The 112,249-nt window shown below is 65.6% G+C and carries 116 protein-coding genes (2 of these 116 running past the window's edge); 58 read left to right on the top strand and 58 right to left on the bottom strand.

What is annotated here, in order from left to right:
* From KZ491_RS01095 to ssb, 6 genes are all read right to left on the bottom strand, one after another.
* Positions 1-1,553 carry the 5' portion of an alpha/beta hydrolase family protein gene (locus KZ491_RS01095; protein ID WP_246606516.1) on the bottom strand. It extends 229 nt beyond the left edge of the window, so 1,553 of the gene's 1,782 nt are visible here — the first part of the coding sequence; the start codon lies at positions 1,551-1,553; the stop codon falls past the left edge of the window.
* A 452-nt stretch (positions 1,554-2,005) separates the two neighbouring features.
* Positions 2,006-2,911, bottom strand: coding sequence for a dTDP-4-dehydrorhamnose reductase (gene rfbD, locus KZ491_RS01090; RefSeq protein WP_222564679.1), 906 nt, complete (start codon positions 2,909-2,911; stop codon positions 2,006-2,008).
* 5 nt (positions 2,912-2,916) lie between these two features.
* Positions 2,917-3,474 (bottom strand): dTDP-4-dehydrorhamnose 3,5-epimerase, encoded by a 558-nt coding sequence (rfbC, locus tag KZ491_RS01085; RefSeq protein WP_222564037.1) that lies wholly within the window; start codon positions 3,472-3,474, stop codon positions 2,917-2,919.
* The gene (rfbA, locus tag KZ491_RS01080) at positions 3,471-4,367 is read right to left on the bottom strand and encodes a glucose-1-phosphate thymidylyltransferase RfbA (RefSeq protein WP_246606447.1); all 897 of its coding nucleotides are present in this window, start codon (positions 4,365-4,367) and stop codon (positions 3,471-3,473) included. The genes rfbC and rfbA overlap by 4 nt, the downstream gene beginning before the upstream one ends.
* Positions 4,364-5,419, bottom strand: coding sequence for a dTDP-glucose 4,6-dehydratase (gene rfbB / locus KZ491_RS01075; RefSeq protein ID WP_222564036.1), 1,056 nt, complete (start codon positions 5,417-5,419; stop codon positions 4,364-4,366). Before rfbB ends, rfbA begins: the two co-directional genes overlap by 4 nt.
* A 116-nt stretch (positions 5,420-5,535) precedes the next feature.
* Positions 5,536-6,024 carry a single-stranded DNA-binding protein gene (gene ssb, locus KZ491_RS01070; RefSeq protein WP_222564035.1) on the bottom strand — a complete coding sequence of 163 codons (489 nt, stop codon included), beginning with the start codon at positions 6,022-6,024 and terminating at the stop codon, positions 5,536-5,538.
* A 152-nt stretch (positions 6,025-6,176) separates the two neighbouring features.
* Here ssb and KZ491_RS01065 point away from each other — a divergent pair, with 152 nt between their 5' ends.
* Positions 6,177-7,175: a polyprenyl synthetase family protein gene (locus KZ491_RS01065; RefSeq protein ID WP_246606446.1), complete on the top strand. Its 999-nt coding sequence runs from the start codon at positions 6,177-6,179 to the stop codon at positions 7,173-7,175.
* 25 nt (positions 7,176-7,200) lie between these two features.
* On the opposite strand, the gene murD is transcribed toward KZ491_RS01065, so the two are convergent.
* Genes murD through KZ491_RS01050 form a run of 3 tightly spaced genes read right to left on the bottom strand, consistent with a single transcriptional unit; the run spans position 7,201 to position 12,546 of the window.
* Positions 7,201-8,610, bottom strand: coding sequence for a UDP-N-acetylmuramoyl-L-alanine--D-glutamate ligase (murD, locus tag KZ491_RS01060; protein WP_222564034.1), 1,410 nt, complete (start codon positions 8,608-8,610; stop codon positions 7,201-7,203).
* Complete coding sequence (murL, locus tag KZ491_RS01055) at positions 8,591-9,967, bottom strand: UDP-N-acetyl-alpha-D-muramoyl-L-alanyl-L-glutamate epimerase (RefSeq protein ID WP_222564033.1); 1,377 nt, start codon at positions 9,965-9,967, stop codon at positions 8,591-8,593. The genes murD and murL overlap by 20 nt, the downstream gene beginning before the upstream one ends.
* The gene (locus tag KZ491_RS01050; RefSeq protein ID WP_222564032.1) at positions 9,964-12,546 is read right to left on the bottom strand and encodes a bifunctional aspartate kinase/diaminopimelate decarboxylase; all 2,583 of its coding nucleotides are present in this window, start codon (positions 12,544-12,546) and stop codon (positions 9,964-9,966) included. The genes murL and KZ491_RS01050 overlap by 4 nt, the downstream gene beginning before the upstream one ends.
* A gap of 292 nt (positions 12,547-12,838) precedes the next feature.
* On the opposite strand from KZ491_RS01050, the gene KZ491_RS01045 reads away from it, so the two are divergent.
* The 3 genes from KZ491_RS01045 (at position 12,839) to KZ491_RS01035 (ending at position 14,927) form a co-directional block, all read left to right on the top strand.
* On the top strand, positions 12,839-13,714 hold the full coding sequence (locus KZ491_RS01045; protein WP_222564031.1) for a PhzF family phenazine biosynthesis protein: 876 nt from the start codon (positions 12,839-12,841) through the stop codon (positions 13,712-13,714).
* Positions 13,715-13,850: 136 nt separating this feature from the next.
* Positions 13,851-14,408 (top strand): DUF1439 domain-containing protein, encoded by a 558-nt coding sequence (locus KZ491_RS01040; RefSeq protein WP_222564030.1) that lies wholly within the window; start codon positions 13,851-13,853, stop codon positions 14,406-14,408.
* A gap of 18 nt (positions 14,409-14,426) precedes the next feature.
* Positions 14,427-14,927, top strand: coding sequence for a putative toxin-antitoxin system toxin component, PIN family (locus KZ491_RS01035; protein ID WP_246606443.1), 501 nt, complete (start codon positions 14,427-14,429; stop codon positions 14,925-14,927).
* 33 nt (positions 14,928-14,960) lie between these two features.
* Here the strand turns inward: KZ491_RS01035 and KZ491_RS01030 are convergent, their stop codons facing one another.
* Both KZ491_RS01030 and KZ491_RS01025 read right to left on the bottom strand, forming a co-directional pair.
* Entirely contained in the window at positions 14,961-15,761 is an 801-nt protein-coding gene (locus tag KZ491_RS01030) for a 3-hydroxybutyrate dehydrogenase (RefSeq protein ID WP_222564029.1), read from the bottom strand.
* Between the two features lie 108 nt (positions 15,762-15,869).
* Entirely contained in the window at positions 15,870-16,361 is a 492-nt protein-coding gene (locus KZ491_RS01025; RefSeq protein ID WP_222564028.1) for an SET domain-containing protein, read from the bottom strand.
* 178 nt (positions 16,362-16,539) lie between these two features.
* Here KZ491_RS01025 and KZ491_RS01020 point away from each other — a divergent pair, with 178 nt between their 5' ends.
* The 9 genes from KZ491_RS01020 to KZ491_RS00980 all read left to right on the top strand — a co-directional run bounded on the left by KZ491_RS01020 (position 16,540) and on the right by KZ491_RS00980 (position 26,131).
* Positions 16,540-17,004: an SUF system Fe-S cluster assembly regulator gene (locus KZ491_RS01020; protein ID WP_222564026.1), complete on the top strand. Its 465-nt coding sequence runs from the start codon at positions 16,540-16,542 to the stop codon at positions 17,002-17,004.
* Positions 17,005-17,035: 31 nt separating this feature from the next.
* The gene (sufB, locus tag KZ491_RS01015) at positions 17,036-18,532 is read left to right on the top strand and encodes a Fe-S cluster assembly protein SufB (RefSeq protein WP_222564025.1); all 1,497 of its coding nucleotides are present in this window, start codon (positions 17,036-17,038) and stop codon (positions 18,530-18,532) included.
* Between the two features lie 76 nt (positions 18,533-18,608).
* Entirely contained in the window at positions 18,609-19,385 is a 777-nt protein-coding gene (gene sufC, locus KZ491_RS01010; protein WP_222564024.1) for a Fe-S cluster assembly ATPase SufC, read from the top strand.
* Positions 19,385-20,677 carry a Fe-S cluster assembly protein SufD gene (sufD, locus tag KZ491_RS01005; RefSeq protein ID WP_222564023.1) on the top strand — a complete coding sequence of 431 codons (1,293 nt, stop codon included), beginning with the start codon at positions 19,385-19,387 and terminating at the stop codon, positions 20,675-20,677. The genes sufC and sufD overlap by 1 nt, the downstream gene beginning before the upstream one ends.
* Positions 20,678-20,682: 5 nt before the next feature.
* Positions 20,683-21,951, top strand: a complete 1,269-nt coding sequence (locus KZ491_RS01000) for a cysteine desulfurase (protein WP_222564675.1) — start codon at positions 20,683-20,685, stop codon at positions 21,949-21,951.
* Entirely contained in the window at positions 21,948-22,547 is a 600-nt protein-coding gene (locus KZ491_RS00995; RefSeq protein WP_222564022.1) for a GNAT family N-acetyltransferase, read from the top strand. The genes KZ491_RS01000 and KZ491_RS00995 overlap by 4 nt, the downstream gene beginning before the upstream one ends.
* The gene (locus KZ491_RS00990) at positions 22,540-22,860 is read left to right on the top strand and encodes a non-heme iron oxygenase ferredoxin subunit (protein WP_222564021.1); all 321 of its coding nucleotides are present in this window, start codon (positions 22,540-22,542) and stop codon (positions 22,858-22,860) included. The genes KZ491_RS00995 and KZ491_RS00990 overlap by 8 nt, the downstream gene beginning before the upstream one ends.
* A 238-nt stretch (positions 22,861-23,098) precedes the next feature.
* Positions 23,099-25,426 carry a catecholate siderophore receptor Fiu gene (locus KZ491_RS00985; RefSeq protein ID WP_222564020.1) on the top strand — a complete coding sequence of 776 codons (2,328 nt, stop codon included), beginning with the start codon at positions 23,099-23,101 and terminating at the stop codon, positions 25,424-25,426.
* 12 nt (positions 25,427-25,438) lie between these two features.
* Complete coding sequence (locus tag KZ491_RS00980) at positions 25,439-26,131, top strand: Fe2+-dependent dioxygenase (RefSeq protein ID WP_222564019.1); 693 nt, start codon at positions 25,439-25,441, stop codon at positions 26,129-26,131.
* A gap of 328 nt (positions 26,132-26,459) precedes the next feature.
* Here KZ491_RS00980 and KZ491_RS00975 read toward each other — a convergent pair whose 3' ends face one another.
* Positions 26,460-26,765 (bottom strand): ComEA family DNA-binding protein, encoded by a 306-nt coding sequence (locus tag KZ491_RS00975; RefSeq protein ID WP_222564017.1) that lies wholly within the window; start codon positions 26,763-26,765, stop codon positions 26,460-26,462.
* Positions 26,766-26,986: 221 nt separating this feature from the next.
* On the opposite strand from KZ491_RS00975, the gene KZ491_RS00970 reads away from it, so the two are divergent.
* From KZ491_RS00970 to murU, 4 genes are all read left to right on the top strand, one after another.
* Complete coding sequence (locus KZ491_RS00970; RefSeq protein ID WP_222564674.1) at positions 26,987-28,477, top strand: M20 family metallopeptidase; 1,491 nt, start codon at positions 26,987-26,989, stop codon at positions 28,475-28,477.
* 59 nt (positions 28,478-28,536) lie between these two features.
* On the top strand, positions 28,537-28,800 hold the full coding sequence (locus KZ491_RS00965) for a GlsB/YeaQ/YmgE family stress response membrane protein (RefSeq protein ID WP_222564016.1): 264 nt from the start codon (positions 28,537-28,539) through the stop codon (positions 28,798-28,800).
* A 61-nt stretch (positions 28,801-28,861) separates the two neighbouring features.
* Entirely contained in the window at positions 28,862-29,887 is a 1,026-nt protein-coding gene (locus KZ491_RS00960) for an aminoglycoside phosphotransferase family protein (protein WP_222564014.1), read from the top strand.
* Positions 29,884-30,618 (top strand): N-acetylmuramate alpha-1-phosphate uridylyltransferase MurU, encoded by a 735-nt coding sequence (murU, locus tag KZ491_RS00955; RefSeq protein WP_222564013.1) that lies wholly within the window; start codon positions 29,884-29,886, stop codon positions 30,616-30,618. Before KZ491_RS00960 ends, murU begins: the two co-directional genes overlap by 4 nt.
* Here murU and hda read toward each other — a convergent pair.
* The 3 genes from hda to KZ491_RS00940 form a co-directional block, all read right to left on the bottom strand.
* Positions 30,581-31,267 carry a DnaA regulatory inactivator Hda gene (hda, locus tag KZ491_RS00950; RefSeq protein WP_222564012.1) on the bottom strand — a complete coding sequence of 229 codons (687 nt, stop codon included), beginning with the start codon at positions 31,265-31,267 and terminating at the stop codon, positions 30,581-30,583. The genes murU and hda overlap by 38 nt on opposite strands.
* A 62-nt stretch (positions 31,268-31,329) precedes the next feature.
* A complete protein-coding gene (locus KZ491_RS00945) occupies positions 31,330-32,490 on the bottom strand; it encodes an AI-2E family transporter (protein ID WP_222564011.1) in 1,161 nt (386 codons plus the stop codon).
* Positions 32,490-33,587: a DUF2066 domain-containing protein gene (locus KZ491_RS00940; RefSeq protein ID WP_222564673.1), complete on the bottom strand. Its 1,098-nt coding sequence runs from the start codon at positions 33,585-33,587 to the stop codon at positions 32,490-32,492. The genes KZ491_RS00945 and KZ491_RS00940 overlap by 1 nt, the downstream gene beginning before the upstream one ends.
* Before the next feature lie 273 nt (positions 33,588-33,860).
* Here KZ491_RS00940 and purM point away from each other — a divergent pair, with 273 nt between their 5' ends.
* The 4 genes from purM (at position 33,861) to KZ491_RS00920 (ending at position 37,108) form a co-directional block, all read left to right on the top strand.
* Positions 33,861-34,886 carry a phosphoribosylformylglycinamidine cyclo-ligase gene (purM, locus tag KZ491_RS00935; RefSeq protein ID WP_222564672.1) on the top strand — a complete coding sequence of 342 codons (1,026 nt, stop codon included), beginning with the start codon at positions 33,861-33,863 and terminating at the stop codon, positions 34,884-34,886.
* A 24-nt stretch (positions 34,887-34,910) separates the two neighbouring features.
* Positions 34,911-35,594: a phosphoribosylglycinamide formyltransferase gene (gene purN / locus KZ491_RS00930; protein ID WP_222564010.1), complete on the top strand. Its 684-nt coding sequence runs from the start codon at positions 34,911-34,913 to the stop codon at positions 35,592-35,594.
* Positions 35,595-35,722: 128 nt separating this feature from the next.
* Positions 35,723-36,391 (top strand): DUF3108 domain-containing protein, encoded by a 669-nt coding sequence (locus tag KZ491_RS00925; protein ID WP_484549419.1) that lies wholly within the window; start codon positions 35,723-35,725, stop codon positions 36,389-36,391.
* A gap of 57 nt (positions 36,392-36,448) precedes the next feature.
* Positions 36,449-37,108, top strand: coding sequence for a DUF3108 domain-containing protein (locus tag KZ491_RS00920; protein WP_222564671.1), 660 nt, complete (start codon positions 36,449-36,451; stop codon positions 37,106-37,108).
* Between the two features lie 70 nt (positions 37,109-37,178).
* Here KZ491_RS00920 and murA read toward each other — a convergent pair whose 3' ends face one another.
* Complete coding sequence (murA, locus tag KZ491_RS00915; RefSeq protein WP_222564008.1) at positions 37,179-38,438, bottom strand: UDP-N-acetylglucosamine 1-carboxyvinyltransferase; 1,260 nt, start codon at positions 38,436-38,438, stop codon at positions 37,179-37,181.
* Positions 38,439-38,440: 2 nt separating this feature from the next.
* Complete coding sequence (locus KZ491_RS00910; RefSeq protein WP_222564007.1) at positions 38,441-38,677, bottom strand: BolA family protein; 237 nt, start codon at positions 38,675-38,677, stop codon at positions 38,441-38,443.
* Positions 38,678-38,859: 182 nt separating this feature from the next.
* Between KZ491_RS00910 and KZ491_RS00905 the strand changes: the two genes are divergently transcribed.
* The 13 genes from KZ491_RS00905 to ptsP all read left to right on the top strand — a co-directional run bounded on the left by KZ491_RS00905 (position 38,860) and on the right by ptsP (position 49,092).
* On the top strand, positions 38,860-39,867 hold the full coding sequence (locus KZ491_RS00905) for a KpsF/GutQ family sugar-phosphate isomerase (protein WP_222564006.1): 1,008 nt from the start codon (positions 38,860-38,862) through the stop codon (positions 39,865-39,867).
* Positions 39,864-40,466, top strand: a complete 603-nt coding sequence (locus KZ491_RS00900; RefSeq protein ID WP_222564005.1) for a KdsC family phosphatase — start codon at positions 39,864-39,866, stop codon at positions 40,464-40,466. The genes KZ491_RS00905 and KZ491_RS00900 overlap by 4 nt, the downstream gene beginning before the upstream one ends.
* Complete coding sequence (lptC, locus tag KZ491_RS00895) at positions 40,463-41,023, top strand: LPS export ABC transporter periplasmic protein LptC (RefSeq protein WP_222564004.1); 561 nt, start codon at positions 40,463-40,465, stop codon at positions 41,021-41,023. Before KZ491_RS00900 ends, lptC begins: the two co-directional genes overlap by 4 nt.
* Entirely contained in the window at positions 41,013-41,561 is a 549-nt protein-coding gene (lptA, locus tag KZ491_RS00890; RefSeq protein WP_222564003.1) for a lipopolysaccharide transport periplasmic protein LptA, read from the top strand. The genes lptC and lptA overlap by 11 nt, the downstream gene beginning before the upstream one ends.
* Positions 41,561-42,280, top strand: a complete 720-nt coding sequence (gene lptB, locus KZ491_RS00885; protein ID WP_222564002.1) for an LPS export ABC transporter ATP-binding protein — start codon at positions 41,561-41,563, stop codon at positions 42,278-42,280. The genes lptA and lptB overlap by 1 nt, the downstream gene beginning before the upstream one ends.
* 89 nt (positions 42,281-42,369) lie before the next feature.
* The gene (locus KZ491_RS00880) at positions 42,370-43,785 is read left to right on the top strand and encodes an RNA polymerase factor sigma-54 (protein WP_222564001.1); all 1,416 of its coding nucleotides are present in this window, start codon (positions 42,370-42,372) and stop codon (positions 43,783-43,785) included.
* Positions 43,786-43,853: 68 nt separating this feature from the next.
* Positions 43,854-44,183, top strand: a complete 330-nt coding sequence (hpf, locus tag KZ491_RS00875; RefSeq protein WP_222564000.1) for a ribosome hibernation-promoting factor, HPF/YfiA family — start codon at positions 43,854-43,856, stop codon at positions 44,181-44,183.
* A 5-nt stretch (positions 44,184-44,188) separates the two neighbouring features.
* Positions 44,189-44,686 carry a PTS sugar transporter subunit IIA gene (locus KZ491_RS00870; RefSeq protein WP_222563999.1) on the top strand — a complete coding sequence of 166 codons (498 nt, stop codon included), beginning with the start codon at positions 44,189-44,191 and terminating at the stop codon, positions 44,684-44,686.
* A gap of 7 nt (positions 44,687-44,693) precedes the next feature.
* Positions 44,694-45,650 (top strand): HPr(Ser) kinase/phosphatase, encoded by a 957-nt coding sequence (hprK, locus tag KZ491_RS00865; RefSeq protein WP_222563998.1) that lies wholly within the window; start codon positions 44,694-44,696, stop codon positions 45,648-45,650.
* A gap of 4 nt (positions 45,651-45,654) precedes the next feature.
* Positions 45,655-46,581: an RNase adapter RapZ gene (rapZ, locus tag KZ491_RS00860; RefSeq protein WP_222563997.1), complete on the top strand. Its 927-nt coding sequence runs from the start codon at positions 45,655-45,657 to the stop codon at positions 46,579-46,581.
* 69 nt (positions 46,582-46,650) lie between these two features.
* Positions 46,651-47,043, top strand: a complete 393-nt coding sequence (locus KZ491_RS00855) for a PTS sugar transporter subunit IIA (RefSeq protein ID WP_222563996.1) — start codon at positions 46,651-46,653, stop codon at positions 47,041-47,043.
* 51 nt (positions 47,044-47,094) lie between these two features.
* The gene (locus KZ491_RS00850; RefSeq protein ID WP_222563995.1) at positions 47,095-47,364 is read left to right on the top strand and encodes an HPr family phosphocarrier protein; all 270 of its coding nucleotides are present in this window, start codon (positions 47,095-47,097) and stop codon (positions 47,362-47,364) included.
* 6 nt (positions 47,365-47,370) lie between these two features.
* Positions 47,371-49,092, top strand: a complete 1,722-nt coding sequence (ptsP, locus tag KZ491_RS00845) for a phosphoenolpyruvate--protein phosphotransferase (RefSeq protein WP_222563994.1) — start codon at positions 47,371-47,373, stop codon at positions 49,090-49,092.
* Here ptsP and KZ491_RS00840 read toward each other — a convergent pair.
* Positions 49,089-49,496, bottom strand: coding sequence for a hypothetical protein (locus tag KZ491_RS00840; protein ID WP_222563993.1), 408 nt, complete (start codon positions 49,494-49,496; stop codon positions 49,089-49,091). The genes ptsP and KZ491_RS00840 overlap by 4 nt on opposite strands.
* Positions 49,497-49,644: 148 nt before the next feature.
* Between KZ491_RS00840 and mgtE the strand changes: the two genes are divergently transcribed.
* Both mgtE and KZ491_RS00830 read left to right on the top strand, forming a co-directional pair.
* On the top strand, positions 49,645-51,006 hold the full coding sequence (mgtE, locus tag KZ491_RS00835) for a magnesium transporter (protein WP_043958290.1): 1,362 nt from the start codon (positions 49,645-49,647) through the stop codon (positions 51,004-51,006).
* A 61-nt stretch (positions 51,007-51,067) separates the two neighbouring features.
* Complete coding sequence (locus tag KZ491_RS00830) at positions 51,068-52,363, top strand: DUF2254 domain-containing protein (protein ID WP_222563992.1); 1,296 nt, start codon at positions 51,068-51,070, stop codon at positions 52,361-52,363.
* A gap of 6 nt (positions 52,364-52,369) precedes the next feature.
* Here the strand turns inward: KZ491_RS00830 and KZ491_RS00825 are convergent, their stop codons facing one another.
* The 7 genes from KZ491_RS00825 to KZ491_RS00795 all read right to left on the bottom strand — a co-directional run bounded on the left by KZ491_RS00825 (position 52,370) and on the right by KZ491_RS00795 (position 60,839).
* Positions 52,370-52,951, bottom strand: a complete 582-nt coding sequence (locus tag KZ491_RS00825) for a hypothetical protein (RefSeq protein ID WP_222563991.1) — start codon at positions 52,949-52,951, stop codon at positions 52,370-52,372.
* 99 nt (positions 52,952-53,050) lie between these two features.
* Entirely contained in the window at positions 53,051-53,467 is a 417-nt protein-coding gene (locus KZ491_RS00820; RefSeq protein WP_222563990.1) for a VOC family protein, read from the bottom strand.
* A 147-nt stretch (positions 53,468-53,614) separates the two neighbouring features.
* Complete coding sequence (gene hsdR / locus KZ491_RS00815; protein WP_222563989.1) at positions 53,615-55,942, bottom strand: EcoAI/FtnUII family type I restriction enzme subunit R; 2,328 nt, start codon at positions 55,940-55,942, stop codon at positions 53,615-53,617.
* A 94-nt stretch (positions 55,943-56,036) separates the two neighbouring features.
* Positions 56,037-56,390, bottom strand: a complete 354-nt coding sequence (locus KZ491_RS00810; protein WP_222563988.1) for a hypothetical protein — start codon at positions 56,388-56,390, stop codon at positions 56,037-56,039.
* A gap of 46 nt (positions 56,391-56,436) precedes the next feature.
* Positions 56,437-58,233 carry a GmrSD restriction endonuclease domain-containing protein gene (locus KZ491_RS00805; RefSeq protein WP_222563987.1) on the bottom strand — a complete coding sequence of 599 codons (1,797 nt, stop codon included), beginning with the start codon at positions 58,231-58,233 and terminating at the stop codon, positions 56,437-56,439.
* Between the two features lie 9 nt (positions 58,234-58,242).
* Positions 58,243-59,367 carry a restriction endonuclease subunit S gene (locus KZ491_RS00800; RefSeq protein WP_246606437.1) on the bottom strand — a complete coding sequence of 375 codons (1,125 nt, stop codon included), beginning with the start codon at positions 59,365-59,367 and terminating at the stop codon, positions 58,243-58,245.
* 17 nt (positions 59,368-59,384) lie between these two features.
* The gene (locus KZ491_RS00795) at positions 59,385-60,839 is read right to left on the bottom strand and encodes a type I restriction-modification system subunit M (RefSeq protein WP_222563985.1); all 1,455 of its coding nucleotides are present in this window, start codon (positions 60,837-60,839) and stop codon (positions 59,385-59,387) included.
* Between the two features lie 314 nt (positions 60,840-61,153).
* Between KZ491_RS00795 and KZ491_RS00790 the strand changes: the two genes are divergently transcribed.
* A complete protein-coding gene (locus tag KZ491_RS00790; RefSeq protein WP_222563984.1) occupies positions 61,154-61,627 on the top strand; it encodes a hypothetical protein in 474 nt (157 codons plus the stop codon).
* A 467-nt stretch (positions 61,628-62,094) separates the two neighbouring features.
* On the opposite strand, the gene KZ491_RS00785 is transcribed toward KZ491_RS00790, so the two are convergent.
* The 11 genes from KZ491_RS00785 to rlmE form a co-directional block, all read right to left on the bottom strand.
* Entirely contained in the window at positions 62,095-63,006 is a 912-nt protein-coding gene (locus KZ491_RS00785; protein WP_425493082.1) for a L,D-transpeptidase family protein, read from the bottom strand.
* Positions 63,007-63,471: 465 nt separating this feature from the next.
* Positions 63,472-64,764, bottom strand: coding sequence for an adenylosuccinate synthase (locus KZ491_RS00780; RefSeq protein ID WP_222563983.1), 1,293 nt, complete (start codon positions 64,762-64,764; stop codon positions 63,472-63,474).
* Positions 64,765-64,915: 151 nt separating this feature from the next.
* On the bottom strand, positions 64,916-65,107 hold the full coding sequence (locus tag KZ491_RS00775; RefSeq protein ID WP_222563982.1) for a DUF2065 domain-containing protein: 192 nt from the start codon (positions 65,105-65,107) through the stop codon (positions 64,916-64,918).
* Between the two features lie 28 nt (positions 65,108-65,135).
* Positions 65,136-65,999: a protease modulator HflC gene (gene hflC, locus KZ491_RS00770; protein ID WP_222563981.1), complete on the bottom strand. Its 864-nt coding sequence runs from the start codon at positions 65,997-65,999 to the stop codon at positions 65,136-65,138.
* The gene (gene hflK / locus KZ491_RS00765) at positions 65,996-67,129 is read right to left on the bottom strand and encodes an FtsH protease activity modulator HflK (protein WP_222563980.1); all 1,134 of its coding nucleotides are present in this window, start codon (positions 67,127-67,129) and stop codon (positions 65,996-65,998) included. The genes hflC and hflK overlap by 4 nt, the downstream gene beginning before the upstream one ends.
* A gap of 90 nt (positions 67,130-67,219) precedes the next feature.
* On the bottom strand, positions 67,220-68,527 hold the full coding sequence (gene hflX, locus KZ491_RS00760; RefSeq protein ID WP_222563979.1) for a ribosome rescue GTPase HflX: 1,308 nt from the start codon (positions 68,525-68,527) through the stop codon (positions 67,220-67,222).
* A gap of 90 nt (positions 68,528-68,617) precedes the next feature.
* On the bottom strand, positions 68,618-68,887 hold the full coding sequence (hfq, locus tag KZ491_RS00755; protein ID WP_222563978.1) for an RNA chaperone Hfq: 270 nt from the start codon (positions 68,885-68,887) through the stop codon (positions 68,618-68,620).
* Positions 68,888-69,083: 196 nt separating this feature from the next.
* A complete protein-coding gene (miaA, locus tag KZ491_RS00750) occupies positions 69,084-70,064 on the bottom strand; it encodes a tRNA (adenosine(37)-N6)-dimethylallyltransferase MiaA (protein ID WP_222563977.1) in 981 nt (326 codons plus the stop codon).
* 182 nt (positions 70,065-70,246) lie between these two features.
* Positions 70,247-71,146, bottom strand: coding sequence for a dihydropteroate synthase (gene folP, locus KZ491_RS00745; protein ID WP_222563976.1), 900 nt, complete (start codon positions 71,144-71,146; stop codon positions 70,247-70,249).
* A 133-nt stretch (positions 71,147-71,279) separates the two neighbouring features.
* Positions 71,280-73,187, bottom strand: a complete 1,908-nt coding sequence (gene ftsH, locus KZ491_RS00740; RefSeq protein WP_222563975.1) for an ATP-dependent zinc metalloprotease FtsH — start codon at positions 73,185-73,187, stop codon at positions 71,280-71,282.
* 96 nt (positions 73,188-73,283) lie between these two features.
* Entirely contained in the window at positions 73,284-73,916 is a 633-nt protein-coding gene (gene rlmE, locus KZ491_RS00735; RefSeq protein WP_222563974.1) for a 23S rRNA (uridine(2552)-2'-O)-methyltransferase RlmE, read from the bottom strand.
* A gap of 74 nt (positions 73,917-73,990) precedes the next feature.
* Here rlmE and yhbY point away from each other — a divergent pair, with 74 nt between their 5' ends.
* Positions 73,991-74,296 carry a ribosome assembly RNA-binding protein YhbY gene (gene yhbY, locus KZ491_RS00730; RefSeq protein ID WP_222563973.1) on the top strand — a complete coding sequence of 102 codons (306 nt, stop codon included), beginning with the start codon at positions 73,991-73,993 and terminating at the stop codon, positions 74,294-74,296.
* 47 nt (positions 74,297-74,343) lie between these two features.
* The gene (locus tag KZ491_RS00725; protein ID WP_222563972.1) at positions 74,344-74,718 is read left to right on the top strand and encodes an Mth938-like domain-containing protein; all 375 of its coding nucleotides are present in this window, start codon (positions 74,344-74,346) and stop codon (positions 74,716-74,718) included.
* Positions 74,719-74,760: 42 nt separating this feature from the next.
* Here the strand turns inward: KZ491_RS00725 and KZ491_RS00720 are convergent, their stop codons facing one another.
* From KZ491_RS00720 to surE, 4 genes are read right to left on the bottom strand one after another with little or no spacing between them, the layout of a single operon-like run.
* Positions 74,761-75,513: a peptidoglycan DD-metalloendopeptidase family protein gene (locus tag KZ491_RS00720; protein WP_222563971.1), complete on the bottom strand. Its 753-nt coding sequence runs from the start codon at positions 75,511-75,513 to the stop codon at positions 74,761-74,763.
* Positions 75,514-75,515: 2 nt separating this feature from the next.
* Positions 75,516-76,133, bottom strand: coding sequence for a YqaA family protein (locus tag KZ491_RS00715; protein WP_222563970.1), 618 nt, complete (start codon positions 76,131-76,133; stop codon positions 75,516-75,518).
* Between the two features lie 13 nt (positions 76,134-76,146).
* Positions 76,147-76,824: a protein-L-isoaspartate(D-aspartate) O-methyltransferase gene (locus tag KZ491_RS00710; protein ID WP_222563969.1), complete on the bottom strand. Its 678-nt coding sequence runs from the start codon at positions 76,822-76,824 to the stop codon at positions 76,147-76,149.
* On the bottom strand, positions 76,821-77,627 hold the full coding sequence (surE, locus tag KZ491_RS00705; RefSeq protein WP_222563968.1) for a 5'/3'-nucleotidase SurE: 807 nt from the start codon (positions 77,625-77,627) through the stop codon (positions 76,821-76,823). Before surE ends, KZ491_RS00710 begins: the two co-directional genes overlap by 4 nt.
* 234 nt (positions 77,628-77,861) lie before the next feature.
* Between surE and KZ491_RS00700 the strand changes: the two genes are divergently transcribed.
* On the top strand, positions 77,862-78,413 hold the full coding sequence (locus tag KZ491_RS00700) for a Smr/MutS family protein (RefSeq protein ID WP_222563967.1): 552 nt from the start codon (positions 77,862-77,864) through the stop codon (positions 78,411-78,413).
* 33 nt (positions 78,414-78,446) lie between these two features.
* On the opposite strand, the gene truD is transcribed toward KZ491_RS00700, so the two are convergent.
* From truD to KZ491_RS00660, 8 genes are all read right to left on the bottom strand, one after another.
* Positions 78,447-79,526, bottom strand: coding sequence for a tRNA pseudouridine(13) synthase TruD (truD, locus tag KZ491_RS00695; protein WP_222563966.1), 1,080 nt, complete (start codon positions 79,524-79,526; stop codon positions 78,447-78,449).
* Positions 79,523-80,002, bottom strand: a complete 480-nt coding sequence (gene ispF / locus KZ491_RS00690) for a 2-C-methyl-D-erythritol 2,4-cyclodiphosphate synthase (RefSeq protein ID WP_222563965.1) — start codon at positions 80,000-80,002, stop codon at positions 79,523-79,525. The genes truD and ispF overlap by 4 nt, the downstream gene beginning before the upstream one ends.
* Positions 80,003-80,095: 93 nt before the next feature.
* Positions 80,096-80,824 (bottom strand): 2-C-methyl-D-erythritol 4-phosphate cytidylyltransferase, encoded by a 729-nt coding sequence (gene ispD / locus KZ491_RS00685; protein WP_343225503.1) that lies wholly within the window; start codon positions 80,822-80,824, stop codon positions 80,096-80,098.
* A gap of 58 nt (positions 80,825-80,882) precedes the next feature.
* The gene (gene ftsB / locus KZ491_RS00680; protein ID WP_043957447.1) at positions 80,883-81,203 is read right to left on the bottom strand and encodes a cell division protein FtsB; all 321 of its coding nucleotides are present in this window, start codon (positions 81,201-81,203) and stop codon (positions 80,883-80,885) included.
* Between the two features lie 9 nt (positions 81,204-81,212).
* Positions 81,213-82,499 (bottom strand): phosphopyruvate hydratase, encoded by a 1,287-nt coding sequence (eno, locus tag KZ491_RS00675; RefSeq protein ID WP_222563964.1) that lies wholly within the window; start codon positions 82,497-82,499, stop codon positions 81,213-81,215.
* Between the two features lie 18 nt (positions 82,500-82,517).
* Complete coding sequence (gene kdsA, locus KZ491_RS00670; RefSeq protein WP_222563963.1) at positions 82,518-83,351, bottom strand: 3-deoxy-8-phosphooctulonate synthase; 834 nt, start codon at positions 83,349-83,351, stop codon at positions 82,518-82,520.
* Positions 83,352-83,379: 28 nt separating this feature from the next.
* The gene (gene pyrG / locus KZ491_RS00665; protein WP_222563962.1) at positions 83,380-85,050 is read right to left on the bottom strand and encodes a CTP synthase; all 1,671 of its coding nucleotides are present in this window, start codon (positions 85,048-85,050) and stop codon (positions 83,380-83,382) included.
* Between the two features lie 162 nt (positions 85,051-85,212).
* Complete coding sequence (locus tag KZ491_RS00660; RefSeq protein WP_222563961.1) at positions 85,213-85,509, bottom strand: hypothetical protein; 297 nt, start codon at positions 85,507-85,509, stop codon at positions 85,213-85,215.
* 308 nt (positions 85,510-85,817) lie between these two features.
* Here KZ491_RS00660 and parE point away from each other — a divergent pair, with 308 nt between their 5' ends.
* Complete coding sequence (gene parE / locus KZ491_RS00655; RefSeq protein WP_222563960.1) at positions 85,818-87,737, top strand: DNA topoisomerase IV subunit B; 1,920 nt, start codon at positions 85,818-85,820, stop codon at positions 87,735-87,737.
* Positions 87,738-87,752: 15 nt separating this feature from the next.
* Here parE and hutG read toward each other — a convergent pair whose 3' ends face one another.
* Both hutG and KZ491_RS00645 read right to left on the bottom strand, forming a co-directional pair.
* A complete protein-coding gene (gene hutG, locus KZ491_RS00650; protein WP_222563959.1) occupies positions 87,753-88,547 on the bottom strand; it encodes an N-formylglutamate deformylase in 795 nt (264 codons plus the stop codon).
* A gap of 166 nt (positions 88,548-88,713) precedes the next feature.
* Entirely contained in the window at positions 88,714-89,193 is a 480-nt protein-coding gene (locus tag KZ491_RS00645; RefSeq protein WP_222563958.1) for an FKBP-type peptidyl-prolyl cis-trans isomerase, read from the bottom strand.
* A gap of 98 nt (positions 89,194-89,291) precedes the next feature.
* Here KZ491_RS00645 and KZ491_RS00640 point away from each other — a divergent pair, with 98 nt between their 5' ends.
* Both KZ491_RS00640 and KZ491_RS00635 read left to right on the top strand, forming a co-directional pair.
* Positions 89,292-89,840, top strand: a complete 549-nt coding sequence (locus KZ491_RS00640; protein WP_425493081.1) for a C40 family peptidase — start codon at positions 89,292-89,294, stop codon at positions 89,838-89,840.
* Positions 89,841-90,102: 262 nt separating this feature from the next.
* Positions 90,103-90,627 carry a C40 family peptidase gene (locus tag KZ491_RS00635; RefSeq protein ID WP_246606433.1) on the top strand — a complete coding sequence of 175 codons (525 nt, stop codon included), beginning with the start codon at positions 90,103-90,105 and terminating at the stop codon, positions 90,625-90,627.
* Between the two features lie 95 nt (positions 90,628-90,722).
* On the opposite strand, the gene KZ491_RS00630 is transcribed toward KZ491_RS00635, so the two are convergent.
* Positions 90,723-91,229, bottom strand: coding sequence for an acyl-CoA thioesterase (locus KZ491_RS00630; protein ID WP_222563956.1), 507 nt, complete (start codon positions 91,227-91,229; stop codon positions 90,723-90,725).
* 293 nt (positions 91,230-91,522) lie between these two features.
* On the opposite strand from KZ491_RS00630, the gene bla reads away from it, so the two are divergent.
* Together bla and KZ491_RS00620 are read left to right on the top strand one after the other, a co-directional pair.
* Entirely contained in the window at positions 91,523-92,392 is an 870-nt protein-coding gene (gene bla, locus KZ491_RS00625) for a subclass B3 metallo-beta-lactamase (RefSeq protein ID WP_222563955.1), read from the top strand.
* The gene (locus KZ491_RS00620) at positions 92,392-92,880 is read left to right on the top strand and encodes an NUDIX hydrolase (RefSeq protein ID WP_222563954.1); all 489 of its coding nucleotides are present in this window, start codon (positions 92,392-92,394) and stop codon (positions 92,878-92,880) included. Before bla ends, KZ491_RS00620 begins: the two co-directional genes overlap by 1 nt.
* On the opposite strand, the gene KZ491_RS00615 is transcribed toward KZ491_RS00620, so the two are convergent.
* Entirely contained in the window at positions 92,865-94,142 is a 1,278-nt protein-coding gene (locus tag KZ491_RS00615) for a dicarboxylate/amino acid:cation symporter (protein WP_222563953.1), read from the bottom strand. The genes KZ491_RS00620 and KZ491_RS00615 overlap by 16 nt on opposite strands.
* Before the next feature lie 139 nt (positions 94,143-94,281).
* On the opposite strand from KZ491_RS00615, the gene KZ491_RS00610 reads away from it, so the two are divergent.
* Complete coding sequence (locus KZ491_RS00610; RefSeq protein ID WP_222563952.1) at positions 94,282-96,003, top strand: alkaline phosphatase; 1,722 nt, start codon at positions 94,282-94,284, stop codon at positions 96,001-96,003.
* Between the two features lie 7 nt (positions 96,004-96,010).
* On the opposite strand, the gene KZ491_RS00605 is transcribed toward KZ491_RS00610, so the two are convergent.
* Positions 96,011-96,463 carry a CopD family protein gene (locus KZ491_RS00605; RefSeq protein ID WP_222563951.1) on the bottom strand — a complete coding sequence of 151 codons (453 nt, stop codon included), beginning with the start codon at positions 96,461-96,463 and terminating at the stop codon, positions 96,011-96,013.
* Between the two features lie 91 nt (positions 96,464-96,554).
* On the opposite strand from KZ491_RS00605, the gene KZ491_RS00600 reads away from it, so the two are divergent.
* The 6 genes from KZ491_RS00600 (at position 96,555) to KZ491_RS00575 (ending at position 101,517) form a co-directional block, all read left to right on the top strand.
* Positions 96,555-97,163, top strand: a complete 609-nt coding sequence (locus tag KZ491_RS00600) for a class I SAM-dependent DNA methyltransferase (RefSeq protein ID WP_222563950.1) — start codon at positions 96,555-96,557, stop codon at positions 97,161-97,163.
* Positions 97,164-97,246: 83 nt separating this feature from the next.
* Positions 97,247-98,491 (top strand): polyhydroxyalkanoate depolymerase, encoded by a 1,245-nt coding sequence (locus KZ491_RS00595; protein ID WP_222564667.1) that lies wholly within the window; start codon positions 97,247-97,249, stop codon positions 98,489-98,491.
* A gap of 97 nt (positions 98,492-98,588) precedes the next feature.
* Positions 98,589-99,548, top strand: a complete 960-nt coding sequence (locus tag KZ491_RS00590; RefSeq protein WP_222563949.1) for a peptidylprolyl isomerase — start codon at positions 98,589-98,591, stop codon at positions 99,546-99,548.
* Positions 99,549-99,674: 126 nt separating this feature from the next.
* Positions 99,675-99,980, top strand: a complete 306-nt coding sequence (locus KZ491_RS00585; protein WP_222563948.1) for a hypothetical protein — start codon at positions 99,675-99,677, stop codon at positions 99,978-99,980.
* 4 nt (positions 99,981-99,984) lie between these two features.
* Complete coding sequence (locus KZ491_RS00580) at positions 99,985-100,455, top strand: VOC family protein (protein ID WP_222563947.1); 471 nt, start codon at positions 99,985-99,987, stop codon at positions 100,453-100,455.
* Between the two features lie 117 nt (positions 100,456-100,572).
* Complete coding sequence (locus tag KZ491_RS00575; RefSeq protein ID WP_222563946.1) at positions 100,573-101,517, top strand: DMT family transporter; 945 nt, start codon at positions 100,573-100,575, stop codon at positions 101,515-101,517.
* An 8-nt stretch (positions 101,518-101,525) separates the two neighbouring features.
* On the opposite strand, the gene dbpA is transcribed toward KZ491_RS00575, so the two are convergent.
* Complete coding sequence (dbpA, locus tag KZ491_RS00570) at positions 101,526-102,920, bottom strand: ATP-dependent RNA helicase DbpA (protein ID WP_222563945.1); 1,395 nt, start codon at positions 102,918-102,920, stop codon at positions 101,526-101,528.
* Between the two features lie 123 nt (positions 102,921-103,043).
* On the opposite strand from dbpA, the gene KZ491_RS00565 reads away from it, so the two are divergent.
* Positions 103,044-103,274 carry an RNA-binding S4 domain-containing protein gene (locus KZ491_RS00565; RefSeq protein ID WP_222563944.1) on the top strand — a complete coding sequence of 77 codons (231 nt, stop codon included), beginning with the start codon at positions 103,044-103,046 and terminating at the stop codon, positions 103,272-103,274.
* 62 nt (positions 103,275-103,336) lie between these two features.
* On the opposite strand, the gene KZ491_RS00560 is transcribed toward KZ491_RS00565, so the two are convergent.
* The gene (locus KZ491_RS00560) at positions 103,337-104,008 is read right to left on the bottom strand and encodes a BON domain-containing protein (protein WP_222563943.1); all 672 of its coding nucleotides are present in this window, start codon (positions 104,006-104,008) and stop codon (positions 103,337-103,339) included.
* A 113-nt stretch (positions 104,009-104,121) separates the two neighbouring features.
* Positions 104,122-105,204, bottom strand: coding sequence for a COG3904 family protein (locus tag KZ491_RS00555; protein ID WP_222563942.1), 1,083 nt, complete (start codon positions 105,202-105,204; stop codon positions 104,122-104,124).
* A 107-nt stretch (positions 105,205-105,311) separates the two neighbouring features.
* On the opposite strand from KZ491_RS00555, the gene KZ491_RS00550 reads away from it, so the two are divergent.
* The 3 genes from KZ491_RS00550 (at position 105,312) to upp (ending at position 106,685) form a co-directional block, all read left to right on the top strand.
* Positions 105,312-105,605: a GIY-YIG nuclease family protein gene (locus KZ491_RS00550; RefSeq protein ID WP_222563941.1), complete on the top strand. Its 294-nt coding sequence runs from the start codon at positions 105,312-105,314 to the stop codon at positions 105,603-105,605.
* 76 nt (positions 105,606-105,681) lie between these two features.
* Positions 105,682-105,855 carry a DUF1328 domain-containing protein gene (locus KZ491_RS00545; protein WP_043957803.1) on the top strand — a complete coding sequence of 58 codons (174 nt, stop codon included), beginning with the start codon at positions 105,682-105,684 and terminating at the stop codon, positions 105,853-105,855.
* Between the two features lie 194 nt (positions 105,856-106,049).
* Positions 106,050-106,685, top strand: a complete 636-nt coding sequence (gene upp / locus KZ491_RS00540; RefSeq protein WP_222563940.1) for a uracil phosphoribosyltransferase — start codon at positions 106,050-106,052, stop codon at positions 106,683-106,685.
* Positions 106,686-106,716: 31 nt separating this feature from the next.
* On the opposite strand, the gene KZ491_RS00535 is transcribed toward upp, so the two are convergent.
* Both KZ491_RS00535 and KZ491_RS00530 read right to left on the bottom strand, forming a co-directional pair.
* Positions 106,717-108,618 carry an esterase/lipase family protein gene (locus KZ491_RS00535; protein WP_222564666.1) on the bottom strand — a complete coding sequence of 634 codons (1,902 nt, stop codon included), beginning with the start codon at positions 108,616-108,618 and terminating at the stop codon, positions 106,717-106,719.
* Positions 108,619-108,704: 86 nt separating this feature from the next.
* Positions 108,705-109,757, bottom strand: a complete 1,053-nt coding sequence (locus KZ491_RS00530) for an Lnb N-terminal periplasmic domain-containing protein (RefSeq protein WP_222563939.1) — start codon at positions 109,755-109,757, stop codon at positions 108,705-108,707.
* A gap of 253 nt (positions 109,758-110,010) precedes the next feature.
* Between KZ491_RS00530 and htpG the strand changes: the two genes are divergently transcribed.
* Together htpG and KZ491_RS00520 are read left to right on the top strand one after the other, a co-directional pair.
* Positions 110,011-111,921: a molecular chaperone HtpG gene (htpG, locus tag KZ491_RS00525; protein WP_222563938.1), complete on the top strand. Its 1,911-nt coding sequence runs from the start codon at positions 110,011-110,013 to the stop codon at positions 111,919-111,921.
* Positions 111,922-112,143: 222 nt separating this feature from the next.
* Positions 112,144-112,249: the 5' portion of a peptide chain release factor 3 gene (locus tag KZ491_RS00520; protein WP_222563937.1), read on the top strand. Its footprint extends 1,502 nt past the window's final position; the window shows 106 of its 1,608 coding nt (coding positions 1-106); the start codon lies at positions 112,144-112,146; its stop codon lies off the right edge, out of view.

Raw genomic sequence — 112,249 nt, 5'->3', positions numbered from 1 at the left:
ATCCGATCAGCCATGTTGCTCGGCGAAACGGCAGCGAGCTCGTTGCGCTCGCCAATCCACTCACGCAGGTAGGTCTCGCCCGAACCATGCCTCTGGATGTCGCCATGGGTGTGCATGGTGGGCAGATCGTACACCCCTGCGTAGCCCACCGCGCAGCGGTACAGATCCGGCTCCTTGGCGACGCCGATCAGGGACGCGTAGGCACCGTAGCTGCCGCCGTAGATGCAGATGCGGCCCGCGTCGGCGATGCCCTGCTCGATCGCCCAGCGGGTGGCGTCGGTCAGGTCGTCCTGCATCGACAGACCCCACTGGCGCTGCCCCGCGTTGATAAACGGCTTGCCGTAGCCACCGGAGCCACGAAAATTGAGCTGCAGTACCGCATATCCCGCTTCGGCCAGGAGCTGGGGATCGTTGTCGAATCCCCAGGTGTCCTGGATCTCAAACGGTCCGCCATGCGGATGGACCACCAATGGCAGATTCTTTGCCGGTACGCCCTTGGGGAGCGTCAGGTAACCGTGCAACGCCAGACCATCGCGTGCCTTCAAGGTGATCGGGCGACGCTCCGCCATCTCACGCGGATCGAACCACTCGCGCTGGCTCAGCAGGTGGTCCGCCTTCTTGGTCTGACGATTGAACAGGTAGTAGTCGCCGGGGCTGCGGTCACTCCAGGTCTTGACCAGGGCGAGGTTGCCATCTGCGGTCTGCGAGGTGATGCGCACCGCATCGCCTTCAAACGCGGCCTCCAGGCTGCGATACAGGCGAGCGTCCTCGGACTGCTCGTCGAAGAACGCGGTGCGGGGCTTGCCGTCGTGAAGCAGCACGCCGACCGGAGCGGCGCCACCTACGCTATGCAGGACCATGGCGGGGTCCACGTCGTTGTCACGCAACACGCGCTTGGTCGTGCTGGTTGCTGGATCGAACGCAAGGATTTCATCCGGCCCGTCCAGGGTCGTGCTGTCGATGTAGGCGATGCTGTCGTCAGCGGAGAAACCAAGGGGGTACCAGACCAGGTTGCTGGCGCTTTCATCGTTGATCAGCTGCCAGTCGGCACTATTGCCATCGCGGTAATACACCCGCTGACGACGATCCGTTCCCGCACCCGCGGCAAAACGTACGACGCCGCGGTTGTCGGTGATGAACCTCGCAATGCGCACCGGCGCCTTCGCAACCGGAACCCTGCGGCCCGTGTACACGTCCATCGACTCGGCGCGCGTGTACGGATCAGCCGAGAACGGCATCACCGAAATGATCACGCGCTTGTCGTCGCTCAGGAGTGGGTCAACCAGATATGCCGCCACTCGTTCGACCTTGCTCTGCTGGATGCGCGTACCGGCACCCTCGCCCATCATTCGCTGGCCGACAAGAAATTGCGGCTTGCCGCCATCGGCATTGATCGCAACCAGTTCGCCGGTGGATTGCGGCGCCTCCAGCGCTCCGAGTTTCTCGGCGATACTGATGAGTACCCGCTCATCGTTGACCCAGTGGAAGTCATCGATGTGCGTGTTCTTGCCCTGCGAGAACGTGCCGGTGATGCTCTTGTCCGCGCGATTCATGATCACCAGGCCGGTGCGCTGGCCGTTGTCCAGCGGAACGGTCGCGGCGAGGTAGTCGCCTTTGGGCGAAATCTTGATGGACTCGAAGAGATCGGCGCGAACGTACCGATCCACATCGACCTGGCCAGCGGAAGCATTCGTAGGCGGCGACGTCGCGGTCGATGATTCGGATTGGGCAGCGGCGGGGCACGGCGTCAGTGCCACGAAGACCAAGATGGCAACGGTTGCAAGGGCAATGCGGTTCAAGTCCAACTCCTGTTCGGAAGTGAAGTATCTGGGCGGAGAAACGGGCGTGCACCGCAATCCGCCAACCTGCACGCAGACGCATACAGAAAAAGCAGCCTTCCGGCCATCCGAGATAAATCGTCCATCCCCTGATGGTTGCTCCCCGCCGCGAAGCGTAGCCGATCGACGGGGTTGAGGCATCAGAGCGGTGCCAGCCGCTTCGCTGCTCAGCGCCTCTGGAGGGGCCCAGCGTGGAGCGTCTTGACCAGCGCCCTGCGCCAGTCCAGGATTTCCAACTGGAACTGCTCCTCCAGACGCGCCGTGTCCAGCACGGAAAACGCCGGCCGGGCGGCGCGAGTGGGAAATTCCGCCGTTGTGATCGGCAGCACACGCGGCTCGCGCTTCAGCAGACCTGCACTTCTGGCTTGCTGCATGATCGCTTCGGCAAACCCATGCCAACTGGTCTGACCTGCGGCCACGAGATGGAAGACGCCCGATGTGTCGATAGTCCTTCGCAGGATCGACGCAGTGACGTCCGCAATCAGCCACGCGGGAGTCGGTGAGCCGACCTGATCGGCCACCACGCGCAATTCGTCTCGCTCGCCTGCCAGACGCAACATCGTCCGCAAGAAGTTGCTGCCATGCAGCCCGTAAACCCACGCGGTGCGAAGGATCAGGTGTCGCGCGCCAGTGGCCGCGATCGCCTGCTCCCCCGCGAGTTTGGTCGCACCATAGACACCAAGCGGCGCAGTGGGATCCTCCTCGCGATAGGGCCTCTGCCCCAGGCCATCGAAGACATAGTCAGTGGAGTAATGCACCAGCGTTGCGGCCACGCCCGCACACGCCTCCGCGATCAGGGCTGGCGACTCGGCATTGACCACTTGGGCGAGGTCCGGTTCGTCCTCGGCCCGATCCACTGCGGTGTAGGCGGCCGCGTTGATGACAACGTCGGGCGCAATGCGCTCAACCAGGTCGGCGACGCTTTCCGGCTGGCCAAGGTCCAGCGTCTCGCACGGCGCACCGTCGGACAAGCGGCCATCACGGGTGGTGACCACCAAATCGCCCAACGGCGCCAACGCACGTCGTAGTTCGTGACCAACCTGGCCGTTGCCCCCGATCAGCAGCAAGCGCATCGCCTTCATCCCTGAAACAACGGCAAGCGGCTTTCCGCGACTTCATCCAGAAGCGGCGCGCCGGCATCTTTCGCAGACAGTACCGGCGAGGTCACCGGCCAATCGATCGCAAGACGCGGATCATCCCAGCGCAGGCTGGCATCCGCCTCCGGATCGTAGGTCGCGGTGCACAGGTAAGTGAACACTGCCTGCTCGCTCAGGGTGACAAAGCCGTGGGCGAACCCCTCCGGAATCCAGAAGTGGCGCTTGTTTTCCGCGCTCAACACAACCGCCGTCCAGCGGCCGAAGTGTGACGAGCCGCGGCGGATGTCGACGGCGACATCCCAGACTTCGCCCTCTACCACCGATACGTACTTACCCTGTGGATTCGGCCACTGGTAATGCAGGCCGCGCAGCACCCCCTTGCGCGATGAGGATGTGTTGCCCTGGACGAATGACGGCTGCAAGCCGTGCTCGCGCAGCTTGTCGTGGTTGAAGGTCTCGAAGAAGAATCCGCGCTCATCGCTGAACACCCGCGGCTCAAAAACAACGCATCCCGGCAGGTCCGTTTGAAACACCTTCATTCCACGTACCCGCGATCGATGAGGGACAACAGATATTGGCCATACCCGTTCTTGACCAGCGGCTGTGCGAGCGCCCGCAGCTCATCGTTGCTGATCCAGCCGTTGTGCAGGGCAATCTCCTCAGGACAGCAGACCCGCAGACCCTGCCGCGCCTCAATGGTTTCAACGTAATTGGACGCTTCCAGCAAGGACTGGTGGGTCCCGGTGTCCAGCCATGCATACCCGCGGCCCAAGCGCTCCATGTTCAGGGCGCCGTCGTCGAGGTAGCGCTTGTTGAGGTCGGTGATTTCCAGTTCGCCACGCTCCGACGGTTTGATCTGCGCAGCGAAATCACTCGCCCGGCCGTCATAGAAATACAGGCCGGTGACAGCGTAGTTGGAACGCGGGCGCTCGGGCTTTTCTTCCAGACCCACGACCTTCCCATCGGCGTCAAATTCGGCAATGCCGTAGCGCTCCGGATCGCGCACCCAATAGCCAAACACGGTGGCTCCCTCGGGACGCGCGTCAGCGCGCTTCAACATCGCGGTAAGGCCGGGGCCGTGGAAAATGTTGTCGCCCAGCACCAGGCAACTGGGTTGACCGGCGAGGAAATCACGCCCGATAAGGAACGCCTGCGCGAGCCCGTCCGGGCTGGGTTGTACCGCGTATTCGATCTGCATGCCCCACTGCGAACCGTCGCCGAGCAGGTTCTGGAACAGGGCCTGCTCGTGGGGTGTGTTGATGATCAACACTTCGCGAATACCGGCCAGCATCAACACGCTGAGCGGGTAATAGATCATAGGCTTGTCGAAGATCGGCAGCAGCTGCTTGCTGATCGCCTGGGTCACCGGATACAGGCGGGTGCCCGAACCACCGGCGAGGATGATCCCCTTGCGCGCTGAAGTCGCCATCATTCGACGCCACCAATGCGCTCGAGGCGGTAGCTGCCATCCATCACCCGCTGCACCCACGTCGCATTTTCCAGATACCAGTCGATGGTCCGGGCCATGCCTTCATCGAAGATTACCGCCGGCTCCCAGCCCAGCTCGCCGTGCAGCTTGCTGGCATCGATCGCGTAGCGGCGGTCGTGCCCAGGGCGGTCCTGGACGTAGGTGATGAGCGACTCGCGCTTGCTGCCGTCGGCCAGCGGTCGACGCTGATCCAGCAGGCGGCAGATGGTCTGCACAACGACGATGTTGGTTCGTTCAGCCTCACCGCCGATGTTGTAGACCTCGCCCACCCGGCCTGCCTCCAGCACGCGCCGGATTGCCGCGCAGTGGTCGGATACGAACAGCCAATCGCGCACGTTGAGGCCATCGCCGTAGACCGGCAGTGCCTCGCCGGCCAGCGCCTTTGCGATGATCAGCGGGATGAGCTTTTCCGGAAACTGGTAGGGCCCGTAGTTGTTCGAACAGTTGGTGGTGAGGACCGGCAGGCCATAGGTATGGTGGAAGGCACGCACCAGATGGTCCGACGCGGCCTTGGACGCGGAGTACGGCGAATTGGGGGCATACGGAGTGGTTTCAGTGAACTTTCCCGTATCGCCGAGGGTGCCGTACACCTCGTCGGTGGAGACATGCAGGAAGCGGAAATCCTCCGCACGCGCTCCGTCCAGCGACTTCCAGTAGTCGCGGACCTGCTCCAGCAGGCTGAGCGTGCCCACCACATTGGTCTGGACGAACTCGGCGGGGCCATCGATGGAGCGGTCGACATGGCTTTCGGCGGCAAAATTGATGACTGCATCGGGCTGGTGCTCGCGCAACAGGCGTTGCACCAGTGCGGCGTCACCGATGTCGCCATGCGCGAACACGTGTAACGGATTGCCATCCAAGGACGACAGGGTGTCCAGGTTGCCCGCGTAGGTAAGGGCATCCAGATTGACCACCTTGATGCCACGCCCGACCGCATCGAGGACGAAATTTCCGCCAATAAAACCGGCCCCGCCGGTCACCAACCACGTCGGCATGCAACGCTCCAACTAGAGAAAAAATTATCTATCAACCGCACCACCGCGCAGATATCGCGGTGGCGATCCTACTAGCAATCCTTAACCGATGTACCGGATAAAGCGCTGACTTTCCCCTAGAACGGAATATCGTCATCCGCGAAGTCATCGCCGAAGTCGTTCGACTTCGCCGTCGCGGCTTCACGACGCGGCGCGGCGGCTTGGCGGGGGGCCGGACGCGAGGTCCGCTCCTCGCGGTCGAAATCGCGCCCACCGCCCTCCGAGCCACCACCACCACCGCCCAGCATCTGCATCTCGTCGGCAACGATGTCGGTGAAGTACTTCTCGACGCCGTCCTGGCCCGTGAACTTGTCATAGCGTATCGAGCCTTCGATATAGACCTGACGCCCCTTTTTCAGGTACTCGCCAGCGATCTCGCCCAGCTTGCCGAACAGCTTGACCCGGTGCCATTCGGTCTTCTCGATCTGCTGGCCATCCTTGTCCTTGCGCACGCTGGTGGTCGCCAGCGACAGGGTGCAGATGGCCATGCCGCCCTGGGTGTATTTCATGTCGGGATCGTTGCCGAGATTGCCGACCAGGATCACCTTGTTGATGCCACGTGCCATGAATGCGGTCCTATGTGGTCGCCGGCGGCGACGGGCAGGCAAGTATACCGGCCCATCGGGCGGGCACGGTCGGGCCACTCCCATCCGTGCCCTCGGATTTCCGCCCGGCCGCGAACGCCTATAATCGCCGGTCCCCCGTAGTCTGGTCACCCATGCACGCTTCCGCCCCACACCCAGCGAACCCCGGCCTGGATGAGATCCAGGCGCTGGCCCGCGATGACATGGCCGCGGTCAACGCGTTGATCCGGCGCCGCCTGGCGTCCGACGTCGTGCTGATCAACCAGGTCTCCGAGTACATCATCAATGCGGGGGGCAAGCGTCTGCGACCGATGTTGCTGCTGCTGGCGGCCGGGGCGCTGGATCACCGTGGGCCGGACGCGCACCAGCTGGCGGCGGTGGTCGAGTTCATCCACACCTCCACCCTGCTGCACGACGACGTCGTCGACGAATCCGACCTTCGCCGGGGTCGCAAGACCGCCAACGCGGTCTGGGGCAACGCGGCCAGCGTCCTGGTCGGCGACTTCCTATATTCGCGCAGTTTCCAGTTGATGGTGGAACTCGAGTCGATGCAGGTGCAGACGATCCTCGCCGACACCACCAACCGGATCGCCGAGGGCGAGGTGTTGCAATTGCTGCACGTTCGCAACCCCGACACCGACGAGGCGGCCTACATCCGGGTCATCGAGCGCAAGACCGCCGTGCTGTTTGCCGCCGCAACCCGTCTGGGCGCGCTGTTGGCGGGCGTGGACCAGGCGACCCAGGACAAGCTGCACGATTACGGCCTGAATCTCGGCTTCGCCTTCCAGATTGCCGACGACGTGCTGGACTACGCCTCGGACGCGGAAACCCTGGGCAAGAACCTCGGCGACGATCTCGCCGAAGGCAAGGCCACCCTTCCTCTCATCCACGCCATCCGTCACAGCGACCACAGCACCGCGGAGAGCCTGCGCGCAGCGATCCAGAACGGTGACACCGGAGCTCTGCCGGTCGTACTGGCGGCGATCAACGCCACCGGCGGGCTGGAATACAGCCGCCAGCTGGCCCGCGACTATGCCGCCCGCGCCGTGGCTGCGCTGGAAGGACTGGATGACAACGCTCATCTGCGCGCGCTGCGCGGACTGGCCGACTACGCGGTCAGCCGCGACTACTGAGTTCTCGATTGGGCGCGCGTGCGACTCAGGCGATGCCCAGTCCCGGGATTGCGCTGATCGCATCCGGGTCAAACCCGGCCAGCGAGGCGAAGTGCCGGCCCCGCGCGACATAGTCGCGGTACGGACCGAAACTGGGCGCACCGGGCGAGAGCAGGACCACGCCATCACCGTCCAGGGCCGCCCGCGCCTTGCTGACGGCATCCGCCAGGCCCTCGCCCCGCAGCAGGACGAATTCGCCGTTGTCGGCCATCGGCGCCAGCAATTGATGGATACGCGGACCATTCGCGCCCATTGTGACCACCACCTCCGGCGCACGGCCGGCAAGCCCTTTGGCGAACTCCGACCAGTCAACGCCGCGGTCATGGCCACCCAACAGGATTGCGACGCGTCGGTGGGCAAAGCATTCCAGCGCCGCCAGGCTCGCATACGGGGTCGTGCTGATCGAGTCGTTTACCCAGCCAAGGCCGTCGCGGGTCCCGAGCGACTGAAGACGGTGCGGCAGCGGGGTGAAGTCGTGTGCGAATGGCGCCAAAGCCGCCGCGTCCAGGCCCATCGCGTCCAGCACGGTCAGTGCCGCGCAGAGGTTGCCACGATTGTGGCGTCCCGGCAGCGGCAGTGAGGACACATCCATCACCCGGCTATCCCGGTCGAATAAGACATCGCCGCGAAGGTGCCAGCCGGACTCGTCGCCAAACCAGCGAATCTTGCTGTCGGGCAGTCGCAGCGCCACAAGTCGCGGGTCCGCCGCATTCAGGACAGCGACCCGGGGGCGAGCCCCGGTGACGAGCTGGAGCTTGTCCGCCACGTAGCGGTCTTCGCTTCCATGCCAGTCCAGGTGCTCCGGAAACAGGTTCAACACCACCGCGATATCCGGACGCACGCCGCTGGCGGCGACGTCGGCTGTCTGGTAGCTCGACAGTTCGATGACCCAGCTTTCCGGGATCTGGTCGGGCGCCGCATCCAGGAGCTCCAGCAACGGCAGACCGATATTCCCGGCCAGCGCGGTGCGGCGGCCCGCAGCGCGCAGCAGGTGGGCGAGCAATGCAGTGGTCGTGCTCTTTCCCTTGGTACCGGTGATGCAGACAGTGTTGCGGGCGATGCCTGCAGCGTCGCCCTGCTCCGCAAACCACAGAGCGGTGCCGCCGATGAAACGCGTGCCGCTTGCTGCAGCAGCTGCCGCTGCCGCACCGTAGGGGCTGATACCGGGCGATTTGACCACAATCTCGAACGCCGCCAAACGGTCCGTGGACGCATCACCCTCCACATTCAAAAGCTCGTCACCCAAACTGCGGGCGGCCGCCATTTCGTCAGGTGTGCACAAGAGTGTCACTGGCAGAGTCGGCAGCCGGGAGCGGATCGCACGCCACGCGGCCTGTCCTTCCCTGCCCCAGCCCCACAAGGCGACACGACGCCCTTCAAGCTGCGAGATGCGCACGCAGACGTTCCCACAACGGCGCCGGAATGCGGTGTTGATCATCGAGTTCCAGCAACCGCTCGATGCCAAGGTCCGCGGCCTCGAGCCGAGGGCTGATCTCCTCCGCGAACCGCTTTACCAGCGCGTCCTCCCGCCAGTCCGCCCGATCCACCAGCGCGGCCATCGCCGCACGCGACTCGATGCCTTCGCCGACACATTCAAACGGCTTGTGGTCGTGGTACTCGAGCAGCGCGTCGTAGCCAGCCGTCTGTGCGGGATCGTCCAGCAGGTTGCGGCCGAATATGCCCACCAGCCGGGCCTTGGGCATGAAGGGCGCCAGGGCCAGGAAAACGAAATGGCACTTGGGACAGACTCCACACCAGCGGTTGACCGGACGCTCACCGAGGATGTGGAAGTTGCGGTTGCAACTGGAGAACCAGGCGTCGTAGCGGTCGATGCGCGCAAACTGCCGCGCCACCGCCAACTCGCTCAACGGACGCAGCAACGAGCAGTAGTGCAGGTCCGCGGCAACGTGCCGGCTGACATGCTCACCAAAGGCGGCTTCAAACGCCCATCCCTTGGACCACTGGTGGTTGACCTCGGTCGTGCTCTGGCCGTCCTCGCTGCGGATCAGGCTGCCGTAGCTGGCCGAACGCTCGTTGGAGAACACCACCTGGTCGACGCCCCGCAGCAGCGCTGCCAGCACCAGGATCGCCGAGTTCACCGCGGTGACCGGGATATGGCCGTTCCAGGCGCCCTGGCGGTTGAAATCAAACAACTGGGGGGCCAGTGCGCGACCGATATTCAGCATCGGCAGGCCGGTGCGCTCCGCGCAGGCCTTGATCAGCTGCGATCCGCCGATCCAGGTGACAGTCTGATCGATCGCCAGCGCCCGCAATGCCTCGATGCTGACCAGCGAGTCCTTGCCTCCGCCGATGGCCACGAGAGCGTGCTCGCGCAGCCCGGCCTTCGCCGCCAGCGGCGCATCTGCCGCGTCCGCCGGAAAACGGATCCGATCGTGCAGATCAAGCCCGTTGCGGTACGCGAACTCGCCCAGTCCGTTGAGATAGACCGTCTCCATCAGCCCGGCAGTCGCCTGATCGATCGCGTACGAATCGATCAGGATCTTCGGCGGGACCGCGGCCTTGTAGTAGCTCACGCCCGCCATCAGGTGGAGCAGCCTCAGGGCCTGTTCCACCGCCGCGGCGCGCGCGTGATCCAACTTGAACGGGGCCCCGGGAACGGTCACCGTCTCCACCAGCTCCGGACTGTCGTCGAAGGCGTAAACGAGCCGTGCGATGCCGGTGCTCGGGTCAAAGTCACAACGCACGAAACGGAAAGCGTTGATCGCATCGCGCTGGAACGTCCAGTTGATCATTCGATGATGTCCTCTGCCGGCAGGGCGCGCAGATTGTAGGTGTTCGCCATCGTCATGCCGTAGGCGCCGGTATCTGCCACCAGAATGACGTCATCTTCCGCAGTGGCGCTGGACAACAGTCGCTTGCGGCCGAGAACGTCGCCGGTCTCGCAGATCGGGCCGACGATCTCGAACGCGGTCGTCGACGTGTCTCCGTGTCGACTGAGGTTGTGGATGCCATGCCAGGCGTCGTACAGCGCCGGACGCATCATGACGTTCATGCCGCCATCACAGCCGATCCGGTGCACACCGTCCTTTTCGACCACCTGGGTGACCGAGAGCAGCAACACGCCGGCTTCGGCGACCAGATAGCGGCCCGGCTCGACCACCAGCGCGTAGCGGGGAAATGCCGCCTTGATCTCGTCCAGGCCATCGCGCCAGGCAGCCAGGTCGAAATCCTGCGCATCGGGCGTGTACGGAATCGGCAGTCCACCACCGATGTCGATGGTTTCCACGTCACCGGCAGTGTCGGCCAGCCCGGCCAGGTGCGCATACACCTCGCGCCAGTGACGCGGGTCTTCGATGCCGCTGCCCAGGTGCGCATGCAGGCCGCTGATGCGGATATCCAGCGTATGCGCGTGGGCCAGGAAGGCGTCGAAACGGGCCAGCGGCAGGCCGAACTTGGCCGCGACACCGCCCGTGCGGACCTTCTCGTGGTGTCCTTCACCGCGACCCAGATCCAGTCGCAGCCAGATCGTGCGACCGCGAAACACCTCCGGCCAGCGCTGCAGTGCCTCGATGTTGTCCAGTGTGACCGTTACCCCCAGCGCCAGCGCGGCTTCGTACTCGCGCCGGGGAGCAAAGCTGGGCGTGAACAGCACGCGTGACGGCGGCAGCTCCGGCAGCGTCGCGAACACGTGCTCCAGCTCACCCAGCGACACGCATTCCAGGCCGAGGCCCTCGTTGGCTACGGTGCGCAGGATGGCGGGGTGCGGATTGGCCTTGATGGCGAAGAAACACCGGTCCACGGCGTCCGTCGCCAGCATGTCGCGGGCCCGCTCGCGCACGGTCGGCAGGTGGTAGACATAGCGGGGCGTGCCCGCTTCGGCGCGGGCCAGCAGATCCTCCCGCTGCCCCACCCACCAGGGCTCGCGCCGCTGGGGGCTGCCGTATTCGATCTCGCGCCAGCTCGGGCCAAACACGTCGGAATCCAGCACAGGCATCGCTCCACTGCTGATCAATTCAGCATGCAACAACGGCAGCAAGCCGTCGGCATCCGCCTCGTCGATCACGAAGGTGAGGTTGAGGTCGTTTGAAGACTGCGAGATCAGGTGCACGCGCTCGCGCCCGAAGGTCGCCCAGACGTCGGACAGGCGATGCAGCAGCGAGCGCATGCCACGACCAGCCAGGGTGATACCGGTGCACGGGGCGATCACCTTGACCCGGCAGACCTTCGCCAGATCGGTCGCCAGCGCTTCCAGCACGTTGCTGGTCACCAGGTTCTGGCTGGGGTCCAGCGAGATGGTGACGTTGGTTTCCGAGGAACCGATCAGGTCGACCGACAGGCCGTGCCGCTTGAACAGCTCGAAAATGTCGGCCAGGAAGCCGACCTGCTGCCACATGCCGATGCTTTCCATCGACACCAGCACCACGCCGTCGCGGCGACTGATCGCCTTGACGCCGGGTATCGCGGCCGCAGTGGCGTCGATCCGCGTTCCGGGAAGCTCGGGACGCGACGTGTCCAGGATCATCATTGGCACGCCGGCCCGGCGACAGGGCCCGATCGAGCGCGGATGCAGCACCTTGGCACCGGTGGTCGCGATCTCCTGCGCCTCCGCGTAATCCAAGCGGGTGAGCAGGCGCGCATCGGGCACCTCACGCGGGTTGGCGCTGAACATCCCCGGCACGTCGGTCCAGATCTCCACCCGAACCGCGCCCAGCAACGCACCAAAACACGCCGCCGAAGTGTCCGACCCACCGCGACCGAACACGGCCGTGCCACCGTCATCGTGGCGCGCGATGAATCCCTGGGTCAGCACCAGTGGGGATGGCTGCTGCGCGAAGCGATCGCTGAAGTCCGGTTCGATCTCACGCCGTGGATATGCCGACAGTCGCAATGCCGCCTCGGTGCGATTGGGCTCGTGTCCCGCCTGCAGCCAGTCGCGCGCGTCACACCAGCCGAAGTCAAGACCCTGGGCGCACAGGTAGGCCGCGCCGATCGTCGACGACAGCAGCTCTCCCTGGGCCAGAACCTCGGCTTGCCAGGGGAGCGTCCGCGCGGCAGCACGCGGATCTTGCAGCAGACCTTCCAGCTCCAACAGGCGCGCACCGAGCACCTGATCCGGATCCAGGTCCAACTCCTCGCAGAATGCGCGATGGCGATGCACCAGTGTCGCCACCCGCGCGACCGCATCGTCACCGTTGCAGATGGCCTGCAACTCATTGGTGACCCCGGACATCGCGGATACGACCACGAGGACGCGCGCGCCCTCCGCCGCACCGCGCTCGACGGCCATGCGACCAATCGTGTCCCAACGGTCACGCCTCGACACCGAGGTTCCACCGAACTTGAGTACCAGCCACTTCTGCACTTCAGCCACCTATCCGATCTCCTGGTTCCAGCCGATGACCGGAAAGGGAAAAAACAACGATGTGCATCCTATCGCCTGAACAGCGTCGCGCGGTAACGCGCGCGGCAAAAAATCGAGAGTCGGGCATCTCACCCCGGTGAAGTACCGGCGAGAAGTCACGCCGCGAACCCGCTCCGGGTCTGCATACCTCTGCAAAGGCACTAGAATCCATTGGCGCACGGTCAGGACCGCGCTCCCGCCGCGGTATTTCCGCGCTTGATCGCAGCCGTGTCGCCGCCCTTATTCACTGGACTCCACCGCAATGACCCAGCGCCGTTACCTGCAACTGGACGTGTTCGCCGACCGGCCCGGTGCCGGCAATCCGTTGGCCGTGGTGCTCGACACCGATGGTCTGGATGCGGCGACGATGCAGGCGATCGCACGCTGGTCGGACCGTCCGGAAACCACGTTCGTGTTCGCTCCGGTCACCGCGGGCGCTGACTACCGCATCCGCATGTTCGCCCCGGACCGGGAAGTGCCCTTCGCGGGTCACCCCAGCATCGGCACCGCATACGCGGTGTTGCAGGCGGGGATGGCCGCGGTCACCGACGGGCGCATCGTGCAGGAAGGCGTGACCGGGCTGTTGCCGCTGCAGGTGGACGACCACGATGGCCAGCGCTCCATCGCCATCCGCACCCCGACCGCGCGAGTGGCCCAGGTCGGGCGTGCGGACGACATGAAGCTGGCTCCGGCGCTGCGCGGCTTGCCACTGGGCGGATTGCCACCTGCGCTGATGGACGGCGGGCGTCGCTGGTGGGTGGCGGAGCTCGCCGGCGAGGACGCGCTCCGGTCGGCCACACCGGACTGGACGGCAATCGAGCAACTGGCGGCGAGTACCGATTCGATGGGCGTGCTGGCCTTTGCCCGTTCTGAAGGCGGCGAGCATGACCTGGCGGTGCGTGCGTTCGTCGGTGCCGGCACCCCGTTCGAGGACGCGGCGTCCGGGGCCGCCAATGCGGTGCTCGCGGCCTGGCTGCGCGAGAACGATGCCCTGCCCGGTCGCAACGGCCGTTACGTGGCCAGCCAGGGGCGTGAGGTGGGATTCGACGCGCGCCTGCATCTGCGCGTCGACGACGATGGCGAGGTCTGGTCCGGGGGCAGGGTCTGCCCCATCGTCACCGGCACCATCGACTGGTAACCGCGGTCACGCACGCAAACACCCAACTCGGCGTGCCAAGCGCTAGGATCAGCTGGCTGGCGACGAATATGTCGCTGGCGACCCGGCAGGTCCCTGACGACTGCCCGACGGTCCGGTAATCGTTGCAGGAGTTTCCATGCGTACAGCCGTTGTCGTCGTGTCTCTTGTACTGGCCTCAATCATTGTTGCAGGCTGCTCCACCCTGACTGCGATGGGTTCCATGCTCGGCAGCCAGGTGACGTTCACCCAGCCGCAGCTACAGCGGTCTCTGGACCGCAATTTCCCGCGGGACTTCGACAAGCTCGGCGGACTGGCGACCCTGCGGATCGGCAAGCCGAGCCTGTCCATTCCCTATGACAGCGACCGGCTTCGGCTGAGCCTGGATGCGAGCGCGCTGACCGCAGCAAGTGACCAGCCCCACCCGCTCGGGCGCATCCAGATCGCCAGCGGCCTGCGTTTCGACACGCGCACACTCGGCCTGCACCTGCAGGACCCGGTGATTGAGACCATTGACGGCGCCAGCGGCTCGCTGAATGACGCCTCGCGCGAACTTATCAACGCCTGGCTGGCCGCGTTCGCGGTCGAGGAGCCGATCTACCGGCTCGACCACGAGCTGGTCCAGCGGCTGGTGTCGCGTCGCATTGGTGCAGCACGGATCGACAACGGGGTGGTGGTCCTGGATGTCTCGCAGTAATCCCCTGCGCTTCTTGTGTTGAACGTACCGGATGGGCCAAGGATCGGATCGGTCGACGCACCACGGGTCGTTCTCGACACCAATGTCTGCCTGGACCTGCTGCTGTTCGACGATCCCCGCGTCGCCGCGTTGGCGCAGGCGCTGCAATCTCGCCAGCTCATCGCTGTAGCCAACGCCGACACCCGCGCCGAGTGGCGGCGCGTACTCGGCTATCCCGCCTTGGGCTTGGACCCGCAGCATCAGGATGAACTGATCAAAGCGTTTGACACCCTGGTCGCGGATGTCGGGAATACGCCCCCGGCGGCCCTATCCATCACGGCGGCGCTGCCACTGCCGCGTTGCGTCGATCCCGATGATCAGAAGTTTCTCGAACTGGCCCGGGATGCGGGCGCGCGTTGGTTGCTCAGCCGCGATCGCGACCTGCTGGTGCTGGCAGCACGCTGCCGGCGAGCAGGGTTGTTCTCGGTCCTGAGCCCGCAGGCGTGGGCGACCGGATTGTCACGGTCGCTCGCGTCGTAGCGGCCCAGCGGAAGGCGGGGCGATTTTGCGCCGCTACTGCATGTACCAGCCGTGGCTGACCACAATGCTTTGCCCGGTCAATGCCGCGCTGGGGAATTCGGCCAGGAACCGCACCGTCTGCGCGACATCCTCGACCGTGGTGAAGATGCCATCGACGGTCTGCCCCAACATGACCTTCTTGACCACTTCTTCTTCGCTGATGCCCAGCTCCCGCGCCTGCTCCGGGATCTGCCGGTCCACCAGCGGCGTGCGGACGAAACCGGGGCAGACGACGTGGCTGCGCACGCCGCGGCTGCCGCCCTCCTTCGCCAACACGCGCGCAAGGCCCAGCAGGCCGTGCTTGGCAGTAACGTAGGGCGCCTTCAATTTGGACGCCTCGTGGGAATGCACCGAGCCCATATAAATCACCACCCCGCCGCGGCTGCCGCCGTGGCCGTCGTCGCGGTACATGTGAGGCAGCACCGCCTTGGTGGTCAGGAACGCGCCGTCCAGATGGATGGCGAGCATCTTCTTCCAGTCGGCGAACGCGTAGCTCTCGATCGGATTCACGATCTGGATGCCGGCGTTGGATACAAGGATGTCGATCGGGCCCAGCGTCGCCACTGCGGACTCGATGCCGGCGTTGACCGCCGCCTCATCGGTGACGTCCACCGCGATGCCCAGCGCCTCGCCACCGGCCTCCGTGATCGCCTCGGCCACGGCGTTGGCGCCATCCAGATTGATGTCCGCAATCGCCACCTTGGCTCCGGCACGCGAGAGCTCAAACGCGATTTCCCTGCCGATGCCGCTGGCCGCACCGGTGACAACGGCGACCTTGCCTTGGATCGAACTCATACCGGACTCCTGGAACAGTGCAAACGGACCGTCGATCTTAACCAGTCAGCGGACGACGCACGCGCGACCTGGGGTGCACCTATGTCCAATTGCGCTGCCGTTGCGTACTCAGCTTTCGCGCTTTTTGCGTGGCTTTGATTTGGGCTGCAGGATCGTCCCGGTGCAGGTGTCCGCGCCGCAGTAGCAGGCCCAGATCCGCTTCATCTTCGGGGTATGCGCCTCGGCCAGGGTGATGCCGTAGTTGTAGACCAGCTCGTCACCGGGCTCGATGTCGCTGATCGCCTCAATGAACACGCGATCCAGGCTGCGGTCCTCGCCTTCGTGCTCGACCAGAAGCGCCTCGCAGTTGGGCTCGCAGCTGTGGTTGATCCAGCGCGCCACCCCACCCTTGAAGTTGCCGTCGATGACGTACTCGTCGTTGAGGGTGAAAAAGAAGGTGTGCCCGGAGGACGCATCGCCGCTGTCGCCAGCGTCGACCTCAGCGTGAGTGCGGCGGGCGCCGGTGTATTCAACGATCCGCTCGCCCTTGGCGATCGGTGCGACGGCGAACACGCCGGTGCCGTGGATGGCGGAATGGCGGGCGATGATCTTGCGCGGCATGCAACGGTTCCAGCTGGAGACAGTCCCCTATTGTGGCCCAGCCACCGCTGCGGGCCATAGCTGGTGCGACGTGCGGCCGACCAGGCTGGATTTCCGGCATCTGAACGCCCCACTCGTCATTCGGCTTGGAAGCGCGGGCAACAATCCGTACAATTACGGTACTGATTAAGGAGAACCCATGTTGCGGGTCACCAAACTCACCGACTACGCCACCGTTGTGCTGACCGTGCTTGCGGCGAATCCGTCGCTGGTGCTGAGCGCACCGGAGCTGGCGGAGCGCGCCGGACTGGAGACCCCGACCGTCAGCAAGCTGCTCAAGCCGCTGGCCCAGGCCGGCCTGGTGGAGGGTTTTCGCGGCGCCAACGGCGGCTACCGGCTGACCCGCGCTCCGGATGCGATCAGTCTGGTCGAAATCGTCGAGGCGATGGAAGGCCCGCTGGCGATGACCGAGTGCAGTATCCACGAAGGCAACTGCGGCATCCAGGACTCCTGCCACGTGCGCGCCAACTGGCGCCATATCAACGACGTGGTCGCCGACGCGCTGCGTTCGGTCAGTCTGGCGCAGATGCTGGTTCCGCCGCGACCGGCCGACACACCGCTTCCGGGCCCGAGGCGCATCGACCTGCGCCTGGCCAGTATTTGACACCCCTAATTTGAGACAGGACAGGCAGCCCATGGCCACCCAGACGATCGAAAACGCCACACCCGCCCCACCGACGCCGCCCTCGGGCGATGGCAGCAACCGCGAGATCCATGCGCAGCTCGGACGCACCTACGAAGCCGGCTTCATTACCGACATCGAGACCACGAGCCTGCCGCCGGGTTTGAACGAGGACATCATCCGCCAGCTTTCCGCGATCAAGGAAGAGCCCGAGTGGATGACCGAGTGGCGGCTGGAAGCTTATCGCCACTGGCTGACGATGCCGATGCCGGACTGGGCCAAGCTGGACATCGCGCCGATCGACCTGCAGGCGCTCAGCTACTACTCCGCGCCCAAGGGTCCGAAGTACAAGTCGCTGGACGATGTGCCGCAGGAGCTGATCGACACCTACGACAAGCTCGGTATCCCTCTCCACGAGCGCGCCAAGCTGGCCGGAGTCGCGGTCGACGTCGTGTTCGACTCCGTTTCGGTGGGCACCACCGTGCACAAGGAGCTGACCGAGAAGGGCATCATCTTCTGCTCGATGTCGGAGGCGATCAAGAACCACCCCGAACTGGTGCGCAAATACATCGGCAGCGTGGTTCCGCCGGGTGACAACTACTTTGCCGCACTGAATTCGGCGGTGTTCTCCGATGGCAGCTTCGTGTTCATTCCGGCCGGGGTGAAATGCCCGATGGAGTTGAGCACCTATTTCCGCATCAACGCCGGCCATACCGGCCAGTTCGAGCGCACGCTGATCATCTGCGAGGACCGCGGCAAGGTCTCCTACCTGGAAGGCTGCACCGCACCGATGCGCGATGAGAACCAGTTGCACGCGGCGGTGGTCGAGCTGGTCGCGCTGGAAGAGTCCGACATCAAGTACTCCACCGTGCAGAACTGGTATCCGGGCGACGAGAACGGCGTTGGTGGCATCTACAACTTCGTGACCAAACGCGGCGAATGCCGCGGCGCGCGCAGCCGGATCCACTGGACCCAGGTCGAGACCGGGTCGGCGATCACCTGGAAATACCCGTCCTGCGTGCTGATCGGCGATGACTCCACCGGCGAGTTCCACTCTGTCGCCCTGACCCACCACCGCCAGCAGGCCGACACCGGCACCAAGATGATCCACATCGGCAAGCGCACCAAGTCCACGATCATCAGCAAGGGCATCAGCGCCGGCCGTGGCCAGAACACCTACCGCGGCCTGGTCAAGATGACCTCCAGCGCGGAAGGTGCACGCAACTACACCCAGTGCGACTCGCTGCTGATCGGCAAGCAGTGCGGCGCCCACACCTTCCCGTATATCGAGGTACGCAACCCCACCGCGACCGTCGAGCACGAGGCGACCACCTCCAAGATCAGCGACGACCAGATGTTCTACTGCCGCTCGCGCGGGATCGGCGAGGAAGACGCGGTGTCGATGATCGTCGACGGCTTCTGCAAGCAGGTGTTCCGCGAGCTGCCGATGGAATTCGCCGTGGAAGCCAAGGCGCTGCTGGAAGTGAGCCTGGAAGGCGCGGTCGGCTAGACCCCATTCCCGCGTCCGGCCATCGCGGCCGGACCCGACATTTTCACCCGCTACGGCGGGACACCGGATAATCACCATGCTGAAAATCGAAAACCTCCACGTCCGCATTGGCGACAAGGAAATCCTCAAGGGTCTGAACCTGGAGCTGCAGCCGGGCAAGGTGCACGCGATCATGGGCCCGAACGGCTCGGGCAAGTCCACGCTGGGCAACGTCATCGCCGGTCGCGAGGGCTATGAGATCACCGCGGGCTCGGTCAGTTTCTTGGGCCAGGACCTGCTTACGATGGAACCCGAAGAGCGCGCCGCGCTGGGCGTGTTCCTGGCGTTCCAGTACCCGGTCGAGATCCCGGGCGTGAACAACACCTACTTTCTGCGCACCGCGTTGAACGCCCAGCGCAAGGCGCGCGGTGAGGATGAAATCGACTCGATGCAGTTCCTCAAGCTTGTGCGCGAGAAGCTGGCCGTATTGCATCTGAAGGACGAGCTGCTGCATCGTGGCGTCAACGAAGGCTTCTCCGGCGGCGAGAAAAAGCGCAATGAGATCTTCCAGTTAGCGTTGCTGGAGCCGAAGCTGGCGATCCTCGATGAGACCGACTCGGGTCTGGACATCGATGCACTGAAGACAGTGGCGGAAGGCGTCAACGCGCTGCGATCACCGGAGCGGATGTTCCTGGTCATCACGCACTACCAGCGGCTGCTGGACTACATCAAGCCCGACGTGGTGCACGTGCTGGCTGATGGCCGGATCGTGGAAACCGGCGGGCCGGAACTGGCGCTGCAGCTGGAAGAGCATGGCTACGAGTGGATCAAGGGACGCATCGCGCCGGACGACGCACCGGAGGCGGTGGCCTGATGAGCGCATTGCTGGATTCGCTGACCGCCGGTTTCGACACCCTGCCGTCGCGCGATGCCGCCGGACTGGGCGGTGTTCGACGTGCGGCGCTCGACGCCGCGATGCGCGACGGGCTGCCGCACGCACGCGTCGAGGCGTGGAAGTACACGCCACTGCGCGCGCTTGAACGACGGACGTTCGAAACTGCCGGGCTCGCCCCCAGGATCGATTCAGCCCTGCTCGAGGCGATCCCCTCGCCGCGCATCGTCTTCGTCAACGGGCGCTACGACGAGGCCTGGTCCGACATTGCAAGGCTGCCCGAGGGCGTGACCCTGCAACCTTTGTCGAATGTGCTCGACGAAGGGGAAACCGACGCCGCAAGCTTCATGCAGCGCAGCTACGATCGCAGTGACGAAGTGTTCGCCCGACTCAACGCGGCGCTGGCGACGCAGGGCGTCGTGTTGCGGGTGGAAGCTGATCAGCGGCCGGCCGATACCATCCATCTGGTCTTCGTCGGCACCGGCGATACAAGCGACCGGGCCTGGCATCTGCGCCACCTGATCGAGCTTGGCGACGGCGCCCACTTGAAAGTCGTCGAGCACCAGCTGATGGCCAGCGAGCATCGCCATTTCGCCAACACGATCATGCAGGTGCAGCTGGGCAAGGGTGCTCGCCTGTCGCACGCGCGCCTGCAGGACGAGTCCACTGGTGCGACCCTGATCCACCGCACCGATGCGGTAGTGGGCGAGGATGCGGAGTACCGCCGTATCGACCTTGAACTGGGTGCCGGCCTGTCGCGCCACGAGCTCAACGTGGTGCTGCTGGGCAACCGCTCGCGCGTGCACGCCAACGGCGTTTTGCTGGCCGACGGCAAGCGCCATCTGGATACCCGCCTGGGCATCGATCACGCGGGCCGCGACAGCGCCTGCGAACTGGTGTGGCGCGGCATCGGCTCCGGGCGCTCACGCGCGGTCTTCCACGGCGGCATCCAGATCCGCCAGGGGGCGGATGGCAGCGATGCGATGCTCTCCAACAAGAACCTGCTGCTCAGCGAAGGCGCGGAAATCGATACCCAGCCGGTGCTGGTCATCCATGCCGACGAGGTGCAGGCGGCCCACGGCGCCACGGTGGGCCAGCTGGATCCGACCGCGATGTTCTACCTGCGCAGCCGCGGCCTGCCCGCCGACCAGGCGCGGATGATCCTGACCGCCGCGTTCTGCCGCGAAACACTGTCCGTGCTCGACGACACCGGCATGCACGATGCCGCGCTGGCAAGGCTTGACGGTGCGCTTGAACGGTCCATTCCGGCATGACCACCATGGCCTCAGGTAGTGCTCCCCAGACGTCCGGAAGCCCTTCAACCGCTCAAATGCCCACCGACTGGGCGAGGATCCGCGCCGACTTCCCGCTGCTGGCCCGACAGGTGCACGGCAAGCCGCTGGTGTATCTGGACTCGGCCAATACCGGTCAGAAGCCGGCCGCGGTGATCGAGGCGGTCGATGACTTCTACCGCCACCACAACGCCAATGTCAGCCGCGCGGTGCATGCGCTGGGTTCGGAGGCTACCGAAGCCTACGAAGGCGCCCGACGCAAGCTGGCCCGTTTCCTCAACGTGTCCAGCGACGAGCTGGTGCTGTGCAGCGGGACCACCTTCGCGATCAACCTGGTCGCCTACAGCTGGGCCTTGCCGCGGCTGCAGCCGGGCGATGCCATCGTGCTGACGCGGATGGAGCACCACGCCAATATCGTGCCGTGGCAGCTGATCGCCGAGCGGACCGGCGCCGTGCTCAAGGTCGCCGATCTGGACGACCGCGGTGACCTGGACCTCGAGCACCTGTATTCGCTGCTGATGCCTGAGGTTAAGCTGCTCGCCTTCACCCACGTGTCCAACGTGCTTGGCACGGTCAATCCGGTGCGCGAAATCTGCAAGCAGGCCCGCAAGCGTGGCATCACCACGCTGGTGGACGGCTCGCAGGCGGCGCCGCATCTGGCGCTTGATGTGGCGGCCCTGGGCTGCGACTTCTACGCCATCACCGGCCACAAGATGGCCGGCCCGACGGGCACCGGCGTGCTGTGGGCACGCTCCGAGCACCTGAAAGCCATGCCGCCCTTCCTCGGTGGCGGCGAGATGATCCGTGAGGTCAGCTTCGAGGGCACCGTGTTCAACGATGCCCCGCACAAGTTCGAGGCGGGCACCCCCAATATCGCCGGCTTCGTTGGACTCGGTGCGGCGGTGGATTACCTGGACGCGATCGGGATGGACAACATCTCGGCGCGCGAACAGGCACTGCTGGAATACGCCACCTCCGCACTGGAAAAAGTGCCTGGCGTGCGGATCTTCGGCAAGGCGCGCGAGAAGGCCGCGGTGATCAGCTTCCTGGTCGAAGGGGCCCATGCCCACGACCTGGCCACCCTGCTGGATCTGGAGGGGGTGGCTGTGCGCTCGGGCCACCACTGCGCGCATCCGCTGATGCACCATTTCGGCGTCCCGGCCACCTGCCGCGCATCGTTTGCGTTCTACAACACCTTCGAAGAGATCGACACGTTCGTGGCGGCCCTGGGCAAGGTGAGAAACCTGCTGGCATGAGCACGGCCACCCTGCAATTCCGCGCCGCCACCGTTGCCGACCTCGACGATTTGCTGGCGCTGGTCCAATCCGCCTACCGGGGCGAAGCCAGCCGCTCCGGATGGACCACCGAGGCCGACCTGCTGGATGGCCAGCGCACCGACGTAGCCGACCTGCAGGCCTGCCTGGCTCGCAGCAACAGCACATTGCTGGTTGCCGAGATGCCTGACGACACTGACTCCGGCCGACCCCGTATTGTCGCCTGCGCATACATCGCGCCCGACGAGGATCACCCCGCTGACGCCGCGCAGTTCGGCATGTTCGCGGTTCGACCACAGCTGCAGGGCAGCGGTGTTGGCAAGGCCGTAATGGGCGAGGCGGAGCGCATCGTTCGTGACGAGTGGCAACTGCCGTCGCTGCGAATGAGCGTGATCGACGTGCGCTCCGAACTGATCGCCTTCTACCAGCGTCGCGGCTACCGGCGCACCGGTGTGTACAAACCATTTCCCTACGGCGACGAGCGCTTCGGCGTCCCACGTCGCGCGGACCTGCGTTTCGAAATCCTGGAAAAGCGCCTGCGCACTGCGACGCAGGCAGAGGACCCCGGCAATGAGTGAATGGACCCTGGTCTGCAGCACGGCCGACCTGCTCCCCGGCGAGTCGACGGTTGCCTGGGACGGCGACACGCCGATCATGGTGGTCAACTTCGACGGCACGTTCTATGCGTTTGAAGACAAATGCTCGCATGAAGACTTCGAGTTGTCGGCCGGCCGCTTCGATGGGGAGACGGCAACCGTCGAATGCGTCCTGCACGGGGCGAAGTTCGACGTGCGCGACGGTAGCGCCCTGTGTGCGCCTGCCTACGAACCGGTGGTGAACTTCCCGGTAAAGGTCGAGAACAACAAGGTCTGGACCCGCGACGACCGCTGAGTTGGCGCCCAAATTCGCACGTTAGCGGACCACTTGTTGCCGTGGTCTATCGCCCCTCAGTTGCGAACGATTCTCGATTGCGTTTACCATTGCGCCGTTCCTGCAGCGGCGCCAGACCGGCCTTGAGGTCGGCGGATCCTTCGTTCCGGTGCCTCCGCGGGTCTCCCCTTCAATCGAACCAGGGTGGTCATCCGCCCCTCGCGGCCGCACCACGCCTGGCTCCCCACAAGGCACCCGAATGTCCCCCATCACCAGCCGCAAACACGCGGTATCACCGCGCAAGCCCGGCACTACCCCCTCCTCCTCCAGCCTGTCGGTCTCCCTGCTGACCGGACTGGTGCTGGCCGCGCCGCTGGCCGCATCGGCGCAGTCGCCGGGGGGTCCCGCCGCCGATGCCACGGATTTCGAGACGGTCCACGTCGAGGGCAAGCGCGGCAAGGTGTATTCGTCCGGGCAACTGTCCTCGCCCAAGTTCAGCCAGCCGCTGCTGGATACCACCCAGACCATCAATGTGATTGGCAGTGACCTGTTCAACGAGCAGGGCGCCACCAACCTCACCGAAGCACTGCGCAACAGCCCCGGCGTGGGCACCTTCTACGCGGGCGAGAACGGCAACACGACCACCGGCGATGCGATCTACCTGCGCGGCTTCGACACCTCCGGCAGCATTTTCGTGGACGGCGTGCGGGACCTGGGCTCCATCTCGCGCGACGTGTTCAACATTGAGCAGATCGAAGTGGCGAAAGGCCCGGCGGGCACCGACAACGGACGTACCGCTCCCACCGGCGCCATCAACCTTGTCAGCAAGCAGGCGCACGGCCACGATCGCACCTCGGTCAGCGGTTCCTACGGCAGCGCCGAGCAGAAGCGTGTCACCGCCGACTGGAACCAGACCCTGGGCCAGACCAGTGCACTGCGCCTGAACCTGATGGCCCAGGACAGTGGCGTTCCCGACCGCGACACCATAGAGAACAAGCGCTGGGCGATCGCGCCGTCGCTCGCTTTTGGTTTGGGCACGGATACGCGCACCTACATCAACCTGCTGCACGTCCAGCAGGACAACCTCCCCGACGGGGGCGTACCGACCATCGGCCTGCCGGGCTACAGCTCGCCCGACCCGACCCGACCGCAACTCGGTGACGCCCCTCCGGTTGCCTCCAGCAACTTCTACGGCACCTTGTCGGACTACGACGACGTCACCGCCGACATGGCGACCCTGCGCCTCGAGCACGACCTGTCGCCCGCGACCCAGCTGACCAACACCACCCGCTGGGGCAGCACGAAACAGGATTACCTGCTGACGGCGTTCATGGGCTCGGCGGCCAATCTGGTCACACCGGACCTGGACGACCCCTCCGGCTGGACTGTGGCGCGCTCGTTGCCGACGTTCAAGAACCGGCGCAACAAAATCATGACCAACCAGACCGCGCTCGCGACCCGGCTTGACGCCGGCGCGATCCGGCACGACCTCACCACCGGCCTGGAGCTGACGCGCGAAGAACTCGACACGCGGGGCGTTGCTGCGCGCGACGGGACTTCGTGGCCCGCAGCAGACCTGTATCGCCCCGACCCGGCGGTTACCGGCCTGCAGTGGAGAAGAAACGGAGCACGCGGCGAAGGACGCACCGACACGCTGGCGGCGTACGTGTTCGACACCATCACCTTCAACGACCAATGGCAGGCCAACGGCGGTTTACGCGCGGATCGCTACAAGACCCGATTCCGGAGCACGGTGCCTTGCGGTGGCCGAGGCCCGGATTGCGGAGTCCTCGATGAAGGCGTCATCGTGCCCGGGGTGGACGCCCGGGCGTCCGACACGCTGCTGAACTGGAAATTGGGTGCGCTGTACAAGCCTGCGCCCAACGCCAGCTTCTACGCCAACTACGCGGTCGCCCAGCAACCTCCCGGTGGCGGCAACCTGGAGTTGAGTGATGCCGAGAACAGCGCCAACAATCCAGCCCTGGACCCGCAAAAGGCCCGCACCGCGGAAATCGGCACCAAATGGAGCGTGCTTGATCAGCGCCTGATGCTCACCGCTGCCCTCTACGACACCCGCATCAGCAACGAAGTGGTGCGCGATCCGGTGGACCAGCAGTACTACCAGACCGGCCGCAAGCGAGTCCGCGGCGTGGAGCTCAGCGCGGTCGGCCAGATCACCGATGTCTGGTCGGTGTCGACCGGATTCACCGTGATGGACACCGACGTGCTGTCAGGGCCCGCGGTCACCAGCGACGGATCCACCGACCTGACCTACACCCCCAAGCGCGCGTTCACCGCCTGGTCCACCTATGAGCTTCCCAACGGGCTGACCTTTGGTGGCGGCGCGCGCTACTCCGGGGAGCTCAAGCGCGGCGTCGATGGCGCGGTGGGCACCCCGGCGTACACAAAGGATTACTGGGTCGTGGATGCCGTGGCCAGTTACGCGGTGTCGTCCAATCTCGACCTGCGCCTGAACCTGTACAACCTGCTGGACCAGGACTACGTCGCGGCAATCAACAAGAGTGGCTACCGCTACACGCCCGGCGCGCCGCGCTCCGTGCTGCTCACCGTCATTTACCACTTCTGATTGGAGCGCGCGATGTTGCTTCACGTCCCCGGCGTACTGGACCGCGACACCCTCGTGCGGATGCGGGCCGCACTCGATGGGGCGGTCTGGACTGACGGCCGCGAGACGGTCGGCCCGCAGGGCGCCGGGGTCAAGCGCAACCTGCAACTGCCCGACGCCTCGCCGGTGCGCCAAGAACTTGGGCAGGTCGTAACCGCCGCACTGGCTGCGAGTCCGCTGTATTTCGCCGCCGCACTGCCACTGCGAAGCTTGCCACCGCGCTTTAATCGCTACCAAGGCGGAGGAACCTACGGCCTGCATGTGGACGGTGCGGTGATGACGCCGGCCGCCCCGCCGGGACAGGTCGCCACGACGATGCGCACGGACATCTCCTGCACGTTGTTCCTGTCCGAACCCGAGGACTACGACGGCGGCGAGCTGGTCATCCACGACACCTACGGAACGCACGAGGTGAAGCTGCCGGCGGGTGACCTGATCCTGTATCCATCCAGCAGCCTGCACATGGTTCAGCCGGTGACCAGGGGCGCTCGGCTGGCCGCATTTTTCTGGATCCAGAGCATGATCCGCGACGACGCCCAGCGCCGGATGCTGTTCGAGATGGACACCGCGATCCAGGCCCTGACCGACAGCGGTGCCGATGCCGCGGCCGTCCTGCAGCTTACGGGCGTGTACCACAACCTCTTGCGGCGCTGGGCGGAAACCTGACTCGGAACCGACCTTCGACAGCAGCCTGATTTAAAGGCACCTGCCATAGCGCGCGCCGTTGCAGGAGCGGATCAAAGCCTGTCGATACACCAACTGCTGGAGAGCGCAGCAGCGATGACATGCGAATGCATCATGGACAGGGATGGGGCGGAGCTACAGTCTGCCAACGACGTGGATTTTGGCGTGGCCAAAACAGTGCCACCCGCTGCAGATCCCTCTGCAGCGGGTGGCGTACATCCTTGTCCAGAGGTTCTCCCCTGAGCGTGGACTTCCTTGCCCACGACTCCACCTGTTTCGACATCCCGGTGTCTACGCAGGTGGTGTGTAGTCAGCGCTGGGCCACGTTCCCCGGTGTCTTGCCGGCGGCAGAGAGCGCAATGCGGTCACGGTTCTTCTCAATGGTCGCCAGACCGATGCCCTTGACCATTGCCAATTGCTCGACGCTGCGGAACGCGCCGTTGGCTTCGCGGTATTCCACGATGGCCTGCGCCTTGGCCGGGCCGATGTTGGTCAGCACCTGGGCGATTTCCGCTGCCTCGGCGGTATTGATGTTCACCGTCTCCTGCGCCCAGGCGATGCCGGTGAGCAGCATCGACAGCATCAGTGTTTTTGCAATCATCAGCAGTGAGTTCATGACCTGACTCCTTTGGTGGTGTTTGGGGTTCCATCCCCGAGGGCACGTGATCGGTGCCGGTGGATGAACTTTGGCCCAGCGCGCCATCTGCGGGAATCAACCAAGTCATGATGCGGATGTAAGGAGGACCCCCGGCATGGGGTAGGGGAATTCCGAGTCGACCGCCGGCGGTACAATGGCTCCCTTTCCAGATTCGGGTGCCCAACATGGATGCCAACCACATCGATTCCGCCGCCATCGACCGCGTTGTGGCCGACAAGTGGGACGCCGAGATCGTCCCCCAGCTGGTGGAATACATCCGCATTCCGAACAAGTCGCCGATGTTCGATGCCGACTGGGTCGAGCACGGCTACATGGAGCAGGCCGTCACCTTGATGGAGACGTGGGCGCGTGCGCAGTCGATCCCGGGGATGCAGGTCGAGGTGGTAAGACTGGAAGGGCGTACGCCGTTGATCTTCATAGAGATCCCGGCGGCCAACGGCGGCAGCAACGAGGATTGCGTGCTGCTCTACGGGCACCTGGACAAGCAGCCGGAAATGACCGGCTGGGATGACGATCTGGGCCCGTGGAAGCCAGTCATCAAGGGCGATCGCCTGTATGGACGCGGCGGCGCCGACGACGGCTATGCGATCTACGGCTCGCTGACGGCGGTGATGGCGCTGCACGAGCAGAAACTGCCGCATGCCCGCTGTGTGGTCCTGATCGAGGCCTGCGAGGAGTCCGGAAGCTACGACCTGCCCGCCTACGTGGACCACCTTGCGGAGCGCATCGGCAAGCCATCGCTGGTGGTGTGCCTGGATTCGGGCTGTGGCAACTACGATCAGCTGTGGTGCACCACCTCGCTGCGCGGCCTGGCCGGCGGCAACTTCACCGTCAAGGTCCTCAGCGAAGGCGTCCATTCCGGCGATGCCTCCGGCGTCGTGCCGTCCAGCTTCCGCGTCCTGCGCCAGTTGCTGTCACGACTGGAAGACGAGAACAGCGGCCGGATCATCGTCGAAGGCCTGCATGCCGAGGTTCCCGCCGAGCGCCTGGAGCAGGCACGGCAGGCCGCAGCGGTCCTCGGGACCGCGGTCTACGACAAGTTTCCATTGCTCGACGGCATGCAGCCGATGGACGCAGACCTGGCCGAGTTGGTGCTCAATCGCACCTGGCGCCCTGCATTGTCGGTCACCGGCATCGACGGCATGCCCTCGCTGGACTCGGCGGGCAACGTACTTCGCCCGCACACCGCGGTGAAACTCTCCCTGCGGCTCCCGCCAACCCTCGACGGCAAACGCGCGGGCGAAATCCTGAAGCAGACGCTGCTCGACAATCCACCCAACGGCGCGCATGTGGAGCTGGAACTGGAGAAATCATCCACTGGCTGGAACGCGCCGGCGCAGTCGCCATGGCTGACCCGGGCGATCGAGGACGCCAGCCAGGCCTGTTTCGGCAAGCCGGCGATGTACATGGGTGAAGGCGGGTCGATTCCGTTCATGGGCATGCTGGGCGAGAAGTTCCCGGGCGCCCAGTTCATGATCACCGGCGTCCTCGGCCCGCACTCCAATGCACACGGCCCCAATGAATTCCTGCACATTCCGATGGGCAAGCGGGTCACCGCCAGCGTTGCCCACGTGATCACCCGTCACCACGAAGCCGGACAGCGCGGCGAGACCACCGGTGTGGCCGCCGCCGGCAGCGTCCAGGAGCGCGGCGAGCACGGCTGCTGCTGAGTACCGGGCAACGCTCCATCAAGGGCGTTGCATCCAACTGCGCTGTATCGGAGAAGAGCATGTTCAACGGAGTTCTGGGTTACATCGCCGGCGGCGCCGTCATCGGCATCCTGGCCCGGCTTTTCAAGCCTGGGGCTGACCCGATGGGCTGGATAATGACCATTGTGCTGGGCATCGCCGGCGCCTTGGCCGGCGGCTGGCTGGCCACCGAAATGGGCGTCACCAGTCGACTGCTGGTGTGGGCTTTGGCCATCATCGCCGCGATGGTCTTGCTGGTGGTCCAGGAAATGTTCCGCGAACGCCGCCGATCGACGCGTCGTTGAGCCATCGCGGTTCCATTCACCTCATCGCGCGCCGGCGCTCCAGGCGCCCATCGGAGATTGCATGAACCAGGTTGTTGCCGAGTCCAACGAGCGCGCCGATGCGCGACTTGCATGGGCGCGCCAGGCGTCGGGCAACCCGGCGCTCATGCTTGTGCGCGCGTCGATGGATGCAGGTTTTCGCAGTTACTGGCGCAGCGCCGGACACGTCGGCAAGCCTTGGATCGTGATGGACTCGCCTCCCGACAAAGAGGACGTCGGACCGTGGCTTCGCGTGCGCGACCACCTCGAGCGCCACGGCGTTCGGGTGCCGCGCGTTGCGGCGCAGGATGAGCACACGGGCTTTGTGTTGATGGAAGATCTGGGCGGTCCGACCTATCTGCAGGTGATCACTGCCGACAACGCCGACGCCTTGTTCGATGCGGCGATCGGCGAGTTACTGAAGCTCCAGGCCCTGCCCTGCCCAGTCGATCTGCACGCCTACGATGACGAGCTGCTGGCGCGCGAACTGGCGCTGTTTGCGGACTGGTTCCTTGATCGTCACCTCGGCATCCAGCTGTCGGCAGCCGAGCGGGCAGCGCTGGCTGGGGCCAACCGCTTCCTGGTGGACGCCGCGCTGGCCCAGCCGCAGGTGTTCGTCCACCGCGATTTCATGCCGCGCAACCTGATGCCCGTGGACGCCGGCCCGGCCGTGCTCGACTTCCAGGACGCCGTCCAAGGACCGATAGCCTATGACCCGATCAGCCTGTTCAAGGACGCCTTCGTGAGCTGGCCCGAGGCCAAGGTCACGGAGTGGCTTGGCCGCTACCACGCGCGCGCACTCGCTGCCGGCCTGCCGGTTCCCGCGCTGGACCGGTTCCGCCGCGACGCCGACCTGATCGGCGTCCAGCGCCACCTTAAGATACTGGGCATCTTCGCCCGCCTCTGGCATCGCGACCGCAAGCCGCGCTACCTCGCCGATGCGCCCCGGTTCATCGCCTACCTGGATACCGTCCTCCCGCGGTATCCCGAGCTCACCGAGCTGGGCGTAATCATCGATCGGCATGTCAAACCGGCGATGGCAGCCCGTCCCTTCCAGCCACCGGCATGAAAGCCCTGGTCCTTGCCGCGGGTCGCGGCGAACGCATGCGGCCACTGACCGACAGCGTGCCCAAACCGCTGCTCACCGTCGCGGGCACACCGCTGATCGTGTGGCATCTGGAACGACTGGCCGGCATCGGTGTGCGCGAGGTGGTGATCAACACGAGTTGGCTGGCCGAGCAGTTCGAGCCGGTGCTTGGCGACGGAGGCCAGTGGGGACTGCAGCTGCGGTACTCGTACGAAGGGCCAGAGGCGCTGGAAACCGGCGGCGGCATGCTGCATGCGCTCGACCTGCTGGGCCACGAGAAACCGTTCATCGCGGTGAACGGCGATGTGTGGAGCGATTTCGATCCCGCGCTCCTGCCCCCGGAACCGCAAGGCGAAGCTCATCTGGTCCTCGTCGACAACCCGGTGCACCATCCGGAAGGCGACTTTTCCCTGAGTGACACGGGCCTGCTGTCGAGCGATGGGGCGAACCGACTGACCTTCGCTGGCATCGGTATCTACCGGCCCTCGCTGCTGGCGCCTTGGCGCAACGTGATCCACGTCACCGGGAACGCCACCGACAATCAGCCCCCGCGCTTCAAACTGGCACCCCTGCTACGGGCTGCAATGACCCGGGGGGAGGTCACCGGTGAACACCACCGCGGCAGGTGGACCGACGTTGGCACGCCGCAGCGGCTGGCCGAGCTGGACGCGTCCCTCAGCCGTTCAGGACCTGACGCAGGAATGGCACGGTGATCCGTCGCTGCGCGGCCAATGACGCCCGATCCAGCCGGTCCAGCAAGGCAGTCAGGCCGACCAGGTCGCGCTCGACACGCTTGAGCAACCAGTCCAGCGCCGCCTCCTCCAGCACCCAACCGCGCCGGCGCGCGCGCTGACGCAGGACCTCCCGGCGGCCATCGTCGTCCAGCGACTGCAGGTTGATCCGGCTGCACTGGGCCAGCCGCGAGCGCAGGTCAGGCAGCACCAGCGCCAGGTCATCGGGATTGCCACGCGCCGCATATACAAGGCGGGTACCTGCGGCGCGGGCGCGGTTGTGGACGTCGAACAAGGCGATTTCGTCGAGACGGTTACCCGCCACCACATCCAGCCCGTCCAGCGCCAGCAGGTCGTTGCCTTCCAGGGCCTCCAGCGCATCGCGCAGGCGACCGGCCGCCGCGGCCAGTGGCAGGTAGGCGGCACGGCGGCCGCTCGCTTCTGCCGCGGCGCAGGTTCCCAGCAACAGGTGGGTCTTGCCGGCACCGGCCGGACCGGCGAGATACAGCCAGTCGCTGCCCGCGCCAGTCGCCAGCGCAACCAGCTGTTCAAGCGCGCCCGGCGGCGGATCCACAAAGGTATCCAGGCGCTGGTCGGCCGGATAACGCAATGCCAGTGGCAACTGGGGCACGCCAGAATCCGGCAGTACTGCACCGGACGAGCTTGGCGCAAGCGACGCGGGGGTGCGTGACTTCACTCGCCTTTCGGCTCCGACGGAACTGCAAGGGGCGGCGTCGGTTCGCCGCCGACCACGATCATCGGAGACGGTGCGCCGGCGTAGAGACGGCTGTGGGTATAGCGCTCTTCCGCGTAGCGCAGCAACACGTTCACCACCGCCGCGCACGGCAGGGCGATCAGCATGCCGAGGAAGCCGAACAGCTGGCCGCCGGCAAGCACGGCGAAGATGACCGCGACTGGATGAAGGCCGATACGATCACCGACCAGCTTCGGCGTCAGCCAATAGCTCTCAACCAGCTGGCCCACGCCAAACACGACCAGCACCGCCAGAACGTGTTGCCAGTCGCCGTACTGCACCACCGCTGCGATACAGCCCAGCACCAGCACCGTGGCCGGTCCAACGTAGGGAACGAAGGTCAGGATGCCGCCAATGATGCCGATCAGGATGCCCAGGTCCAGACCCACGCCCCACAGACCTACGGCGTAGATCACGCCCAGCGCCAGCATGACCAAAAACTGCCCGCGCAGGAATCCGCTGAGGACGTCACTTGACTGGGTTGCCAGCCGGGTGACCGTCTGCAGATGGTCACGCGGGATCAGCGAGCCCACGCGCGCGACCAGCAGGTCCCAATCGCGCAGGGCGAAAAACGTCACCACCGGCAGCAATGCGATATTGGCCACCAGCGCAATCAGGGCGAAGCCGGATCGCGACATGTAGCCCAGCAGGCTGCTGGCAAATCCGCCTGCGCTCTCCCAGTTGGACCGAACCAGTTCGATCAGGTGGTTCAGGTCCAGCCAACCGGTGATTTCCATGCCGGTGCGCATCTCGACCCAGGGCATGGCAGTGGTGATGATCCACTGCTGGTAGCCCGGAATGGAGTCGACCAGGGTCATGATCTGCTCCTGGATCAACGGCACCAACAGCACCAGGCCAAGCACGACGAAAAGTGTCATGGCGGTGAACACGAGCAACACCGCGGTGTTTCGCGAACGCCCCGCGCGCTCCAGCCGATCCACCACCGGATCGCCCAGCCAGCCCAGCAGTGCGCCCAACACAAATGGCGACAGCACCGGTGACAGCAGCCACACCACCCAGAACAGCGCTACCGCGAGCGCGGCCCATTGCAGCCGCCGCAGGAAGCGGGCGATCTCGACCAACGGATCCCGGCTTTCCATCAGCGCAGCGTGTAGACCGGTACGGAACCGGAAGTGATCATGGGCTGATCATCCGTGGTGTCCCCTTCCGGTATGCCGACCGGACCGATGGACGTATCGCGGCCGCGATCGAGCGCCGCAAGGACACCGTCGCGCTCGACCATCATGTTGAACCCGCGCACCCCCGACAGCAGGTCGAGGTCGAACTCCAGGCGCTGTGGTGTCGCGAGCGCCGGGCGCATGCCACGCACCACCGTCAGCCCTTGCAGATAACCGGAAAGGCGCACGTAATCGTCGGCACTGCGCAGGCCCGTGAAGGCCACCCGATAAGTACCGGCCGGACCCGTATCAGGGCGTTTGGCGTAGCGCTTCATCAGTGCATCGGCGCTGCCATCGGCACCGGTCGCCATCAACTGGGTGGCACTGGGACCACTTTCCGACCAGCGCGACAGTACTTTGCCGTTATCCACGAAGATCCAGTCCGCCGTCCAGCCGCCGCTGCTGCGGTAGAGCTTGCCAATCAGCTGCATGGGTGGGCTGTAGCGCTGCGACGCACGCGCCACCGCTGCCGTATCGCCGCGCCAGATTGCACCCACCAGCGCGCGCTCGGCAGCGCTGCCATTGGGGAGACCGAGGCGATAGCCGCGCTCAACCGCCCTGTCCAGGGTCGATCGGACGGCATCGGCACTCTTCACGTCGACCAGCCGCGGACCGCTGCCATCATCGATGGCCAGCCACAGCACAGGCTTCGGCCGCGGCTGGGGCCAGACCGGCAGCGCCAGCGTCAAGGCCAGGTCATCAACGGCGGCCTCATCGAAGCGGACCACCAGCATCGTCTTGAAGCTTGGCGCGCCGCTGGCGGAGCGGCCCTCGTCCTGACGGTAGTCAAAACTCCGCACGTACTTCTCGGCCTGGCGCAGCTCGGCGCCCACGCCGGGTCGCGACGCGGCACCGCGGTCGCCCGAGAGCTTGCCCAGCACCTGCGCAAGCGCCCGCGAGAACGCCCGGCGACGCTCGTCGGCGCCCTGGCCCTTGACCGTCACTTCGGCGTTGTAGGCACCCTGCGCGACCGCGCGATCGCCCTCCACGCGTTGCGCAGACACGCCAAAACTGGCCATCGCGAACACGGCGACGCAGGCCCATGTCAGCCATCCGGCGCCCACCCGATTCCGTCCCTGCGAGGCTGCACCACGGCATTCGCCATCGTTTTTCCTGCCCGTTGCATACGCCATGGTGGTTCCCGTCAACTCGATGCCAGTCCGAAATGGTGCCGTACCGCCGCCGCGCCGTCCATTCGCGCGGGCCGTCGGCGTGGTTGGCTGCTAAAATCGCCGGCTACCCGTGCCTTCGAGCCTGCCGTGACCGCACCGTCCACACCCCCTCCCGCCCCAATGACCTACCGCGATGCCGGTGTCGACATCGACGCTGGCAACGAGCTGGTCGAACGCATCAAACCCTTGGTGAAGCGGACTTTCCGCCCGGAAGTGATGGGTGGACTGGGCGGCTTTGGCGCCCTGTTCGATCTTTCCGGCAAGTACCGCGAGCCGGTACTGGTGTCGGGTACCGACGGCGTGGGCACCAAACTGAAGCTGGCCCAGCAGTTCGGCCGCCACGACACCATCGGCATTGATCTGGTGGGTATGTGCGTCAATGACGTGCTGGTGCAGGGTGCCGAGCCGCTGTTCTTCCTGGACTATTTCGCCACCGGCAAGCTGGACGTCGAGACCACGGTTGCCGTGGTCGGCGGGATTGCACGCGGCTGCGAACTGGCTGGCTGCGCCCTGATCGGGGGCGAGACTGCCGAGATGCCGGATATGTACGCCCCCGGCGAATACGACCTGGCCGGTTTCACCGTCGGCGCGGTCGAGAAGGCCGAACTGCGCGACGGCAGCCGGGTTGCTGCCGGCGATGTGTTGATCGGCATCGGCTCCTCGGGCCCGCATTCCAACGGCTATTCACTGATCCGCCGCATATTTGATCGCGCGGGCCGGCCGGACGACGTGGCGTTTGACGGCACGGCGCTGATCGATGCATTGATGGCGCCCACCGCGCTTTACGTCAAACCGGTCCTGGCGCTGCTGCGCGGCGAGCACGGTGACGCGGTGCATGCCATGGCGCACATCACCGGCGGCGGACTGACCGAAAACATCGTGCGCGTGGTGCCGGAAGGCCTGGGCGTACGCATCGAGGCGTCCACCATCGTCCTGCCGCCCGTGTTCGATTGGCTGCAGCGCGAAGGCGCCGTGGCCGACGCCGAGATGTGGCGCACCTTCAACTGCGGTATTGGGTTCGTCCTGGTGGTGCCGCAGGACACGGTCGCCGCGGTCGAATCCGACCTCGACGGTCTCGCCCTGCCGCACCGGAGGATCGGTGAGGTGGTGGTGGCCGGCGGTGACGAACGCGTCCGGATCGCCTGATCCCGAGCGTCCGGTGATCCGCCGATGACTTCTCCGCTGCGCATCGCGGTGCTCGCCTCCGGGCGGGGCAGCAACCTGCAGGCGATCATGGACGCCGTCGCCGCCGGGACGCTGGATGCGCAGGTGGTCGGCGTGTTTTCCGACCGGCGGCGCGCGCCCGTCCTGGAGCGCGCGAAAGGCGCCGGCATTCCGGCTGTCCCGGTGCAACCGGCACGCTTCGCGGATCGCCAGCTGTACGAGGCGGAACTGTTTGGGCAGATCGACGCGACCCGCCCAGACCTGATCGTCTGCGCCGGCTACATGCGGCTGCTGGGCGCTGCGGCGGTGGATGCACGCGCCGGTCGCATCATCAACATCCATCCATCATTGCTACCTGCCTACAAAGGCTTGCACACGCACCAACAGGCGCTGGACGCGGGAGCCTGCGAACACGGCGCCAGCGTGCATTACGTCACCGCTGAGCTGGACGGCGGGCCGGTGATCGCGCAGGCATGCGTGCCCGTGGAGCCTGACGACGATGCGGAAACCTTGGCGGCGCGGGTCCTGCAGCGCGAACATCCGTTGCTGGTGGCAACCCTGCGGCTGTTCGCGGCACGACGGATCGAGCTGAAGGAGACGTCGATCCTCATCGACAAACGTCCGCTCGACGCACCGATGAAGCTGGATTCAGACAACAACCTGCATCCTCAGCCCCCTACCACCACCTGAGCCTGCCCGCCCACATGCGACCCGTTGCCTCCCTCCTGATGCTTGCCTTATTGCTCCCGGTCGCGGCTCTCGCGCAGCAGGAAGCTGCGGTACCCTCCACGACCCCGCCGGCGCCGCTCACCGGAGCAGTGACCGACGAGAGCCCGCACGTACTGGAACCTTTCCTCGCCACCTACGCGGTGTACAAGGACGGAAAGCTGCTGGGCGAAGCCACCATGCAGCTGGTGCGCCAGCAGCCGCCGCGCTGGCGCACCGATCTGGTCATGCACGGCACCCGTGGCCTGATGGGTTTTGTCGGCCTCAACGCCGAGCAGAGCAGCGTCTTTGACGACCTTGGCGACGTGTACCGGCCCGTCACCCAGGCGACGGTCAACAAGAGCGTGTTCACGCGCAAGCAGACCATCGGCATCTACGATTGGAAAGGCCGTAGTGCCAACTGGCAGGGCGACGTCAAGGAACGCAGGCGTCGACCGGTGCCGCTGCAGGCCGGCGACATGTCCGGCCTGCTGATCAATCTGGCGGTGATTCGCGATGCTGCCCCCGGCAAGACGCTCGATTACCGGTTTGTCGATGATGGCCGCGTGCGTGACCACCGTTATGTCGTTGCCGACGAACGCGAAAGCATTACCGTGGCGGGCATGCCCTACAACGCCATGAAGGCGACCCGCAGCAAGGACAATGAAGACACCGTGATCTGGGTCGTCCGCAACGTACCCAGTCCCATCCGCATGCTCAAACGCGAGAACGGCAAAGACGTGTACGACCTGCGTCTGGTCGAATACAAAGGAGTTGAATAAATGCTTGCTGACATCCGCATGAAATCCGCTGAACCGGCCCGCGCACCCCGCTGGCGCATGCTTGGCGCGGCCGCCGCTTTGCTGCTGGCGACCTCTCCGGCATGGGCGATCGAGGCCTTCACCGCCGACTACCTCGCGAGCTACAAGGGCATGCAGGCGACCGGCAAAATGACCCTCGCTCCGGAGTCCGGCGATCGCTGGCGCTATACCCTGGCCATCAGCACGCCGCTGGCTAACCTCAACCAGAGCACGGTGTTCGAGGACAGCAAGGGCACCTGGCGTCCGCTCACCAGCCAAGACAGCACGCAGGTACTGGTCAAGAGGTCCACCAAGACCGCAACGTATGACTGGGGGCAGGGACTTGCGACCTGGTCCGGCGATGTGAAGCCGGAGCGCTCCAAGCCGATCAAGCTGCAGGCCGGCGACATGGACGCGCTGCTGATCAATCTGGCGCTTGTGCGCGATCTGGCCGCGGGCAAACCGCTGAAGTACCGCATGGTCGACGACGGCCGCGTCAAGCAGCTCAGCTACAAGGTCAGCGGCAAGGAATCCATCTCCGTCGGCGGCAAGCAGGTCGAAGCGACCAAGGTCGTCAATACCGACGGTGACAAGCAGACCATCGCGTGGCTGGTGGAAGGCATGCCGATTCCGGCGCGCATCCTCCAGCGCAGGGGTGGCAAGGACGACATCGACCTGCGGGTGAAGTCGGTCAATTGATCGCCCTCAGCTGATCCCGATGCGCCGTATCGGCCAATAGAAGCCCCGCCCTGAGCGGGGTTTTTATTGTTCAATCGCTGATCCGGCGGATCCTTGCACCCAGGCAGGACAGCTTTTCCTCGATGTTTTCGTAGCCGCGATCCAGATGGTAGATGCGGTCGATGACGGTCTCCCCCTGCGCCACCAACCCGGCGAGGATCAACGAGGCGGAAGCGCGCAGGTCGGTCGCCATCACGGGTGCGCCGCTGAGGGTTTTCACCCCGCGCACCACAGCCATGTGTCCATCGACGCGGATGTCCGCACCGAGTCGGACCAGCTCGTTGACGTGCATGAAGCGGTTTTCGAAGATCGTCTCATTAATCACGCCGACGCCGTCGGCGACGCAGTTCATCGCCATGAACTGGGCCTGCATGTCGGTCGGGAAGGCAGGATGTGGCGCCGTGGTGATATCCACTGCCCGCGGTCGCCGGCCCTGCATGTCCAGAGCGATGCGGTCACCCGAGCACTCCACCGTGGCGCCTGCCTCGACCAGCTTGTCGAGCACCGCGTCCATGGTGTCCGGGCGGGCATGATGAGCGGTGATCCGGCCCCCAGTCATGGCCGCGGCAACCAGGAAAGTGCCGGTCTCGATCCGGTCCGGTACCACCGAATGGCTGCCGCCGTGCAGGCGCTCCACGCCGTGGATGGTGATCCTGCCGGTAGCCTCGCCTTCGATCTGCGCGCCCATTGCCCGCAGGCACTCGGCAAGGTCGACGATTTCCGGCTCCATCGCCGCGTTCTCCAGCACCGTGGTGCCTTCAGCGAGCGTCGCCGCCATCAACACGTTTTCGGTTGCGCCAACGCTGATCATCTCGAACACATGGCGCGCACCCTTGAGCCGCTTCGCCCTGGCCTTGATGAAGCCATTCTCGACCGTGATCTGCGCGCCCAAGGCCTGCAGGCCCTTGATGTGAAGGTCCACCGGGCGCGAGCCGATCGCGCAGCCACCAGGCAGCGACACTTCGGCGTGGCCGTACTTGGCCAGCAGCGGCCCCAGCACCAGCACCGAGGCACGCATCGTGCGCACCAGTTCATAGGGCGCGACCTGGCTGTGCACGGTGGTCGGGTCGACGGTGATGCCGTAGCGCTCATCGATGCTGATACCCGCACCGATCTCGGCCAGCAGCTTCACGCTGGTCACCACGTCGTGCAGGTGCGGCACGTTGCTGATCACCACCGGCTCGTCGGCCAGCAGGGTCGCGAACAGGATCGGCAGCACGGCGTTCTTGGCCCCGGAAATGCGGACCTCGCCGTGCAGCGGCACGCCGCCTTCGACTACGATTTTCTGCATGCTCATCCCTGCCCGGCTTCGGCAGGCGTCTTCGCATCGATGCTCAGGGCGTGGATTTCCCGGCCCATCAACTCGCCCAGCGTGGCGTAGACCAGGCGATGGCGCGCAAGCGGAAGCTTGCCGGCAAACGCCTCGCTGATGATGGTCGCCTCGAAGTGCACGCCGTCGTCGCCGCGCACGTCCGCGCTGGCGCCGGGCAGGCCTTGTTCGATGAGGGTTTTGATGGTGTGCGGGTTCACGTATGGGCTCTCGCAATCGAAGCGGCGAAGAAAGCTCGCCGGAAGTTGAAGCGTGGGGGTTCCGCCGGACTCGCGCCAGGGTGCGCGCCGCGGTCGGTAATGGTTCAGCGGACGGGATACGCCAGCCCGCAATCTGCGTAAAATCAGCCGATCTAGCCTAGCGGAAAGCCCACTGCTCCGAAATGGCCACATCTCCAGCGATTCCCGAAAATCCCCACGAATTCGACTACGCCGCCAGCGGCCGCCGCGTTTTCGACATCGAAGCCAACGCACTGAGGGCGGTTGCCACCCGTCTGGACGGCGAGTTCAGCGCTGCCTGCCGTTTGATGCTGGCCGCACGCGGGCGCGTGGTGTGTACCGGCATGGGCAAATCCGGCCATGTCGCGCGCAAGATCGCCGCCACCCTCGCCTCTACCGGCACGCCTGCGTTCTACGTGCATCCCGGCGAGGCCGGCCATGGCGATCTGGGCATGATTACCGACGCCGATGTCGTTCTGGCGCTGTCCTACTCGGGTGAAAGCGACGAAGTCGCCATGCTCCTGCCCGGCCTCAAGCGGCAGGGCAACAAGCTGATCTCGATGACTGGCCGCGCCGGCTCCACCCTGGGACGCGCCGCGGATGTCCACCTGGACGTCAGCGTGCCCACTGAAGCCTGCCCGCTGCACCTGGCACCGACCTCCAGCACCACCGCCTCGCTGGCGATGGGCGATGCGCTCGCCGTCGCCCTGTTGGAGGCGCGCGGCTTCACCGCCGACGACTTCGCCCGCTCGCACCCCGCCGGCGCGCTGGGACGTCGCCTGTTGCTGCACATCGCCGACATCATGCATGTGGGCGATGAAATTCCACGCGTGGGCGCCCAGGCCAGTGTCAGCGAGGCGCTGGTCGAGATGACCCACAAGCGGCTGGGGATGACCGCGATCGTAGACCTGGCCGATGACCGCCTGCTCGGCCTCTACACCGATGGCGACCTGCGCCGCAGCCTGGACGACGACGAGGTGGACCTGCGCACCACACGGATCGACGAGGTCATGACACGCAGCCCGCGCACCATCGAGCAGGGCGCGCTCGCGGTAGAGGCAGCCCAGTTGATGGAAACGCACAAGATCAGCGGCCTGCTGGTCGTCGATGCGGACGGCCGCCTGGTCGGCGCACTCAACATCCATGATCTGCTGCGGGCGCGGGTGGTATGAGCATCACCACTCCACTGGTACACAACACCACCGGCACCGCCGTGGTGGAACGTGCGCGACGCGTGCAGCTGGCCTGTTTCGACATCGATGGCACGCTGACCGACGGCCGGCTCAGGTTCGACAGCGAGGGCCGCGAAACGAAGGCCTTCCATGTCCACGACGGCCTGGGCCTGGTGATGCTGCGCAAGATCGGCATCGAGGTTGCCTTCATCACCGCACGCGCCAGCACGATTGTGGAACGCCGCGGTGCCGAGCTCGGCTTGACTGAGGTCCATACCGCCGTGGGCGACAAGCTGGCCACGGTGCGGGCGATTGCCGCTCGTCTCGGCATCGATCTGGACGCGGTGTCGTTCATGGGCGACGACCTGCCCGATCTGGGTGCAATGCAGCAGGTCGGATTCGCCGTGGCACCGGCGAGCGCCCATGTCTGGGTGCGCGAACGCGCCCACTGGATTACTTCGGCACGTGCCGGCGATGGGGCCGGCAGGGAGCTGTGCGACCTTTTGTTGCACGCCCAAGGCAAGGTGGACGCATTGATCGATGCCGCGGCGCTGGAACAGACCGACCCGACCGCGCGCATAACGGGACACAACGCATGAACTGGCGCATCCCGGTGGGAATTTTACTGTTGCTGGGCGCGGTCGCCAGTGGCTGGGCCGTGTTGACCCGCATGACCACGGGCCCGGAATTGCAGCCGGAAATCGGCGGTCGGCCCGACTACCTCCTCAACGACTTCGAACTGGTCGTGCTGGATGCCACGGGCAAGGAATCCTTCACCCTGCGCGCTCCCCGGCTTGCGCGTGATCCGGTCCTGGAAACCATGGATGTGACCACGCCCGTATTCCTGATTCCCCCCAAGCAGGAAGACGGCGATGCGTGGAAGGTGACCTCCAAGACCGGCTGGATCAGTGCCAGCGGTGATGAGTTGCGGCTGCGCGGCGATGTCAATGCGGTCAGCGACGGTCGCCAGTCGGACGAGGTCAACATCGACACGCAGGAGCTGAACGTATTCCCGGATGCGGACCGCGTCGATTCGCCCGTGCAGGTCACCATCAACCGGCCGGGCTCTATACTCCGCGGCAACGGGCTGGACGTGAATCTGGCCACCAAGCAGTACACGCTCCAATCGGAGGTCAAATCCCGCTATGCCCGCTAATTACACCAAGCCGTTCATCGGCCTGCTCATCATCTTTCTCGTCGCCGCCAGCCCGACGGCGCTGGCAAAGAAATCCGACCGCAACCAGGCGATGGACATCAGCGCCGGCAAGCAGGAAGGCAGCCTGGACGACAGCAGCCCCACGATTCTTTCCGGCGGTGTGGTGATCGACCAGGGCACCCTGCACGCAGAAGCGTCGCGGGCGGAAATCCGCGCGCGCGGCGGCGACATCTCCCAGGTCGTGCTGACCGGCTCGCCGGCCAAGATGTCCCAGCAGATGGACGATGGCAGCCGGATGAACGCGGTGGCCAACAAGATCGACTACAACGTCAGCACCGATACCGTCGTGTTCACCGGCAAGGTCAACATCAAGCAGCCGCGCGGAACACTGAGCGGCGAGCGCGTGGTCTACAACATGACCACCGGCCAGGTGACCAGCGGCGGGGAAGGCAACGGCCGGGTCAACATGCGCATCATGCCGCGGACCGCCGCTCCCGCCGATAAGAAGAAAGCCGCCGGCGAAGCGGAGACCGAGTGATGCTGGTTGCCAAGGGCCTGCGCAAGTCCTATGGCTCGCGCGAAGTCGTCAGCGACTTCGGCCTGACCCTGGACGCCGGCGAAGTAGTCGGCCTGCTCGGCCCCAACGGTGCGGGCAAGACCACCTGCTTTTACATGATTGTCGGCCTGGTGCCGGCCGATGCCGGGCAGATCGTGCTCGACGGCAAGGAAATCACCGGGGAACCGATGCATGCCCGGGCCAAATTCGGCATGGGCTACCTGCCGCAGGAGCCCTCGGTATTCCGCAAGCTCACGGTGGCCGACAACCTTCGGGTGGCGCTGGAGCTGCGCGAGGACCTGGACAAGGGCGGTCGCGAGCGCGAGCTCGCCTCGCTGATGGAAGAGCTGCAGGTCAACCACGTCGCCAACCAGCTGGGCGCCAGCCTTTCGGGCGGTGAGCGGCGCCGGGTGGAGATCGCGCGCGCCCTGGCGGGCAACCCGCGGCTGATGCTGCTCGATGAGCCCTTCGCCGGTGTCGACCCGATTTCCGTGGCCGACATCCAGCGAATCGTGCGCCACCTCAAGAATCGCGGCATCGGTGTGCTGATCACCGACCACAACGTGCGCGAGACCTTGGGCATCTGCGACCGGGCGTATATCCTCAATGAAGGCAGTGTGCTCGCGCAGGGGGCTCCGGACACACTGCTCGCCAACCCGGACGTTCGTCGCGTCTATCTCGGCGACACCTTCCGCCTGTAGCGTTGCATCACCCACCGAAGCGGACCATTGGGGGCATGATGTAAGGCCGCCGCGCGGAACCGTGTCCGCGCCGCAAGCACACGGTGACCATGAAGCCCCAACTGCAGACCTCCCTCGGCCAGAGCCTTGTCATGACGCCCCAGCTGCAGCAGGCCATCCGCCTGTTGCAGATGTCGGCCACCGAACTGGAAGCGGAGCTGGCGGCGGCGGTCGAGAGCAATCCGCTGTTGGACTGGACCGAACACGCCACGGACGCCGGCGGCATTGATGCAGCCGGCGACAAAGCCGGCCACGAAAGCGATACGCCCGCGCCCCCGGAAGCGGACTGGGGCCCGGACGACGGCGAGGTCTGGTATCAGCGCGTCGGACCCGCAGACCCCGACGGCGACCGTGATACAGCCGATCAGGTCGCGGAGTCGGAAAGCCTGCAGGACTACCTGTTGTGGCAACTGCACCTGAGCCACCTGTCACCGCGTGATCGCCAGATCGCGGTGGTGCTGATCGAGTCGATGGACGAGGCCGGGTACTTCCGCGAGTCGCCCGAATCGGTTTCCGCGACCCTTGCGCCGGAGCTGATCGTCGATGAGGACGAGATTGTCGCCGTGCTGCGCCAGATCCAGCGCTTCGACCCGATTGGCGTCGGTGCGCGTGACCTCTCGGAGTGCCTCAGCCTGCAATTGCAGCAGCTGGACCAATCCACGCCGGGGCGGGAGTTGGCGCTCACCCTGGTACGTGATCATCTCGAGCGGCTGCCGCGGATCGGTGCGGCGGGTCTGGCCACAGAGATGAAACTGGCCGTTGCCGATGTTGAAACGGCGGTCAACCTGCTGCGTTCGCTCGAGCCGCGTCCTGGCGCGGGGATCGGCGATGTCGCCGAGGACACCTACGTGGCCCCCGACGTCGTGATCTGGCGCCAGCACGGCATGTGGCGGGTGGCGCTTTCGGAGAGCATGCGCCCGCGGATCGGCATCCACCGCGCCTACGAGAACATGATCCGCCATGCTGACGCCGCCGACGCCAACTACCTCAAGGGACACCTGCAGGAAGCGCGTTGGCTGCTCAAGAGCCTGGAGGCGCGCGGGGTGACGATGCTGAAGGTAGCGCGGTGCCTGATCAGCCAGCAGGCGGGCTTCCTGGAGTTCGGCGACGCGGCGCTGCGACCATTGACCCTGCGCGAAGTGGCCGCCGAGATCGGCATGCACGAATCCACGGTGTCACGTGCGATCGCGCGCAAGTACGCCCGCACGCCGCGGGGCACCATTCCGCTGCGTGCCTTTTTTGCCTCCGGCATCGACACCGGCGGCGGCGGCGAGGCCTCCAGCATCGCGATCCAGTCGATGATCCGCGAGCTGATCCAGGCCGAAAACCCGCGCAAGCCGTTATCGGATGCACGCTTGGCCGAAACGCTCAAGGCCGCCGGCATCCCGGTTGCCCGCCGCACCGTCGCCAAGTACCGCGAGGCGATGGGGATCGTCTCCTCCCAGGACCGGGTGCGAATGGCCTGAATGGGCGGATTCGCGGGGCTCAGGCTGGGCTATGCTGGTCTCCCGTCGCCAGGTAAAGGAGTCTTTCCATGCGGATTGAAATCTATGGCCAGCAGCTTGACGTCACCCCCGCCCTGCGCGAGTACGTGGAGACCAAGTTCAGCCGCCTGCAACGACATTTCGAGCAGCCTTTCGAAGTACGCGCCCAGCTGGGACTCGACAAGCCTGACCATCGCGCCGAGGCCAACGTCATCTGTGCCGGCCGCACGCTGCATGCCGACGCGGCAGCACCGGACATGTACTCGGCGATCGACCTCCTCGTGGACAAGCTCGACCGATTGCTGCTCAAGCACAAGGGCAAGCAGGTGGACCAGTCGCGCCGCGCCGAAAGCCTCTCCCGAATCGGTGAAACCGGTTAGCCAAGATGCCCCTGATTGACCTTTTGAGCGCCGGACGCGTAGCCATCGTGTCCGGCAGCCGCGACCGCGCCGCGGTGATTGATGCCGCCGCGCGCCTGCTGGCCACGCCAGCGGGCGATGACACGACGTCCGCAGCGGTACTCACCCCCGACGCGGACCTGATCGGTGACAGCCTGCATGCGCGCGAGCGCCTCGCCAGCACCGCGATCGGCCACGGTGTCGCCATCCCGCACGGCCGGCTGGATACCATCGACGACAGCCGTGGCGCCTTCCTGCGCCTGGCCGAGCCGGTCGACTTCGGCGCCGCCGACGGCATCCCGATCGACCTGGTCATGGCCATGGTCGTGCCGCTGCATTCGAACATAAAGCACCTGGAGCAGCTGGCGGAACTCGCCGAGTACTTTTCCGACCCCGCGTTTCGCCGGCGCCTGCGCGAGGCCGGCGACACCGCCGAGCTGACCCGCTGCCTGTTGGCCGCCCCCGCCTGCCCCAGCGTGGCCTGAGATGCCTATGTCCAGTGCCCGCATCAGCGCCGAGGACCTGTTTGAACGGCAGCGCGAACGCCTGCAGCTGCGCTGGTTTGCCGGCCAGGCGGGCCGTGGACGCGTGCTCGAGGCAGTGGACACGCTGGACCGGCGTCCCTCGCTGGCGGGCTACCTCAACGCCATCTACCCCAACAAGGTGCAGATTCTTGGCTCGGAAGAGCTGGCCTGGCTCGACTCGCTGGACTCGCGCCACCGCTGGGAAACCATCGAGAGGATCATCCAGTTCCGGCCGTTGGCGATGGTCATCAGCAAGGCGCAGGACTGCCCGGCCGACCTGCTGGAAGCCGCCGAGGAATCGATGACCCCGCTGTGGGGTTCACCGCTGCGGGGTCATGAGCTGCTCAACCACCTGCAGTACCAGCTGGCGCGCACGCTCGCGCCGCGCGTCACCCTGCATGGCGTTTTCATGGAGATCTATTCGATCGGCGTGCTGATCACCGGGGATGCAGGTGCCGGCAAAAGCGAGCTCGCGCTGGAATTGATCAGCCGCGGCCATCGGCTGGTCGCCGACGATGCGCCCGAGTTCACCCAGATCGCTCCCGACGTGCTCGATGGCACCTGTCCGGAATTGCTGCAGGACCTGCTGGAGGTACGTGGCCTGGGCGTGTTGAACATCCGCCAGATGTTTGGCGACACCGCCGTGAAGAGCAACAAATACCTGCGCCTGATCACCCACCTGACCCGGCCCGGTGATGGCCCTGCCGACTCCGACGGGCTGGAGCGCTTGACCGGCGACAATTCCGCGCGCCGCGTGCTCGATCTGGACGTGCCGATGACCACCCTGCCGGTCATGCCCGGGCGCAACCTTGCGGTGCTCGCCGAGGCCGCGGCCCGCCTGCACAGCCTGCGCATGAAGGGCATGGACCCCGCCGCGGCGTTCATCGCGCGGCACAGCAACTTTCTGGAACGCGGTAGCCCCTGACGCCATGGACAAGACCGAAAACGCCCTCCCCCCGCACCCCACCGATGACAAACCGGTCGTCGACGCGTCACTGGTCATCGTCAGCGGCATGTCCGGCTCGGGCAAGTCCGTCGCCCTGAAGACCTTCGAGGATCTGGGCTACTACTGCGTCGATAACCTGCCCGCCGAGCTGCTGCCTGCGTTCGTTCGCGCGGCCACCGCCAATCTGGCCGAGACCGAAACCGCGAAACTGGCCGTCGGCATCGACGTACGCACCAGCCACCGCGACCTGGCCAGCATCCCCGGATGGCTCGCCGAACTGGGCAAGATGGGCATGGACCCACGGGTGATCTTCCTGGAGACCCGCGACGACATCCTGATCAAGCGCTACGCCGACACCCGTCGCCGCCATCCACTCAGCCACCTGGGCCTGGCGCTGGCGGATGCGATCGCGCTGGAGCGCCAGGTGCTGCGGCCGCTGCGACAGCTGGCCGATTCCCAGCTCGATACCAGCGAGCTCAACGTCCATCAGATGCGGCGTCACATCATCACCCGCTTCGCGTTGGGCGACACCAGCACCGTCTCGCTGCTGTTCGAGTCCTTCGCCTACCGCCACGGCGTGCCGGCGGATGCCGACTTCGTGTTCGACGCGCGCTGCCTGCCCAATCCGCACTGGGATCCGGGCCTGCGGCCACTGTCCGGGCGCGATGCACCGGTCGCGGAGTTCTTCGCCAACCAGCCGCTGGTGAATGAGTTCGCCAATCAGGTTGGCGCACTGCTGGAAACCTGGTTGCCGCGCCTGCACTCCGATACCAGCCGCAGCTACATCACCGTCGCCTTCGGTTGCACCGGCGGACGTCACCGCTCCGTCTATCTGGCGGAGCGCATGGCGCAGCGCGCCCGCGAACAGGGCTGGGACGAGGTCGCGGTGCACCACCGCGAACTGGACTAGAGCGCAGTTCCGCCGCATCGCGATGACGCCGGCTATCGGCACCTGACCGGCGTCTGTTAACTTTGCCGCATGTCTGTCGGTATTCTCCTGCTCACCCACGAAGGTATCGGCAGCACCATTCTTGCGGTCGCGTCCGGCCTGCTCAATCCACTCCCGTTGCGGGTGGAGGTGCTGGAGGTTGGCTTCGACAGTGACCCCGATGCGATGTTGCCAAAGGCCAGTGCGGCGATGCGCCGCGCGGACGATGGCGATGGCGTGCTGGTGCTGACCGATATGTATGGTGCAACCCCCAGTAACCTGGGGGCCGCACTGGCGCGCCTGGGCACGCGCGTCCACCGCGTCTCCGGGCTCAGCCTGCCCATGTTGCTGCGGGTGCTGAACTACGCGGAGCTGGGATTGGATGAACTGCCGGCGGTCGCAGCGGCTGGCGCGCGTAACGGCGTACGCCAGGACGACGCATGAGCCCACCCACCCGCACCCGCTTGTCTTGATGACGGTTTCCGGAACACTGCCATGATTGAACGCGAATTGACCGTCTCCAACCGCTTGGGCCTGCATGCCCGCGCGACCGCCAAGCTGGTCCAGCTGCTGTCGGGCTACCGATCCAGCGCGACCCTGATCGCCAAGGGTCGCCAAGTGAACGCCAAGAGCATCATGGGCGTCATGCTGCTGGCTGCCGGTCAGGGCACCCAGATCCGGCTCCGGGTGGAAGGCGAGGACGAGGCCAGCGTCGCCGACGCGGTCGCGGCGCTGTTCGAGCGCCGCTTCGACGAGGACCAGTAACCCAGCATGCGGCAGGAACTAACCGGACTGGCGGCATCGCGTGGCAGCGCCCTCGGCCGGGCACGCGTGCGCCTGCCGCACGTGGTCGACGTGGTCGCCGAGTACATCGACCCGGCGGATGTGGATGCCGAGCTGGCCCGCCTGCATGACGCCATCGACCGGGTGCGGACCGAGATGCACGCCATGCGCGACCGCCTCCAAGGCGCGCTGGCCCACGAGCTCGGCGAGTTCCTCGACCTGCATGCGCTGCTGCTGGACGACCCGGAGCTGCTGCACGGCTTGGACGAGCTGATCCGTACCGACCACAGCAGTGCCGACTACGCGCTACGCCAGCAGCGCGACCGGATCGCGGCTGTGTTCGCGCGGATGGACGACGATTACTTCCGCAGCCGCATGGATGACATCGATCAGGTCATCGCGCGCGTCCACGCCAGCCTGCATCGTCGCCTGCACGACACCACCGGGGTTGCCGGGGAAATCCTGGTGACCGACAACGTCGCCCCCGCCGAGCTGGCCCAGCTGCAGGAGCAGGGCGTGGTCGCCATCGTGACCTCCTCGGGCAGCGTGCTCTCGCACAGCGCGATCCTCGCCCGCAGCCTGCACCTGCCAATGGTTGTGGGCGTGCCGGGGCTGCTGCAGCGGGTCAACGACGGCGATGCGCTGATCGTGGACGGTGGCGCGGGGACCGTGGTCATCGAACCGCGCGCGCCGGACCTGCGCACCCACCGCGCGCAGCTGCGCGCGCAATCGCGCGACCAGCGCGAGCTCAACCGCCTGCGCAGCGAGCCCAACCGCAGCCGCGACGATGTCAGCATCGAGGTGCACGCCAACGCCGAATCGCGCGAGGACGTGGCCGAAGCCCACGCCCTGGGTGCGACCGGCATCGGCCTGTACCGCACTGAATTCCTGTTCCTGCGCAGCAACGAGCTTCCCGACGAACAGGAGCAGTTCCACGCCTATCGGGATGTCGTGCTGGGCATGAGCGGTCGCCCGGTCACGATCCGCACCCTGGACCTGGGCGCGGACAAGGCCGACCGCACCGGCCTGGCACTGCGCGATGAGCCCAACCCGGCGATGGGCGTGCGCGGCATCCGCCTGTCCCTGGCGCGTACCGGTCTGCTGGAAACCCAACTGCGCGCGATCCTGCGCGCCTCCGGCTACGGACCGGTCCGCATCCTGCTGCCGATGGTCACCATGCGCGAGGAGGTCCGCACCGTGCGCGCCGAGCTGGAGCGCATCCGCGCCGCGCTGCGCAGCGAAGGCCACGAGATCGCCCCGCATGTCCCCCTGGGCACGATGATCGAGGTGCCGGCGGCGGCGATCGCCCTGTCGGGTTTCATCAGCGAAATCGATTTCGTCGCCATTGGCACCAACGACCTGATCCAGTACCTGCTCGCCGCCGACCGCAACAACGACGCGCTCGGCGAGCTGCACACCCTGCTCCACCCGGCGGTGCTGCGGGTGATGCGCGATGTGTTGCTGCTGGCGAAGAAACACGCAATCCCGGCGTCGGTATGCGGCGAGATCGCCGGCGATGCACGCTTCAGTCCGCTGCTGCTGGCCCTAGGGCTGGAGCAGTTCAGCGTGCACCCCAGCAGCTTGCTAGAAGTGCGTCGGACCATCCGATCATGCGACGTGCATGCACTGCGCGCCCGGGCACCGGCCCTGATGCGCGCCCGTGACCGCGCCCAGATCGAGCAGTGGATGGCGCGCCAGGCCGCCGGCTAGTCGCCGGGCGCCTCGACCACGGGTGCGCTGCAGTTGCCCGGTCCGGCCTTCACTGCCGCCAACACCATCTTCGTATCGCGATCGACCATCACGAACAGCGTGCCGTCGCGGACCCAGTCCCCGGTCTCGTCGCTGCCGGTGGCATCGTTGCTGCGGGCGAAAATACCCGAGCGGTCATCGCCAACCTGCACCTCGATCTTGGACGACATGGACGGTGGAACGTCCCAACTAACCTTGGCCCGGTAGGCGCCGTCGGCCGTGCACCCGGTGCCCACCTGATTCACGCTGAACTCCACCCCCGGCTCGAAGAACGGCAGCTGCTCCGGCGTGGGAGGCGCGCTGCAGGCAGCCAACGCAAGGGTGATTGACAGCGCTGCCGCAACGGGGACGAAACGTGGTGCCATGTTGAACAATCCGGTAATTGAATGCGGCATACCAATACCATGAAGCACCCGTGGGTGTGCAGCGCCGGCCGCAGCGCGGATAATCAGCCCTCCACCGACAACACTGATCGCATCCATCTCGGATGCGGCTTCCGCACAAGGAGCACGCATGGCCGAGACCGTCCGCCAGGACAAGACGTCGCATCAGTTGCGCCTGCTCGCCGATGCGCTCGACAGCGGTCGGCTGGGCCCGATCCGGCGTCTGGTCAACACCCTGTCGCCCGCGGAAATCGGCAACCTGCTCGAGTCGCTCCCTTTGGACGAGCGCGTCGTGGTCTGGGGCCTGGTCGATCCGGAAGACGACGGCGAAGTCCTGCTGCACGTCGGTGACGAGGTCCGCGAAAGCCTGCTGGCGGACATGGACGCGGATGAAATCGTCGCCGCGGTGGAAGACCTCGACATCGACGACCTCGCGGACCTGGTCGGTGACCTGCCCGCCACGGTGCTCGACGAGGTCCTCAAGTCGATGGACCGCGAGCACCGCGAGCGTCTGGAGCAGGCACTGTCCTACCCCGAGGACACCGCCGGGCGACTGATGAACCCCGATGTGGTCACGGTGCGCGCCGACGCCACGGTGGACGTGGTGTTGCGCTTCCTGCGCCTGCGCGGCGAACTGCCCGAGCACACCGACTATCTCTACGTCGTCAGCCGCCGGCACCAGTACCGCGGCCGCCTCGGCTTGGCCACGCTGCTGACCCACGACCCGTCCACGCCCATCAACCGGCTGCTGGATTCCGAGCAACCGGCGTTCGACGTTGAGGATTCCAGCGACGAGGTCGCGCGCCAGTTCTCCGATCACGACTGGCTCAGTGCCCCGGTGGTGGACAACAACCACACCCTGCTGGGCCGGATCACGATCGATGACGTGGTCGACATCATCCGCGACCGTGCCGATCACCAGGCGCTCAGCGCCGCCGGTCTGGCCGAGGACGAGGACATGTTCAGCCCGGCCCGGCGCGCCTTCCGCCGCCGGCTGGTGTGGCTGGGCGTGAACCTGTGCACCGCGTTCCTCGCCGCCGGTGTCATCGGCCAGTTCGAGGGCTCCATCGACAAGATCGTGGCGCTGGCGATCCTGATGCCGATCGTCGCCGGTATGGGCGGCAATGCCGGCACCCAGGTGCTCGCACTCATGATCCGCGCGCTGGCCCTGGACCAGATCGGCTCCTCCAACATCGGCGCACTGCTGCGCAAGGAACTGCGCGTCGCCCTGATCAACGGGGTGTGCCTGGGCATCGGGCTGGGCCTGATCGTGCTGCTGTGGTTCCGTGACCCACTGCTGTCGGCGGTCATCGGTACCGCGCTGACCATTAACCTGCTCACCGCCGCGGCCGGGGGTGTGATGGTTCCGGTGACCCTGAAGCGCATGGGCTTCGACCCGGCCCTGGCCGGTGGCGTCGTGCTGACCACCATCACCGACGTGATGGGGTTCCTCAGCTTCCTCGGTCTGGCGACGCTGGTGCTGCTGCGTTGAAGACGGGTGCGGCGCGCACCGCTGCTAAGCTGGCTTCGGATTCCGGCCGGAGCGGCTGATCATGTTTTCGCGCTTGCAGTGGCTGGTCCTTCAACTCTCCCGGCAGATGTGGGTGCGGGCCACGGCGTTTTCGCTGCTCGGAATCGTTACCGCGCTGGCCGCGATACTGCTCAAGCGCTTCATTCCCGACGAGCTCACCACCCAGATCGGCGCGACTGCGGTCGGCAGCCTGCTCAACATCATCGCCAGCAGCATGCTGGCGGTGACCATCTTCTCGCTGAGCACTATGGTCGCCGCGTTTGCCTCCTCGACCAACAACGTCACCCCGCGCGCGACCCGCCTGCTGAGCGCCGACAGCACCGCGCAGAACGCGCTGGCGACCTTCGTTGGCTCCTTCCTTTTCAGCGTCGTCGGCATCATCTGCCTGCACACCGGCCTGTACGGCGACAGCGGCCGGGTCATCCTGTACGCGGTGACGCTCGGCGTGCTCGTGATCATCGTGATCACCCTGCTGCGCTGGATCGACTATGTGCTTGAGCTCGGCCGGGTCGGTCCCACCAGCGAGCGCGTGGAGAAGGAAGCCACCGCGTCAATACACGCACGCTACAAGCTCCCCTACCTGGGCGGGGCGCCGCTGCACGGGGACAGCGACGCGACCGACAGCCCGGGAATGCCGGTAACTGCGCAGAAGATCGGCTACGTCCAGTACATCGACATGGGCGCGCTGCAGGAGCTGGCCGAGGACGCGGACCTGCACGTGGTGGTCCACCTGCTGCCCGGTGACCTGGCGGGACCGGGCCGACCCGTGGCATCGGTCACCGGCACCCACGATGAAGAGATCGCCCGCAAGCTGGCCAAGGCGTTCAATATCTCGGCCGAGCGCTCGTTCGACCAGGATCCGCGACTGGGGCTGTGCGTCATGGCGGAAATCGCCTCGCGCGCGCTGTCCCCAGCGGTGAACGACCCAGGCACCGCCATTGAGATCCTGAGCCGCGGCGCGCGCGTACTGGCCCAATGGTCCGCGCCCTACACCGACGGGTTGGACAAGGATGAGGAAGTCCGGTTTTCCCGCATCCGCGTGCCGGGGGTGAAGCTGGACGATCTGTTCGATGACTTCTTCGTGGCCATCGCCCGCGATGGCGCCACCACCGTGGAGGTGGCGATCCAGCTGCAAAAAGTGCTGCACATGCTGGCCAGCATCGACCAGGTCCGCTACCGGCAGGCGGCGTTGGAACAGTCCCGCAGCGCGCTGGCACGCTGCGAAAACGCGCTCACCCTGCCCGATGACCTGCAGCGCGTGCGCGCCGCCGCCGAGCGGGTGGCCCAGGCGGCGGGCGGCGTGTCGGCTATCGCCTGAGCGGCATCAGTTGACGTCGAACTTGCCCTCCACGTCGTAGATCTCGTGGGTGCTGTCGATGTTGGTCCGCTGCAACTTGCCGCTGAAGTGTCCGGCAGCGCGTTTCCCGTCCTCGTAGGTCTCCATCACGATGCGCATCGGCTGACGCACTCCTTTGGAGGAGAACGCCATCGACGGACCCTGCTGACGATCGGTGCCGGCATCGGTATCAAAGTTGAAGGTCGCCTCCGAGACGCCAGCGGACTCGGTGGACTCGCCCACTCCCGCCGGCTGCGTGCCGAGGATCACCCCGGTCAGAACATGCTTGCCATCGGTCGAGCGCAGGCGGTCGTTGGGCGACACCGTCAGGCTGAACATGCTGTCGGACAGATAGGTGCGCAGCTCACGCGTATCGCCCGGGACCTCGAATGTCGCCGGCTCCGGAAACAGGGGCCCGCTGATCGTGAAGGTCAGCCCGTCCACCGACTGTGCCGCGGCCGGTGCGCTGTCGCTGGCGCTCGCGTTGGCCGCCTCCGCGCCGGGGTCCGCGCAGGCCGCCAGCAGACCGACACACACCACCATTCCCACCTTGCCCAAAATGTTCTTCATCAAGCGCGTCATTGTTTAGCTCCCTGTGTGGTTCCGGTCGTCGTGATCGACGCCGCTGCGGACTTGCAGTGCACGGAGCATAGCCGGACGTGATCGGGATCACCCCTCAGGCGGCCCCTTGAGCTCGACCCGGTTGCCTTCCGGATCGAGCACGTACTGCGACGGCCCCTGCCCCAGCGCCCCATAGCGCGACCCGAACTCGCCCATCTCCACGCCGTGCGCACGCAGATGCGCCTCGATGGCCGCGCGATCAAACGGCAGCACCTGCACACACAGATGGTCCATGTTGTGGCCCTCCGCACCGGGCGCCGCGCCACCCTTACGACCCAGCTCCCCGGCGACATCGACCAAGTCAATCAACGAATCCCCCGCCCGCAGCTGCAGCAGGCCTATCTCGTCCTGCCGCCGCTCGACCGTGCAGCCGAGCACCTCGCAGTAGAAAGCCTGCATCGCGGCCATGTCGCGCACGCGCAGGACGACGTGGTCGAGGCGTTGGAGGGTGAATGGGATTGGCATGGCGGTCGCTCCTTTGGGATTAGAGAGGGACTAGCGCGAAGAACGGGAAGCACCCCCGACAGTCCAATTCATCTCTCACGACACCACGCGCTAGGATCATCGCTCACGCAGCCTCTGAAGGCCCGCATCGCCCTCGAAGTGCACCGTCTATCGTGGACCCTCATAGAGGTACTTTTGGAAGCCGATAAACACGTTCCGGATCTGCTCGGGTGTGCCCAAGTCGGCTGCCGCGTCGGATATGGCGCGGTATTTGAGTCGCAACAACGGTGACAGTTTGTCGAGGTCGAGTTCATCGACGCCCTGGCTCACGTAGTGGCCGAGTACGAACTCCAGGAAGGAAAGTTGTCGGTTGCTCCTATAGGTACTGCTGATGCGCGCCTTTGCCATCACCGCCCGCTCCTCACGTGTCATCGGCGGACGCGTGTAAGCGACGTAACTCAACACGTCAAATAGGTCGCTGTCTTCGGCTTCGATAGCCCTCTGCATTTCGGCCAGCGCGTCGCGGCCGAAGCCCTTCTCGCCCAGCCCAGTCAGCAGCGCCTTGCGGGTCGCGGGCTCGCTCCATATCTCCCGCAGCTGATCTTCGTCTTGGAAGAACTCCGGCAACGTGCCAAACAGGCTTTCAAGAAACTGCGCGGCCGACATCGGCTTGCCGTCGGCGCTCCAGAACGTCGTGGCCATCATGCTCTGGATCTGGCGTGCCTTGCCGTCGGCCAGCTTGACGTGGATCTTCGCCGGCCGCGGCTCGGGCGGCGTAGGCTCGCGCGGCGGCGTCGGATTGTCGTCATCGCTGGGCGGGCGCGGACGCGGCGGCTCCGGATCGATCGGCTCGCCGTCCCATTCCGGGTCGCTGAAATGGTGGTGCGCCTTCACGAAATCGTAGACAGTGAAGAAATCCTTGCCGTCATACAGACGCGTGCCGCGACCGATGATCTGCTTGAACTCGATCATCGAATTGATCGGCCGCATCAGCACGATGTTTCGCACGTTCCGGGCGTCTACGCCCGTTGAGAGCTTTTGCGATGTGGTCAGGATCGTCGGAATGGTCTTCTCGTTGTCTTGGAAGTCGCGCAGATGCTGATTGCCGCGCTCGCCATCGTTTGCCGTGACCCGCACGCAATACATGGGGTCGGTGCTGGTCTTGGTCTGGTTGATCAGGTCACGCACCATCAGCGCGTGTTCTTGGGTGGCGCAGAACACCAGCGTCTTCTCGCGTTGGTCGATCAGGTCCATGAAGATCTTGACGCGGTACGCCTCGCGCTCGGGAATCACGATGACGCGGTTGAACTCGCTCTCGGTGTAGCGCCGGCCCGGCACCACCTCACCCTCCACCACGGCGTCATCGGGGGTGTAGGTGTAGTCGTCGATGGTGGTGGCGAACTGCCTGACCTTGAAGGGCGTCAGGAAGCCGTCGTTGATGCCTTCCTTCAACGAGTAGCTGTACACCGGCTCGCCGAAATACGCGTAGGTGTCGGCGTTGGTGTGGCGCTTGGGCGTGGCCGTCAGCCCCAACTGCACGGCCGGCCTGAAGTACTCCAAGATCTCCCGCCAGCTGCTCTCGTCCTTCGCACCGCCACGGTGGCATTCGTCGATGACGATGAAATCGAAGAAGTCCGGCGGGTAGTCACCAAAGTACGGCGTCTCCCCCGGCCCGCTCATGAAGGTCTGGAAGATGGTGAAGAAGATGCTGCCGTTCTTCGGCACCCGGCCCTTCTTGCGGATCTCGTCCGGGGCGATGCGCACCAGCGCGTCCTCGGGAAACGCGGTGAACGCGTTGTAAGCCTGATCGGCGAGGTTGTTGCGGTCGGCCAGAAACAGTACGCGCGGTCGGCGGGTGGGCTCGTCGTTGCGCTTCCAGTCCGCAAGGTTCCAGCGGCTGTGGAACAGCTTCCACGCCAACTGGAACGCGATGAAGGTCTTGCCGGTGCCAGTGGCCAGCGTCAGCAGGATGCGGTCGCGACCTTCGGCGATGGCATCGAGCACGCGCTGGATGGCGATGTCCTGGTAGTAGCGGCCCTGCCACATGCCGCCCTTGTCCTCGAACGGGACCGCGGCGAAGCGGTCGCGCCAGGCGTTGGCGGTGGCGTAGGTGCGCGCCCAGAGTTCCTCGGGGCCGGGGAACGCGACCACGTCGCCCTCCGTGCCGGTCTCCATATCAATCGCATAGATCTTCTGGCCGTTGGTCGCATAGGTGAAACGCACCGCCAGCTTGGCCGCGTACTGCTTGGCCTGCCCGACGCCCTCGGTATGCGGCTTGTCCCACGCCTTGGCCTCGATCACCGCCAACTTGGTATTGCGGTACACCAGCACGTAATCGGCAATCTCGGCCCTGGCGCGCTGACCGTTGCCTTGTAGGCGACCCGGGGCGATCACGCACTGGCGCTCGCGCAGGACACGACTGCCTTCGACCACACCCCAGCCCGCGACCTTCAAGGCGGGGTCGATGTGTTCCGCTCGGGTCTCGGACTCATTCAAAGCGCTGCTATCCCCCTCATAACAAGGGGAGAGTAACGTCTGAAGAGGCCTCGGGACATTACGCGCTGACCGCGGGGCTTGCCCGCAACGATGCTCACGCCGATGCCGTCTCATTGAGAGGGCGTACCTCGGCAGCATCCACCCAGTCTTTCCGAACCTTGCTCAAGTAGTAGCCCGAGACCGTACGTTCGCCCAGATACAACGTGTTCGACTGCCCCTTCTGGGGACCTTTTTTGGCCTTGGTGCGCACGCCCAACCCGTGAATGACGACGCCCTGGACAAGCTCCTTGAGGTCTTCCGTGTAATGAGCTGCTTTGGGATCGTTGCCCTTCCCCTTTGGATGCAATGCGTAGCCATAGGGACCGTGCTCCGCCTGAATTTTAAAGGGGACGCGACGGTTACCCGTGTCATCCACCAAATAGAAAAACAACTCACTGTTGCCATCCATAAACACCCCCTCCCGTATGCGCGCTGTCAATCACTCGGCCATGCGCTCACAGCGTCTGGAACCAGTCGCGGATCTTCAACGCCATCAGCCGCCGGCGCTCCTTCAAGAATCCCTCGTAACTTGGCACGTCGCCGCCGAGCAGAGTTTCCGGGATGCAGTTCATGCGGAAGTTCGCCAGCATTTCGGCGGAGTCGGTGATGCCGCCGTATTTCAACTGTCCACCACCAACCTGGTCTCGGAGTTCGGCGAAGTACGTCTCCGGAGGCTTTGCGCCGATGGCTATGTTGATCTCGCTCTGGGCGATCACGAAGTTGCCGATCTGGTTGTACGACCCGCGCGTCATGCCGCTGCCCTTCAGGTGCTGCTTTGGATAGACGTGGTGCACATCGGCGCGGTTCAGCAGCAGGTCGGTGACGGTGATATCGCGCGACAGGAATCCGCGGTCTCCGAGCTTGACTTGCGCCGCCTGGAAGCACTTGAAGTACGGGCTGTTGATCGAAGAGGTGTCCATGAACTGCGGCAACATGCCGGTCCAGAAGCTATCGGGCAGTTCGTTTGGAATCACAGACTCCGCGTAGGACACCACGCCGCGACTGTCGATCTGGCGGATGTCGAAGTCGAACGTGGACTCTGGCGAACCGCCGTAGCGGCGGCTGAGCAGCGACATTACGAACCAGCGCCGCACCAGTTGCTCCAGCTTGGCAGCAGGCACGTTCTCGCGACGACCGCGCAGGTAGAGGATGTAGGCGAAGTTGATCGCGTTCTGACTGCCGATCATGTTGCTGAGGATGAACCCGGCCGAGCGCAGGATCATTGTGATGCGGTCGAAGTGGGTCTTGTTGACGAACGCGAGGATCCCCTGCTTCAGCTTGCCGAACGACGCCTCTACGATGGCCTCTTCGTACTGCTTCGTCTCGAAGTTGCGGCCCGACAGCAGGGCTACCAGATCCTGCAGCTTTCCGCGCCCGAACTCCGAGGTGAAGGCCACGCGCAGCATGTCGGTGTAGGTCGGGTCGTAGATGTCGTCGTTGACGTCGGCGATCCACTTCATCTTGTCAAAGAATTCCGAAGCGACGAAAGCGCTATCTCCCTTGCGTATCTTGGCCAAGAAGTCCGGCGCGATCGCCAGATGGCAGAAATAGTCGATGGCCTTCCGCAGTTGGTTACCGCCGTAGGCGGTGTTGACCGCGATCTTCGACATCGCGAAATCGGCCTGCGACAGCGGCGAGCCGGCAGAGTTCACACGGATGAATATCTCGGTGACCGTCTCAATATCGAGGTCTTCGGCCAGCTCAATGATCCCGACGTGGTTGTGAATGATGCCTCGCAGCTTCTCGATGACCTTGAAGACCTGGTCCTGCGAGCTGGCGGGGTTGACAGCGCAATAGTCCGCCACAAGTTGGAAGAGGCTGGTGGAGGGCTCAAAGACTTTGGCGACGTCCGGAATCCACGCCACGTTCCTGCGGATGGCCGGGTTGGCGACCTCGAACCTCTCTTCCTGCGGGTTGAAGGCAATGCGGATCTGCACCGTCTCGTAGTCGTCAGTCAGCACCTCCACGCCCAACAGCGAGGCCATGAGTGCCGTCACGCGCTGCTGCCCGTCGATCAGGATGCGCTTGCCGGCAGACGTGCTGCCGTCCTTGAGTTTGACGGTGGGGTTACGCCACGCGATCAGATAGCCCACCGGATAACCCTGATAAAGCGAGTCCAGCAGGTTGCGCACCTTGGTCGCCTCCCACACGAACGGCCGCTGGATCTCCGGGATCGCGATCTCGCCTGATTTCACCCACGTCAGCAGGGTTTCAACGGGGTGCGGGGTAACGGAGTAGCGTTGGGTTGACATCCGGTGTCCTCAGAGTTGGCCGGAGAAGGCTTGGTGTAGAAGGGATTGCTTGAGGGCATCGAGTGCGGCAAGTTTGCGCTGGTATATGGATTCGAGTCGTTGGGTTTCTTGTTCAAACGACCTAAGTTCTTCAACACGCCGCAACTGTTCATATTCTGAAAGGACTGGAATCTCCAAGCTTTTTAGCTTTGCAATCGTTAGAGTATCTACCGTTGCACCATTTCCTCGATCAAGCTGATCGTGAAATGCAGAAGATCGAATCCAATAGCTCACAAATTCGCTTGATATATCCGACACCCTTTTCATCCAAAGGACACTCGCATCCTTGAAGTAAAAGCGATCGTTATTCTTGACGACATATGCATTGCCGATAGTTCCTATCGCAGTGACCACAATGTCTCCCGAGCTGGGGACACCGGCGATGCCAGCTAATCTCGCATAATGCTCATCAGAGATAAATAGCTCGTTATCAACGCAACCATCTGCAGCCAATCGAGTTACTTCGCGTCCTCGGTAGAAGGGTACACCTGCACTTTTCCATTCAGATTTTAGAACACGCTTACTCGAACCAATGTCAAACAGCTTTTCGAGTTGTATAAATTCACCGAGATTGTCGTTAAAAACCGCCGTGAGTTGAGCTTTAAATACCTGCCGGGCGTTTTGGAGGTTCTTTTCGGCATTGGCTTTGGCGGTGGCAATGCCCGCAAACGCTTCGTCGAGGATGCCGACGATCCGCTGCTGTTCGGAAATCGGAGGGAGCGGAACCGCTATCCCGCGGAGACTCCCCTGGTTAAGTTTTGGAACAGTGAGGCCAGAAATGAATTGGGTCAGGTCGAGGTGATTGAGATGATAGATGAGCCAACTGTCCAGCAGGATATTTCTATCCGGCTTAAGAACATGCGCATGGTTGTTAACCCATATTTTGCCTTCGACAGCGAATGCCGTGCTGTCACCCGATCCCCATTTAGCACCGTCCTCGCCCACCAAAACCAAAGGCTCGTCGAATAGAAACCCCTCGACGAAATCTAGAACTCCCGTTGCACCATAGTAAGGGTAAGTGCCGGCGACACGATCTTTCTTAGTGATGGGCTTTCGCTTGTAATCGAGCACCTCACAGAGATCTCCGAGCTGCATTGTCCTCCAACCAATCGTCACAGCAGCGCCCTGATCGCCGCCAGAACTTTCGCGTTCTCCGCATCCAATGCCGCGATCTCCGCCATGATTTCCTGCGGGCTGCGATGCACCACTTCCTCGCCGCCATCGGGATTCTTCACCGACAGGTCGAATGTGGTTTGGTCGAGGCTGGCAGCATCCACGCTCCAACTCTTCGGCGAATCGGCAAAGTTCTTCTGCAACGCCACGAACTCGGCCAGGTCCGCATCGTTGAGCGGGTTGGTCTTGCCCATGTTGCGACCCGGATCGAGCTGGTAGTACCAGGTCTTACGCGTCGGCGCGCCCTTCTCGAAGAACAGCACCACGGTCTTCACGCCCGCACCGAGGAAGGTGCCACCGGGGCAGTCGAGCACGGTGTGCAGGTTGCAGCTTTCCAGCAACTGCTTGCGCAGGGACACGCTGGCGTTGTCCGTGTTGGACAGGAACGTGTTCTTGATGACGATGGCGGCGCGGCCACCGGCCCGCAGCGACTTGACGAAGTGCTGCAGGAACAGGTACGCGGTCTCGCCGGTCTTGATCGGAAAGTTTTGCTGGATCTCCTTGCGTTCCTTGCCGCCGAAGGGCGGGTTGGCCAGAACGATGTCGTAGCGGTCCTTTTCCTGGATGTCGGCGAGATTCTCGGCCAGCGTGTTGGTGTGGACGATGTTCGGCGCCTCGATACCATGCAGGATCATGTTCATGATGCCAATGACATAGGCGAGGCTTTTCTTCTCCTTGCCGAAGAACGTCTTGCGCTGCAGCGTGTTGCTGTCGCTGGTGGACAGGTTCGGCTTCCGGCTGAGGTAATCGAACGCTTCGCAGAGGAAGCCGGCCGAACCGCAGGCACCGTCGTAAATGGTCTCGCCGACCTTCGGGTCGATGACCTGGATCATCGCGCGGATCAGCGGGCGGGGCGTGTAGTACTCGCCGCCGTTGCGCCCGGCGTTGCCCATGTTCTTGATCTTGGCTTCGTACAGGTGCGAGAGCTCGTGCTTCTCCTTATGCGTACCGAAGCGCAATTCATCGACCCGCTCGATCACGTCGCGCAGGTTGTAGCCGGACTGGATGCGGTTTTTGATCTCGCCGAAGATCTCACCAATCTTGTATTCCAGCGTCTGCGGCCCGCTGGCCTTGGCCTTGAAGCCGTGCAGGTACGGAAACAACTCGCCGTTGACGAAGGCAAGCAGGTCGTCGCCGGTCATCGCCTTGTTGTGGTCGAACTTGCCGTCGCAGTCCTTCGGCGCGGCCCAGTTTTCCCAGCGGTAGGCCGGCTCCAGCAGGAAGCTGTAGGCCTTGCCTTCCAGTTCGGCTTCCAGAGCGCGGTCGGCTTCCAGCGCGTCCAGGTACTTGAGGAACAGCAGCCAAGAGGACTGCTCGGTGTAGTCGAGTTCGCTGGTGCAACCGGCGTCCTTGCGCAGGATGTCGTCGATGTTCTTGAAGGTTTGTTGGAACACTGCGTGGAATCCCCCTGTTAGGAGATCAACTTTACAGGAGGGGGGAAATGTCCGGATGGCGTGTCTTGGAGTGGTGCGCTATACCCGTCCCCCACACCCGCGCGTCTTTCCCCTACCTTTCAACGCGGCACGTCCTTAGTCGCGTTTCTCGCCCCGACCGCGCGACCTCCGGCACACTTCCCCCACCCCAGCCGCCGGCCTTGCCGGCAAGCACACCTCACGCCACAGGGATTGCGGCGGGGCGGTGCCGGTGGGCTTGCAGGCGCGCACGGCGTGCCGGCCCCGGCGCCTCACTGGAATGCAAAGGAGTTGCAATGAGCCAGAACCTGATCAACCTCACCCTGACCGACGCCCAGCTGGATGCCGTGGACCAGGCCTTGACCGAGCTGGAGACGCAGTTGTCGGCGCTGGTGGCGATGAACGCCGCGCAGCGCCGCAAGCTGGCGCGGATGGGCGACAAGTCCGAGACCTTCTGCCGGCAGACATTGAATGTGCTGAGCCAGAACCCACAGGTGGTGCCGCCCAGCCTGAAGCTGGCCGAGGCGCTGGAGGACCTGGCCGCGCTGGACCGGCTGCGCCCGCGCATGCAGCGCTTGCAGCGTCTGGCCGAGCGCGGCGCCGACAGCGAGACGGCGCTGGGCAGCGACATCATGCGTTGCGCACTGGACGGCTACGCGTTGCTGAAGGTGGCCGGCCGCAATCAGGGGCTGGAGGGCCTGCGCAAGGAGCTGGGCGCCCGCTTCGCCAAGACCAGCCGCACGACCGAGGAAAAGCCCGAAATGGCCTGACGCGTCGGCGCGACCTCGAGGCCGCCTCCGGGCGGCCTTTTTTGTGCGTGGGTAAAAGTGGCACCGATGCCGAAATTTTCGCCATCGTTGGCACTCGGGGTTTCACCCGTGCCGCATTGAGCGGCAGGCGATAAGCGGGGCTGGGCAGCGACGGCGCTTTTTGCGGCACTCGCGCCACTTCGGACGGCTACGTTGGCACTTTGGGCGTGTGTCGACACGCGCGGCGCGGCAGCGTTGCGACTCTAAACGGCAAGGCTCGCGCATTTTGTGGCGCCGATGCCGCTCACGGCTGCGTCGGCGGCGGTTGCTTCGACAGCATCGCCGCTCCCTCCGGCTCGCATCGCGCTCCAGAGCTCAGCGGTGCGACCCGCGGAATCTGGAGCCGTGTCCCCGCCACGGAAACAACAAAGCCGCCCGGAGGCGGCCCTGCTGCAACGCGTCCATGCAGGCGTGACCGCCCGACCCGGTTACTCGCGCATCTTCACCGGTACGCCCGGCTTCACAACCTCGGCCAGCGCGGCGACGCTCCAGTTGGTCATGCGGATGCAGCCGTTGGACTCGGTCTTGCCGATCTTGGCCGGGTTGGGGGTGCCGTGGATGCCGTAGTGCTCCTTGCTCAGGTCGATCCAGGTCGTGCCTACCGGGTTGTTGGGGCCCGGCGGGATCTCGGCTTTCTTATCGGACGCCTTGGTCCCGGCGATCAGGTCCGGATCGAAGTACCACACCGGGTCGCGGGCGACGCCGTTGATCTTCCAGTCGCCAATCGGCAGCGGGAACTGGGCGCTGCCGGTCGTCACCGGGTAATGCCCGATCACCTTGCCCGCCTCGTCCATCAGCAGCAGCGCGGAGTCGGACTTGTCGATCACCACCTTGGCCGGCGTTGGCAGGCGGCTGGCGGCCTGGATGTTGGGCACGGTGACGGTCGCGCCAGAGGCGAGCTTCACTCCTGGGTTGAGCTTGGCCAGCAGCGCCGGGCTGGCGTGGAACTGCTCGGCCACCTTCTCCTCCACCGACTCGTAGGGCAGCGCGTCCACTTTGGCCATGGCGGCGTGGCCGCTGGGGGTCTGGGCAAATGGCCCGGCCACGTCATCGGCGGTGAGGGTGTACTCGATCAGGATCGGTGCGTCGTCCTTGTTCAGGATGTCCCATGTGGCGGCGTCCATCGTGCCGGTCGGCTTGATGTCATGCGCGCGCTGGAAGGCATCCACGGCGCGACCCATGTTGCTGCCCACCGCGCCATCGATCTCGCCGGGGGAGAAGAACGCCCGCTCCAGCAACACCTGCGCGCGCAGCGCGCTGTCCTTGGCAAGCTCTGCATCGGCGGGCGCGGCGGTCACGGGCGGCAGCGGCTCGGGTTCGGCCTCCTTGTTGGCGGGCAGCGTCTCGGAGGACTTCTCGTCATCCGGCGCTGGGACCCGATCATCCGGTGCGATCGGCGCGATCGGCTCCGGGTTGACGGGGTCGGCGTCCTGGACGCCCGTCATATCGGCATCGGCGGCGCTGCCGGTCGCGGCCGGGTCCTGGGCGGGGGCGGCGTTGGCAGTGGCGCTGGCGTCCAGCTCCGCCGCCGGGATCGGTGTCTGGCTGCACGCGGCCGACATCGCAACGGGCAACAACGCGACCATCAGGGCGCGGGCAAGGGTCTTGGAGTGCAGGGACTGGGTCATGGGATGCCGGACTCGTTTGGGGTGCTGTGCAGCAAGCTAAAGCGTCGGGCGTGAATGCAAGCTCTTGATGGGCGCTGGAGCTGAACCGGACACATACGTGCGCCTGGCAGCTACGAGTGATCGGGCATAAAAAAGCCCCGCATCAGCGGGGCTTTTTCTCTCAATGCAGCGCGGCGATTAGGCCCACGGATCCTGCAGGATCATCGTGTGGTCGCGGTCCGGACCGGTGGAGACGATCGCCAGCGGGCAGCCGGCCAGTTCTTCCAGCGCACGCAGGTAGGCACGCGCGGCCGGCGGCAGCTTGTCCCACTCGGTGACGCCGTGGGTGCTTTCCTGCCAGCCGGGCAGCTCCAGGTACACCGGCTCGCACTCGTCCCAGCCCTGGGCGTCCAGCGGGGCGTACTCGGTCTGCTTGCCGCGGTACTGGTAGCCGATGCAGACCTTCAGCTTCTCCATGCCGTCCAGCACGTCCAGCTTGGTGATGCACAGCCCGTTGATGCCGTTGATGGCGACGGCGCGCTTGAGGGCGACGATGTCGATCCAGCCGCAGCGGCGCGGGCGGCCGGTGGTGGCGCCGTATTCCTGGCCCTTGTCGCGCAGGGCCTGGCCGACGTCGTCGTGCAGCTCGGTCGGGAACGGGCCGCTGCCCACGCGCGTCGCGTACGCCTTGGCAATGCCCAGCACGTAGTCGATCGCCCCGGCGCCCACACCGGTGCCGGCCAACGCGCCACCGATGGTGGTGTTGCTGGAGGTGACGTAGGGATAGGTGCCGTGGTCGATGTCCAGCAGCGAGCCCTGCGCACCTTCAAACAGGACGCGCTTGCCCTGCTTGCGCAGGTCGTGAAGGATGCCGGCGACGTCGGACTTCATCGGCTCGACGTAGTCACCGAAGGCCAACGCATCGTCCAGCGTCTGCTGGAAGTCGATCGCCTCCACGTTGAAGTATTTGGTCAGCACGAAGTTGTGGTAATCCAGCGCGCTGCGCAGCAGCTCGGCCAGCTGCTCGGGGTAGTGCAGGTCGGCCACGCGGATGCCACGACGGGCGACCTTGTCCTCGTACGCCGGGCCGATGCCGCGGCCGGTGGTGCCGATGGCCTTGCCGCCGGCAGCCTTCTCGCGGGCCTGATCCAGGGCGATGTGGTACTGCATGATCAGCGGCGTGGCCGGGCTGACCTTCAGCCGCGAGCGGACTTCGACGCCTTCGGCCTCCAGCTCGCCGATCTCCTTTTGCAGCGCGCCGGGGTGCAACACCACGCCGTTGCCGATCAGGCACAGCGCGCCCTCGCGCAGGATGCCCGAGGGAATCAGGTGCAGGACGGTTTTCTTGCCGTTGATGACCAGGGTGTGGCCGGCGTTGTGGCCGCCCTGGAAGCGCACGACCGCACCGATCTCCTCGGTCAGCAGGTCAACGATCTTGCCCTTGCCTTCATCGCCCCACTGGGCCCCGAGAACGACGACTGACTGACCCATTGCATATGCTCCTGAAGCATTTGAGGACCGGCGCACGCCGACCCGGGCGGAGAGTTCCGCGCATAGAAAAAGCCGGGAGGATTTCGCCCCTCCGGCTTTTCCGCATTATCCGGGTTTTCGAGGGTCTAGGCCAGCCCGGAAGAACAAGCTTTTACACAACCCGCACCAGCCAAAGCGATACCACGCCGATGGCCAGCACCACGCCGCCGATCCTGCGCAACTGGTGGTCATCCAGCTGGCGCAACTGCTCCATCGTCCGCCGCCAGCGGCCGGGCGCGGCGAACAGAAACAGGCCTTCCAGTACGGCCACCAGCGAGAGAGCCGACAGGAGCTCGACGGTCATGCCGCGCTCCTGAGCGCATCGACACGCCTCAACGATCGTTGCCGAAGTACTTCAGGAAGTCGTCGTTGCGCTCCAGCATGATCACGCCCTTCCCATCGCTGAAGGATTCGCGATACGCCTCGAGGCTGCGCTGGAAGGCGTAGAACGCCGGATCCTTGTTGGCCGCCTTGGCATACAGCGCCGCCGCTTCCGCATCGCCCTGGCCTCGCAGGCGCTGGGCGTCACGCTCGGCCTCGGCCACGATCACGGCCTGCTGCTTGTCGGCGCCGGCCCGGATGGTCTGGGCCTGCTCGGCACCCTCCGCGCGCAGGCGGCTGGCCACCTGATGACGCTGGGCCCGCATCCGGCGATAGACGTCCTGGATGACCTGGCTGTCGGTCGGCAGGTCGATCTGCTTCAGGCGCAGGTCGATGATCTTGACCCCGACGGTGCTGGCACCCTTGTTGATGGCCTCCAGCTGGCGGTCGATGATTTCCGCGCGATCGCCGGAGACGAGCTCCTTCAGGGTCCGCGCGTTGATCTCGTTGCGCAGCGAATCCTTGATGATAGGCGCCAGGCGGTCCACGGCCAGGCTCTCGTCACCACCGGTCGCCCGGTAGAACGCACGCACGTCCTCAATCATGCCGACGGTGAAGAAGTCGACGCTGACGTCCTTGCGCTCGGAGGTCAGGTAGCGCTCGGGCTCGGCGTTGAACACCGTCAGCCGGCGATCGAACACCAGCGCGGTTTCCACCAGCGGCACCTTGAAGTGCAGGCCCGGGCCAATGCCGGTCCTGGCCACGCGCCCGAGGTTGAGCACCATGCCCACCTGGCCCTCACGGACCACGTAGGTGGAGCCCATCAAGCCCAGCAGCACGGCGACGGCCACCGCGATCCAGATGGAATGTTTCATCGGTTTACCTCCGGACGGCCAACAGGCCGTGGGGTGCGTTCAGTGCGGGAAGGCGACGGCGTCGCGGAAGACGTATCCGGTGAGAGTATTTCCGGGGTCAGCAGTGGCGCCGCGGAGGTATTGGTCGAGCCCGAGGCGCGGCCGGCCCCTTCCGTGGCGCCGTCCATCGGCACGTAGATCAACTGGCGCGAATCGCCGCCGACGACCTTGCGGTTACCGGAAAGCACTTCCTGCACGGTCTCCAGCCACAGGCGCTTGCGGGTGACTTCCGGTGCGTCCTTGTACTGATCCACCAGCAGCGAGAAGCGGTCGGCGTCACCCTCGGCGCGCGAGACGGATGCGTCGCGGTAACCCTCGGCAACCGTGCGCACGCGGGCCGCCTGGCCGCGAGCTTCAGGCACGACCTGGGCGGCGTAGGCTTCGGCCTCGCTGATCAGGCGGTCCTTGTCCTGCTGGGCGCTGTTGACGTCATCGAAGGCCGGTTTGACCTCTTCGGGCGGCCGCGCGTTGGGCAGGTTGAGCTCGGTCACGACCAGCCCGGTGCGGTAGGCGTCCAGCGAGTTCTGCAACTGCTCGCGGGCCGATACGGCCAGGGCGTTACGCGCGCCCAGCACGGTGTCCAGGGTGGAGCGGCCGACCTGCTCGCGCACGGTGCTCAGCGCCGCCTGCTGCAGCATGGCGTTCGCATCACGGCTGCCGAACACGTACTTCTGCGGATCACTGACGCGGTACTGCACGTTGATCTCGACCTGAACGATGTTCTCGTCGCTGGTCAGGACCGGCACGTTGGTACCGAAGGTCTTGATCTCGGTGGCGTTGATCTTGATCGCGGTCTCGAACGGCCACGGCAGTTTGAAATGCGGGCCGGGCTGCAGGATGCGGGAGAACTGGCCAAAGCGCAGTACCACCGCGCGCTGCTGTTCGTTCACCAGCAGGAAGCTGTTGAAGGCCAGCCACAGGGCGAGCACCAGCAGCACCCAGCGACCGACGCCGCCACCACCGCCTTGCCCTCCAAACAGGCCGCGCAACCGGTCCAGCACGTCGTCAATCCCATTGCCGCCGGGGCGCCGACGCGGCGGGCGGCCACGGCCGCTGCCGGAATTGTCACTGCCAGGGGTATTCCAGGCCATGCCTGCTCCTAAGGAAGGTGAACAGCGCCCCTTTGTCGCGGGCAGCCGATGATTCTAGGTGGGTGGGACGCCTGCCTCAAGCAAGCGCTGTCAATGAAAGTCGTGGTCCGCCTCGCGCGGAGGCAGCAGGGCATGCAGCACATCGCCATCGGGTTGCTCGTGCAGGCGCGCCGCGTCGGCGAGGGACATGTCCACCCGCATGCGCCACCCGTCCTCGACGGACTCCTCGTCACGCACCGCGCCCAACTCGTGCAGCTTGGCATGCAGCCTGCCCGCACGCGAGGGAACCTCGATGGAACCGGTGACGCGCTGCAGGTCCAGGATCTCGCCGATTACCTCTGGCAGCAGGTCCAGACCCTCGCGCTCCTTGGCCGAGACCCAGACGCGCGGGTGGCCTTCGGCGGGGCGGTCGATCCGGGGCCGGGCCTGCTCTAGCTGGTCGATCTTGTTGTAGACCAGCAGTTGCGGAATATCCCCGGCACCGATCTCGGCGAGGACCTCGTCCACCTGGGCGATGCGTTCCTCGCGCAGCGGGTCGGCCGCGTCCACCAGATGCAGCAGCAGGTCAGCCTCGCGCGCTTCGGACAGCGTGGAGCGGAAGGCGGCGACCAGCTCATGCGGCAGATCGCGCACAAAACCGACCGTGTCGGCCAACACCATTGCGTGGCCGGACAGCTCGATGCGGCGCACGGTGGGATCCAGCGTCGCGAACAGCTGGTCCGCGGCGTAGGCGTCGGCGCCGGTCAAGGCATTGAACAGAGTGGACTTGCCGGCGTTGGTGTAACCCACCAGCGCGACCCTGGGCAGTTCGTTGCGGACCCGGGCTCGGCGCATCTGGGTGCGCTGCACCTCGACCTTCTCGAGCCGCTTCTGCAATTGCTCCAGGCGCTTCTGCAGCAGCCGCCGGTCGGTTTCCAGCTGGGTCTCACCCGGGCCACGCAGGCCGATGGAACCGCCGCGGAGGCTGTCCAAGTGGGTCCAGCCACGGACGAGCCGCGTGGACATGTGCTTGAGCTGGGCCAGTTCGACCTGCAGCTTGCCCTCGTGACTGCGGGCGCGCTGGGCGAAAATGTCCAGGATCAGGCCGGTCCGGTCGACTACGCGGCAGCCGAGGATGCGCTCAAGGTTGCGCTCCTGGACCGGGCTCAGGGGGTGGTTGACCAGGACCAGGTCGGCTTCGGTAGCGGCGACGGCGGCCTGCACTTCCTCAAGCTTGCCGGTGCCGATCAGGATCGAAGCGTTGGGGTGGTCGATGCGGGCATTCAGTGTCGCAACCACGGTGGCCCCCGCCGAGCGGGCGAGCTCGGTGAATTCCTCCAGCTGGTCCGGATCAACGGGACCGCCGGCATGGGGCTGGATCAGGAGCGCACTTTCACCCTTGCGGGAGCGTTCAAACAAGAGGCGGGGCCTTTACGGGATTTGGGATCATGCCCGATGAGATGGGTGCAACCTCGCCAAACACAAGCCATGACCCGCCCCACTGGCCAGTCAGGGCTGCCCCGCGCCTTCATCGGCGTCCGCCGCCTGCACCTGCCCGCCACTGGGCCCGACACGCACGTTGCGCGCCGGCACAACGGTGGAGATGGCGTGCTTGTAAACCATCTGGCTGACGGTATTGCGCAGCAACACCACAAACTGGTCGAAGGATTCGATCGTGCCCTGCAGCTTGATGCCGTTGACCAGGTAGACCGATACCGGGATGCGCTCACGGCGCAACGCGTTCAGGAAAGGATCCTGCAAAGACTGTCCCTTGGACATCTGAATTCCCCGCTTGGTTTTTCTAGTTATGGGTGGCATGCCCTGTTCGACATTACCTGTCGCCGGCATTTCCCCAGCCGGCGGTGGGGCGATGGTAGCGCAACGCGGGCACTGCGGACGTGCTGCAGATGGCGGATCGGGCGAAGTGCGACGGCGCGCGGCCAAAGCGCGAGGCAGTGCACTCAGCGCGGGACATTCAGGGAATGAACCCGGCCAGTGCCTCTTCAAGGGCGGCACGCTCGGTCATCGGGTCGAACCAGCGCGCGTCCAGTTCGCCGCGCAACCAGGTGATCTGGCGCTTGGCCAGCTGCCGGGTCGCATGGATGCCGCGGGCGCGGAAATCGGCCGCATCACCGCGTCCGTCCAGATACTCCCAGGCCTGGCGATAGCCGACCGCGCGCACCGCGGGCAAGTCCAGCGGCGCGGGATGGTCGCGCAGTTGTGGCAGCGCGCGCAGTCGCTCGACCTCCTCGAGGAAACCCGCCGCCAGCATCGCGTCGAAACGCTGCTCGATGCGCTGATGGAGGACCGCCCGCTCGCGCGGTGCGAGGACCAGTTTCAACACCCGGAACGGCAGGCGCGGTGCCGGCGCCTCGGCCCGCCACGAGCTGATGGTCCGACCCGAGGCGCGATACACCTCGAGCGCGCGCTGGATTCGCTGGGCATCGGTGGCGTGGATGCGGGATGCCGCGACCGGATCCAGTGCCGCCAGCTCCCGGTGCATTGCCGGCAAGCCGCGCCCGGCGATCTCGGCGGCAATTTGCGCGCGGATTTGCGGATCGGCTTCCGGCATGGGTGACAAGCCGTGCAGCAGTGCGCGGAAGTACAGGCCGGTCCCACCGGCCAGGATCGGCACCCGGCCGCGGGCGCTCACCGCCTCCAGTGCGGTCCGCGCATCGCGCGCGAACTCGGCGGCAGAGTACGGTTGCCATGGCTCGCGGATATCGATCAGGTGATGCGGCGCGCGCGCCATCTCCGCGGCATCCGGTTTTGCCGCGCCGATGTCCAGACCGCGATAGACCAGCGCCGAGTCAACGCTGATGATCTCGCCGCCAAGGCGTTCGGCCCAGTCCAGCGCAAGCGCGGTCTTGCCCGACGCCGTGGGGCCCATCAATGCAATCGCGAGCGGTCGAGCGGAAATCACCGGAGGGAAGCGACAGCAGTGGAGGACGGGCATGCGGTCATCGGCGAAGCCTACCCCACCGTGACGGGGTGATCGGAGCGGACTTGTTCACAGACCCTGTGGACAAGCATCCGCATCAAGCTGTGGACAACTTCCCGAGCGCGATGGCCCGCAAGGGCCGGGCTTACATTGGTCAATTTTTGACCACCTGTGGCTCGGTGACGAGAACGCAGGGGTCAATCATCCTCAGGCCAGCGAATCGCGGCACCGGCTTGTCGCTGCTGCGGCAACGGCTGCGCGGCGACCGCCTGCCAGACCTTCAGCGCGTCCACCGTAGCGGCGACGTCATGCACCCGCAGCAGCAGGGCACCACGTTGGGCGGCAATCAGATGGGCCGCGACCGATCCGTGGACGCGCTGGTCCATCGCCTCGCGGCCCGTCAGCTCGGCGATCGACTTCTTGCGCGACAGGCCGGCCAGCACCGGCAGGCCGATATCAGAGAACCGCTCCAGCCCCGCCAAGAGCGACAGGTTGTGCTGCAGGTTCTTGCCGAAACCGAAGCCGGGATCGATGACGAGCCGCTTCTTGGCGATACCCGCCATTTCCGCGGCGAACACCCGCTCGGCCAGAAATCGGTGCACCTCGCCGACGACATCCTCGTAATGCGGCGCCACCTGCATATCGCGCGGCTGCCCCTGCATGTGCATCAGGACCACCGGAACGCCGAGCTCGGCCGCCGCCTCCAGCGCACCATCGCGCCGCAGTGCGTGGATGTCGTTGATCATCCCGGCACCAGCGGCCACCGCGGCGCGCATCACGTCGGGTTTGGAGGTGTCCACGCTGATCGGCACCGAGGTCTCGGCGACCAGCCTCTCGATCACCGGGATCACCCGCCGCAGTTCCTCGGCGATATCCACCTCCTCCGCACCAGGGCGCGTCGACTCACCGCCGACATCGAGCAGGTCGGCGCCCTCGGCCACCAGGCGCAGGCCGTGGGCGACGGCGGCCTCCGTGCCGGCGTTCTCGCCGTTCTCCGAAAAGGAGTCCGGGGTGACGTTGACGATGCCCATGACCCGGGCGCGATCCAGCCGTAGCAGGCGGCCGTTGCAGTCGAGGGTAGTGGCGGTATCGAACACGGGCGGGCTCCTGGGATGAGCGCTTGCGGGCACTCATTGTTACCGCCCGGCCCAGCCGGGGAAAGCGCGCGATCGACGCAAACAAAAACGCCCCGGTCAGGGGCGTTTTTGTGTCATCTCAAGCGGTGACCGTCTACAGCTGCTCCGCAGCACCACCAATGGGACCCGGCGAACGCGGGGTGTCCTTGGGCGGGGGCGGCAGGTTGTCGGTCTTGCCCCAGTCCGCAGGCGGGTTCGGCTTGCGGCCGGCCATGATGTCGTCGATCTGGTGGGCGTCGATGGTCTCGTACTCGAGCAGCGCATCCGCCATCGCGTGCAGTTCCGAGAGGTGCGTGGAGAGAATCTCCGTCGCGCGCTGGTAGGCCTTGTCAAGGATCCCGCGCACCACTTCGTCGATCTTGCGCGCGGTGTCGTCGGAGACACTCTTGTGCTGGGTCACCGAACGCCCCAGGAAGACCTCGTCATCCTCCTCGCCGTAGGAGATCGGACCCATCTCGTCGCTCAGGCCCCACTTGGTGACCATGTTGCGGGCCATCTTGGTAGCCCGCTCGATGTCGTTGGACGCACCCGTAGTGACCTTGTCGGCGCCGAAGATCAGCTCCTCGGCAACACGACCGCCGTACAGCGAGGCCAGCTGCGACTCGATGGCGGTACGGTTGTAGCTGTACTTGTCGCCCTCGGGCAGATACATGGTCACGCCCAGCGCACGGCCGCGCGGAATGATGGTGACCTTGTAGACCGGATCGTGCTCGGGCACCACGCGCCCGACAATGGCATGGCCCGCCTCATGGTAGGCGGTGAGCTTCTTCTCGTCGTCGCTCATCGCCATCGAGCGGCGTTCCGCGCCCATCATGATCTTGTCGCGCGCCTTGTCGAAGTGGTCCATGCGGACGTCCTTCGCGTTCTCGCGGGCGGCAAACAACGCCGCCTCGTTGACCAGGTTGGCCAGGTCCGCGCCACTGAAGCCCGGCGTGCCACGCGCAATGGTCATCGGCACGACGTCATCCGACAGCGGCACCTTGCGCATGTGCACGCGCAGGATCTCCTCGCGGCCCCGCACGTCCGGCAGCCCGACCACGACCTGACGGTCGAAGCGACCCGGGCGCAGCAGTGCGGGATCGAGCACGTCGGGGCGGTTGGTCGCGGCGATCACGATCACGCCCTCGCCGCCCTCGAACCCGTCCATTTCCACCAGCAACTGGTTGAGGGTCTGCTCGCGCTCGTCGTGACCGCCGCCCAGACCGGCGCCGCGATGGCGACCGACCGCGTCGATCTCGTCGATGAAGATGATGCACGGCGCGCTTTTCTTGGCCTGCTCGAACATGTCGCGCACGCGGCTGGCGCCGACACCCACGAACATCTCAACGAAGTCGGAGCCGGAAATCGAGAAGAACGGCACCTTGGCCTCGCCGGCGATGGCGCGGGCCAGAAGGGTCTTACCCGTACCGGGAGGACCGACCATCAGCACGCCGCGGGGAATCTTGCCGCCCAGCTTCTGGAAGCGGCTCGGGTCGCGCAGGAACTCGACCAGTTCGCCGACTTCCTCTTTGGCCTCGTCGCAGCCGGCCACGTCGGCCAGGGTCACCTTGATCTGGTCCTCGCCCTGCAACTTGGCGCGCGACTTGCCAAAACTCATGGCGCCCTTGCCGCCGCCCTGCTGCATCTGCTTCATGACAAACAGCCAGAACGCGATGATCAGGAGGATCGGCAGGAAGTTGAGCAGGACGGACCAGAACGACGGGCCGCCGGGCGGCACCTGCTCGATGCCGACGTTGTGCTGCATCAGGTCGTTGACCAGATCCTTGTCGCCGGGGCTGAAGGTGGTGAACTCCGATCCGTCCTTGCGCTTGCCGGTGATCGTGGTCCGATCCTCGTCAATGCGGACCTTCTCGATGCGGTCGGCCTGCACCTGCTGGATGAACTGGTCGTAGGCGAGGGGGCCGGCGGCGCCGGGGGTACGCGGGCCGAATGCCTGGAACACCACCATGAGAACCACGGCAACGATCACCCAGAGCATCAGATTCTTGGCCATGTCGTTCATAGGTTACGGATCACTTTTTTTGTGCGGACGGCCTGCCACGGCAGACATCGGAATGAAGCAGCGACGCTTGTAATACGGCGCGTAGCGAGGACCGGATCACTTGATTTGTGCGCGTTTGCCCTGTGCAAGGGCGTAGACCTCCGGGGAGCGCTTGCGCGACGCTTCCGGCTTGCGGATGACCACCTTGGCATAACGCCGCCGCAGTTCCCGCACATAATCGTCGAAGCCCACTCCCTGGAACAGCTTGATCAGGAAATTGCCATCGACGCGAAGGTGGTGGTCGGCAAAATCCATCGCCAACTCCGCCAGGTACAGCGCACGCGGCATGTCGACCGCATCCACACCACTCTTATTGGGGGCCATATCGGAGAGAACAAGGTCCACCGGTTTGCCATTCAGAGTGCGCACCAGCTCCGATAAGACCGCATCCTCCCTGAAATCGCCATGAAGGAACTCCACGCCGGCCAGGGTCGGCATCTCCAGGATGTCCAACGCGATTACCCGGCCGGTGTCGCCCAGGGCCTGGCGGACCCATTGCGACCAGCCACCCGGCGCGGCGCCCAGGTCCACCACCACCATGCCCGGCTTCAACAGGCGGTCACGCTTTACCAGTTCCTCCAGCTTGTAGGCGGCACGCGAGCGCAGGCCTTCCGCCCGCGCGCGCTTGACGAACGGATCGGAGTGATGCTCCTTGAGCCAGCGCTGGCTGCTTTTGCTGCGGGTAGCCATCGGACAAAAACCGTTGGAGGACGGGCCGGCCATGATACCCTGCGGGCCCTTCCCAACCTCATTTGCGTGCATCGATGGCAACCGTCCTGACCAGTGCCCAGACCCGCTTCCTGCGCGGCCAGGCACACGACATCAAGGCCATGATCCAGGTCGGCGGAAAAGGCATTTCCGATGCACTGGTGGCGGAGCTCGAGCTCGCGCTGGAAAACCATGAGCTGGTGAAAGTGAAGGTGGGCGCGGCCGATCGCGAGGTTCGCGATGAGATGATCGCGCAGCTGGTGCAGCGCACCGGCGCGGCGCTGGTGCAGAAAATCGGCCACACCGTCGCGCTGTACCGTCCCAGCGAAGAGAAGCGCCACATCGTCCTGCCCCGCGCCTGAGCGCGCGGCTCCTTCTTAGTCTCCCTCGCGCTTGCTAGCATGGCGCGATGGAACTGACCCTGGAACGCCCGGACTACGAGTTCTTCCTTCGCGCTGCCGACGGCAGCGTGGCGCTGGTCAATGACCGCCGCCTGACCCGCAGTTTCATACTGACGCCCAACCACCTGTCCGAGGACTGGGGCGTGCGCGACATGCAGGACCTGACGGCGTCCGATCTCGATCCGCTGCTGGCCCTGGAGCCGGAAGTGGTGATCATCGGCGGTGGCGGCCAGCAGGTGTTCGCGCCGGCGAAGGTGATGGCGGTCTGCCTGCGTCGCGGAATCGGCATCGAAGTGATGACCAATTCCGCCGCCGCGCGGACCTTCAGCGTGCTGGCCAGCGAAAACCGACGCGTTGTTGCCGGCTTCATGCTGCCCGGCTGAGCCGCCGGGCTGAGCAGGCCGCCGGAACGCAACGACCGCCGGCTACTTTTTCGGCAGGTACAGAAGCGGATCGACCGGCTTGCCGTTGTAGCGCACCTCGAAGTGGAGCATGTCGCGGGACGCGCCCGTGCGACCGAGCTCGGCGATCTGCTGGCCGGCTTTCACCCGGGCGCCCTCCTCCACCAGCCGGCTCTTGTTATGGCCATACGCCGACAGCCACTGCTCGTTGTGCTTGATGATGACCAGCTCTCCATAGCCCACCAGGCCCGAACCGGAATAGACCACGGTGCCGTCGCCGGCCGCCTTGACCGGGGCGCCCGCCGTACCGGCAATATCGATGCCCTGCTTGGTCGGCTCGCCGGCGACGAAGCGGCTCAGCAGTGCGCCGTCCACCGGCCAGCGCCAGGCGATGCCACTGGCCAGCGGAGCTGCACTGGGAGCTGAGGCGACCGGCGCACTGGCGGTGGGTGCGCGGGTGCCACCGCTTGCCGGTGCCGGCGGCCTGCTTGCTACTGCCCCGCCCGACTTGGGATACAGCACCAGTTGCTGTCCGGGATAAATCGTGTAGGGCGCGCCCAGACCGTTCCAGGCCGCAAGATCGCGCATCGCGATGCCGTTCTCGGTCGCAATCCGGTACAGCGTGTCACCACGCTGGACGACCCGCGTCGCACCGTATTTGGGCGTGGAAACCGGGCTGCTCTCCCGGGTGACCGCGCTTGAGCACGCAGCCAGCGCCGTCGCGACCGCGGCCGCCAGGATCATGCGGGAGAGAATGTTGCGTTCGGGAGTCGTCATGCTCATGCGCCTTGTTGTGTCCTCCAGATCAGCCAGGTAAATGCCGCCAGCAACAGGACCGTTGCGATCCAGCCGACCGGTTCAATGTAGCGCCGCAATGCTGCCTCGGCGCGTTGGCCACCCAGCCGGATCGCCAGCGCCAGCAGAAACACGCGCTTGCCGCGGCCAACGAACATGCTGGCGATAAACGGCAGCAAAGGTACCCCGACGATGCCGGAAGCCCAGGTGAAAATCTTCAGCGGGATGGGTGTGAAGCCAACCAGCACCAGTACCCAAAATGCTTTCCAAGGTGAGTTGGCGGCAATCTCGCGCAGCGCCGACACCTCCACATCGATCCGGTCCATCCAGCCCAGGGTGACCAGCAGGGGGCGAACGAGCTCGAACGCGTAGTGCCCGAGCAAATACCCCAGCACTGCACCAGCCAGCGAGCCGAGCAGGCTGAGGAGGGCGAACCAGAACGCGCGCGTTGGCCGCGCCAGGGACATCGGCCCCAGCATCACCTCGGGCGGAATCGGGAATACCACTGCCTCGGCAAAACTCAGGCCGAACAAAAGCGCCGGCGCGCGCCGGTGGCCGGCCCACACCAGGCAGCGATCGTACATCGGTCCGAATAGTTTCAAGCGCAGATGTCCTTCAGTCGACCAGGCCCGACAGCAGCGGTACGAATACCACCGAACCGATGGTTTCCTGGGTGATGCGCCCATCGCCATCCTTGCTCAACCGCAGCAGCAACTGCCCGTCCGATGCGCCAACCGGCGCGACCAGCACCCCGCCGGGGGCCAGCTGGGCGGTCAGGGCATCCACCAGGGCAGGCGCCGCAGCGGTTACCAGAATGGCATCGAAGGGACCGTTTTCCGGCCAGCCGATACGGCCGTCGTCGTGCTTGCTGCGGACGTTCATCCCCAGCTGGCGGAACCGCTTGCGCGCTGTGCGCAGCAGCTCGCCGATACGCTCCACCGTGTGCACTTCAAGCCCCAGCGCGGCAAGGATCGCGGCCTGGTAGCCCGAGCCGGTGCCGATCTCCAGCACCTTGGACGGCTGGACCTGCATCAGGGTTTCGGTCATTTTCGCCACCACCCACGGCTGGGAAATGGTCTGGCCGTGGCCGATCGGCAACGCGGTGTCGTCGTAGGCGCGGCTTTCCAGCGCCTCGTCCACGAACAGGTGGCGGGGGACGTTGCGCACGGCGTTGAGCACGCGCTCATCGCTGATGCCGGCGGCGCGGAGGCGATCGACCAGCCGGTCGCGCACGCGCTGGGAGGTCAGGCCGGAACCCAGGTCGGTGGGTTGCAGGCGCATCTTCAGGCTCATCGGCCGTTCCCCCCCGGCGCGGATCCCGCGGAGGCCTCCAGCGACGCCTCCAGCCCGCTGACCCAGTTCGCCACCTGCTCCAGGGCCTGGTAGCGCGTCAGGTCGACCTTGATCGGGGTTATGGCGATGTAGCCGCTGCGGACAGAATGGAAATCCGTGCCGGGGCCGGCGTCCTGCTCGGGGCCAGCGGCACCGATCCACCACCACTGGCGACCGCGCGGGTCCTCCTGCGGTACGCAGGCTTCGGCGCGGTGGCGATTGCCCAGTCGGCCGACCTGGAACCCGCGCACGTCTTCCCACGCCAGGTCGGGCACGTTGACGTTGAGGATGGTGTCCGCCGGCAGCGGATCAATGACCAGGCGGGCGATGATCTCCACGGCGGCACGCGCGGCGGTGTTGTAGTGCCGGCCAACCTCGCCGTTGGTCACCAGCGACACGGCGACCGCGGGCAGGCCGAGGAAACGCCCCTCCATCGCGGCCGCCACGGTACCCGAATAGATCACGTCATCGCCCAGATTGGCCGCGTCGTTGATCCCGGACACGACGATGTCGGGCTCCCTGTCGAGCATTCCGGTGATGGCGACATGCACGCAATCGGTAGGTGTACCGGCCACGCGCCAGGTTGTCTCATCGTGCTGGAACACCCGGATCGGCATGTCCAGGGTGAGCGAGTTGCTGGCGCCGGAGCGATCACGGTCCGGTGCGACCACCACCACTTCGTGACCGGCGGCCCGCAATCCCTGTGCGAGGGCGCGGATGCCGGGTGAATCGACACCGTCGTCGTTGCTGACCAGAACTCGCATGATCTCCCTTGGCGAGCGCCACGGGGGCGCAATGCAGTAGTGGCAGGGACCGGCGTGGCCGGTCGCGGAGCGGATCGCAGGTGCCGGCAGTGCGGCGGCTTCGATCCCGTCAAAGCGGTCATGATAGCCGATGGCAGGCACCCGTCGCCGCCCCGACGCGGGCAATTTCCGGGCCGTGATGTCCGCATCCGCTCCGGCGCGTTAGGCTAGGACGATGGATAACGGAATACCCCGTTGAACGGCGCCGACGACGACGATGCCGCGCTGTTCCGCAGCGCGATCGGGCCGGTTCGCAAACTGCCAGAACGCCCCGCGCCACCCGCCGCACCGCGCCCGAAGCCGCGCGCGAAAATGGCCGAGCGCGACGATGTCGAGGCACGCGAGGATCTGCGCCACGCGCTGGAATCAACGCTCCTTGAAGCCGACGACCCGCTTGCCTGGCGCGGTGATGTCACCCAGGAGGCGTGGCAGCGACTGCGCCGGGGCGAGATGTCCGCCCAGGAGGAGCTTGATCTGCACGGCACCGACGCGCGTACCGCCGAAGCGCTGGTGCGCGCGTTCCTGAGCGATGCGCAGCGCCACGGCCTGGGCTGTGTCCGCATCATCCACGGCAAGGGCGGGCGTGGCGACGGTGATATCGGTCGCAGTGGCGCGCCGGTATTGAAGAATCTGGTCGACCGCATGCTGCGGCAGCGCTCCAGCGTGCTGGCGTTTCATTCGCCCTTGCCCGCCCAGGGCGGCAGCGGCGCGGTGGTGGTCCTGCTGGCGCCGCCGCGGCGTCGCTGACGCGAGCCCGGCACGGCGCGCGTTTCTGCGCGATCAGGGGCCGCGCTGGCCGGAGGCGTCGCTGACCGCGCCCAGCTCCGCCAGCACCACCGTGGCGTAGGTCCCCGCGGGCAGGCTGAAGGACAGCTCCAGTGTGGCGGGATCGCGCCATTGCCAGCCCAGCGCATCGGCGCGCAGGCGCAGCGAACGACGCTCCTGCTTCAGCCCGGCCTGCTCCAGGCCGGCGCGGATGCGCATCGAGACCGGGTCGGCCAGTGCGTGCTGTTCCAGCGCCAGTGCATCGGCTTGGCTGCGCAGCTCGCCGCGGCCCCACAGCGGGCCACTGGGATGGATGTCAAACGCCGCCAGTCGCTGCTCGATCTCCGCACTGATCGGCTCCGGCCCGAACACACTGCGGCTGCCATCCAGCATCCACACCTCACCGGTCAGCGGCGCATCCCAGCAGTGCGCATCGACCCGTGCCTGCAGCACCTGGTTGAACAGGACCGAGCGCGCGGCTGAAAGCAACATGCCGCGCTCGTCGCGACGGACCCGGCGGCCTTCGAACATCGCCAGCGCCTTGCCGAGGTTGTTGCCGTCGCGGCCAAAGCGCTGCTCGCCAAAGAAGTTCGGCACGCCGCGGGCGGCAATCTGCTGCAGGCGGGCGTCAATCGCGGCCGGATCGCCAACGACGTCGCGCAACACCAGCACGAAGCGGTTCCCGGCCAATGCGCCGCGCGGGAGCTTCTTCGCGTGCCACGCCTGTTCCAGTACCTGCAGGCCGTCCACCTGCAGCGCGGTGATCGCCGGCGCGGTCTTCCGCGGCAGGTGCACGCTGAAGCGCTGGCGGGTCACCGCGTGGCGGTCCTTCAGGCCGGCGTAGCCGATCGCCCGCTCGTCCACGCCCGCCCACTGCGCAATGCTGCGGGCGGCGAACGCGGTGTTCATGCCGCGTTTCTCGACCGTCAAAAGCAGGTGCTCACCACTGCCGGAAGGTTCAAAGCCGGCCAGCTCCTCGACGAAGAAGTCCTCCGGCGACACGCGCATGCGCGCGGACAGCACCGGCTCGCCATGGGCACGCTTCTCCGCAGGCGACGCATTGCCCGCGGCGTCCTGCGCGGCGGAATCGCTCATCCGCGCACCAGCAGGCACACCACCAGCGCGGCAAGACCTTCTCCACGCCCGGTAAACCCAAGCTTCTCGGAGGTTGTCGCCTTGACGCTGACTGCATCGACGGCGACACCCAGGTCGGCCGCCAGCCGCGTACGTATCGCCTCGACGTGCGGGCCGACCTTGGGTCGCTCGCAGATGACGGTGATATCGGCGTTGCCCAGCTCCCATCCGTGCTCGGCTGCGAGCTGGCGGAAATGGCGCAGGAACGTGCGGCTGTCGGCGTCCTTCCAGCGCGGATCGCTGGGCGGAAAGTGGGTGCCGATATCGCCTAGCGCCAACGCGCCCAACATTGCGTCGCACAGCGCATGGATGATCACGTCCCCGTCGGAGTGGGCAACCACGCCGCGCTCATGCGGAACCCGGATGCCACCCAACACGACGTGATCGCCGTCGCCGAATGCGTGGACGTCATAACCCTGGCCTATGCGGATGCTCATCGATGGCGGTCCTGCTGCAAGTACGGGGCGACATTGTCGCCCACCGCGCGCCGCTTGCCCGCCCGCGGGCGCCGGTCTCGACTGATTGGACCGTCAGCGTTGGCGCATGGAGAGCAGGAACTCGGCCAGATCGCGATCGGCGGGTGTGGTGACCTTCAGGTTGTCCTCGCGCCCTTCGACCAGTCGCGGTCGGAGGCCGGCGAGCTCGACCGCCATGGCCTCGTCCGTCACCGTTACCCCGTTGTCGCGTGCGTCCAGCAACGCGGCGGTGAGCTGGCCGCGACGGAATGCCTGCGGCGTCAGCGCGCGCCAGAGCGCGGCGCGCGGCTCGGTGGCGGTGATACGTCCGTCCCCGCCAGCGCGCTTGAGGGTATCGCGTACCGGCGCGGCGAGGATCGCGCCATCGCGGTCCTGCGTCGCGGCCTGCAACAGCCGGTCGAGATCGGATGCGTGCAGGTTGGGGCGCGCCGCATCGTGGACCAGCACCAGACTGTCTTCAGGGCTGGCGGGCAGTGCCTGCAACGCCGCCAGAACCGAGTCCGCCCTTTCCCCGCCGCCCACGCAGCGAAGGACCGGCTTGCCGTGGCGGATGGTCCAGCCCGGCCAGTGCCGGTCATCGGCGGCCAGCGCCACCATTGCGCCGGCAATCCGGGGATGCGAAAGCAGCGCGTCCAGTGCGTGCGCGATCAGGGGTTGCCCGGCGATCTGCAGATACTGTTTGGGCACATCGCCGCCAAAGCGCGTGCCACGTCCCGCGGCGGGAATGATCGCCCACACCGTCGGCGCAGCGTGTTGACCCGGCTGATGGGTTGGCTTTTGCACGCCCTTGGTTCCGCTCACAGGTTCCGCCGCGCGAAATCGTCGGTCTTTTGAAACCCGCTCACTGGGTGACCGGCTCCGGATCCGCAGGCGTCCCCGAATCCGGCTCCACCACGCGGTAGAACGTCTCGCCGGGGCGGATCATGCCGAGCTCACTGCGAGCACGATCCTCCACCGCCGCCTCGCCTGACTTGAGGTCTTCCACTTCGGCAGACAGTGCATCGTTGCGCTGCTGCAGGCCCTCGTTCTCGCGGGCCTGCTGCTGCACGCGCTGCTCCAGCGCGGCGACCGAGTCACGGCCGCCCTCGCCGTCCCACAGGCGGTCTTGCAGGAACACCAGCAGCGCGACGAGCGCTACCAGCAATGCCGCCATCCAGCGCATGCCCGGGTATCAGCCCTGCAGCGACACGAACGCGTCGCGACCGGCATAGGTCGCCACGGCGCCCAGCTGCTCCTCGATGCGCAGCAGCTGGTTGTACTTGGCCACGCGGTCGCTGCGGCACAGCGAACCGGTCTTGATCTGGGTCGCCGTGGTGGCCACCGCGATGTCGGCGATCGTGGTGTCCTCGGTCTCACCGGAACGGTGCGATACCACCGCGGCGTAACCCGCCCGGTCGGCCATGGAAATGGCTTCCAGCGTCTCGGTCAGGGTGCCGATCTGGTTGACCTTGATCAGGATCGCGTTGGCGACGTGTTGATCGATGCCCTGCTGGAAGATCTCCGGGTTGGTCACGAACAGATCGTCGCCGACCAGCTGGACCTTCTTGCCCAGCGCATCGGTCAGCTGCTTCCAGCCATCCCAGTCGCCTTCGTCCATGCCGTCCTCGATGCTGATGATCGGGTACTGCGCGCACCAGCCGGCGAGGAACTCGACGAACTGCTCGGAGGTCAGGCGCTTGCCCTCGCCGGTCAGGTTGTACTTGCCGTTTTCGTAGAACTCGCTGGACGCGACGTCCAGGCCCAGCAGGATGTCGTCGCCGGCCTTGTAGCCCGCCTTGCCGATGGCCTCCAGAATGGTTTCCAGCGCTTCCTCGTTGCTGCGCAGGTCGGGCGCGAAACCGCCCTCATCGCCGACCGAGGTGCTCAGGCCGCGGCCCTTGAGCACCGACTTGAGCGCGTGGAACACCTCGGTGCCGGCGCGCAGGCTCTCGGAGAAGCTCTCGAAGCCCACCGGCAGGATCATGAATTCCTGCAGGTCGACGTTGTTGTCGGCATGCGCACCGCCATTGATGATGTTCATCATCGGCACCGGCAGCACGCCGGGGCGATCGCCGGCCAGGTATTTCCACAGTGGCAGGCGGCGATTGGCGGCCATCGCGTGGGCGTTGGCCATCGACACACCGAGCAAGGCATTCGCGCCCAGACGGCCCTTGTTGCGGGTCCCGTCCAGATCGATCAGGCGGCGATCGATGCCGGCCTGATCGGCCGCGTCCATCCCGACCAGCGCCTTGGCGATGGTGGTGTTGACGTTCTCCACGGCGGTGCGAACGCCTTTACCCAGGTAACGCGTCTTGTCGCCGTCGCGCAGCTCCACCGCTTCCTTGGAGCCGGTGGATGCGCCGGAGGGCACCATCGCACGGCCAAAACTGCCATCGGCAAGGGTGATCTCGGCCTCAAGGGTCGGATTGCCGCGGCTGTCGAGGATTTCGCGGGCGTGGACTTTGGCGATTTCGGTCATGTCGGGTCTGCAGGGCTCTCAGGATTGGGATTCAAGGAAAGGGTGGCGCTTGGTGACTTCATCAATGGCCATCAGCGTCTCCAGCAGCGCGCGCATCTGGCCGAGCGGCCAGGCGTTGGGACCGTCGGAGAGCGCTTCGGCCGGGTTGGGATGGGTTTCCATGAAGATGCCGGAAATGCCCACCGCCATGGCGGCACGCGACAGCACCGGCACGAATTCGCGCTGGCCACCGCTCTTGCCGCCCGCGCCGCCGGGCAACTGCACCGAATGGGTCGCATCAAACACCACCGGACAACCGGTGTCACGCATCACCGCGAGGCTGCGCATGTCGCTGACCAGATTGTTGTAACCGAAGCTGGCGCCGCGCTCGCACACCATGATGTCCTTGTTGCCGGTGGCGAGCGCCTTGTCGGCGACGTGCTTCATCTCCCACGGCGACAGGAACTGGCCCTTCTTGATGTTGACCGGCTTGCCCGCTCTGGCGACCTTCTGGATGAAGTCGGTCTGCCGGCACAGGAACGCCGGCGTCTGCAGCACGTCGACCACCGAGGCGACCTCGTCCATCGGGGTGTATTCGTGGACGTCGGTCAACACCGGCACGCCGATCTGTTTCTTGACCTCGGCCAGCACTTTCAGGCCTTCCTCGATGCCCGGGCCGCGGAAGCCGGACACCGACGTGCGGTTGGCCTTGTCGAAGCTGGACTTGAAGATGAAGGGAACGCCGAGCTCGTCGGTGATCTGCTTCAGCGTGCCGGCGGTGTCGAGCTGGAGCTGCATCGACTCGATCACGCACGGCCCGGCGATCAGGAAGAACGGCCGGTCCAGGCCGATCTCGAAACCACACAAGTTCATTGCACTTCTCCGTACTTGCGCAAGGCGTTCATGCCTCGGCCTCGTCCAGCCGTGCATTCATCTTGCCGTGGGCCGCCTTGTAGTCACGTGCGGCGCGGATGAATCCGACGAACAGCGGATGCCCGTCACGCGGGGTGGACAGGAACTCGGGGTGCGCCTGACAGGCCAGGAACCACGGGTGGACGTCGCGTGGCAGCTCGATCATTTCCACCAGCAGGTCGTCGATGGACTTCGCGCTGATGACCAGCCCCGCGTCCTCGAGCTGTGTGCGGTAGCGGTTATTGAACTCATAGCGGTGGCGATGACGCTCGCCGACCACGTCCTTGCCGTACAGCTCGTGGGCCAGCGTGCCGGGCTTGATCCGCTGCTCCTGCAGGCCCAGGCGCATCGTGCCACCCAGGTCGCTGTCCTCGCTGCGGCGCTCAAGCTCGCCGCTGGCGGTGCGCCACTCGGTGATCAGGCCGACCACGGGATGAGGGGTGGCCTTGTCGTTCTCGGTGCTGTTGGCGTTTTCCAGCCCGGCCACGTTGCGGGCGAACTCGATCACCGCCGCCTGCATGCCGTAGCAGATGCCGAAATACGGGACACCGTTCTCACGCGCGTAGCGGGCACCGGCGATCTTGCCTTCAAAGCCGCGATCGCCGAAGCCTCCGGGTACCAGAACACCGTCGACGCCCTCCAGTGCACTGGCGCCGCGCTTCTCGACGTCGCTGGACTCCAGCCACTTCAAGCGGACCCGGGTGCGCTGGCGCAGGCCGCCGTGCTTGAGCGCTTCGGCGACCGACTTGTACGCATCCTGATGGTCCACGTACTTGCCGATGATCGCGATGGTGACTTCGTCCTCGGGATTCTCCGCCGCATCCACCACCGCGTCCCACTCGCGCATGTCCGCCGGCTTGGCATCAAGGTGCAAACGCTCGACGATCAGCTCGTCCAGACCCTGCTCCTGGAAGCGCGCCGGCATGTCGTAGATGTTCTGCAGGTCAACGGCCGAGATGACCGCACGCTCGGACACGCTGGTGAACAGCGCAATCTTGCGCCGTTCCGAATCCGGCAAGGGCTGCTCGGAGCGGCAAATCAGGATGTCGGGCTGGATGCCGATCGAGCGCAGTTCCTTGACCGAGTGCTGGGTCGGCTTGGTCTTCAGCTCGCCCGCAGCGGCAATGAACGGCACCAGGGTGAGGTGCATGAACAGCGCCTTGTCCGGCCCTCGCTCGGCGCGGATCTGGCGGATCGCCTCCAGGAACGGCAGCGATTCGATATCGCCCACGGTGCCGCCGATCTCAACCAGGCCGACATCGAAGCCGTCGGTGGCGGCAAAGATGCCGCGTTTGATCTCGTCGGTGATGTGCGGAATGACCTGCACCGTGCCACCCAGATAATCGCCACGACGCTCCTTGCGGATGACGTTCTCGTAGATGCGGCCGGTGGTGATGGAGTTCTTGCGGCCCAGACGGGTGCGCACGTAGCGCTCGTAATGGCCCAGGTCCAGGTCGGTCTCGGCGCCGTCATCGGTGACGTACACCTCGCCGTGCTGGAACGGGCTCATCGTGCCGGGGTCGACGTTGATATAGGGGTCGAGCTTCATCATCGTCACGCGCAGACCGCGCGCTTCGAGGATGGCCGCCAGCGAGGCGGCGGCAATGCCCTTGCCGAGCGAGGACACCACGCCACCAGTGACGAAGATCAGGGGAGTCATTGTTTTGCTGCCGCTGGAAAGCGCCAGTTTACCGGCTGCGTGGAATTGCCGCGACCTCTGCCGTTGCGGCCAAGGGTTGGCAGCGTCTGCGAGCATTCGCGGAGCCGGACGAAACGACGCCCCGGCAAGCCGGGGCGTCGTTTACCTCACCACGTGGCGCGATCAGCTGCGCTCGTCTTCCTCTTCAGGCTCGATCGCCTGCTCCTGGGTGGCGGCTTCGGCGCTGAAGTCCGCACGGTCCTGCGCAACGTCGGCACTCTGCTCAGCGGCGTCAGCCTGCTGGGCGGCCGCGGCGGCCTGCGCCTCGGCCTGGATGGCCTGTGCCTCTGCCTGGTCGGCAGCGGCCTGCGCTTGCTGGGCCTGGGCCTGAGCGTCGAGATCGGCGGACTGGGCGAAAGCGGCCGGAGCGGCCATCAGGGCGGCGATCATGGTCGGCAACACAAGCTTGCGGATATTCATCTGGGTGGATCTCCTTAGGATTGGGGTGGGCGGACGGCGATTGCTGTCCTTTCTTGCTGGCCGCTCCCCTAAGCGACGGAAACGACCCTACAGCCGCCAACCCTGCCGAAGACTGAATAACGGGACCTTTATGCGGCCGGATTTCACGCCCCGTTATAGAATCCGGCCGCTCTGAGATGGCCTTCACCGGCGCTTCGTGACGGCCGCCCAATTGGCCTGCCACGCGGTTGCTTCCTTGACCATCGACGGTGCGGCCCGCCATTCTGGCGAGCTGACTGCACCCCCGACCCAACGCGAACCGCTGCCTGATGAACAACCGCTACGACGCCACCGATATCGAAGTCCTCTCCGGGCTGGACCCGGTCAAGCGTCGCCCGGGCATGTACACCGACACCACCCGGCCCAACCATCTGGCTCAGGAGGTCATCGACAACGCGGTGGACGAGGCACTGGCCGGGCACGCGAAGACCATCGAAGTGGTCATGCACGCCGACGGCAGCTGCGAGGTCAGCGACGACGGACGCGGCATGCCGGTGGACATCCACCCCGAGGAAGGTGTTCCCGGAGTGGAGTTGATCCTTACCCGCCTGCACGCGGGCGGTAAGTTCAGCAACAAGAACTACACCTTCTCCGGCGGACTGCACGGCGTGGGGGTCAGTGTGGTCAATGCCCTGTCAACGCGGCTGGATGTCTATATCAAGCGCGACGGCGCCGAGCAGCGGATGAGTTTCGCCGACGGCGAGCGGGTCTCGGAGTTGGAGACGGTTGGCAGCGTCGGTCGCCGCAACACCGGCACCCGCCTGCACTTCTGGCCCGATCCCAAATACTTCGATACTCCCAAGTTCAACCTGCGCGGCCTCAAGCACCTGCTGCGCGCCAAGGCGGTGCTGTGTCCGGGCCTGACCGTGAAGCTGCTGGACGTGGCCACCGATGAGCGCATCGAGTGGCACTACGCCGACGGCCTGAGCGATTACCTGCTAGACGAGTTGCGCGCCGACCAGCCCGCGCGCGAACTGCTTCCTCCCGAGCTGTTCGTCGGCAAGCTGGAGAAGGATTCGGAGACGGTCGACTGGGCGGTGGCCTGGGCGCCGGACGGCGAACTGGTCCAGGAAAGCTACGTCAACCTGATCCCGACCGCGCAGCACGGCACCCACGTCAACGGCCTGCGCAGCGGCTTCACCGATGCATTGCGCGCGTTCTGCGACTTCCGCAGTCTGCTCCCGCGCGGGGTCAAGCTCGCACCGGAAGATGTCTGGGACCGGGTCGCCTTCGTGCTCAGCGTCAAGTTGCTGGATCCGCAGTTCAGCGGCCAGACCAAGGAGCGCCTGAGCTCACGCCAGACCGCGGGCTTCGTGGAGGCTGCCGCGCAGGATGCCTTCACCCTGTGGCTCAACCAGAACGTCGAATTGGGCGAGCGGATCGCCCAGCTGGCCATCGAGCGTGCCAGCGCCCGGTTGAAGACCGAAAAGCAGATCACCCGCAAGAAGGTCACCCAGGGCCCCGCCTTGCCCGGCAAGCTGGCCGACTGCATCAGCCAGGACCTCTCGCGCACCGAGCTGTTCCTGGTCGAGGGCGACTCGGCCGGCGGCAGCGCCCGCCAGGCGCGGGACAAGGACTTCCAGGCCATCCTGCCCCTGCGCGGCAAGATCCTGAACACCTGGGAGGTCGCTTCCGGCAGCGTGCTGGCTTCGCAGGAAGTGCACGACATCGCCGTGGCGATCGGTTGCGATCCCGGCAAGGACGACCTCAGCGGGCTGCGCTACGGCAAGGTGGTGATCCTGGCCGACGCGGACTCCGACGGCCTGCACATCGCCACGCTGCTGTGCGCGCTGTTCCTCCAGCATTTCCCCGCGTTGGTCGCAGCCGGGCATGTGTTCGTGGCGATGCCGCCGCTGTTCCGGGTAGACCTGGGCAAGCAGGTGTTCTACGCCCTGGACGAGGAGGAAAAGCGGATCCTGCTGGAGAAGATCGAACGCGAGAAAGCCGAGCGCAAGAAAGGCTCTGCCGGCACCGTCAACGTCACCCGCTTCAAGGGCCTGGGCGAGATGAATCCGTCGCAGCTGCGCGAATCAACCATCCATCCCGACACCCGCCGACTGGTCCAGCTCACCGTCGAGGATGGCACGCAGACCCACGCGCTGATGGACATGTTGTTGGCGCGCAAGCGCGCCGGCGACCGCAAGGCCTGGCTGGAAGACAAGGGCGATCTGGCGACGTTGGAAGTCTAGGCTGCAAACAGACGATCAGCGCTGGCCAACCGTTGCCAGCGCATTGCCGAGCAGGTTGTCGAGCAGGCGTTGCAGGCGCGAGGCGCGCTCGGGGAGGTAACGCGTGGACTCCTCGTCCATATAGCAGCGCTGGCTGATCTCCAGCTGCACTGCGTTCACGCCCTGGTCGGGCGCGCCGTAGTGGCGGGTGATGTAGCCGCCCTTGAAGCGGCCGTTCGCGACCCAGTCGTATTCATTCTGCTCGCCCAGCACCGCCTCCAGCCCGAGTTGGACCTGCGGCGAGCAACTGGCGCCATCGGCAGTGCCCAGATTGAGGTCGGGCAGCCGGCCGGGGAACAGGAACGGCAACTCGCTGCCGCGGATCGAATGGCCCTCCCACAGAAGCGCCCGGCCGTGCGCCGACACCAGCCGCTCGAGCTCGGCTCGCAGGGCGTCGTGGTAGGGCTGCCAGTAGCGCCGGACGCGATCGACGATCTCCGCCCGGGTCGGCGCCGCGCCATCCAGATACACCGGCTCACCGTTGAAACGCACGGCCGGACACAGGCCGGTGGTGTTCTGCCCCGGATACAGGGAGACGTCATCGGAGGGACGGTTCAGGTCGACGACGTAGCGCGAGTAGCGTGGCACCAGCACCGATGCGCCCAACTGGCGGGCGAAGGCATACAGGCGGGACACATGCCAGTCGGTGTCGGGCGCAGTGCGCGCGCCGTGCGTCATGCGCTCGGCCAGCTCCTCAGGGATGCGGCTGCCGTCGTGGGGCAGGCTGACCAGCAGCGCCGTGGTGCCGCGATGCAGTTCGAAGGTGTCCATGGCCGCCATTGTAGGCGGCGACCGCAAAACCGGCACGCAGAGGTACCGGCCTTAGGCAGCGCTCGTGCCCATCGGCAAGGCTGACTTGCCGATGGGCAATGCCGCGTGGACGGCAAGTGGATGGAGGACCCGCGTATCGATCTGGCCCTCACGTATCGCCCCCGGATCAGTGCTGGTGGCCACCGTCGCCGTGCACGTGGCCGTGCTCGATCTCCTCGGCCTGCGCCTCGCGGACATCGACGATCTCGATGTTGAAGCTGAGATCCTTGCCCGCCATCGGGTGGTTGAGGTCGACGTCAACCACGCTCATGCCGACCTTCTGCACCGTCACCGGACGCGGGCCGAACTTTGTCTGCAAGGTGACCTGCATGCCCGGGGCAAGACGGGTGCCCTTGAAGTACTTCTTCGGCACACGTTGCACCATGCCTTCCTGCACTTCGCCGTAGGCGTCGGCGGCACTGACGTCGGCGGTGATCTTGTCGCCCGCCTCGTGGCCTTCCATCGCCTTTTCCAGGCCCGGGATGATGTTGCCGTGGCCTACGAGGATCACCAGCGGCTCGCGGCCTTCGGAGGTTTCGATCACCTCGCTGCCCTGCTCGGCAACGGAGTAATGGAAGCTGACGACGCGGTCTTTCTCGATTTTCATGGCGGTACTCGGTGGGAGGCAGGACGAAAGGCAGGTTGCCGTCAACGGGAGAAGCAGGGAAGCTATGTGCCGTGACGAAAGCCGCGCATTATCCCGGCATCACCGCCTACGCGCCAGCAGCCATCCTGCGGGCACCTCGGCGGTGGCTGCTGCTCCTTGCCCTCGCCAGCGTGCTGGCGGGTTGCGGCGGTGGCGGCAAATCGGTGCGCTCCAACGTGGCCACACCAGTACCGAGCCGTGACTGGGGGCGCAACGCACCGGCCGATCCGGGTGCGTCCAATTCGGTGCTGATGCGGGCGATCAGCCTGGTCGGAACACCGTACCGCTACGGCGGCAACACACCGCAGTCGGGCTTTGACTGCAGCGGCCTGGTCAACTACGTCTACGACGACATGCTGCGTAAGAAGCTGCCGCGCTCGTCGAGCGCGCTGGCTGCCTACCAAGGGGAGAAGATCACGCCGCGCCAGCTCACGGCAGGCGACCTGGTGTTTTTTGGCAGCGGCGGGCAGGTGAGCCACGTGGGCATCTATGTCGGCGACGGACGGTTCGTGCACGCGCCGAGCAGCGGTGGCACTGTCCGTCTGGATCATCTTGACGGCGCCTACTGGCGTGACCACTACACCGGCGCCAAGCGCGTGATTGAATGAACTGAATGCGCAGTTTTCGCATTTCCTTCACGCCATCTAACGAAATTTTTACGAAATATAAACGTCACGGCAGCGTTTGCGGTGCATGATCGGCCCGTCCTGTTTCAGTGATGACCGCGTGACGACACTCTTATCAAGCCGCCCAGCGCGCACCACCGCCCCCTCCGCCCGACGTCGGCCGGCAGGTATTTCCCTCTTCCTTGCAGCACTGCTGGCGCTTCCCGCGCTGCCAGCGCTGGCGACACAGTCCACCGAGGCGCCCATGCCTTCGATGGCCGACATGCCGGTGATGATGCCGGATGCGATGAGCATGCCGGACCGGGCCCTGAGCCTGGCCAGCGACATCAGCGGCATGTTGGCTTCAGGCAAGGCAGCTGCGGTCGCCGAGGACTACACCCCGCCCGACAACAGCGCACGAAACATCCTGCAGCGCGCCCTGACCTTGCTGGGAACCCCGTACCGCTGGGGTGGCAACACTCCCGACAAGGGCTTTGATTGCAGCGGCCTGGTCAGCTACGTGTTCCGCAATGCCATGGGCATCGACCTGCCGCGGGTATCGCGCGAGCAGGCCAACTCCGGTGAGCTGGTTGCCAGCAAAACCGAACTCGCCGAGGGCGACCTGGTGTTCTTCGGCCGCAAGGGCCGGATCGACCACGTCGGCATCTACGTTGGTGAAGGCCGTTTCGTGCATGCCCCAAGCACCGGCAAGGACGTGATGGTCTCCAGCCTGGAAAAGGGCTACTGGAGCGGCAAGTACATGCAGGCGCGTCGCCTGGCCGGCAGCTGATACGCCGAACCGCCGCGAATGCGCAGAATCAGCCGCCTCCGGGCGGCTGAGTCGTTTCCGGGATCCGCAGTTTGCTGAACGACCTGACGCTCAGCTTAGGCGTCGTGGTCGTGAGCGTCATGCGCTTGCCGATAGCGCTCCACGGTCTGCTCGATCCCCTTGCTCAGCTCCATCACCTGCTGCGCGTACTCGGCCAACTCGCGGTCGTCCTCGCTGACGGGCTCCCAGGCAGGAACGGGGGTCGGCTTGCCCTCCACACCGTCGAGCGCGACAAACACGATCACGCAGTGCGTGCACAGACGAGGCTCACCGCCCATCGGATCGCGGGCGGCCACCTCCACTGAGAAGTGCATGCTGCTGGTACCGGTGTGGACGAGCTTGGTGCGCACCGTCACCAGGTCACTGATCCGGATCGGCGCCATGAAGCGGATCCCGCCCACGGCGACGGTCACGCTGTAGGTACCGCTCCAGCCGACCGCGGCCGCATAACCGGCCTGGTCTATCCACTTCATCACCACGCCACCGTGCACCTTGCCGCCGTAGTTCACATCGGCCGGTTCGGCGAGGAAGCGCAGGGTCAGCTCGCGCTGCCTGCCAATCACGCCAGAACCCGGCGGATGGCCACTGGTCGCGGCTGGAGCCGGGGACGGGCCAGAGCAATTGAAACGCGCGCGGTCGCGAGCATGGGGCACTCCTCAATCTGATCGATCGGCAATTATGCGCAGCTTGTCCGCACATGCGCTCCGCCCCCGGTGCAGGCTGGCAACCCGGTGCCGGCGCCGTAACCAGCGTGCGTGGAGCATCCCGGGGTATCCACCGACAGACGGGGCTCAGCATGGACTTGCGCGGTTCAGTCATCGACACTGCCCCACTCCCGCCGCTGCCAGATTCCACCATGCCCCTGCTTCGTCCGCTTGTGCTTGCCTGCGCCGCACTGTCGATCGCTTCTGCGTTTGCCGCCGCGCCGGTGTTGCCTCAGGCCACCGGCTACCAGACCCGCGAGGCATGGCGGCAACCGGTGACCCCGTTCCGGATCGCCGACGACACGTGGTATATCGGCACCGAGGGGCTGAGTGCGCTGCTGGTCGTCACGCCTGGCGGGGCGGTAGTGATCGATGGCGGCGTCGCCCAGGCGGCGGACATGTTGCTGGACAACATCGCCGCCACCGGCACCCCGATCGAGTCGGTCAAGCTGATCCTGCACAGTCATGCCCACGCCGACCACGTCGGCCCGCTGGCCGCGCTCAAGCGCGCCACCGGCGCCATGCTGGTCAGCAACGCCGAGTCCGCGGTGCTGCTCGCGCGCGGCGGCAGCGACGACATCCACTACGGCGACCAGATCCTGTTCCCGCCGGTGCAGGTCGACCGGCTGCTGCAGGATCGCGAGAGCGTCCAGTTGGGTGCCACCCTGTTCACCGTCCACTTCACCCCGGCGCATACTCCCGGCTCGATGAGCTGGACCTGGACCGACACCCGCGACGGCAAGCCCTTGAAGATCGCCTACGCCGACAGTCTCAGTGCACCGGACTACCGGTTGCTCGACAACCCGCGCTTTCCGCGCATAGCGGAGGCCTACCAGCAAGGGTTCGCCACCGTGGCTAATCTGCCGTGCGACCTGCTGATCGCCCCGCATCCCGAAGGGGTGGGCTGGGCGCCTGCGGACACCGACAACCCCCATCCCCGGCCAATGAAATGCCGCGAGTACGCCGCCGAAGCGCAGCAGGCCTTCGAGCGGGAAATGGCGAAACAGCAGGCCGCCCGCTGATGCCGTACACGCCGATCGCCGCCACCCTGGGGTACGTGCTTTCCCACGACGGACGCGAGGTGCTGCTGATCCATCGCAATGCTCGCGCCGACGACCAGCACCTGGGCAAGTACAACGGCCTGGGCGGCAAGCTGGAAAGCGGCGAGGACATCGCCGCCGGCATGCGTCGGGAGATATTCGAGGAGGCCGGCATCCAGTGCGAGGAGATGCAGCTGCGCGGCACCATCAACTGGCCCGGGTTCGGTAAACAGGGCGAGGACTGGCTGGGCTTCGTGTTCCTGATTACCCGCTACAGCGGCACCGCGTTCACCGAAAACCATGAAGGCAGTCTGGAGTGGGTGCCGCTGGACCGCCTGCACGAGGTACCGATGTGGGAGGGTGACCGCGAGTTCCTGCCGATGGTTTTCGACGACAACCCGCAGCCTTTCCACGGCGTCATGCCCTACAAGGACGGCCGGCTGGTGTCGTGGAGCTACTCGCGGGGCTGATCGCCTTCGAGCATGCCGATATTGGTCGAGGCGCGGTTGTAGACCTCCATGTCGAGCATGCCGGTCTCCCTGGCCACCAGCACCGGCACCACCATCTGCCCGGTGACATTGGTCATCGTGCGGGCCATGTCCAGCACGCGATCGATCGCGACCAGATAGCCGATACCTTCCAGCGGCAGGCCAGCGGCCGACAGCACCAGGGTCACCATCACGATCGCCGTTCCCGGGACGCCGGCGGTGCCGAAACTGCCCAGGACCGAAGCCAGCATGATCACCAGGTACTGTGTCGGTTCCAGCTGCAGGTCGAAGTACTGGGCCACGAACAGACTGGTCAGGGCCGGGTAGATCGCCCCGCAACCGTCCATCTTGATGCTCGCTCCCAGCGGCACCGAGAACGCGGTGTAATCCTTGTCCACGCCGAGGTTGTGGGTCACCGCGCGCATCGCCGCCGGCATCGAGGCGAAACTCGATGAACTTACGAACGCGACCTGCATCGCCGGGGCGGCGCCGCGGAAGAAGCGCAGCGGATTGAGCCCGTGACCGAGCAGCAGGCCGCCGTAGACGAACACGATATGCAGCGCGCAGGCCAGGTACAGCGCAAAGACGAACATCCCCAGCGGCAGCAGCTTCTCGAAGCCGTAGGTGCCCACCAGCGCGGCGATCAGGCCGAAGGTCCCCAGCGGCGTCATCTCCAGCACGAAGCGGGTAACCTGGATCATCGTCTCGCTGGCTTCACCGGCCAGTTTGCGCAGTCCCGTGGTGCGTTCGCCCAGCTTGACCAGCGCGAACCCGACAAGCCCGGCGAACACGATGACCTGGAGGATCTTGCCCTCAGCCAGCGCGGCAAACGGGTTGCCGGGCACCACATCCAGCAGGACCTCGACCACCGAGGGCACGACCCGCACCTCGTAGTCGGCAGCCACCGTGAGCCCGGTGACGCCCGCACCGGGCTGCAGCACCCAACCAACGCCCAGCCCCACGCAGACGGCCAACGCAGCGGTCGCGGCAAACCATGCGAACGTGCGCCCACCCAGCGCAGCGACTGATTTCTGCCCGTGCAGGGACGCTACCGCGTTGATGACCGCAAACAGCACCAAAGGCACTGCGATCATCCGGATCAGGGTCACATAGACCGTGCCCAAGGGTCCGAACCAGGTTTCCGCGGCCGGGCCCAGGAGCCACCCAGCGAGTGCGCCGAACACAAAGCCCGCGAACACGCGCTTCCAGAAGGGAATCGACAGCCACCAGGAAACCATCGTCATCGCATTGCCAATAAAAGGTCGAATCGAACGATAGCGGAGCCGACGGCCACCTGCGAACACACCAGCAAGACGTACCGGCACGGCTCGCGCAACAGTTGCGGCCATAATGGAGCGTTCCGAAACTCCCGGTCACCACTCCATGCACAACAACGTCCCGCTGCGAACCGCCTGCCTCCTCATCGCCCCGGCCCTTCTGGTTGCCGCGTGCGCGACCACGCCGCCGCCGGGCGCACCGGGACTGACGCATGCCGCAACCCATGCGGTGACGGTGACGGTGCCGACGATCCAACGGCCGCAGGAAGAGAGCGCGCAGTGGTGGTTCCGCGACGGCGCCGCTCAGGCTGCCGAGCGCGGCGCGATGGGCGGTCAGGCGAAGAACGTGATCCTGTTCGTCGGCGACGGCATGAGCCTGCCCACGGTCGCGGCCGCACGGATCCTGGATGGCCAGCGCAAGGGCGGCGCGGGCGAGGACAACCGCCTGAGCTGGGAACACTTCCCGGCCACCGCTTTGAGCCGGACCTACAACACCGATATGCAGACCCCCGACTCCGCCGGCACGATGAGCGCGATGGCGACCGGGGTCAAGACCCGTGCAGGAGTGATCAGCATCGGCCAGTCCGCGGACTACGGCGACTGCAAGGGCGCCCTCGATGCCCCGATGATCACCCTGTGGCAGCTCGCGGCGGGCAGCGGGATGGCGACCGGGGTGGTCACCACCACGCGTGTAACCCACGCCACACCCGCAGCCACCTTCAGCCACTCCGCCAATCGTGGGTGGGAGTCGGATTCGGCCATGCCTGCCGAGGCGCTGGCCGCAGGGTGCGTCGACATTGCCCGCCAGTTGATCGAATCCCCCTACGGCAACGGCCCGGACGTATTGATGGGCGGTGGCAGGACCAACTTCATGCCCTCCACGCAGAGCGATCCCGAATATCCGGAGGAGTCAGGCCGACGCGTCGACGGCCGGGACCTGATCGCCAGTTGGAAGCAGCGCCGCCCGGATGGCAGTTACGTCTGGAACGCGGAGCAGTTTGCCGCCGCGCCGACCCACAAACCGCTGCTGGGCCTGTTTGAGCCCAGCCACATGCAATACGAGCACGACCGCCCCGGCGACCCGGCGGGCGAACCCAGCCTGTCGGAGATGACCGCAGCCGCGATCACCCGCCTGTCCCGTAATCCGAACGGCTTCGTACTGCTGGTGGAAGGCGGGCGCATCGACCACGCCCACCACGAGGGCAACGCCTACCGCGCGCTGACCGACACCATCGCGATGGCCGAGGCGGTGGAGGTCGCCGACCGGCTCACCTCCGCCGACGACACCCTGATCCTGGTCACGGCCGACCATGCGCACACGCTCAGCTTTGTCGGCTACCCGGCCCGCGGCAACCCGATCCTGGACAAGGTCCGCGAGGACAAGAACGGCAAGCGCGTGCTGGCGCGTGACGCCCGTGACATGCCCTACACCACGCTGAGCTACGCCAATGGCCCGGGCTACACGGGTGCCAGCGATACCCAGCCCGCAGGCCCGAAGAACTTTCCGCACAACACCAAGGACTACCAGCCGGCCGGAGGGCGCCCCGACCTGAGCTTGGTGGACACCATGGCACCGGATTACATGCAGGAAGCGCTGGTCCCCGCGACCGCGGAGTCGCACGGCGGCGACGACGTGGGCATTTGGGCACGCGGCCCGGGCAGCGCCGCGGTGCGGGGCAGCGTCGAGCAGAACGCGATCTTCCATTTCATGCTGCAGTCCACGCCCTACCTGCGTGCAGCGGTGTGCGCGGCGGGGGCCTGTAATGACGACGGCGTGCCGGTGACGTTGCCGGTGCAGGACCGGTTCAAGGCCAGCGCGGACGGCTGAGCCGCGCTTAGAAAGGCTTTGCCAGGACCAGCCAGACGATCACCACCAGCCCCAGCACGGGAATTTCGTTGAACCAGCGCAGCGCCTTGGACGAGGGCAGCGACCGCCCTGCCAGCACGCCCTTCAGCCAGCGCCCGCTGAAGATGTAATAGGCAAACAACACGGCCACCAGCAGCAGCTTGGCGTGCAGCCAGCCGGTTCCCGACGCCACCATGGTCGGGTAGTCCGGCAGGAACCGGTAGCCCAGCCACAGCACGATGCCCAGCACCAGGGACAAGCCGAACATGATGTGTCCGAACCGGTACAGGCGCTGGCCCATCAGCCCCAGACGCGCACGCACCGCCGGCTCTTCGCCGGCCTCGGCCAGGTTGACCAGGATCCGCGGCAGGTAGAACACCGCCGCCATCCAGGCAATCACGAAAACGAGATGGAAGGTCTTGGTCCAGATATAGGCGTTCATGCGGCAGGCGGATCCTTGGCTGACGGGTTCGCGCGCTAGGATGGCACGCCGCGCGCCACCCGTGCGCCCCTACTCCCCTGCAGCGATCACCATGACCAAACAATACGACCAGGCCTATTTTGACCAGTGGTACCGCGACCCGGCGATGCGTGGCGCGGCGATCGGTGGCCCGGCGAGACTGGCGCGCAAGGTCGCCCTTGCGGTGGCGACCGCTGAATACCACCTCGAGCGGCCGATCCGCAGCGTGCTCGACATCGGTTGCGGCGAGGGAGCGTGGCGTGCCCCGCTGATGAAGCTGCGACCGAAGATCGACTACCTGGGTTTTGACAGCAGCGAATACGCTGTTACCCGCTTCGGCGCACGTCGCAACCTGCACCTGGCGCGTTTTGGCGATTTCGAGTACCTGCGACCGTGCGGCCCCGTGGACCTTCTGGTCTGCAGCGACGTGCTGCACTATCTGCCCACGCGTGAGCTGGACCGCGGGCTGCCGGCGCTGGCGGACCTCTGCGGAGGGGTCGCGTTCCTGGAGACCTTCACCCGCAGCGACGGCATCGATGGGGATACAGTCGGCTTCCAGGCCCGCCCGGCCAGGTTCTACCGGGACCGCTTCGCCCGCATCGGCCTGCATCCGCTGGGATCCCACCTGTGGCTGGGACCCGGGCTGAGGGCCGGATTGGCTGCGCTGGAGGCGGTCGACTGAGCGCACCGCGACATTGATTCACGTAGCGATGCGGCGTTTCCGTTACGCTGCGACGCACCAATTTTCTGCCAAGGCTTCACATGCTGCTTTACCAGATGCACGAGTTCAACCGCGCGTGGATGGCGCCGATGACCTATTGGGCTGACGCGGCCGCGAAAATTTTTGGCGGCTCCAACACCTGGCTCGGCAAGCTGCCCGGCGCCGACCAGTTCGCGGCCGCCTGCGAGCTGATGTACCGCATCGGCAAGGACTACGAGAAACCCGAGTTCGGCATCCATTCCATCGAGTTTGATGGCGTAGACCATCCGGTGATCGAGCGCGAGATGGTGCACAAGCCGTTCTGCCGGTTGCTGCGCTTCAAGCGCTACACCGACGACGCCGGCAACCTCACCGAAATGCGCGGCCAGCCGCCGGTCCTCGTAGTCGCCCCGCTGTCGGGTCACCACAGCACCTTGCTGCGCGACACGGTGCGCACGATGCTGCGCGACCACAAGGTGTACATCACCGACTGGACCGACGCGCGCATGATCCCGGTCAGCGAGGGCGAGTTCACCCTGGACGACTACATCGCCTACATCCAGGAGTTCATCCGTTTCATCGGCGCCGACAACCTGCACGTGGTCAGCGTTTGCCAGCCGACGGTCCCGGTACTCGCGGCGGTTTCGCTGATGGCCTCGCGCGGTGAGCAGACCCCGCGCTCGATGGTGATGATGGGCGGGCCGATCGACACCCGCGAAAGCCCCACCCAGGTCAATGACCTGGCCACGCACAAGCCGCTTTCGTGGTTCAGCGAAAACCTGATTCATGAGGTGCCGCACAACTACCCCGGCCGCGGCCGCAAGGTGTATCCGGGCTTTCTCCAGCACAGCGGATTCATGGCCATGAATCCCGAGCGCCACGCGCAGTCGCACATGAAGTTCTACCAGGACGTGCTCAACGGCGACCTGGACGACGCCCAGTCGCACCGCACGTTCTACGACGACTACAACGCAGTACTCGACATGCCGGCCGCCTACTATCTGGACACGATCAAGACCGTGTTCCAGGACCATCTGTTGCCGCGTGGCCTGTGGGACGTCGCTGGCGAGCGCGTCAATCCGGCCGCCATCACCGGCACGGCGCTGATGACCATCGAGGGTGAGCTGGACGATATTTCCGGGCCGGGCCAGACCCGTGCGGCGCATGATCTGTGCACCGGCATTGCCGAAGCCGACCACCTCCACACCACCATCGAGGGCGCCGGCCACTACGGCATCTTCAGCGGTCGCCGCTGGCGCGGGCAGGTGTATCCGCAGCTGCGCGACTTCATCGCCAGGTACGCCGACTGAGGCAAGGGGCGAAGCCGGCGACGCGGCATTGGCGGTTGCATCGGGCTTCCCCCAGAATCGGGCGACCTTCCGAACGCTTGCCGAGCTGGAGCCGCCCTTGCCAACCCCGCGCCTGCTGTCGACCAAGTTGCTGTCCTGCGCCTTGCTGAGCGTCTCGCTGGCTTTGCCGTCGGCCCGCGCGGCAGATTCGCCCAACCCAGCCACCTCCGAGGCGCCGGTAAAGGCCCTATCGGTCAGCGAAATTCTCGCCGCCTCCCCGGACGCGGACTGGCGCACGCCGGATCCCGCCGACACCCTGTACATGGATCTGGCCGGCGGACGCGTGGTGATCGAACTGGCTCCGGGCTTCGCTCCCGAGCACGTGGCCAACATCCGCGCCCTCGCCCGCGATCACTTCTGGGACGGTCTGAGCATCTACCGCGCACAGGACAATTTCGTCGTCCAGTTTGGCGACCCGGAAGCCGGGGAAGCTGGGGCACGTTCGCTGGGGCGTGCGCGCACGCAGCTTCCGGCGGAGTTTGAACGAGCCGCCGCCGGGTTGTCGTTCACCCAACTCCCCGACCCCGATGGCTGGGCCCCACACGTCGGGTTTGTCGACGGCTTCCCTGCAGCGCAGGACCCCGCCAGCGGTAAAGCCTGGATGACGCACTGCTACGGCACGCTCGGTGCGGGGCGGGACACGGCCGCCGATTCCAGCAACGGCGCCGAGCTGTACGTCGTCATTGGCCAGTCGCCGCGACAGCTGGATCGCAACATCACCCTGGTCGGCCGGGTCGTACGTGGCATGGAGTTGCTGTCGGCTACGCCGCGCGGCCCCGAGCCGATGGGGGTCTACGAGGACGCCGCGGATCGCACGCCGATCAAGGCAGTCCTACTGGCGAGCGAAGTACCACCCGCGCAGCGCGAGCGCCTGCAGTTGCTGCGGACCGACAGCCCCACGTTTGCGGCGGTGACCGAAGCGCGCCGCAACCGGCGCGATGACTGGTACAAGTCCAGCGCCGGTCACATCGATCTGTGCAATATCCCCCTGCCCGTACGCGATACACCCACGCGCTGAGCGTGCCGCCGCGTCTGCACGGCTTCGGCATCGGATGAATGGCAAACGCAGGTGGCGCCGCTCCGTCACGTGCTTTTGCGCGCGCGCTGCCTAGCCTGAGCCCACCTTCCCCACAAGGTTCATTCCATGCCACAGCTACGCATCCGGATTACCGGCAGTGACGATGCCAGTCGGGCCATCCGCGACCTGTTGACCAGCCTTCCCGGTATCGAGCGGGTCGAGGAAATCGTCGACCTCATGCCGCATATGGACGACCCCGATTCCAGCTCCGCCGGCCTGTATGAAGACAACGGTCCGGGCATGCACGTCATCGAGGTCGAGGCCCCCGACGATGCCGCCGCCGAGCGCGTGCGTGAAACAGTCGAAGCCCTCGCATTCAAGCTGGACGTCCTCGCGGAATTCGAAGACGACGAGTCCGACGTCCGGGAGTAGCCCCATGCCCAACAGCACGATCATCCCGTGCCTGCAGTACCGCAACGCCCACGTCGCTATCGACTGGCTGTGTGAAGCGTTCGGCTTCGAGCGCCTGACCGTCCACGCCGACGAGCGCATCGTCCACCATGCGCAGCTCGTCCTGGAAGGCGGCATGGTGATGCTGGGCTCGGCCAGAGATGAACTGGTGCCGGAAAAGGTTCCCGACCGGTGGCAGCGTCGCATCGTCCAACCCGACCAGATCAACGGCCGCGAGACGCAGACCACCTGCGTGATCGTGCCCGACCCGGATGCCCATTACGCCCGCGCGGTCGCGGCAGGTGCCGAAATCATCCGTGATATCGCCGACCAGGAATACGGTGGCCGTGGCTACGGTTGCCTCGATATCGAGGGCCACATGTGGTGGTTCGCCAGCTATGACCCGTGGCAATCGAGTCCTGCGTCCAGCGAGGACGCCGCCCGCAACGCCCACTAGGCGCGGGGCCTGCCCTGACCATCCGTGCCCATCGTCAATGAGCGCTCCGCAAGGAGATAACACTCGCCTTTGCGGAGCTCCATTGCGCACAATGCACGGCTGATACGGCCGAACGCGATGACCCCGACCAACAAAGCCTTTGTGCAGATCCATTTTTGCGTGGTGTTGTGGGGATTCACGGCCATCCTCGGCAAGGTGATCACCCTGGCTGCGCTGCCGCTGGTGTGGTGGCGGATGTTGATGGTGACCGCAGCGCTGGCGCTGGTGCCCCGGGTCTGGCGCGGACTGCGTGCAATGCCCGCACGATTGCTCTGGGCCTACGCCGGCATCGGCGTGCTAGTGGCACTGCACTGGCTGACCTTCTACGCCGCGATCAAACTGTCCAACGCCTCCATCGGCGCGACCTGCATCGCACTGGCCACCGTGTTCACCGCGCTGGTGGAGCCGTGGCTGGCGCGCAGCCGATTCTCGCGGCGCGACTTCATGCTCGGCGTGGCCGTTCTCCCCGGAGTGGCGCTGGTCGTTGGCGGAGTGCCAGACGGCATGCGCATCGGCATTGTTGTGGGTGCCGTATCTGCGCTGCTGGTGGCGCTGTTTGGTTCGCTGAACAAGCGTCTGGTCGAGCACGCCGATCCGCTGACGGTGACCGCGCTGGAACTGGGTGCGGGAACCCTGGCCCTGACATTGCTGGCGCCCGTGCTTCCCTACGTCCTGCCGGTGCTCGGCAATACCGACCTGCTGACGCTGCCCGGCGCGCGCGACATCGGCTGGTTGCTGGTGCTGGCCTTGGGCTGCACGCTGTTGCCGTTCGCCCTGTCGCTGGCGGCCCTGCGCCACATGAGCGCGTTCTCGGCGCAGCTGGCAGTGAACCTGGAACCGGTCTACGCCATTGCGCTCGCCATCGTGCTGCTGGGCGAGCAGCACGAGTTGAGCCTGCAGTTCTACCTCGGCGTGGCGATCATCCTGGTCGCGGTCTTCATCTACCCGCTGCTGGGCAAGCCGCGTCGCGGTGGACACCCGGAGATGCTCGCGACCGCGGAGTCGAAGACCGTCGTCGAGTAACCGGCCAGTCAGATGCGCTGGATACGGAAGCGCCGGTTCTTGATCTTGCCTTCGCGCAACCGCGCGAGCGCAGCGTCGGCTTTGCCTCGCGCGACGGCAACGTAGGAGCGTCTCGCGAACACGTCGATCTTGCCGATTGCCGAGGCCGGCAGACCAGCATCCCCGGTCAGCGCGCCGACGATATCGCCCGGACGCAGCTTGTCGGTCTTGCCGCCGTCGATGCGCAAGGTGACCATCGCCGCGGGGACGACACCGGTGGCCTTGCCCGCAAGCGGCGTTGCGCGCACCCACTCCAGCGGCGTGCCGGTATGCAGGGCAATCATCTCCGCACGCGACACCTCGGCCGGCGCACAAAGGCTCAGCGCCAGTCCTTCGCGGCCCGCGCGGCCGGTCCGCCCGATCCGGTGCACGTAGGTGTCCGCGTCGGTCGGCAGCTCGTAATTGACGACCGCGGCCAGATCCTCGACATCCAGCCCACGCGCGGCCACATCACTGGCGACCAGGACGCTGCAGCTGCGATTGGCGAAGCGCAGCAGGATCTCGTCGCGGTCGCGCTGCTCCATGTCGCCGTGCAGTGCAAGTGCCGTGAAACCGTAATGGGCGAGCGATTCGACGACCTCCTCGGTGTCACGGCGCATGTTGCAGAACACCACGCACGACTCCGGACGGAACTGCAGCAGCAGCGCCGCCAACAGCGGCGTCTTGCGTCCCGGCTCGACTTCGTAGAACAACTGGCGGATGCGGGTCGGGCTTTCCGACGATTCGACAGTCACCTGGACCGGATTGCGAAGCATCGCCCCGGCCAGCGCGCGAATCCCCTCAGGAAACGTCGCCGAGAACATCAGGCCCTGCCGATCCGCGGGAAGCTTGCCGACGATTTCGCGTATCTGGTCCTCGAAGCCCATATCCAGCATGCGGTCCGCCTCATCCAGCACCAGCGTGTGGACTCCGCGCAGGTGCAGCGCCTTCTTGCGCAGCAGCTCCTGGATCCGGCCCGGAGTGCCGACCACCACCTGGGGATCGTGCGTGGCCAGCGACGCCAGTTGCGGCGCCAGCGGCATGCCACCGCACAGCACCGACAGCTTCAGGTTTGGAATGCCCAGCGCCAGCTTCCGCAGTTGCCTGCCCACCTGGTCGGCGAGCTCGCGGGTCGGACAGAGCACCAGCGCCTGGGTCTGGATTCGACCGGCATCGACCCGGCTGAGGACACCCAGCCCGAACGCGGCGGTCTTGCCGCTGCCGGTCGGCGCTTGGGCAATGACGTCACGCCCCTCCAGTATTGCCGGCAAGGCCTGGGCCTGTACGGGAGTGAGCTGGGTGTAGCCCAGTGCCTCGGCGCCTTGCAAAAGTGAGGCGGAGAGATTGAGCGTTGCGAAGGAGTTGTGCGAGTCGGTGCTGGTCATTGCGCCATGATCGCAGGTTGCACGCCCGCATCCGCGTTTTTGCATGTCCTGCGGCAGCGGCATTCGACTTGCGTCCCCGGCAAGCCGCTGCGACCCTGAGCGCCCCCGCAATGGTCTGGCGCGATGCAATCACTGGAGTTCGAACTGGAGGACGGCCACGAGTACGTGGAGCTCAACCAGCTGTTGAAGCTGGTTGGCGTCTGCGACAGCGGCGGCATCGGCAAACAGATCGTCGCCAGTGGCGTAGTTTCCGTGGACGGCAAAACCGAGCTACGCAAGACCTGCAAGATCCGACCCGGCCAGATGGTCAGTCTGGACGGGGTCGAGGTTCGCGTCGTAGCCGCAGGAGTGTGAGCGCATCGGAGCCCGACGCCCCGATTTCAGTTATCCGCTGGAGATGCCTCAGGCGTCAGACCTCAGGCCTCCGGATCGGGCAGCGTGGTGTCACCCGCGGAGACACCCTCCGTAGGCCGTTCCGCCAAGGGGACATGGATCTTGTTCTCTACGTTGCGCACTCCCTCGCATTCCGCCGCCATATCTTCGATCCGGTGCTTCATCCATCGCTCGCGAACCGTGCCGGTCAAGGTGACCACGCCGCCGGAGACGTTGACCGAGACGTCGCTGGGATCGACATGCCTGCAGCGCGTCAGGCTTTCGCACAGATCCTCGGTGATCCGCTGGTCCGAACGGGTGTAGTTTTTCGGGCCAACACCGCGATAGCTCGAACGGCCGAAGGTCTGGTTGCCCGGCGGAAGGTAATCCGACTCCTCGCCGGCGCCCGTGTCCCGGAACGGCGACTGGGTCCTTCCCGGCGCGGCGTAGCCGGCGTCACCCGTTTCGTCGAGAAAACTGTCTGGACCAGCGCCCGCCCTTCCCTCCCAGCGGTGGCGACGACCATGCGGCCCACGGCCACGCGGATCACCGGCGGTAGGCGCACCTTCGCGTTCGCCCATGTCGGCCGAGGCGGCCACCACCTGGTTTCTCTGCATTTCCAGCCAGCGGCGACCGATGCGCATGTAACCCGCGCCCAGTTCGGCCACGTCCTGGGCCATGGACTTAAGATCATCTCCGACATTCTTGCCTGTCATGACAGACCTCCTTTTTCACCAGCGCCGGCGGCACCTTTGATCACGACCATGCTCGCCGCGGCATTAAGAAGACGTGGGCAATCAGCAATCGCGCCCAGACCGGGCACGCGCGTTCAGCTGTGCGAGGTATCGCTGCGACCGCGCAGCGGTACATTGACCGCGGAATCAAATTCCGACATCGGGCTCTGCAGCGGGCACTGCGCGTCGGGGAAACCGAAGCGCTCGCGCAACTTGAGCCCGCACTCGCCCATCGTGCCGACCTCTTCGCCGGGTGTCTGGCACTCGCGGTCAAATGCGCGGAAGAAGGCGTCCTTTCGCTGAACAAAATCTGCGCCGCAGCGCCGGGTCAACTCGATGCGCTGGAGGTCGTCCTCCGCCGCGTTGCGCCCTTCCAGCCCGTACAGGTCCATCTCCTGGGCAGTGAGCAGGCGCAGGCTGCGGTTGGGCACCGTCATCATAAGGTCGGCGACGGCGAAAGCCACGCCGTTGCGCTGCAGGTACTCGCGCACGTCGGCATGGACGGCCTGAAGCTCCTCCTGCAGCTCGGCCCGGGAGGTGGCCTTGGAGCTGATCCGGATCATCCGGTGGATGCCGACCTTGCCGGCAATCAGGCGCATGTCACCGGCAGCGAGGATCAGCACGCAGGAGCTGTGGCAAACCGCGCCCTCGCGTACCCAGATCGTCCATTGCGAGGCGCCGATCATGTCGCCGGAGCGGATCGCCTCCTCGATCTGACCGCCGGTGGAGTCGATATCGAGGATCCGCTTGTGGATTCCCAGCGTGTTGGCCACCTCGACGGTGCGCTCGATAAGGGCGGTGAACTCGGCCGAGATCTTGCCCTCGTAGCGAAGGCGCATCAGGCCACCCGCACCACACGGTTCCAGCGCTGCGCGGATCTCGGTATAACCCGGCGAGGACAGCTGCACACCTTCGCCATTGGCGTACTCGTGGTCGCAACTGATCCAGGCCTGCCCGCCTTCAAGCGCCACGGGCTGCCAGTCGACCGTCGAGCGGTCGATGGTGGCCGTGGCGTATGGCTCGCTTGCGACGACCTCGGCGTCCGATACCGCCCCACCGCGCGAGTCCACCCGCGTCTGGATGACGTCGCCACTTGTACTTACCCCAGCCGGCTGTGGTTTGCAGGCAGAAAGGATCAGCACGAGGCAGAAGGCAGCGATTCGCCAGGGCGAGTGCATGTAGGGGACCGCAGGGCTTATGAGCCATCAGTCTAGGGCTGCAGGGCAGCGATCGCCTCAACCGCGGATGAACATTCGTTCTCCGGCCGCGCCGCTACACTGGTGCCATGGCCTGGTATGTCTATCTGCTGGAGTGCCGCAACGGCAGCGTGTACACGGGTATCACGACCGATATCCCGCGCCGCTATGCGCAACACGTCGCGGGAAAGGGCGCGCGCTACACGCGATCGAACCCACCCGTCCGACTGCTCGCGCAGTTCCCGTGCCCTGACCGCAGCAGCGCCAGTCGCGCCGAGTGGGCCATCAAGCGGTTGGCGCCGGCAGCCAAGCGCGCGCTTTGTAACGCAGGGCCGGATGATGGCGTCCCGCTGTTCACCTGCATCGCACATCGGGATGGGTAGCGTTGGTTCCAGGAGCGACGGTACCGGCCACGACGGCCGATTCACCGGAATCGCTCGACGACAAGGAGACCATCCAATGATCAAGTGGGCCATCATTTTCGCCGTCATCGGCCTCATTGCAGGCGTGCTCGGCTTCGGCGGCATGGCCGGCGCTGCCATGGGCATCGCCAAGTTCCTGTTCATCGCCGCCATCGTGATTGCGGTTGTTTTGTTCCTGCTCGGCATGACTGTTTACAAGAAGGTCAGATAGCACATTGGCGCCCCGCACGAAGCGGGCCGCTTGACGAACCACCAGACGCCCGGGCAAACCCGGGCGTTTTTCTGCGCGCGCCAGGCGGTCCCGCCTGCCTCGGTCGCCTTGGACCGCGCGGCATGGCTCGCCAGTCCTGGATGGCCCTTCGTGGTTTGGGCCACACTTGCAACAATCCCGCCACTGGTCCGTACATGAAGATTGTTGAAGTCCGCCATCCGCTGGTGCAGCACAAGCTCGGGTTGATGCGCCGCGCCGACAACAGCACCAAGTCCTTCCGCGAGCTGTCCTCGGAAGTTGCGACCCTGCTGACCTATGAGGCAACGGCGGACCTGGAGACCGAGGCGGTCGAGATTGACGGCTGGGCCGGAACATCGCTCACGGTGCGGCGTATCAAGGGCCGCAAGATCACCCTGGTGCCCATCCTGCGTGCCGGTATCGGCATGCTGCCGGGCGTGCTCGAACTGATCCCCGCCGCGAAGGTCAGCGTGGTCGGCATGGCGCGCGACGAAGAGACACTCGGCGCGGTGGCCTATTACGAGAAGCTGGTCGGCAACATGCACGACCGTACCGCGTTGATCCTTGATCCGATGCTGGCCACCGGCGGCACCCTCATCGCGACGGTGGACATGCTCAAGGCTGCCGGTGCCACCCGCATCAAGGGGCTGTTCCTGGTCGCGGCACCGGAGGGACTGCGGGCGGCCGAAGCCGCACACCCTGACCTTGAGATCTACACCGCATCGATCGACGACCGCCTCAACCAGCGCGGCTACATCCTGCCGGGGTTGGGGGATGCGGGCGACAAGATCTTCGGTACCTGCGCGGACTGACCGGCGCTGCCCATGGGTCGCGCCCATCGCCTCAGTGTTTCTCGAGAGCCTCCTCATGGAGGATGCGCCGGATCTCCAGGATCGCCTGCGGTGTCTCCTGCACGCTGTGCCAGGACGGGACCACCTTCTCGGACTCCGCGCCCGCAAGATGCGCGCTGCGGTAAGGCACCACGCCATCGCTTGATTCGATCAAAGGCAGGCTCATGTCGTCCTGCCCGACGATGGTGTGGTACCGGACCCGTGGTGAGATCGGCAGATCCGCGGCCGCACGAACGAAGGGATCGGTATCGCGCAGGTTGTCGATGCTGTTGGGGATGTTCCGGGCGACGCTCGCATCTTCGCCCTGCCCTTCCGCCAGATCCTGCAGCACCTCGCCAAACTGCTCCAGCAAGGTAACCGGCAACCGGACCAGACGCCCGATCAAGCGTCCGATGCGGCCACTGGCAACCGGAGTTCCACGATGCGGGGCGGCAATGAAGATCGCCCGGTCGACGTTGGGCAACGGCTCAAAATGCAGCATCGCCTGCAAGCGTTGACGCAGGCGTGCGCCGCGCTCGCCCTCGAGTCGGCGCTTGTCCAGCAATGTGTCAGACAGATGGTCGCCGCTGGTGGAGACCAGCAGTCGGGCAATGACGCCGCCCATGCTGTGGCCGACCAGCACCATGTGCTGCGACGCCGGTGCGTGTCCGTCCGGATCGAATTGGGCGAGCGTGTCGGTGACCAGCTTGCGGATCTGCGCCTGGTTCCAGACGATCGGCATGTTGGTCGGGTAATAGACCTGCCAGATCTGATACTGCTCGCGCAGTAGCTGATCGCCGGTCAGCTCGTTGGCCACGTTGACCCACGCCTCCGGGCTGCTGCCCAGCCCGTGCAGCATCAGCACGATCCGACGCTGAGGATCGTAGGGCTGCATGAGGTAGAGGTGCGGGCGATCGATGCCGCGCTCGCGCCCCAGCATCGATCGCAGCGCCTGGTCGGCGAAGCCGGAGCGCGCCAGCCACAGGCCGTAGCCGGCAGTGAAATTCGCCGCCAGCGGGATCGTCTGGCCACCAATGTCGATCCCGGTCACCCGGAAGGGATCGTGCGGCTCGACCACGGCGCGATGCGTGTGCAGCACCTGCTCCAGATCCTCCCCCGCAAAGCGCACCAGCACCGACACCGGCGCGAACGGCATCTCGCTGAACCCCGGCGCTTGGCGCGGATGTCCAGACGGGCGGATGCCCTGTGTTCCCCCCTCCGATCCGGCAGATACAGCCATCGGCGCAACCACATCACCCAGCACTTGCGCCGGGACTTCGGCGACCATCTCGGCCCCGAAGCCGTCGCGCCGGTAGGTGCTGCGCAGTCCGGCAAAACGCAAAGTGGACGCCGGCACCATGGCCTCAACCTGAGTGGTGTGGCCGGGCAGCCGCAGGCCTTCGTCGTCCATCTCGATCCGCCACTCGCCCACCGTGGCGGCCACCTGCGGTCCGAATGTGACGCCGCCATCCGCCTTCCAGCGCGCAAACAGCTGCGTGACGATCTGCTGCACGGCGTAGTTGTAGTAGTCGCGGACCTGCGTCTGGCGATCCTCGAACACACGCTCGCCCGGGCTGCGCTCGGTGAAGAACAGGTAGGCGTAGGCATTGCGTGCCGCCTCCAGCCAGGCCATCAACGCGGCCTCGTCAATGACCTGGGGATCCTTGGGCGTCAGCCCGATCGCGCGTTGGGTCCAGATCTCCGCCAAGGCCGAGATCCGGCGCTCATCCTCCAGGCCTTTTATCTGCTCAAGCCGCTGCGCGCACTCCGGTACGTCCTTGGCGCACTCATCCGGCTCGATCCCTGCCACGCGCAGGGTTTCCTGGCTGACATCGCCGAGTTTTCCGGAGCTGAGAATGTCGCCACGCTTCATGGCGATGTAGTCGCGCGGCCCCAGCGAGGTGACCTTGACCATCGCGCAACCGCCGATCGACAGCACCAGTGCGACGGCAACGATCACCTGCGCGGTGCGACCCTTCCAGTTGAGTGGGGTCGAATCGCTCACGGGGCACGCTCCGAATCGCCCGCATCGTCCATGCCGGGTATGCCCTCGCGGATACGAATGGAGAAATCCGCTGCGTCGTCAGCGGCGCGTGCGCGCTCGGTAATGCGTCCGCGCGTCTTCAACGTCTGCATGGTATGGCCTGGCACCAGTGCGTTGTGGTCGTAGGCATAGCCGTCAAAATAGCCCGACAGCAGCAACCGGTAGTCCAGCGGCAAGCCCGGAGCGATCTGCCGGGCGAGGTCGAACACGATCGTGGTGCAGTTGCTGGTCAGCGTGTTGTAGAACGCGGGCCTGCGCTGCAACCCGGCGGCCTGTTGCAGGTACCCGCGAAACACCTGCCGCAATTGTGCCGGAGGGATATCAAGGCGGTAGAGGTACACATCCTCGCCGCGGACGTTGCTGCGCACACGGACGATATCGCGCTCGTCGGCTGCCACGATCACTTGCTCGAACTTGCGGAAGAACCCGCCCAGCGCCGAGAACGACTCGTCGCGCTCCTTGCGGATCTCCAGCGAGAACACCACCCGGCTTCCGTCCTCAAAGCCGAACGACACCAGTGTGTGCGCGATCGGCGGCCCCATCCAGTAGGACATCACCATGTCGGCGGACACCAGCTGCGACAGGTCGTATCCGCGGGTCTCCCAGCGCGGGGTGTAATCGCTCTGGGTGCGCCATTCGAAGTTGCGTACGTTGTGCAGCGTTACCCGGTCTCCGACCACCTCCGAGGCCAGCAATCGGGACACGTCATCGGCCCAGTCGCGGTCCTGTTGCGGAGCCAATGAGAGCCAGCTTCCCAGCAGCAGGGCGAAACCGGCCGCGAACACGGCCAGCAGCGTCCGGGCGGCGCCGCGGGTCCACGCTGCAGGACGACACGTTACGGAAAGTGTGGCCAGACCGAGTGTCGCCCAGGCGGCGACCAGCAGGCCGCGCATCGCCGGAGCCAGGTGCCACGGATACCAAAGCGCAAGTGCGCCCCACGCGGTTGCGGCAAACAGCAGCAGACCGAGTGCAATCCGCCTAGCACGGGACCGGTGGGCGGGAAGCGTCATGCCATGACCCGACCATCACGGTGGGGTCGTCGACCGGTCAGACATCCATCACGGTGGCGGAGATTCATCGACGCCCTGTGGTTTGCGTGGCAGCAGGGGTGAGCGCACACGATACGCTCTGCTCAAATTGGCTTCATCCCGCTTTGCCATCGTCATAAGCATGCGGGGAACAATGCGACGGGCTTGATTTACGGCGCGCGCCGCCCCAGTTGGAGAGGCAGTCAATCGTTATTGCGCCAAGGGACAGCCACGCATGAGCACTACGACAGAAACCCGAAAATTCGAAGCCGAAGTCGCCCAGGTCCTGCACCTGGTGACGCACTCGCTCTACTCGCACAAGGAAATCTTCCTGCGCGAGCTGATCTCCAACGCCTCCGACGCCTGCGACAAGTTGCGCTTCGAGGCGATCGCCAATCCGGAACTGGGAATCGGTGACGGCGACCTGCACATCGACATCACCTGGGACAAGGACGCCCGCACCATCACCATCGCCGACAACGGTATCGGCATGAGCCGCGATGAGATCGTGGCCAACATCGGCACCATCGCCAGCTCGGGCACGCGCCGGTTCCTGGAAGCCATGGGCAGCGAGCAGAAGGCCGATGCACGACTGATCGGTCAGTTCGGCGTGGGCTTCTATTCCGCCTATGTGGTCGCCGACAAGGTGACTGTCCTCAGCCGCCGGGCCGGCGCACCGGCCAGCGAGGGCGTGAAGTGGGAGAGCGACGGAAAGGGGGAATACACCCTGGAGACGGTCGAGCTGCCCGAGCGTGGCACCGCGGTGACCCTGCACCTGAAAGCCGATGAGGACGAATTTCTCGCCGACTGGAAGCTGCGCTCGCTGATCAACCGCTATTCGGACCATGTTGCCTTCCCGATCCGGATGCAGAAACCGGCCGCCGTCGCTGGCGATGACGACTCGGACGAAGCCAACAAGAGCGATGACGCAGCGCCCGAATGGGAAACCATCAACGCCGCCTCCGCGCTTTGGACCAAGCCCAGGAACGAGATCAGCGACGAGGACTACCAGAGCTTCTACAAGTCGCTCGGCCACGACTTCAACGACGCGCTGGCCTGGACCCACAACCGCGTGGAAGGCAGCCAGAGCTTCACCACCCTGCTCTACCTGCCCTCGCAGCCGCCGTTCGACTTGATGATGGGCGGACGCGATGAGCGCAAGGGTCTGAAGCTCTACATCAAGCGCGTATTCGTCATGGACGCCGCCGAGGAACTGCTGCCCAACTACCTGCGCTTCGTGCGTGGCGTGATCGATGCCGACGACCTCCCGCTCAACGTCAGCCGCGAGATCCTGCAGCAGAACCGCCAGTTGGACCGGATCAAGTCGGCCTGCGTGAAGCGCGTGCTCGACCTGATCGAGACCCTCGCCCGCGACGAACCGGAAAAGTTCGCCACCTTCTACAAGGCGTTTGGCAACACCCTCAAGGAAGGCATCGGCGAGGACCACGCCAACCGCGAGCGCATCGCCAAATTGCTGCGCTTTGCCTCCACCAAGGGCGAGGCCGGCAAGCAGGTCGTATCCCTGGACGACTACATCGCCCGCATGGCGACCGGCCAGGACACCATCTGGTACATCACCGCTGAGAGTCACGCGGCCGCATTCGGCAGCCCGCAACTGGAGGCTTTCAAGGCCAAGGACATCGAAGTGCTTTTGATGTCCGACCGCATCGACGAATGGATGCTGGGTTCGCTCAACGAATACGATGGCAAGAAGCTGCAGAACGTCGCCAAGGGCGAACTGCCGCTGGACGAGGCCGACAAGGCCAAGCAGGAAGAAGCCGCCAAGGCGGCCGAGCCGCTGGTCACGCGTCTGAAGACCCTGCTGGGCGATCGCGTCAGCGACGTCCGCGTGTCGGCACGTCTGACCGACTCGCCGTCCTGTCTGGCGCTTGCGGACTTCGACATGGCCCCGCACTTCGCCCGGATGCTGCGTGAAGCCGGCCAGCAGATGCCCGAGAGCAAGCCGACCCTGGAGATCAACCCGGAGCACGCGCTGTTGAAACGCGTCGAGGCGGAAACGGACGACGCCAAGGCCGCTGATCTTGCGACGCTGCTGCTGGAACAGGCCGAGATCGCCGCCGGCGCTCCGCTGCCCGACCCCGCCGCGTTTGTGCAGCGGATGAACCGGGTCTTGACCGCGAGCTGAGGAAAACCGCTGAAAGGCGAATCTGCGAAACGCCCGGAGCGCCCCGCCTTGTGCGGGGCGTTTTTATAAACAACAAGATGAGATTGGCATCGACGGCAGCCGGAAACTCAGGTCACAAGCAGCTGACTGGAGCAGGATGGCTACCGACTGCTGGCAGCGCAGCCCCGTGACCTATAATTGCCGGCTTTCCGCTCTGTCGGCGCGCCCGTGCGCGCCAAGTCCATGTCCGACGCATCCAAATCCGACGTATCCAAGCAGGCGCTGCGCCGCCGCACCTTCGCGATCATTTCGCACCCCGATGCCGGCAAGACCACGCTGACCGAAAAGC

This window comes from Novilysobacter antarcticus, assembly GCF_019802285.1.
Classification (GTDB): domain Bacteria; phylum Pseudomonadota; class Gammaproteobacteria; order Xanthomonadales; family Xanthomonadaceae; genus Novilysobacter; species Novilysobacter antarcticus.
This window is presented reverse-complemented; position numbering and strand designations above follow the sequence as displayed.

Bases quoted from the DNA above. Each gene is read 5' to 3' on its own strand.
- rfbD (WP_222564679.1), bottom strand. From the start codon at position 2,911: ATGCGCTTGCTGCTGATCGGGGGCAACGGCCAGGTTGGTCACGAACTA.
- rfbC (WP_222564037.1), bottom strand. From the start codon at position 3,474: ATGAAGGTGTTTCAAACGGACCTGCCGGGATGCGTTGTTTTTGAGCCG.
- rfbA (WP_246606447.1), bottom strand. From the start codon at position 4,367: ATGATGGCGACTTCAGCGCGCAAGGGGATCATCCTCGCCGGTGGTTCG.
- rfbB (WP_222564036.1), bottom strand. From the start codon at position 5,419: ATGCCGACGTGGTTGGTGACCGGCGGGGCCGGTTTTATTGGCGGAAAT.
- ssb (WP_222564035.1), bottom strand. From the start codon at position 6,024: ATGGCACGTGGCATCAACAAGGTGATCCTGGTCGGCAATCTCGGCAAC.
- KZ491_RS01065 (WP_246606446.1), top strand. From the start codon at position 6,177: ATGCACGCTTCCGCCCCACACCCAGCGAACCCCGGCCTGGATGAGATC.
- murL (WP_222564033.1), bottom strand. From the start codon at position 9,967: ATGATCAACTGGACGTTCCAGCGCGATGCGATCAACGCTTTCCGTTTC.
- KZ491_RS01045 (WP_222564031.1), top strand. From the start codon at position 12,839: ATGACCCAGCGCCGTTACCTGCAACTGGACGTGTTCGCCGACCGGCCC.
- KZ491_RS01040 (WP_222564030.1), top strand. From the start codon at position 13,851: ATGCGTACAGCCGTTGTCGTCGTGTCTCTTGTACTGGCCTCAATCATT.
- KZ491_RS01030 (WP_222564029.1), bottom strand. From the start codon at position 15,761: ATGAGTTCGATCCAAGGCAAGGTCGCCGTTGTCACCGGTGCGGCCAGC.
- KZ491_RS01025 (WP_222564028.1), bottom strand. From the start codon at position 16,361: ATGCCGCGCAAGATCATCGCCCGCCATTCCGCCATCCACGGCACCGGC.
- KZ491_RS01020 (WP_222564026.1), top strand. From the start codon at position 16,540: ATGTTGCGGGTCACCAAACTCACCGACTACGCCACCGTTGTGCTGACC.
- sufB (WP_222564025.1), top strand. From the start codon at position 17,036: ATGGCCACCCAGACGATCGAAAACGCCACACCCGCCCCACCGACGCCG.
- sufC (WP_222564024.1), top strand. From the start codon at position 18,609: ATGCTGAAAATCGAAAACCTCCACGTCCGCATTGGCGACAAGGAAATC.
- sufD (WP_222564023.1), top strand. From the start codon at position 19,385: ATGAGCGCATTGCTGGATTCGCTGACCGCCGGTTTCGACACCCTGCCG.
- KZ491_RS01000 (WP_222564675.1), top strand. From the start codon at position 20,683: ATGGCCTCAGGTAGTGCTCCCCAGACGTCCGGAAGCCCTTCAACCGCT.
- KZ491_RS00995 (WP_222564022.1), top strand. From the start codon at position 21,948: ATGAGCACGGCCACCCTGCAATTCCGCGCCGCCACCGTTGCCGACCTC.
- KZ491_RS00990 (WP_222564021.1), top strand. From the start codon at position 22,540: ATGAGTGAATGGACCCTGGTCTGCAGCACGGCCGACCTGCTCCCCGGC.
- KZ491_RS00985 (WP_222564020.1), top strand. From the start codon at position 23,099: ATGTCCCCCATCACCAGCCGCAAACACGCGGTATCACCGCGCAAGCCC.
- KZ491_RS00980 (WP_222564019.1), top strand. From the start codon at position 25,439: ATGTTGCTTCACGTCCCCGGCGTACTGGACCGCGACACCCTCGTGCGG.
- KZ491_RS00975 (WP_222564017.1), bottom strand. From the start codon at position 26,765: ATGAACTCACTGCTGATGATTGCAAAAACACTGATGCTGTCGATGCTG.
- KZ491_RS00965 (WP_222564016.1), top strand. From the start codon at position 28,537: ATGTTCAACGGAGTTCTGGGTTACATCGCCGGCGGCGCCGTCATCGGC.
- KZ491_RS00960 (WP_222564014.1), top strand. From the start codon at position 28,862: ATGAACCAGGTTGTTGCCGAGTCCAACGAGCGCGCCGATGCGCGACTT.
- murU (WP_222564013.1), top strand. From the start codon at position 29,884: ATGAAAGCCCTGGTCCTTGCCGCGGGTCGCGGCGAACGCATGCGGCCA.
- KZ491_RS00945 (WP_222564011.1), bottom strand. From the start codon at position 32,490: ATGGAAAGCCGGGATCCGTTGGTCGAGATCGCCCGCTTCCTGCGGCGG.
- KZ491_RS00940 (WP_222564673.1), bottom strand. From the start codon at position 33,587: ATGGCCAGTTTTGGCGTGTCTGCGCAACGCGTGGAGGGCGATCGCGCG.
- purM (WP_222564672.1), top strand. From the start codon at position 33,861: ATGACCTACCGCGATGCCGGTGTCGACATCGACGCTGGCAACGAGCTG.
- purN (WP_222564010.1), top strand. From the start codon at position 34,911: ATGACTTCTCCGCTGCGCATCGCGGTGCTCGCCTCCGGGCGGGGCAGC.
- KZ491_RS00920 (WP_222564671.1), top strand. From the start codon at position 36,449: ATGCTTGGCGCGGCCGCCGCTTTGCTGCTGGCGACCTCTCCGGCATGG.
- murA (WP_222564008.1), bottom strand. From the start codon at position 38,438: ATGCAGAAAATCGTAGTCGAAGGCGGCGTGCCGCTGCACGGCGAGGTC.
- KZ491_RS00905 (WP_222564006.1), top strand. From the start codon at position 38,860: ATGGCCACATCTCCAGCGATTCCCGAAAATCCCCACGAATTCGACTAC.
- KZ491_RS00900 (WP_222564005.1), top strand. From the start codon at position 39,864: ATGAGCATCACCACTCCACTGGTACACAACACCACCGGCACCGCCGTG.
- lptC (WP_222564004.1), top strand. From the start codon at position 40,463: ATGAACTGGCGCATCCCGGTGGGAATTTTACTGTTGCTGGGCGCGGTC.
- lptA (WP_222564003.1), top strand. From the start codon at position 41,013: ATGCCCGCTAATTACACCAAGCCGTTCATCGGCCTGCTCATCATCTTT.
- lptB (WP_222564002.1), top strand. From the start codon at position 41,561: ATGCTGGTTGCCAAGGGCCTGCGCAAGTCCTATGGCTCGCGCGAAGTC.
- KZ491_RS00880 (WP_222564001.1), top strand. From the start codon at position 42,370: ATGAAGCCCCAACTGCAGACCTCCCTCGGCCAGAGCCTTGTCATGACG.
- hpf (WP_222564000.1), top strand. From the start codon at position 43,854: ATGCGGATTGAAATCTATGGCCAGCAGCTTGACGTCACCCCCGCCCTG.
- KZ491_RS00870 (WP_222563999.1), top strand. From the start codon at position 44,189: ATGCCCCTGATTGACCTTTTGAGCGCCGGACGCGTAGCCATCGTGTCC.
- hprK (WP_222563998.1), top strand. From the start codon at position 44,694: ATGTCCAGTGCCCGCATCAGCGCCGAGGACCTGTTTGAACGGCAGCGC.
- rapZ (WP_222563997.1), top strand. From the start codon at position 45,655: ATGGACAAGACCGAAAACGCCCTCCCCCCGCACCCCACCGATGACAAA.
- KZ491_RS00855 (WP_222563996.1), top strand. From the start codon at position 46,651: ATGTCTGTCGGTATTCTCCTGCTCACCCACGAAGGTATCGGCAGCACC.
- KZ491_RS00850 (WP_222563995.1), top strand. From the start codon at position 47,095: ATGATTGAACGCGAATTGACCGTCTCCAACCGCTTGGGCCTGCATGCC.
- ptsP (WP_222563994.1), top strand. From the start codon at position 47,371: ATGCGGCAGGAACTAACCGGACTGGCGGCATCGCGTGGCAGCGCCCTC.
- KZ491_RS00840 (WP_222563993.1), bottom strand. From the start codon at position 49,496: ATGGCACCACGTTTCGTCCCCGTTGCGGCAGCGCTGTCAATCACCCTT.
- mgtE (WP_043958290.1), top strand. From the start codon at position 49,645: ATGGCCGAGACCGTCCGCCAGGACAAGACGTCGCATCAGTTGCGCCTG.
- KZ491_RS00830 (WP_222563992.1), top strand. From the start codon at position 51,068: ATGTTTTCGCGCTTGCAGTGGCTGGTCCTTCAACTCTCCCGGCAGATG.
- KZ491_RS00825 (WP_222563991.1), bottom strand. From the start codon at position 52,951: ATGAAGAACATTTTGGGCAAGGTGGGAATGGTGGTGTGTGTCGGTCTG.
- KZ491_RS00820 (WP_222563990.1), bottom strand. From the start codon at position 53,467: ATGCCAATCCCATTCACCCTCCAACGCCTCGACCACGTCGTCCTGCGC.
- KZ491_RS00810 (WP_222563988.1), bottom strand. From the start codon at position 56,390: ATGGATGGCAACAGTGAGTTGTTTTTCTATTTGGTGGATGACACGGGT.
- KZ491_RS00805 (WP_222563987.1), bottom strand. From the start codon at position 58,233: ATGTCAACCCAACGCTACTCCGTTACCCCGCACCCCGTTGAAACCCTG.
- KZ491_RS00800 (WP_246606437.1), bottom strand. From the start codon at position 59,367: ATGCAGCTCGGAGATCTCTGTGAGGTGCTCGATTACAAGCGAAAGCCC.
- KZ491_RS00790 (WP_222563984.1), top strand. From the start codon at position 61,154: ATGAGCCAGAACCTGATCAACCTCACCCTGACCGACGCCCAGCTGGAT.
- KZ491_RS00780 (WP_222563983.1), bottom strand. From the start codon at position 64,764: ATGGGTCAGTCAGTCGTCGTTCTCGGGGCCCAGTGGGGCGATGAAGGC.
- KZ491_RS00775 (WP_222563982.1), bottom strand. From the start codon at position 65,107: ATGACCGTCGAGCTCCTGTCGGCTCTCTCGCTGGTGGCCGTACTGGAA.
- hflC (WP_222563981.1), bottom strand. From the start codon at position 65,999: ATGAAACATTCCATCTGGATCGCGGTGGCCGTCGCCGTGCTGCTGGGC.
- hflK (WP_222563980.1), bottom strand. From the start codon at position 67,129: ATGGCCTGGAATACCCCTGGCAGTGACAATTCCGGCAGCGGCCGTGGC.
- hfq (WP_222563978.1), bottom strand. From the start codon at position 68,887: ATGTCCAAGGGACAGTCTTTGCAGGATCCTTTCCTGAACGCGTTGCGC.
- miaA (WP_222563977.1), bottom strand. From the start codon at position 70,064: ATGCCCGTCCTCCACTGCTGTCGCTTCCCTCCGGTGATTTCCGCTCGA.
- ftsH (WP_222563975.1), bottom strand. From the start codon at position 73,187: ATGAACGACATGGCCAAGAATCTGATGCTCTGGGTGATCGTTGCCGTG.
- rlmE (WP_222563974.1), bottom strand. From the start codon at position 73,916: ATGGCTACCCGCAGCAAAAGCAGCCAGCGCTGGCTCAAGGAGCATCAC.
- yhbY (WP_222563973.1), top strand. From the start codon at position 73,991: ATGGCAACCGTCCTGACCAGTGCCCAGACCCGCTTCCTGCGCGGCCAG.
- KZ491_RS00725 (WP_222563972.1), top strand. From the start codon at position 74,344: ATGGAACTGACCCTGGAACGCCCGGACTACGAGTTCTTCCTTCGCGCT.
- KZ491_RS00720 (WP_222563971.1), bottom strand. From the start codon at position 75,513: ATGACGACTCCCGAACGCAACATTCTCTCCCGCATGATCCTGGCGGCC.
- KZ491_RS00710 (WP_222563969.1), bottom strand. From the start codon at position 76,824: ATGAGCCTGAAGATGCGCCTGCAACCCACCGACCTGGGTTCCGGCCTG.
- surE (WP_222563968.1), bottom strand. From the start codon at position 77,627: ATGCGAGTTCTGGTCAGCAACGACGACGGTGTCGATTCACCCGGCATC.
- truD (WP_222563966.1), bottom strand. From the start codon at position 79,526: ATGAGCGATTCCGCCGCGCAGGACGCCGCGGGCAATGCGTCGCCTGCG.
- ispF (WP_222563965.1), bottom strand. From the start codon at position 80,002: ATGAGCATCCGCATAGGCCAGGGTTATGACGTCCACGCATTCGGCGAC.
- ftsB (WP_043957447.1), bottom strand. From the start codon at position 81,203: ATGCGCTGGATGGCGGCATTGCTGGTAGCGCTCGTCGCGCTGCTGGTG.
- eno (WP_222563964.1), bottom strand. From the start codon at position 82,499: ATGACCGAAATCGCCAAAGTCCACGCCCGCGAAATCCTCGACAGCCGC.
- kdsA (WP_222563963.1), bottom strand. From the start codon at position 83,351: ATGAACTTGTGTGGTTTCGAGATCGGCCTGGACCGGCCGTTCTTCCTG.
- pyrG (WP_222563962.1), bottom strand. From the start codon at position 85,050: ATGACTCCCCTGATCTTCGTCACTGGTGGCGTGGTGTCCTCGCTCGGC.
- KZ491_RS00660 (WP_222563961.1), bottom strand. From the start codon at position 85,509: ATGAATATCCGCAAGCTTGTGTTGCCGACCATGATCGCCGCCCTGATG.
- parE (WP_222563960.1), top strand. From the start codon at position 85,818: ATGAACAACCGCTACGACGCCACCGATATCGAAGTCCTCTCCGGGCTG.
- hutG (WP_222563959.1), bottom strand. From the start codon at position 88,547: ATGGACACCTTCGAACTGCATCGCGGCACCACGGCGCTGCTGGTCAGC.
- KZ491_RS00645 (WP_222563958.1), bottom strand. From the start codon at position 89,193: ATGAAAATCGAGAAAGACCGCGTCGTCAGCTTCCATTACTCCGTTGCC.
- KZ491_RS00635 (WP_246606433.1), top strand. From the start codon at position 90,103: ATGCCTTCGATGGCCGACATGCCGGTGATGATGCCGGATGCGATGAGC.
- bla (WP_222563955.1), top strand. From the start codon at position 91,523: ATGCCCCTGCTTCGTCCGCTTGTGCTTGCCTGCGCCGCACTGTCGATC.
- KZ491_RS00620 (WP_222563954.1), top strand. From the start codon at position 92,392: ATGCCGTACACGCCGATCGCCGCCACCCTGGGGTACGTGCTTTCCCAC.
- KZ491_RS00615 (WP_222563953.1), bottom strand. From the start codon at position 94,142: ATGACGATGGTTTCCTGGTGGCTGTCGATTCCCTTCTGGAAGCGCGTG.
- KZ491_RS00610 (WP_222563952.1), top strand. From the start codon at position 94,282: ATGCACAACAACGTCCCGCTGCGAACCGCCTGCCTCCTCATCGCCCCG.
- KZ491_RS00605 (WP_222563951.1), bottom strand. From the start codon at position 96,463: ATGAACGCCTATATCTGGACCAAGACCTTCCATCTCGTTTTCGTGATT.
- KZ491_RS00600 (WP_222563950.1), top strand. From the start codon at position 96,555: ATGACCAAACAATACGACCAGGCCTATTTTGACCAGTGGTACCGCGAC.
- KZ491_RS00585 (WP_222563948.1), top strand. From the start codon at position 99,675: ATGCCACAGCTACGCATCCGGATTACCGGCAGTGACGATGCCAGTCGG.
- KZ491_RS00580 (WP_222563947.1), top strand. From the start codon at position 99,985: ATGCCCAACAGCACGATCATCCCGTGCCTGCAGTACCGCAACGCCCAC.
- KZ491_RS00575 (WP_222563946.1), top strand. From the start codon at position 100,573: ATGACCCCGACCAACAAAGCCTTTGTGCAGATCCATTTTTGCGTGGTG.
- dbpA (WP_222563945.1), bottom strand. From the start codon at position 102,920: ATGACCAGCACCGACTCGCACAACTCCTTCGCAACGCTCAATCTCTCC.
- KZ491_RS00565 (WP_222563944.1), top strand. From the start codon at position 103,044: ATGCAATCACTGGAGTTCGAACTGGAGGACGGCCACGAGTACGTGGAG.
- KZ491_RS00560 (WP_222563943.1), bottom strand. From the start codon at position 104,008: ATGACAGGCAAGAATGTCGGAGATGATCTTAAGTCCATGGCCCAGGAC.
- KZ491_RS00555 (WP_222563942.1), bottom strand. From the start codon at position 105,204: ATGCACTCGCCCTGGCGAATCGCTGCCTTCTGCCTCGTGCTGATCCTT.
- KZ491_RS00550 (WP_222563941.1), top strand. From the start codon at position 105,312: ATGGCCTGGTATGTCTATCTGCTGGAGTGCCGCAACGGCAGCGTGTAC.
- KZ491_RS00545 (WP_043957803.1), top strand. From the start codon at position 105,682: ATGATCAAGTGGGCCATCATTTTCGCCGTCATCGGCCTCATTGCAGGC.
- upp (WP_222563940.1), top strand. From the start codon at position 106,050: ATGAAGATTGTTGAAGTCCGCCATCCGCTGGTGCAGCACAAGCTCGGG.
- KZ491_RS00535 (WP_222564666.1), bottom strand. From the start codon at position 108,618: ATGGTCAAGGTCACCTCGCTGGGGCCGCGCGACTACATCGCCATGAAG.
- KZ491_RS00530 (WP_222563939.1), bottom strand. From the start codon at position 109,757: ATGACGCTTCCCGCCCACCGGTCCCGTGCTAGGCGGATTGCACTCGGT.
- htpG (WP_222563938.1), top strand. From the start codon at position 110,011: ATGAGCACTACGACAGAAACCCGAAAATTCGAAGCCGAAGTCGCCCAG.